We start from the raw sequence: 115343 nt of genomic DNA, 5'->3' as shown, positions 1-115343 counted from the left end.
TCTATCGTTCCGTTGGTCATGCCTGTTAGTCTTGCTCTATTGACGACTTTTGCGATACAGGCATGGTTGGGTGTTGAGCTAAATTTATTTAGTATAATGGGTACTTTTCTGATTGTCGGTATTGGGGTCGATTATGCGATTTTTTATCGACATGGTCATGATCATCCGCAAATCGTAGGTATGGCATTATTCTTATGTATGATGTCAACGTTGTTAGGCTTTGGTTTACTATCGCTTAGTCATACCTATGCGATTCATTGTTTTGGTTTAACTGTACTTTTTGGGGTCATTTTTTCATTTATTTATGCCACATTGTTTACTCCATCTGATGAACAACATGTGGTGATTTCGCACTATCAGTCAAAGAACTGAAATTAAATAAGGTCATTGCGCCATGCAAGATATGCAACAAAATACGATACAACAAACAGATGTAATAATTATTGGGGCAGGTCCATCGGGAAGTTCAGCAGCCGCTCTATTGCGCCAAAAAGGCCTTCAAGTCACCATTATTGAAAAACAACATTTTCCTCGTTTTTCAATTGGTGAGTCTTTATTGCCACAGTGTATGGTCTTTTTAGAGGAAGCAGATTTATTAGGCGCTGTGCGTGAACATGTTGAAAAATGTGCCTTCCAGTTTAAAAATGGTGCTGCATTTTTACGTGGAGACCAGCATAGTTTTTATGATTTTACTCAAAAGTTTAGTGAGGGGCCAGGAACAACATGGCAAGTTCGCCGTGCTGATTTCGATCAGTTATTGGCCGAGCAGGCGCAAGCTCTTGGCGCAGTCATTCGATTTGGACATGAGGTGATTGCCGTTGATGTTGAAACTTCACAACCGATTTTAACGATTCAGCCTGAACAGGGTGAAGCCTATCAAATACAATCAAAATTTTTGTTGGATGCCAGTGGTTTTGGGCGAATTTTACCTAAATTTTTAAATCTGGAATCTCCTTCAAACTTCCCTGTACGTCGTGCTTTGTTTACGCATATTGAAGATGGGATAGGTAATCACTCCGACTTTGATCGCAATAAAATTTTGATTACTGTCCATGATAACGATCACCGTGCGTGGTATTGGCTAATTCCTTTTGCGGACGGTCGCAGTTCTTTTGGTGTAGTGGCCGAGCAGGATTTTTTTGATGCTTATCTGACTGGTGATGCTGAACAAGATCAAAATGAAGTTTTACTAAAACGGATTTTGGCAGACGATGTGAGCCTGTCTAAAATTCTTGGTCAGGCAAAGTTTGATACACCCGTGCGTACATTGGTCGGCTACTCGGCCAATGTCAAACATCTGGCACAGTCGAATTATGCGTTATTGGGCAATGCAGGAGAGTTTTTAGATCCTGTGTTTTCATCCGGGGTGACCATTGCCCTAAAATCATCTAGCTTAGCGATTCCACTGGTGGAGCGTACGATCAATGGTGAAAAGATTGATTGGTTAACAGAATATGAACAACCGTTGCGTCAGGGAATCAATGTATTTCGTGCTTATGTTGAAGCATGGTATACAGGCGAGTTTCAAGATGTTGTATTTTCTAAACATAAAAATCCTGAAATTGAACGTATGATCGCATCACTTTTGGCAGGTTATGCATGGGATGAACGTAATCCTATGTATAAAAATGCAAAACGTCGTCTAGCCACTCTGGCCGAATATTGTCGTGAAGATGTTTCACCTGCACAGTTATCGGAAATTTAAGATGCAATGGATTCGCTTATTTGTATTGAGTTTTACATTTACTGCATTTGCAGGTTGTCAACATATTATGCCAAAAGCTGAGGGTCTTGAGAGTGCCACATGGCAGCAGCAAGCGTATCAGCGTCAAGATCAGGTGGATGTACAATGGCATAAACAAAGTTTTAGTTTCCTGCTATATCAACAGCAGCAGGGGCAGGTACTTAATTTAATTGCCTTAAGTTTAACAGGCCAACCGTTATTTCAAGTTGAATATAATGGCCAAGATGTACTAGTGAAACAGCGTATTGAACAAATGCGTTTATTACCGTTCGAGTTTTTAGTCCGTGATATTTTATGGGCGACTTATCCTGATTTTCCTAGCCAGAAGTCAAAGATCGTTGAAAAAAAATTGAATAAAATTGATCAAGAGATTTATATTCAAAAAAAATTGGTTTTAAAGATTCAGCACCAACACGATCAGATTTATCTTGATAATATTCAGGTGCCTTATCAAATGACGTTTTCACCGATTGAAAATACTTTGCAGTCCAATGAATAGATAACATTATGCAACAAGAATCACATCCTTGTGCCGTTGGCATTCAGTTCAGTTGTAGTCTTTCCGCACTCGGACAGAGTTCGCAACAGTTACGTGAGTATTTGACTGGATTAGACGATACTTTATCCTTACAGTCAGGTTGGTTACCCGAGCGTCCAGTTTGGGTGGGGGCTTATACAGGGCATTTGATTGAAGATTTACCAAGTGACTGCGCGCCTTGGGCATCTCGTAATTTACGCTTTGCCATCACTGCATTGCAGCAGATTGAAAGACCATTACGTCAATTTACTCAGCATATTCATCCAAGCCGTTTAGCGATCATCGTAGGAACTTCAACTTCTGGTATTTCGGATAATGAGCCATTATTAGCCAAATATTTTGAAGGAAAGACGGATATCTCCATTGATCATCACAAACAGGAAATGAATGCCTTGGCCAAAGGGCTACAGGCCTATCTGGGCTGGCAGGGCGCAGCCTATACAATTTCAACGGCCTGTTCCTCTAGTGCCAAAGCATTTATTGCAGGGCAACGCTTACTTCAAGCTGGAATTGCTGATGCTGTTTTGGTGGGGGGAGTAGATACCTTATGTCGTTTGACTTTAAACGGTTTTTATAGTCTAGAGAGTTTATCTACAGGTATTTGTCAGCCCTGTGGTTTAAAACGAGAGGGTATTAATATTGGCGAAGCCGCCAGTTTATTTTTACTCACCCCAGATTCTGCTCCTGTAATGTTCCTGGGTGGAGGAGAGTCGATGGATGCTTGGCATATTTCTGCTCCGCAGCCAGAAGGACTGGGTGCGGCTCAGGCTATGCAACGAGCTTTGGCTCATGCCCAACTCAATGCTGATCAGATTGATTATTTAAATTTGCACGGCACGGCCACACTGCAAAATGATGCAATGGAAATAAAAGCTGTACGTCAAGTTTTTGCAGATCATCCTGTACATTTAAGTAGTAGCAAACATAAAACGGGACATTGTCTGGGGGCAGCTGGTGCGGTAGAAGCTTATATTTGCCAGCAAGTATTACTCGATCACGCATGGTTGCCATTGCACCAACAAGGTGAGATTGATCCTGAACTCGCGGATCAAAACTTTGTGTATCAAAGTGATATCAGTAAAAAAATAGTTGAACGGCCTCTGCGTTATGTAATGAGCAATTCTTTTGCATTTGGTGGCAGTAATGTCAGTCTGGTTTTTGCAAGGACATCATGATGAATATTCTGGAAAAAGCAATTGAATATATTCCGCATCAGGCACCGATGGTATTTATTGATGATTTGATCGAAATTTCTGAATATGGTGCTGTTGCTCGCTTAAATATTCGCTCAGAATTATTATTTTGTGAAATAGAGGGCTTGCCTACATGGACCAGTATTGAGTTGATGGCACAAACCATCAGTGCTTATTCAGGTTGGAAAGGGCAGCAACAAGGTCATACTCCTCGAATTGGTTTTTTATTGGGAACACGTAAGTTAAATCTGCCTATCCCTTTTTTTGAAATGGGGCGTGTTTTATTGATACGGGTTGAACAGCAATATTTACATGAAGGTTTGGGACAATTTGCCTGTGAGATTGAGTATAAAAATCATAAAATCTCGGCCTTGTTAAGTGTTTATGAGCCGACAGGCTATCAAGATAATAAGGAAAATTTGTGAATAGACGAATTTTAGTCACTGGCTCAAGTCGCGGAATTGGTAAAGCAATTGCTTTGCAGTTGGCGCAGGCAGGGTTTGATGTCACCGTTCATGCACGTTCCCGTGTGGAAGAGGCGCAGGGTGTTGCCGAGCAGATCAGAGCATTAGGACAAACTAGTCATGTGCTCATGTTTGATGTAACTGAACGCGATGTCGTTCGTCAGATGCTTGAGCAAGATATTGAAGTTCATGGTGCATTTTATGGTGTGGTTCTAAATGCAGGCCTAACACATGATGCTGCTTTTCCAGCATTGAGTGATCATGAATGGGATGAAGTAATTTCGACTTCTTTGGATGGTTTTTATAATGTTCTTAAACCTTTAATTATGCCCATGATTCATCTTAAACAAGGCGGTCGTATCGTTACATTATCTTCAGTATCCGGAGTGATGGGAAATCGTGGTCAGGTTAACTATAGTGCCGCAAAGGCAGGCTTAATCGGGGCGACTAAGGCTTTATCATTGGAATTGGCGAAACGTAAAATAACGGTCAATTGCGTGGCTCCGGGACTAATTGAAACTGAAATGGTAACTGAAGAAATAAAACAACATGCCTTAAAAATGATTCCACTACAACGGATGGGGAATGTAAATGAAGTCGCCAGTGTGGTGAAATTTTTGTGTTCAGATGACGCATCCTATATCACTCGACAAGTATTTTCAGTCAATGGAGGACTGATTTAATGAAGCGTGTGGTTGTAACAGGCATGGCGGGGATTACTTCATTAGGTGAAACCGCAGATGCTATTTTTGAACAATTTTCTCAGAGTAAAAGCGGCATTCGTTATATGCCAGATTGGGAACAATACACAGATTTGCGTACCAAACTGGGTGGCCCTATAGAGAATTTTACGGTTCCCAAACATTTTAACCGTAAAGTAACACGTGGTATGGGACGCGTTGCCTTGATGTCTGTTGTTTGTGCGGAAAATGCACTAGCAGATGCAGGGTTACTAGAGAATTCAATCCTCAAAAGTGGCGAGGCTGGCGTAGCATTTGGTTCTTCCGCAGGGAGTGTTGATGCTATTCGAGAGTTTGGATGCATGTTGATTGATAACGACATGACCAAGATGAATGCAACCACTTATATTCGAATGATGTCGCATACCAGTGCCGTGAATATGACCGTTTATTTCGGTTTGAAAGGTTTAACGCTTCCTACTTCCAGCGCATGTACATCAGGCTCAATGGCTATTGGTCAAGCTTTTGAAGCGATTAAATACGGTAAACAAACCGTTATGTTGGCCGGTGGTGCGGAAGAATTAAGTGCTGCTGGAGCTGCTGTATTTGATGTGTTACTGGCCACCAGTGGTATGAACGATCAGCCAGAACACACACCGCGTCCATTTGATCAAAAACGTGATGGGCTGGTAATTGGTGAAGGGGCAGGGTGTTTAATTTTAGAAGAATACGAACATGCCAAAGCCCGTGGTGCCAAAATCTATGCAGAGATTTTGGGCTATGGCAGCAATACCGATGGACAACACGTAACTCGGCCTGATCAAGATATGATGGCACGTTGTATGCAACTTGCTCTGAAAGATGCTGGACTTGAGGCGGAACACATAGAGTATGTTAATGCACATGGCACATCGACTGATCAGGGAGATATTGCTGAAACTCAAGCGACTGCACAGGTTCTGGGTAAAAAACCGATTAGCTCGCTGAAAAGTTATTTTGGTCATACGCTTGGTGCTTGTGGTGCGATCGAAGCGTGGCTGAGTATCGAAATGATGCATCGGAAGCAATTTATTCCGACTCTAAATCTGGATGATGTTGATCCGCTTTGTGGTGATCTGGATTATATTACTGAGCAGGCTAGACCTTTAAATGCCAATATTATTATGAGTAACAATTTTGCCTTTGGGGGAATTAATACCTCCTTGATTTTTAAAAACCTTAAATAAGAGGAAAATAACATGTCACTGAAGAAACAACTTAGCTTTGCTGTACTGTGTATGGGATTAATGGGAACTGCACAGGCCGCAGATCAGGTTCATGAGCTTGATTTTAAAGCCGCCGTTGAACGTGCAGTTGCAGATGGGGCATTGGATGGTTCAGTTAAATTTTATTTGAGTGGAACCAAATCTGGTGGACGCGTATTGCAGCAGGGGATCGTTACCAATAAAAAGACCAACGGTTTTGCTAAATCAGCAGAAACGTCTTGTGACTGGGTTTTACGTTCAGCACTGATTCAGTTGCAAAATTCAGCTAAAGCCAAAGGCGGCAATGCTGTGACTAACATTGTGAGCTATTTTAAATCTAATGAAGCGAAAAGTACGACCACGTACCAATGTTACAAAGGAATGGCTGTAGCAAGCGTGGCATTAAAAGGCGATATTGTTAAGTTTTAAGTTAGCCTAAATCTGTTGTAATCAAGACGTGAGCCAATGACCATGAAAAATATTCAAGTGTATATTCGATCATTGGCCGATCTTCTGGATCTATCTATTCAAGATTTTGTCAGTCGTTCTGAATATCATCACTATAAAAAAGTACGCATTTATCAATATCGGGATGAATTAATTGCTAAAGCTTTGAATATTCCCATTTTACAATTGCATTATGAAACGGCGGAACAAGGTAAACCTTATCTCCAGAATCAATCTCTACATTTTAATCATTCACACAGTCAGGATGATTATGCATTAGCGCTCAGCCAGAATGTTCAGGATTTGGGGATCGATATTGAAAGTCTGGATCGTAAGATTCGTTTTGAAGCACTAGCCAAACATGCTTTTCATCCTGAAGAATACCAGTGCTGGAAAGCGCTTGAGGAAGATGTGCATTACTGGTTTAAAGTGTGGACCACGAAAGAAGCTATTTTAAAAGCCCACGGTATGGGGATTCGTCTAGATCTAAATACTCTCAATACCCAAATGCATCCTACGCATGACAGCGGTCAAATTATTGATGATCGTTTAGGCATATTTGCCTACCAATGTTTTGATTTAGGACATGCCATGCTCAGTGTGGCTTGGCGTTCGGGAATGGGGTGTGGTGCGTTTGTCGTACCAAAAATTCAGATTTTGAAAGAAAGTATATAAAAAATGCCAGTATTTCACTGGCATTTTAGTTTTAATTTCTTGAAGGACACTTAAGGAATATCATCTTCAAACTCAGGTTTAACCTGAACAATAAAGTCTTGACGATTTAGACCACGCCATAAAGCAAAGGCCGTTCCGATATAAATCGAAGAATACGTTCCGACAAATACCCCTACACACATGGCTACAGAGAACCATTTTAGGCCATCACCACCCAAGAACATCATAGACACCACTACAAGAAGTAGCGTCATAGATGTATGGATAGTACGACGTAAAGTTTCAGTCAGTGCAATATCTACGATCTCGCGTGGAGTAGCGCCGCGAATCTTACGAAAGTTTTCACGGATACGGTCTGACACCACGATATTATCGTTCAGTGAGAAGCCAATCACGGCTAACACTGCTGCAAGAACAGTTAGGTCAAATGGCCATTGGAACAATGCAAAAGCACCAATGATGATTAGAATGTCATGAAATAATGACATCACTGCACCCATTGCCAATTTGAATTCAAAGCGAATTGTGACGTAGATCAGCATCAGAATTAATGCTAAAGCCACAGCGCCTGCCGAGCGAATATAGAGTTCATTCCCGACTTGTCCACCGACAGCATCGACTTTGTGTACCATAGCCGTGTTGTTCGGAAGCTGAACGGCCTGAGTAATAGTTTTATTCAGGTCTTCAACTTCGTGTTCTTGCACAGGCATGCGTACGATCAGGTCTTTATTGCTACCCAAGGTTTGTACCACGGCATCTTTAAAGCCTGCTTTCGCCAATGCTTGAGTCACCGCAGCCTGATTGACAGGCTGAGAGTAATTAATTTCTGCTGAAATACCACCCGTAAAATCCAGACCAAGGTTTAGGCCCTTGGTAGCAATGAAGAAAATACTAGCAATAGTCAGTAGAATCGAGAAGATCGCCGCTGGTTTGGCAATCTTCATGAACGGGATGATGCGTTCATCATCCGGACGGCCATAAAGTTTTTGTTTCGGTTGAGTCACATCAGTCATCATCGATCTCCTTATATGCTCAACTTCTTCAAATTACGGCGTTTGCCATAAATGAGCTGGACAATCGCACGAGTCACTGTAATCGCAGTAAACATCGAGCAGACAATACCAATCATCAGGGTAACAGCAAAGCCTTTAATTGGGCCTGTACCAATCGCAAATAGAATAAAAGCAACGAGGAATGTGGTTAAGTTCGAGTCAAAAATAGTGTTATAAGCTCGATCATAACCCGCTACAATCGCCTGTTTAGGCGATGCTCCCCATTTCATTTCCTCACGTATTCGTTCACAGATCAGAACGTTAGCATCGACGGCCATACCAATGGTAATGACAATACCTGCAATACCCGGCAAGGTAAGGGACGCGCCAATCCACGACATGACTGTTAAAATCATGGCAAGGTTAAATACTAATGCGAAGTTGGCAATTAAACCAAACAGACGGAAGAATACCACCATCCAGATCGCGACCAAAATAAAACCGACTTCAGTCGATAATATCCCTTTGTCGATATTTTCCTGTCCCAGACTCGGCCCGACGACACGTTCCTCAACAAAGTACATCGGCGCTGCCAAAGCACCCGCACGTAACATTAATGCAAGTTCTGAAGCTTCTTGTGGAGATGCGAGTCCAGTAATACGGAACTGTGAACCCAATACAGCTTGAATGGTAGCGGCATTAATAACGACTGATTCTGTATATGGTGTGCGAACTTCAGTCTGTGCACCGGTTACAGGATCGTTCACATAGCTAATGCGTTGTTTATTTTCAATAAACAATACCGCCATTCGTTTGCCCACCGAATTACGGGTGGCATCTGCCATAAGTTTGCCACCCGCACTATCCAGTGTGATGTTGACTTCTGCACCGCCAGTATCCTGACTAAAACCAGAACTTGCGTTTTGCACACGTTCACCTGTCAAAATACGGTTACGATTCAGCAATAACTGACGACCGCTATCGAGTGATTCGTAAGCAAAAACTTCTGTGCCCGGTGGTAAAGGCTGGCCATTATATTTACCTGTATAGCGGTCAATATATTGATCGTTCTGGTCAGAGACTAAACGGAATTCCAGATTTGCTGTACGTCCAAGAACACGTTTGGCTTCTGCTGTATCTTGTACACCTGGTAATTCCACCACAATGCGGTTATTACCCTGAGTTTGTACCAGTGCCTCTGCCACACCCAATTCATTAATACGATTACGTAAGGTCGTTAAGTTCTGATTCACCGCATAAGACTGAATTTCCTGACGACGGGCATCGGTATAAGTCAAACGCAAGCTAGAACCGCTATCGGTTGCCATAGCCTGTTGCGTGAATTCATTGCCATTACGGCGCAAGAAATCCATTGCAGCATCACGGTCAGTATTATTCGTAAACTGAACTGTAATCGCATTATTATTGAGTGAAAGACTATTGAATTTGATATTGTTGTCACGGAATTGACGACGAATATCACTTGCCGAAGTTTCCATGCGTTGAGCGATGGCTTTGTCCATATCGACTTCAAGTAGGAAGTGGACACCACCACGTAAGTCAAGACCAAGTTTCATTGGTTTTGCCCCAATCTTCTGCAACCACTCGGGTGTCGTTGGTGCAAGATTGAGTGCAACCACATAGTTTTCACCCAAATCACGACGTAATACATCCTGTGCTTTAAGCTGATCTTCAGATGAACTTAAACGCAACAGAGCCGCATTGGTACTGAAGGTATTGTCATGGCTTGGAATGTTGGCAGTTTTTAAAATTTGCTCTGCTTTTTGTATAATGCTCTGATCAATTTGAGTACCGGCTTTGGCACCTGAAATCTGAACAGCAGGTTCATCTGGATACAAACTAGGCAGCGCGTAAAGTGTACTGATGATGAGTACAACCACAATCAGTACATATTTCCATGCAGGGTAACGCATTCGCTTTCTTCTTAAAATGAAAAAGTCGTGCAACATGCACGACTGTTTTTATGATTAAAGGTTATTCAGAGTGCCTTCAGGAAGAACTGAAATCACACTTGCGCGCTGAATTTTAACTTCATTACCACGATTCAGTTCCACTACAGCATAATCACCTTCGATTTTTGTAATACGGCCCATTAAGCCACCAGCAAAAACGACTTCACTGCCTACACCCAGACTTTCAATCAGAGAACGATGCTCTTTGGCACGTTTAGATTGAGGACGCCAAATAAGGAAATAAAAGATTGCAATAAATACAGCAATCATCAGTAAGTTGGTGACCATGCTTGGGCCTTGAGCCGCTGCTGGTGCTGCGTGAGCAGAAGAAATTAAAAAGCTCATTCTGATTTCCTAAACTAAAAACCTAAATTAAAAAAGGATTGTCAAATCCTGACAAAATACGAGTTTGTTCTGCAATTTACCTTGTCTTTTTGTTGAGCGCAAATCTAGTTGCGTCAATCTACTGGACACGGTGGAACTTCTAGACCACGACGGGTATAAAAGTCTGTCACAAATTCATCGAAAGTCCCGTTATCCAAAGCATTTCGGATATCTTGAGTAAAACGCTGGTAATAACGTAAGTTATGGATAGTTCCTAACATTGATGCCAGCATTTCACCACATTTTTCAAGATGATACAGATATGCGCGGGTAAAGTTTTTACACGTGTAACAATCACAATGTGGATCAAGTGGACTTTGATCATGACGATACTTGCTATTACGGATACGAACCAGACCGTCGGTCACAAAATAATGCCCATTACGTGCATTACGGGTTGGCATGACACAATCAAACATATCGATACCGCGACGAATCCCTTCCACAATATCTTCAGGCTTACCTACGCCCATTAGATAGCGCGGTTTGTCGTGTGGCATTTTGTTTGGAAGATAATCCAGAACCTTGATCATTTCTTCTTTAGGTTCACCCACCGATAAACCACCAATCGCATAACCATCAAAACCGACTTCAAGTAAGCCAGTTAAAGATTCATCACGTAAGTCTTCGTACATGCCGCCCTGAATAATACCAAATAAAGCATTTGTATTTTTCAGTTCATCATGGTGATGGGTTTTACAGCGTTTTGCCCAGCGCAAAGAAAGTTGTAACGACTTTTGTGCTTCTTCGTGGGTCGCTGGATAAGGCGTACACTCATCAAAAATCATCACGATATCTGAATTGAGTACCTGCTGAATTTCCATTGAAATTTCAGGCGACAAAAATACTTTAGAACCATCAATAGGGGAACGGAAGGTGACACCTTCTTCCTTAATCTTGCGCATTGCACCCAGACTAAATACCTGAAAACCGCCTGAATCTGTCAAAATAGGCTTATTCCATTTGATAAATTCATGTAATCCGCCATGCTCCTTGATCACTTCAAGACCAGGACGCAAATAAAGGTGGAAAGTATTGCCCAAAATAATCTGTGCCTGAATTTCTTCAATATCTCGAGGTAACATTCCCTTGACAGTGCCGTAGGTGCCTACTGGCATAAATACAGGAGTTTCAACGACGCCGTGTTCAAGGGTCAAACGGCCACGACGGGCGCGCCCCGACTGACCTAATTTTTCAAACTTCATGCAACTTTCCAAATCGAGGCGAAAAAACAGTTCGCTGATGGCTAAAATAAAGAGCGCTATTTTCCTAGATTTATGAGTGGAGTTCTACTACTAAATGTTATAAGCGCGATAAAAAGCCAAATTGTACGATCAACAGCATGTATGATTATTTTTTTATGCGTAAATTAAAGAAGTAGTCAATTACTCAAGGCTAGAAATCAACGACTTAAAAATTAGGACGATAATCAAAACTTTGTGCGGCAGTATGATCACGAAATGGGCGAATCGATTTTTTACCTAGAGTTAAGGTATTAATCATATTATTTGGAAACACTTCAATATGATTATTAAACAGTTCGACATTGCGGTTAAAGATGGTGATAGCAGCACTGACATTGTCATTTTGCTCATCAATCTCGTTCATCATGCGTAAGTAGATTTCATTGGCTTTAAGTTCTGGATAGTTCTCAACCACGACATTTAAACTACGCATCAATTCTTTATTTAAACTCTCAATCCGCTGTAACTGAGCAATGTCTGTATGTTCGACATTCAAATTTAGAATACTCTGACGCAATTCAGTTACTTTTTCCAAAGTTCCTTTTTCAAAACTGGCATATTGTTCAACCATGGGGGTGAGTTCATCCAATACTTTTAATTTTTGCCGTTCATAAGTCGCGACATCTGCCCATGCGCGCTTGGTTGCATTAAAATGCAATACAATTTTATTACGAATCAAAATACCAAAAACAATAATGATTAAAATAATGAGCAGAAAAATCCACAAACCCATTGTATATCCCCAAGATTTTTATTTTAAAAAAGTACTGAGATCAGAACACAGTTGTTCATAATGTTTTAATCGAAAGGTGCGTAAATGTCCACGTAAACTTGAAATATCCTGAATTTCCCGTGTTTTGGAACTCACCTCAAATAAATTAGCATCCCCTAAAAAACACATCATATTTTGATGAGAATGGAAAATCAGTTCACCTTTACGCGATTTAAAAAAATCAGACAAACGCAGTAATAATGCAGGAGTAAGTGTTTTGACCAATTGTAGTTGATCTATCCCGTAAATCTGTAGATGCTGATTAATCTGGATATCACTGCTGTTCCAGCGGACTTCGTATGGGAATCCAATGTCCCGACGTAAATTAGACACTGCAAGTCCGCGTAGTTCTGTCTCAAAGATAAAAACGCCCCATTGATTTTTTTCTGTACGACGAATAGTCACTTTGTCTCCATCTGCATCACGAATATGCGTTTCTTCGATGTAGATATATTGGAAAATAAAAGCAGGGTATTGATGGTTCTCATCATCACTGATATTTGCACTGGCATACCACGGAATTTGATTGGAGGTGGAACCTTTATTAAAGAGGGGAAAGCTGTTTTTAAGTTGATTAATCAACAAGGTTGAACTCATACCTAAAGGTAAATGTTCAGGGATTCGCCCAAATTTTAAATGGTAACGGGTTTCAATCGACTTTTCTTCCAAATAGCGAATGACTTCTTCAATGACATCATCTGTTTCATACAAAATAAACGCCAGAAAAAATAAGCCAATGGTGCAGAAAAGACCCAAAGCAAAAGGAAATCCAAAGTGAGGTAGGGCAAACATTAGCAAGAAACTGATGACACCCATTAACATCAGAAACTTGGGCAAACCATTATCAAAACGTAGAGTGGGGATATCTCCCCACGGATGCAGTTGATCAAGAATTTGCTGGTACGTTTCAGCTTTTTCACCGATATCCCAGAGTCGCGCGATATTACGAAATACATGCGCATTTTTTCTACGACGAATATGAAATGCGCGTTGTACGCTCGTGATTGGCATTGTGATGATTTACCTTGATTGGGTTTGATCGATCAGCATTGCATCGCCATAACTAAAGAAACGATATTTTTCAGCTACCGCATGCTGATAGGCTTTTAAAATATTTTCTCGATTTGAGAGCGCCGAAACTAACATCAATAATGTCGATTCAGGTAAATGGAAATTGGTAATCAAACGATCTACCACACAGAACTGATAACCGGGATAGATAAAAATTTGGGTATCACCTGTCCATGCTGCAATCTTACCTTGATGAGCCTGTGCCGCGCTTTCTAGTGCACGAGTCGCGGTCGTTCCAACGGCGATTACTTTATTACCCCTTGCTTTGGCTTGCTGAATCAAATCAACAGTTGCTTGAGGTACATCACACCATTCACTATGCATAGTATGATTTGTAATATCATCCGTTCGTACAGGCATAAATGTTCCCGCACCTACATGCAAGGTAACAAAAGTTTTTTGAATGCCTTTTTGCTCTAATTGCTTAAGCAGAGCTTCATCAAAATGCAGACTTGCAGTCGGAGCTGCGACACTGGCAATTTTTTCGGGATCATGAAATACAGTTTGATAACGTTCTGTATCGATGGCTTCGGCTTCACGATTAAAATACGGGGGAATCGGAAGTTGTCCATAACGATCCAATACCGATAAGATAGGTTCAGAGAACTCCACGACAAATAAGTTTTCATAACGGCCTTGTACCGTGACTTTTACACCATCAGTACCCACAAATAATTCTGCACCTGCTTTAGGCGTATTGCTGGCTTTTATGTGGCAATGTGCAAGGGTTTGATCCAGCATACGTTCAACCAAAACTTCAACTGCGCCACCGCTTGCACGTTTACCTTTTAAACGCGCTTTCATGACTTTGGTATCGTTTAAAACCAGTAAATCACCTTCGTCCAATAAATCTACAATATCTTTAAATAGGCGATCATGATATTGACCTTGATCGTCTAAATGTAAAAGACGCGAGGCACTACGCGACTCAAGAGGATAACGGGCAATTAATTCATCAGGAAGATCAAAGTTAAAGTCTGAAAGCTGCATAATACGGGACATTACAAAATTTGCGCCTAGTATAGTCTTTTTGGCTTTTGGAGGGGAGCTATGATGATTTTATCCTGATAAAAGTTTGTTTGCTGCAAAAGTAGGCAATAGTCAAAGACTTATCGTTGACAAGTTTTTTAAACGCGCTATTATACGCAACACAAAGCAAGCATCATACTCTCCCGAGGTGGTGAAATTGGTAGACGCGGTGGACTCAAAATCCACTGTCAGCGATGACGTGTCGGTTCGAGTCCGACCCTCGGGACCACTTATTAATCAATAAGTTATAAGAAAATTAATTTTTTTAAACCTTCAAATTTTGTAGACTTCTCTTAATCTGTAGCTCTTTTGTAGACAGTTGCTAATATTTCCATATCTATTCTATTATCGCCAAATGTTCTGAATTGTCAGTATTTATTACCGATCCTTAATTCACTTAGACGAGCGATTTGAAGTAACACAATCAAGCTTACTACCCATTTTTGAGCAATGGAACGTACAGATGTATTTGATTATTATTGAAATGTTTACAATCCGATTAAATGCCATTCGTATCAAAATGCGATAAGTCCAGAAGCCTATGAGGTAGTTTCAAACTGAGGCTGTTTTGTGTCTATGATACTAAGAATGATTCGTTGGCAGGGTACTAGATAACGGAAGGACTGGGGCTTCGAGTTTTGTGTGGTTATGCCTCTAGCCCCTGCTAATAAAATAAGACGGATAGAATTTTTTAGAATTGTGTTTTAACAGAAAAAGCGACTGTTCTCGGATCGCCTAAATAAGTACTGCTTGCCCAGTAATTTTTACCAGTTACATTTGATAATGTTAAATTAAAAGTAGTTGGGTATTTTGCGATAAGGGTCCTATATCGTGCCCCAATATCGAATAAAGTATAACTAGGAATTTTATCTGTATTCAAGCTGTTTCCGTATTTTTCACCTGTATAGTACGCCCCACCACTAATTGTTAAACCTTCAATTTGAGGCACAGCATATTCCGCATAGATTTTTGCCATTTTTGATGCTGCATTGGTTGGCTTGTTACCTTCAATTGCTTTATTTTCAGCTTTTTCAACATTTAAATCCATCAATGTTGTTCCGCCAAGAATAGTTAGATTATCCGTAATTTTTCCTGTTGCTGTGAGTTCTAATCCTTGGTGGATTTGTTCACCATCTTGGGTCAAAGTTGGTTTGGGTGTGGTTGTGTTATCTTCATAGCTATTTGCTTTTTCTATTCTAAATATAGCAGCAGTTAATAATACATTTTTATTTAGAGTATATTTTGCTCCAACTTCATATTGTTTACTTTTATATGGCTCTAAAATTTCACCTTCATTTTTATAATCATCTCCTACAGGTTCTCCCGCTTCTAAACTTTCTATATAAGTTACATAGGTCGTTAAATCTTCAAAGGGTTTATACATCAAAGATAATGTCGGTGTTAATTCTGATTTATCATATTTTGAGTCTTTTATACCATTATTATAATTTGTACTTATTACAGTAGCGTAGTTTGCCCCAATTAGCGCACTCCATTGGTCATTAAATACTATATCGTCGCCTATTAATATATTTTTATATTGTGTTTTCCAACTAGCTACTCTTCCTCCCTGTGGATTTGGATTTGCTGGAATAATGGTATTTTTTATTTCATCTAATGTTTTTTCAGTTAACCAATAATCACCAACATACCAATTTCTATCTCTTTTATATTTCATGTAACTTTCAGAATAGCCAATAGTTAAAAGATGATTTATTCCAAAAGTTTCAAATTTACTATCTAAATAAGCATTTCCTGCATAACTTTCAAATCCTTGCCCACCTTTTGGGAAGCGATATAGTAAAGCATTATATAAACCATCTGTTCTTGTATAAGCAAATGCATCACCAATAACATCTCTATCTGATGTTTCATAAAGAAGTGAACTTCTAAGTGTAAAAATATTATTTATATCCCATTTTAAACTACTAATAAATCTATTACTTTTTTCATCAGTTGATACAAAATCTGGTGAATAATTTTTACTGACATCAAGTTTTGGACGAGCTGTATTTGCTCCGATCACAAAGGGTAATTTTTGATTTATTCTATTTAAGTCTCTATATGCATAGTTAAAATCCATTATAAAATTATCTGTTGGCTTATAATCAAAAGCTAAGCTAATAAATTTTTGTTTTTTTCCAACATCTGCAACACTATCACCATTTTGATATAGGGCATTTATTCTATATCCAAAAATATTTTGATTATCTATCTGCCCACTTAAATCTAGATGTCCGTAGTATTGTTTACCCCCATAGTTTCCTATAGTAATACTTCTTTTATTTTCTAGCGTCGGCTTTTTCATCACATAATTGACCGCACCACCAACTCTTCCACCGCCATATAAAAATCCTGTTGCACCACTAATGGTTTCGATTCTTTCTAAATCTTCCATGGTTGTAAAACTATAAAAATCTGCTAAAGGTATTCCATTTATAACTGCATTGTTTGAGGAAAAACCACGAATGACTGTATTGTAGTTGCCTGAAGGTTGATCACCACCATCTTGCGTAATTGGATTCATCTTAAAAATTGGTGCCATGTCATTGGCTTGTACATTTTCAATCAAGTCTTGTGAAATTACTGTCATTGAATAAGGGGTGTCCTGTAAGTCTCTTTCTCCCCAAAGTCCCACCCCCGTTATTTTTTTAACTAGATAACCATTTTTGGCACTGCCATCTTTTTCAGCATTCACTGTGATGACAGGTAATTGGGTTGTATTACTATTCCTAGAAGTTGTTGCGGTTACATCAATTTTTTTAAGCTGCCCCACATTTCGGGTTTCTGACTTTTCTTGTTGTTCCAACTTTTTCAAACTGTAGACCGTACCATCAGAATTCTTAATGAGTTGTAAGCCACTTCCTGCCAAGGCCAAATTGAAAGCAGTATCGATATCGTAGCTACCTCTAATAGTTGGGGCGATCTTGCCTTTTAATAATTCAGGATCAGCACTCAGACTAACACTATTTTGGCGGGCAATCTGTGCCATAGTTTGCGACAGGGAGGCAGACGGAATGTTGTAAATATAACTTTGAGCAAATGCAGTTTGATGCATACATGCTACGACTGCAAAAGCGAGTACATGATAACGATGAAATGGCATATGGTTGTCCCCAGTAATCAACTAAAATTTTGTTGTTCACCTTATATGTCACTTGAGAAAGACAAATCCCCTCAGCAGATACCATTATTTTGAAATTTTTTTATTGCACGTTTCTCTGATCTTGTTTGGAAATATAGACTAGTCCTAGCTTTTTATAGATATTAATTGGTTGTGTGGTTTGCAAGACTTGCAGAATTTTATCTGTATCATCCAGATAAAACACACCATAAACTTTCATATTTTTGATGTCATCACTCACGTAAATCGTACCGTGATGATACGGCTTCACTAAATCAATAAATGCTGATAATGGCATATCTTCAACCTCTAAAATGCCATCTTTCCAGCTTGCCATATTTGAAGCTTTTGTAGGTAGCTCATGGATCTGATATTGATCTACACGGATGGAGTGACCTTGTTGCACCACTTTAAATTGATGTAAATTACTTGCTTTAACTGTATGTTCTAGTACTGCCAAGTCACTATAATCGGTATGTTGAGTGACCATAAACTCTGTACCAAGTGCCTGCATGTGCGCTTGTTTTGTATGAACGATAAATGGTCGTTGCTTATCTGCACTGACATTAGCAATTAATGCTCCATCCAGTAGATAAATATCCCGGTTATGTTGACTATACTCGATTCGGATGGCTGAATACGCTGCCAGAGTAATACTGCTACCATCCTCAAGTTGAATCTGTTTTTGTTCTGCTGTTCGGGTGTAATAATCTGCTTGTAGAAATGATAGAGGTCTAGTTTGTTGTAACCAGACGAAAGTACCCAAACCGATGAGAACAATGAAAGAGATACCACCCTTAATCATTCGTTTAATATGTTGTTTATTTGACTGTAGAACAGATTGGGTTACTGCCTTAATCGGTAATTTTGCATCTAGACTCTGTTGCTGCAATTGCTGAAAGGGCTGATCAACACTTTGATGTAATTCTTGCCATACGTGTTGATTTTTGGTGTTTTCATCTAACCATAATGCAAAATTTTGATGATCTTCTTGGGTTGCCAGACCAGATTCTAATAACACCATCCAGTCGATCGCTTTAAGCATCACTGGATCTATGTCTTGTTTGGATGTATGGGAGGATGGATCGTTAATCATTCAGCATAGTTTTACGTTGCAGTAAACAATGAATTGTAGCTTGTTTGATATAACGTTCAACGCTTGCTAAAGAAATACCCATAATTTGGGCAATTTCAGGGTGGGTTAAAAGTTCCAGTTTTTTAAGTAAAAAAGCGTGTTGTACAGATAAGGGTAAACCATCCAAGAATTGATCAATCTGAATAAGAGTATCTTGAATCAAGCATAATTGATCAGCAACAATACTATCCTGTTCTATGCCAACGTCCTGTAAGCTTTGTAAATAAGCTCTTTCAAGATCTTGTCTACGCCAAAAATTAAACAGTTTGCGTTTGGCAACGGTGAGTAAAAATGCTCGATACTCCTGAATGTTTTGAATCTGCTGCGGTTTTTCAATAATTGTCACAAAGGTATCTTGAACAATATCTTCAGCAGTGTATTTATTGTGCAATTTCTTAGACAACCAATGACATAACCATTGATGATGGTCTTGATAAAGATGCTCAACAAGATTAGCCATAATGCAACTGGAATTCTTAAATAATAATTATTCTCAATTTTAGCCTCGTTCTCATCATTGTGCAATTAAATAAAATGAATGTCTTATTTAATAGAAAAGGGTGAATTAGATCTAACCCTTCTTTAGATGGAACTTCTTGGCACAAACTTTCTTTCATTGTGGCTCAGAATGAATTGATTTAAATAAAAACCTTTTGCCTGATCCATCTAAAAAGTTTTAATTAATCGTATTTACAAGGAGCTTTCCAACCATACAGCGGTTGAACAAGCCACAGATTCATATTGGCAAAATGCATTAAAGTGATTTGATGCCTTGCCAGAGAGTCTGATGTATTTTTACGATCATTCGACAGATCATGGTAGACACAACATCTAATGTACTCGGAATTCTGGATGGTATGGGCGATTGTACAAATCTAGATAGTGAGCCACTTTTAAATGGTGATTTACAAAATTTGTTCTTAATCGAAGAAGAACTGCAAAATTTAGCTAATTCAGTACTTTCTAGTTTGTAAATCAAAATCAATTGAATTGGCTGAGTTTTCAAATGGATAGTGTCGTAATTATGTTAGCTCGTAAAGAATCACTCCGATAATGACTACATTCCAAATAATTTCAAATACATAACATCCTAATGAGAATCATGAGGCTCTTTTGAGATCACATGAAAATATGAAAACATAGCCTGCCATTCAATTTTGAGCAGGTTTTTTTATGCCCAAAATTTAAGGAGTCGAGCGATGAGCTTGAGCTGTCCCTTTTGTCATTCAACAAATGTGATGTTAGTTGAAGCAAGTACACAACAATCAACGACCACCTTATCTAATTTGGTCACCCCAACCACATTGGGTGCATTGGGAACCACAGTCGCAAAGTCTTTTAATCTACCGCCGATTGTTGGTGGAATCGCAGGAACAGTTTTGGGAAGTGTATTGAATTCATTCACTGAACAAAGCGCACCATCACAACAGAATTTATGTTTCTGCCATAACTGCTACCAAAAGTTTCCAAGTCATCTACTGCATTAAATGAATTCAAGCTAAACAGCTTTTCATTCATACAGATTCAAATTTCATTTTCAAATTAAAAGGAATAAAAGCATGGCACATCAAATTGAACAAATGGCCTATGTCGGTGAAACCCCGTGGCATGGTCTAGGTAATCAGTTGACTCAAAACCAACCCATCGAAATCTGGGCACAACAAGCAGGCATGGATTGGCGTATCGAATCTTCCAATGTCAGTTACATAGCGCAGAATGAAAAGGGGCAAAGCATCATCATGCCTTATAAAGAACAGCGAGTTCTGTATCGTTCAGATACTCATGCACCGTTATCAGTCGTCAGTCAACGCTTTCAGGAAGTTCAGCCGAGAGAGATTTTAGAATTCTATCGTGACCTGACTGAGCAATCAGGCTTTGAACTGGAAACCGCAGGCGTGCTCAAAGGCGGTAAAAAGTTCTGGGCATTGGCACGTACAGGACAAACATCGATGTTAAAAGGCAAAGATGTCAGCAATGGCTACATTCTTCTTGCTACTGCTTGTGATGGAACATTGGCAACTACGGCACAATTTACATCCATTCGAGTGGTGTGTAATAACACTTTAGCCATTGCCCTAAAAGGACAAAACAGCAGCGCAGGCGTGGTCAAAGTCCCTCACAGTACCAAGTTTGATGCAGACAAGGTTAAACAGCAACTCGGTATTTCTGTGCGTGCATGGGATGAACACATGTATGAGATGAAACAACTGAGTCAGCGTAAAGTCACTCAGTATGAAGCTGCTGCTTATTTCGATGCCGTGTTTAATAACACCACCATGAGTAGCATGAGCATTGCAGACCAAGAGGACAATATCATCCAGTTCTATCGAGATGTCGCTACCCAAGCGCAAGCCAATGGAAAAGAAAAATCTGAACCGAATGCTAAGTCTATGAGTCGAGCAATGGAGATGTTTAACGGTCAGGGGCGAGGTGCAAGCCTCTCTTCATCCAAAGATACCGCCTATGGATTACTCTGTTCGATCACGGAATTTATCGATCACGAACGTCGAGCCATGAGTAACGATCATCGACTTGATTCAGCTTGGTTCGGTGCAGGCGCAGCCATGAAACAACGAGGACTGGAACAAGCGTTAAGCATGATTTGATCATGTAAAAAACTAAATTTCAGCCATGGAAAGTTAGACCTAACTGAGCATTTTTAAAGATAATTTTAGATTTTAAAAATTATGAAAACCATCGCTTCGGCGGTGGTTTTTTTATGCCGATTTTTTGTGATCCACATCCTTTTATACCGCCAATTATACCGTTAAAAAATCAGGAATTAAACATGAATACAGCAATATTAAATCCATCGCTTCAACAGGCAAGTACGCCTTTTATTGCCCCAAAATTGTTTACTGCAAAACGTTTAGTCAACACTAAAAACATGACTCAAGCCGAATGGTTGGAAGTTCGTCGACAAGGTATTGGTAGTAGTGATTGTGCCGCAGCGTGTGGACTCAATCCCTATATGTCGATGCTTGAACTATGGATGATCAAGACAGGACGAGTCAAACAATCCATTGAAGATGAAAGTTCAGGTCATGCACCTTTATATTGGGGCAAACAACTTGAACCTTTAGTCGCTGAATATTACAGCATGCACACCAACAATAAAGTCCGTCGTATCAATGCAGTGCTGCAACATCCCGAAGCAGATAAGCATTTTATGTTGGCGAATCTGGATTACTCGGTCGTAGGCAGTGATGAAGTCCAGATTTTAGAATGTAAAACCGCAGGTGAACATGGTGCAAAGTTGTGGCGAGATGGTGTGCCTCTCTATGTACTCTGCCAAGTACAACATCAATTGGCTGTGACAGGTAAACAGGCAGCCCATATTTGTGTACTGATCTGTGGACATGAAAGCCGTATCTATAAAGTCACACGCAGTGAAACCGTGATTAAGCACATCATTAATGCGAAACGTTACTTTTGGGAATGTGTCGAAAAAGATACACCACCTGATGTCGATGCCAGTGAATCGGCGGCCAAAGCCATTCAACAGCTCTACCCTCAACATGTGCCATTAACCGTGGAAGACCTTAGTCAAAACGAGCACGCCAACCGATTATTTAGCCAATTGTTGAAAGAGAAGCATCACATTGAAATCCACCAAAACAACTTTGATGAAACCAAACATCAAATTCAGATGTTGATGAAGGATGCGGAACGAGCGACTTTTGCCACAGGTTCAGTCACATGGAAGCGATCTAAAGACTCCATTGCTTTAGATAGCAAAGCGGTACTTAAACTGCATCCTGAATTGATCAATGAATTTCCGCAAAACAAAGCAGGGACACGACGTTTTCAAATCTATAGCGATGATGACTGACTCTATCTAAACCATACATCTATATCACTCACTATATATAGATGAAATATCCATTCTTCCCAAAAGCGCAAAAAAACCACCCCCGATCTACCGACTCCCGAAGGAGCGATAGACCAACAATGGCGGTTTTTGCGAAGTCGTAGCTTTTCATATTTCTGTTTACTTACATAACAAGGGGTATGCAGTAAAATTTTATTTATAGGACAAACAACATGATCAAAGGTTTAGCGATTACACCGCCAATACTTGGCAGAATCAGTATTGGTAAAGTGGTCGAAAAGAATGGTAAACGTCTGCCTGAAAAGGATGACCAATTTACCATTACCAGCCAAATCCAAAATAAAGAGGGTTGGGTGAAACATCCTTTAGATGAACAGCTCAGAGCTAAAGCACCCAATCAAAACCAAAAACTCAGAACCATTCCAGTACGCATGATCTTTAATGATCCTGAACTCAATCTACGAGCAGAGTACAGTTTATTTGATCGACAAACAGGGCGACCTGTTTGTGTCGGCAATGGTGAAACGTGTCAGCGACTCACCAACCAAGGGGTAGAACAACATCCATGTCCATCTCCTGATTTATGCTCATTAGCACAAGGCGGTCACTGTAAGCCTTATGGACGTTTACATGTCAATTTAGATGAAGCAGATGAACTAGGCACCTTTATCTTTAGAACCACAGGTTTTAATAGCATTCGGACTTTAGCAGCACGACTGAGTTATTACCATGCAGCTTCTAATGGCTTACTCTCGTGTTTGCCACTGCAATTGACTTTGAGGGGCAAGTCCACCACACAAAGCTATCGTACTCCTGTGTATTACGTAGATTTAACACTACGTGATGGTATCAACCTTCAACATGCAACTCAAACAGCAAAAGAAATTGATCAGCAAAGTAAGCAGAGTGGGTTTTATCAGGAAGCTTTGGATTATGTGGCACGGCAAGGTTATAGCAATGCAAGGTTTGAGGTGAATAGTGAAGAGGGGCTAGATATTGTTGAAGAGTTCTATACAGATGAATCCAGATCAGAACAGCAGCAAGCCCATGATTTGACCCATGTGCAGGATATTCACAAAGGATTAATGCAGAGTGTGAGAGCGGTGAATTAAGTTGATTAGGGAGCCTATGCTCCCTTACTTTGATATCCCATTTTTTTATTTAAATAAGTCAAACTTATTTATCGATATGATCATTTACCATTAGTCATAAACTTAAAAAATAAAAGACAGTTCTGTATGGAAAACAATCTAAAAAAGCGTAATATACGAAATTAAAACTTAAAAATAACTTAAAATGTACATATTGATTTTCATTTACGTTTTGCTAGAGATACACAAGGAAAGCCCTCTATTATCAATGTATTGGGGGAGCAGTCACCCGTACGCACAAATAAATTACGTGAGCTCATTACACTGGTTAATGAGAATGAGTGGCGTACTCCTAATATTCCAATTCTACAACTCAAACTGCCTTATTGTTTTATCGCTGATGAAGTGGTGTATCTCACTCAACTGGATGCTTTTGGACATTACCGTAAAAATCATTTGCCGGGCACAATTTTTGGTGGGCGGTTTCCCATCCATATTTGGCCTCGTCCGTTGATGTGGGCATTTGAATGGCATGACACATCAAAGGATTTGATCTTAAAAAGAGGTGAACCTTTATTTTATTGTCAGTTTGATGGTTATGATCCATCACGCACGATAAAACTGCTACAGGCTGAGAAAACACCTGAGCTGATGCACTATATGGATCAAATCTCTGGTGTGGTGAATTATGTGAATCAGACATTTAGTTTGTTTAATGAGGTTGAGAAAGTGAGACCAAAAAAATTATTAAAGGTGGAAAAATGAAAACAAAAAACTATAGACCATCAAAAGGTTTTATATGGGCTTTACTTCTAGTTATTTTTACAGCATGGCTTTTATATAAGTGCGTTCCTTTAACAGAAAAAAGACAGGAGCAAGCGATTAAAGGGGAAATGGATTATCAAAGACGTAAAGCTGCGGAAAATTTTGATAAATATACAGGTGAAGATATAGCCAGGCTACCAAAATTTGACTCTCGTAAATATGCTTTAATGAAACGTAATGGTCGTTTTTGGTTAATACCAAGAGAATATTATGGTGCTAATGGGCTTACTATCAGAGTTGGAGATATTGATAAGCTAATGAAAAAAAATGGAAAGATAATATTGTGATGGAAGATGGGTTTCGAGTTTTTATGTACTCACCTCAATATTATAATCGTAAAGCTGATTATTTGAGTAGCGATATGGCATGTAAGTCAGATACATTTAGGAAGCTTTTTAAGTGGAATGGAATTATTATTAATATTGATGCTAATACCTATTCGAAAAAAATTACAGATAATCAATATTTAGATGTTTGTTTAACTGCATTAAAAATTTTAAATGAAGAAGTAAAGGAAATACATTATTTTAACTAAACTTAGTCAAGTACATATTGATCAAATTGCTGCTGTACATGATAAGGCAGATGTTGAAAAAAATGTTTTCTAAATAGTTTGTAAATAAATTAAATTTAACCAAATTTTAATTTATTAAAAAGGTAGAGATGATAATGAAAAAATATAGACCCTCAAAAGGATTTATATGGTGTTTATTTTTACTTATTTTTATGGTGTGGCTTTTACCTAAGTATATACCTTTAAAAGAGAATGAGCAAAATATTTCTATTTCTAATAAAGTTGGAAGTGAAAAACGTATTATAGCAGAGAAATCAAATAGTTTTACAGAGGAAGATATAAGGCGACTACCTAAAGTAGACCAAAATAAATATACAATACAAAAATGGGGGGGGCGTTTTTTTATTATTCCAAAGGAATACCACAGTTCCTTTGGTCTTCATTTTTATTATCCAAAAGATATTCAAGAAATGATAAGAAAAAACCCTCATGGTGATTTTAGAAATAATAAGGATATTCAGAATGGAGGAGTTTCTATTTATATTGGTTCTCCACAACAAGCAGCATTAGGTGGGCGCTTCTCTGATATAACAAATGAGCCATGTATAGAACATATGGGAAGATTTAAATGGAATGGTTTATACATAATTTTAGATGGAAAGCCGATGGGGGTAGGTATACCAAATAAAGAAGAATTATTTGCCAAACAACGTAAGGAAATATGTTCAATCGCATTGAACTTATTAAATACTCAAATGAAGGAAATTTACTATGTCAACTAATTCAACATAGGGTCAAGTGACAACAGTAGCTTATTGTTGACCTTGAACAGTGTGAATAGCAGTTTGAATGATTTAATTAATAATCAGCAGATTTTAATCTAAACATAGTCCATAACCACCATCAAGAAGCGCGGCCTTTTTGATGGTTTTTAATTCTAGGAATTAAAACTTTTGATGATATTTTTAGAAATCTTATTTGTCATGTTTAGGTGTTGAGTATGAGTTCAGAATCCTTTGTGGTAGTCCAAAGAATAGAGGAGATTTGTCTAGGAAAGTGATAGCAGTCCACATAGAACCTTATTTTTATCCTACTATTCATTAATATCTAACAATTAAATTATTAGATATTTGTTCTATCAATGAAGATATTTTAAGTATTCAACCATTTTTACTTGTTCCCTATACCAAGTCATAATTTTTATAGATCCATCCTCATACTGAGCACGGTTACAGGGTAGCTATAAAGGATTACAGTAGTCAGTGCAATCAAAGAATTGAAAAATATAAAAGCTTTATATCAATATTTAGATTTGATCTTGTTAAAAAAATGACTTAAAAGTACATTGTTTTTTTATCAATTTTCTTTTGAAAAGTGTTTTATGTCACATAATTTTGTGTATTATGTAGGCGTAATGAAAAAAAGTTTTGTTTTATTGTAATTAAGTCAAATCTGTTAGAAAGTAAAGTTAAATCACGAAGCATAACTTTTTTCGATCATTACATAAATTGTTTCTGTAAAAAAATTCAATTGATTTGAAAGGTTTCAGTGATGAAAAAACTTAATTTAGCTTTACTTGCAACAACTTTATGTACTGCTGGTGCAACGACGTCTGTGTTTGCTACCGATGGTACGATTACAATTAATGGTCGAGTCATTACTAGTACGTGTACTTTAACGGGCGGTGGTACGGCTGGTGCTGGTTCACAGAACGTGACTGTAACACTTCCGACAGTACCGAATTCAGCATTTGCAGCAGCAAACAGTACAGTTCAGGCGACTAATTTTAATTTATCACTAACAAATGCTGCTGGGACTGCTGCATGTGATGCAGTGACTGTTGCGGGTCTTAAAGGGATTACTCTAGGTGGACCTACAAATTCAGCTCAGTATGTAGCTGGCGATACAACTCGATTGGTTAATACGGTTTCAGGCTCAACAGTAAATACCCAACTTAAATTGGCTTCAGTAACTACCCCTATTGATTTTGCTTTAACGAATCAATTAACAAATAGTAATGCGACAACGACCACAAGTGGTATTTGGAATATGCAGGCACAATATTATTCAACTACAGCAACACCTGCTGCTCAGCAGGTAAATTCTGTTGTTAACTATATTTTGAACTACAACTAATCCTTTAAGTTTGAGGAAAAATATGCGTAGGTTCAGTTTTATTCTTTCGATATTCTTGATTAGCCATTATACAAATGCTGGGGTAAGCATAGATGGTACTCGCATTATTTTTCCTTCCAATGCTAAAAGTGTCAGTGTGCAATTACGTAACGAGTTTGCTACGCCGGCGTTAGTACAAACATGGATTGATCAGGGGGATATGAGCAGTATCCCCGCGGCTGATCAAATTCCTTTTGTGCTTACGCCACCTTTATCTCGTGTCGAGTCTAAAAAAGGGCAGATTATCCGAATTATACCTACTGGTTCACCTACTTTACCGCAAGATCGTGAGTCCTTGTACTGGTTCAATATGTTGGATATTCCTCCTGAGGATCCGGCAAACGAAGGTAAAAATATACTTACCTTTAATGTGCGTAGCCGTATCAAACTATTTTACCGTCCGACTAGTTTAAAAATGTCGTCCGATAAAGCATTTTCCAGTATTCGCTATAGCTACAATAACAGTACTCAATCTGTCACTTTGGATAATCCGACGCCTTATTTTGTCACAGTTACCAAAGCAGATTTTAAAAATCAAAGCCAAACAGCAAGCTATAATGCAGATGCCGTTATGCTGTCGCCTTTTTCACAACAAACATTGAATAAGTTTCAGTTGAAGTTTAAGCCTGATCAAATGAGTTATACCATTATTAATGATTTAGGCGGCAATCAGACTTTTGAGGTGAAATAAATAAACACTCACAGAGTATTTAACGGTATGAAAATCAGATATTCGAGTAGTTTTTTATTACTTATTCTCCTTGTAAGTAAGTCTTATGCTGTTTCTGAATCAGATATTTCCAGTCAGAATCCAGATAAAATATTGGCGCAAAATAATAAAAATATTTTAACGTTTAATTCTGCTTCATTATTTGGTGGGCAGAGTCAAAGTGTTGACCTATCGATATTTCGTAGTGCAAATTATGTTGCCGAAGGCACTTATATCGTAGATACGACAGTCAATGATCGTTCGATTGGTGAACTAAAATTATTGTTTAAGCATCTGGATGCGAACCCAACCGCAGTTTTATGTATCGATGCCGATATACTAAAACGTCTGGATTTGCAGTCACACTATTTGGCCTCATTGGCTAAAAAAGACTGCTTGACCATTAAAGATATTAGTCCAGATGCATATTATGATTTTGATTTATCGACTCAAAAAATTGCGATTTACATCCCTCAAAAATTTGTTATAGATCGACCAGAGGGTTACATTGATCCCGCATTATTTGATTCAGGCATTACGTCTGCTTTTATTGGTTATAATGCCAATTTTAACCAAAATGATCAGGAAGACAGCAAATATTTGGCATTAACAGCAGGCTTAAATGTAAACGGTTGGTATTTTCGTCATGCAGGAAATTTTGACTCGAATGATTCAGGGTTAGGAAAATATCGTTCTTATCAAAATGTAATTTACCGTGATATCACTGCGATAAATGCGCGTATAAGTGGAGGACAGTTTAATACATCTAGTCTACAAACTGAAAGTTTGCCAATCGTAGGGGTACAACTTGCTTCAGATTTGTCGATGCTGCCTTGGTCAATGCGTAGCTATGCACCTGTAATTGAAAACGTTGCAAATACCAATGCATTGGTTCGAGTTTTTCAAAATGGTCAAAAAATCTATGAGAGAACAGTTCCTGCGGGTCCATTTCGTATTACTGATTTAACATCTTTTGCCTCAGGGGCAATGACACTAGAAATTACAGAGAATGGCGGCGAGAAGAAAACTTATATAATTCCCGTACAAAATAATATGAATTTATTAAAGTCAGGACAAAAGACATTTAGTATAGCGCTTGGAAATTATAAAACTATTGAAAAATTGACTAATGATAGTGTGCTACAAGGTAGTTATAACTATGGTTTAAATAATTATTTAACACTATTGAGTGGGCTCAATTTAACTCAAGATTATCAGGGAATATTGCTGGGAGCAGGCTTAAATACCTTTTTGGGCGGGATAAGTATCAAATCAAGTGCAAGCCGCGCTAAATGGCGGGATCAGGACTATAATGGTCAAAAAATTGCGTTGGACTATTCTTATTATCTTCCTGCATATAAAATGAATTTTTATGCCAATGCGCAAACTCAAACACAACATTATTTATCAGTATCCAACCTACTTTCTTATAAAAATTACAATTATTTAAATACGGATGAATTAAATGATTTATATTTAACGGCAGATTTAAGGAATCAGATCAATTTTAGTTTAAGTAAGAGCTTCGATAATCCGAAAATGGGAGCGTTTAGTCTAGGTTTTTTAGTAAGTGACTATTGGAATAGCGATAATAATCGGTATCAATATAATCTGAGTTATGGCAATTCATGGAAACGCATGTCTTATTCGATTGGATTCTCTCAAACTAATTATAAAGAGAACACTTTCGACAAGGATCGAAGTGTTTATGTCAGTCTTTCTTTACCTCTCGACTTTCGTAAGTCTAATCTCAACCTTAACTCGACCTATCAGCATGATGAACAACAGGGGCGTGATAGCGATAGCTTTGGCGCTTATTTGTCTGGTACAGCAGGTTATAATAACAATCTTAACTTTGGGATAGGGGCAACGTCCAATCGTTATGATGGCAGCACCAATAATTCATACAATGCCAATGTAAATTATTTATTGCCTCATGTGAATTTAGGAGCAACTGTTTATCATGGTAATCAAGATACTCAATATTCACTTTCAGCACAGGGTGCAATTGTAGCGCATCGCTACGGTATTACGGCGACTAATACGGCAGCAGATACTTATACTATTATTCATGTCGATCAGGGTGCTGGTGCGAGTGTTGAAAATGCATGGGGTATAAAACTTGATCGTTGGGGGAATGCAATTTATCCAAATGCTTCTGCCTATTCGATCAATACACTCTCTATTAATCCAGATCAATTACCCCCTGAAATTACTTTGGACGGTAACCAAACTAAAGTGATTCCGCGTATGTATAGTTCAACCCTTGCGACTTTCAAAGCGAATCAACAAAGTAATATTTTAATGCGCATTTATAGTAAAAACACACAACAGTTTCCTATGGGAAGTCGTATTGAAACGTCAAGTGGTCAGTTAATTGGTTTGATGGGGCAATCGAATCAATCCTTACTTACCCATGATATTCGTGATTTAAAAGAGCCTTTAAAAGTCATATGGGGAGATCACTTAAAACAAAGCTGCAATATTCCTCTAACAGAATTTAGTTCGGTGGTGAAGAAAAAGAATAGTCAATTAGATATTATTAATATGGAGTGCCATTAAATGTATAAGAAAATAGCGCTAGTCTTGATGTGTCTATTGGCTTTTGCTTCCAAAAGTCATGCAGTCTGTACTACCAGAACTAACCCTGTTAATTTTGCTGCAAATCTAACTAAAGCACAAAGCGATAATGCTTATCTACAGCTTGTATCTCAAACCATCGCTGCTTCATCACCTCAACCGATTGATTCATGTAGTGGATCAGGTCCGAGTACTTTTACTATGAATGGAGTAACTGACTTAACGACTAGTAGCACAATTTCTAAAGATGGTTATACCTATTATCAGATCCCTTCTACTAAAATTACGCCGTCAGTAGCCTCGGCCAATATCAAAGTCTATATCGCTTTTAGCATCAAAGATAATCAGGATGCTGCAACGGAATTCTGGATCAATAGTGCAACTACCTCTTATGAGTTCTATACAGGCACTAGTGATACGCGTGGCTTGCGATTACAAAATGTCCGACTATTGGTATCGGGTTTGGGAAATACCGCAGGGACCTATACGATTTCAAATTTAAAATTGGGTAATTTTTCTGCAAAAGGTTCTGCTAGCACTACTGCAACTACATCAATCGTACTAACAAATTCTACCTTTCAAATTACAAAATCCACTTGTGTAATTAATAATGGTGCAGCAATTAATGTTACTTTGCCTACTGTACCAAGTAGTAGTTTTACTGCGGTAGGTCAAACTGTGGGGGATACTTCATTTACAGTGAATGTCAGTGGCTGTAGTTCAGATGATACTAGCAAAACGCTGGTTGCTTTGTTAACTGATAATAATAATGCGTCTGCAAGTAATACAAGCGGATTATTAAAAAATACCTATTCTAATAATGTTTCGGTGCAAATTACCGACAGTGCTGGAAGCGCTTTACCGATTGCTCCAAAAAGTATTGATAATTCAACTAGCTTTTTTAGTTTTGGGACCATTGGATCTGGTGGCACGGTTTCTAAAGCATTCAAAGCGCGTTACTATTCCAATGTTGCTGCTGTACCTGCAACGCTTGTACAAGCGCAGGCAACTATTACGCTGATTTATAATTAAAATAATTTTTTTTGAAAGTTTTTAATATTCTTCTTTGGTTGAGTAAATAACTGAACAGCATGTGTTGATTGCTAGAGCTAAGGAAAACCTTATGCCCATAAATACACAAACCGAATAGGTTAAGTAATACATATCAATAGAAACACAGAAATAGGATATAAAATTAGAAAATTTTTAATTCGTTTAGACACGTCCAGTAATGGAAAAAATCATATTACTTGTTAATATAGTTTTTATTTAATAAGAAATTAATTTGTATTGAAAAAAATTGATATTATAATCACAATAAAATTATAAATAAAAATAATTTGACATTGATACTTGATTAAAAAGATTAAGCATATTTATTTTTTGACTTGTTTCTAAAATAGCTAGCAATAGCAGCGCACATTAATCCACCGATAACAGCTAGATGTTCGAGTGCAAAATACATTGAAATATTAGCTTGATGGCCTATCATTGCCCAAAAGTGATGGACTATAAAAATGGTGAGCAAGAGAAATATTCCAACTGCACCTAACCATAAGAAACGATTGCTCAAGATCAAAGCTGAACTTGCTAATAATACAAACGCCGAAGCATAATTAAAAAATCCATGCGGGTTCTAATCCTGCCGCACTCATTTCTTGGAAGCTACTTTCAGTATCTAGGACTTTAGCTAGGCTGGAGCTTAGAAATAAAATAACTAAGAAAATTCGAGAAACATTCCAAAAGAATTACTTAAATCCTGCAATAGCAGCTAATTTAATTGAACCAATAATCCCAAATATGCCGACAAGTCCAAAGAAAAGGTATCGTACACTTAGTAATTATCAGAATTTTTGTAATGAACTAAATGTAAATATAAAGTCTACAAAAAAAATCTGTAGCTTTTCTGTAGACTGTAAGATTGTTTTTTAGTGATCTGAACTGTTGTGGATTGTCAGTGAATCTTTGGGTATATTTATTAAAAACAATGAGATATGTTGTTTGTTGTTGTGGTGTGTTTTCATGTATTTGTATAAATCATGGAACTCAAAATCCACTGTCAGCGATGACGTGTCGGTTCGAGTCCGACCCTCGGGACCAAGATTCAGAATCTTATGATTCTCCAAAGCCCCAAGCCTTATATATCAAAGGTTTCGGGGTTTTTTTGTTATCGTAGACCAGTATTTACTAAATTCTTCATTATTAAAAGACTAAATAAGCAAAAGAAAACGCTTTCATCGTATCTGTCATTTTTTCACCAATGCGGACTTACATGTTGAAACATTGCCATAAAATTTAACAACTGATAAAGTTTATAGCAAAAAAACTATGCTATATACAGGTTAAGGATAAACATAGGTTAAAAATCATGACGACGCTTGAAATCAAAGTCAAAGACCAGTTTGATCAACTGTATGATGCAAAAGCTACAATCAAGGAGCAGCAAAATACACCCGAAGGTGAGCCATTAAGCTTATATCAACGCGTTGAAAAAATTGAAGTGGATGAGGAAATTATTCTACCCTCTACAGAGCTTTTATTTGAAAGTCAAAATAGTAATCGTATTTATAAAATAGTCAGTCAATAAATTTTTAAAATGGCTTTATTATCTATAAAGTTAGCCATACCCTAAGTAATCATCTGGTATGGCTTTTATTTTTTAAGATTTAACTCTATTACGACCTTCTGCTTTTGCTTCATATAATTTTTCATCAGCGAGCTTAAAAACACGTTTAATGTCACGGGCAGAATTAGGCCAATGTGCAAGGCCAACTGAAACTGTCACTTTACCAATGTCAGGAATCACTGTGTTTGCAATCGCTTCCCGAATACGTTCAGCGACCATAACACCAATTGATGAGTCAGAGTTGGGTGCCAATATAATAAATTCTTCGCCTCCGATACGGCAGCAGGCATCAATATCCCGAGAAAAACCCTTAATTTTTTCTGCAATAATTTTTAAGACCTGATCGCCATTTTCGTGTCCATAGACATCATTTACTTTTTTAAAATGATCAATATCAAGAGAAATTACAAAAAAATGAGTTTCAGATTTAATAAATTCATCTAAAAATAGTTCCATTCCTCGTCGGTTATAAAAACCTGTAAGAGGATCCGTATTTACATAAAAATTTAATTCAGAAATTTTCTGTTTAAACTGTTGCGAACTTAGCAATAAGGATAATTTAAATCTGAGGACTTCATAATACCACGGATCAATTTCCTTAATTTTATGCTCTGTTGTAGATGCATTTAAATGACTTGCCATTTTGGCAAGTTGGGCTAAAGGATCTGAAATTAAATAAGAAATTCTCCAAACAATAAAAAATATAAACAGATAAAAAAACAACATTCCCGCAATGATTTTCACAATAATTGAAGAGGCTTGTGCCAAAAGTTCGTGCGTTGGCTGTTGAGAAACTACAATCCAGTTGGTGGTTGGGATATGTGCAAAACCTGCCAAATTATCTTCACCCTGACTATTGGTGAGTCGGATTTTTCCATTTTTCTGTTTCATCATAGTTGTTAGTCCAGTATTTGGGCTAACTAAAGTACCAATACGTTTTTCATCTGGATGAAAAATAATATGTTGATTACCATCAATGACATACATATAACTATTTTTATAGCCATATTTCATGGTAAGTAATTCATTGAGAATATTATCTTTTTTGAGATAAATCGCAGCACCGATAAAACCTAAATAGTGTCTATTTTGATCAAAAATAGGTTGTGATAAAAAAATCACCAGATTCTTTTTGATCGAATAGTAGGGCGGCGTCACTATCGTTGTCTGATTTTTTAGTGACATTTCAAAGCCCAAGGTATGATTGACTACTTGTTTATTTAGCTTGAGTTGCTCAGGTGCAAAACTCCGTATATTTCCATGTTGATCAGCAATAATTACACTATTAAAGTAGTCAGACTGAAATTTCAGACGATCAACTTCAGCTTGTAATGCTTTTTCATTTCCAAATGACTGCTCTAATTGTTTGGCGCTGTAGTCAAGTTCTTTCAGCATGATTTTAAAGTGACTATTTGTTCCTCTAGCAATTTTTGAGGCATATTCCATGTTAACTGAAAGCGAGTTATTAATAAGTTGATTTTTTTGAATATAGTAGTTAACAAGTAAGGAAATAATGAACAGACTAAGTACACTAAAAATAGCCAGAAATAAAATTAACTTTCTTAGATTAAGTTGTAGAGAATGAATTAATTTTTTGAAAATCATGGAATAAAAAAGGATCTGACTTTGCTGCCTATAGTATATTTTTTGAATAATTTAATCGAATAAAATATTTAAAAATAGGTGGCTAATTTTCACACTTAAAGTCTAAGAAAAAAACTAAAATTATCAGAAACTTAAGATTGTTTTACCCTTATAATTGATTTTTTGGTAAAAATTTGATAAATGTAAGTTGTATAATGTTTTTAAGTTTTATCTTTTCGTTGTTTTATTTTCATTCTCCATATTCTATTCATAATAATCAAAATCTCCATGAGGCGGACCATGAGTTTACAGTTGTTAGAGCTCGATCAGGCAGATCAGCTAAGTGCTTGCCGCTTATCGCTACTCCTTGGTCTAAAAAGTGAACATAATCTGATTCAACAGTTTTTAGAATTTGGTAAAAACTTGATAGGGTCTCAGAAAGCAATTTTATGTTTTCATGAAGAAACTTATTTTTGGCATCATGCTGATCATAAAATTCACGCAGTGCTTAAGCTACAAAAACGTAATAATGCGCAGTTTTTCAAAGATAAAGTTTTTATTGATCAAAACCATCCGCACTATATGGATTTTTCAGCCTATATGAGCGAAGGTGGTGTAGATCATCATCGTATTATTGCTTTGAATATTCTAAAAAATAATGAATCTGTTGGAGTTGCTTTGTTTTTTGATGATGAGCAGCAGGCATTTGATCCTCTCAAAATTTCAATGCTCGCTGAACATGGAATGAATTTTTCTCGTTATCTTGAGCTAAAATATAACCATGAAATTCTGAATGAACTTTATGAACAGCAATGTGCTCTGAATTTTAGTAAAACTAAATTTTTCTCGATTATTTCGCATGATTTACGCGCACCCTTTCATGGGTTATTGGGCTTTTCTGAGGTGCTTGCAAAAGAGCGTGAAACTTTAGATGAGTCAAGTGTTCAAAATATCGCAGATTATCTTTATGACACTTCGCAGTCGACTTATAACTTATTAGAAAGTTTATTGGAATGGGCGATGGCTGAAGGTGGACGCTTTGTGTATCATCCGATCACCTTTAATCTTAAACAAGCCACATCGATTGTGATTAAAGTTTTAAATACTTTGGCAATTAAAAAGAAAATTGCTCTGATTGAAGAAATTCCAGAGGATCTCAAAGTCTATGCTGATATTAATATGATTACTTCAGTCATTCAAAATCTGGTTTCCAATGCTTTGAAATTTACCCATGTTGACGGTACGGGTAAAGTATATATTCAAGCCTTACACGGTGAGACAGGCGTTGAAGTGTATGTGCGAGATACTGGACTTGGTATGACTGAACAGCAAATGGAGAATATTTTTCAGCCTCGTATTACTGTAAGTTTTAAAGGCACCGAAGGTGAAAAAGGGGCAGGTTTAGGTCTCACTTTATGCAAGAGATTTGTTGATTTAAATCGCGGTCATATTTCAGTGAATTCCAAAGAGGGAGAGGGGACAACCTTTAAGGTAATTTTACCGCACGCACCAGAAATCAATGAACTCATGGTTGAACAAAAAACTACCAATGAGACAAAAATGGTTTAAATTGATTTCGCTAAATTCGCCTGCAACTGTTATAACTATTTTCAAATAAAAGTTGCAGGTTTGTTATGAATACTGAGCAGTTGCAAAAAACATTAAGAGCCAGCCAATACGCTGAACAAGTATTGAGTCTACATCAAGCGGCTTTAGAACAAGATTATGCAATTGATCAGTTTAATCATACGCTCAGCACACACGATATTTTTCAACGAGTTGAACAAGAATTAAAAGATATTCAAAATGAAAGCCAATGGATGCGAACTTTGCGCATTTTACGTGCCAAACTTATGTTTCGCTGGATTTGGCAAGATGCCAATCAGCTTACTACCGTCATAACACTCACACGTGAATTGTCCGATTTTGCAGATGCTTGTATTTGTGCTGCTAAACAATTTGCATTAGTCCCACTGGTTGCAAAACATGGCGAACCTGTTGGCTACGATAGCCAGATTCAGGATTTAATCGTGGTTGGAATGGGGAAGTTAGGCGCTCAGGAGCTAAATTTATCTAGTGATATTGACCTGATTTTTGCTTTTGATGAGCAAGGCGAAACCAATGGTCGAAAGTCGATTGATGTCCAGCAATTTTGTATTTTATGGGGGCAAAAATTAATTTATTTGCTGGATCATATTACAGCAGATGGTTTTGTTTTTCGTGTCGATATGCGCTTGCGTCCCTGGGGAGATGGTTCAGCGCTTGCCATTAGTCATGTGGCTTTGGAAAAATATCTGATTCAGCATGGACGTGAATGGGAACGCTATGCATGGATTAAAGCCCGTATTATCAGCGGTGGAAAACGGGGGGATAATCTATTGGATATGACGCGTCCCTTTGTATTTCGCCGATATGTGGATTATTCCGCATTTGAAGCTATGCGTGAAATGAAAGCCATGATTGAGCGTGAAGTAGCTCGACGTAATATTGCCGATGACATAAAGTTGGGTGCTGGCGGTATCCGCGAAGTTGAATTTATTGTGCAGGTTTTTCAGCTGATTTATGGCGGATCCAAGCGTGAGTTACAGGATCGACAATGTCTAGTCAGTCTTCACCACTTAGGCGAAGTAGGTTTGCTTGAGCCGCAAGCCGTGATTGAGCTTGAAGACGCTTATTTATTTTTAAGACGAATTGAGCATGCGATACAGGCGTTAAATGACCAGCAAACACAAATGTTGCCCATAGAGCCTGAATTACGTCAACGCATGATTGATACACTGGGTTACAGTTCTTGGGATTCATTTTTAACGGTTTTAAATGAAAAACGCGCGCGGGTGAGTGACCAATTTAAAAATCTGATTCAGGAAGAAGTCGCTTCGCCTATAGAAACAGAAAGCCAACTGGAACAACGATTGGATGAGGTTTTAGATGATTCAACCAGAAATCTGATTCATGAATTCTGGCATGGCAATGCCTTGAAAAAATTACCGTCCAAAGCTGTACAGCGTTTAAAAGATTTCTGGCCTTATTTAATTGAAGCGATATTACAGTCGGATAAGCCGCAAGTTGCGCTCACACGGTTAATGCCCTTGGTTGAATCAGTGATGCGCCGCACAGTTTATCTGGTAATGCTGATGGAAAGTCGAGGAGCCATGCAACGCTTAGTCAAGATGGCAACCGTGAGTCCGTGGATCTGTGAAGAGCTGACCCAATATCCAGTGTTACTGGATGAATTTCTATCTATGGACTTTGAGTTACCTAAGCGCAAAGATCTGGAAGATTCTTTACGTCAACAACTGCTGCGGATTGAAATTGATCAAGTGGAAGATCAAATGCGAGTACTGCGTTTATTTAAAAAGAGCAATGTACTCACAGTCGCTGCAAGTGATGTTCTGGCAGAAAGCCCTCTGATGAAAGTCTCTGATGCTTTAACAGATATTGCAGAAGTCAGCGTCATTGCCACTTTAAATCTGGCTTATCAAACAGTGGTAAAACGGCATGGTTATCCGCTAAATGCGCAAGGACAACGCTGCTCGTTAGAGCATAACGGTTTTGCAGTGATTGGTTACGGTAAAGTAGGAGGAATCGAGCTAGGTTATGGTTCCGATTTAGATTTAGTCTTTATTCACTATTTCGATGAGCAAGCCGAAACGGACGGACAAAAAGCCATTACAGGTTTTGAATTCGCCATGCGTGTAGCACAAAAGTTTTTATCGCTAATGACCACACAAACACTTGATGGCCGAGTGTATGAGATTGATACCCGACTACGTCCTTCTGGTGAGGCGGGTTTATTGGTTACTAGTCTCAAGGCATTTGAACATTATCAATTAAAGAGTGCTTGGCTTTGGGAACATCAAGCTTTAGTACGCGCACGTTCCATTGCGGGCGAAGAAGATTTAAGAGCTAAATTCGCGGTGCTTCGAGCTCAGATATTGATTCAACCTCGCGATGAAAAATACGTGCAGGAAGAAGTATTAAAAATGCGCCAGAAAATGAAAGATCATCTAGGTTCCTCTACAGAACAAAAAAAACATGGGATTTTTCATTTAAAACAGGATGCAGGTGGTATCGTTGACATCGAATTTATGGCACAGTATATGGTGCTTGCATGGAGTGGTGCGAATCCTGATCTCGCCCATTTTTCCGACAATGTAAGAATTCTTGAAGATGCTGCTAAAGCAGGCTGCTTATCCAGTGAAGATGCCACAGCATTGATACACGCTTATCTCAGTGAACGAGCCGAGAGCCACCGCCTAGCCCTTGCAAATCAATCCATGCAAGTCAGTGCTGCGGACTGGCGCGATACCCGCGAGGTCGTTTGCAAGTTATGGCAAAGATTAATAGATCCAGCATCAACGGTGATGCTGGAGAGTGAATGATTGTGTAAAAATTTGGAGTGTGTGCCATGAATTTGGCTGATCGTGATGGTTTTATTTGGCAAGATGGACAAATGGTTGATTGGCGTGAGGCAAAAATCCACGTCTTAACTCATACACTACACTACAGTATGGGTGTCTTTGAAGGTGTCCGTGCCTATGAAACGCCTAAAGGTACAGCAATTTTCCGTCTCCAAGACCATACTAAACGTTTGCTAAATTCTGCAAAAATTTATCAAATGAAAGTCCCGTTTGATCAAGCAACGCTTGAGCAAGCTCAAATTGATGTAGTACGTGAGAACAAACTGGCTTCATGCTATTTACGTCCACTGATCTGGATTGGTTCTGAACGTTTAGGAATTGCTGCAACCAATAATACGATTCATGCTGCGGTTGCTGCATGGGGCTGGGGTGCTTACTTAGGTGAAGAAGCGATGGCACAAGGTATTCGTGTCAAAACTTCATCATTTACACATCATCATCCTAACGTGACTATGTGTAAGGCGAAAGCGTGTGGTAACTATACGGTTTCGATTTTAGCACATCAGGAAGTTGCGCATTCGGGCTATGACGAAGCAATGTTGATGGATCCTCAAGGTTTTGTATGTCAGGGGTCTGGTGAAAACGTATTCTTGATCAAAGATGGCGTATTGCATACTCCTGATCTTGCAGGTGGTGCGCTTGACGGAATTACTCGTCAAACTGTGATTACTATTGCGAAAGATCTTGGGTATGACGTGGTTGAACGTCGTATTACTCGTGATGAATTTTATATCGCTGATGAAGCATTCTTTACTGGAACTGCGGCTGAAGTGACGCCAATCCGTGAATATGATGATCGTCAAATTGGTGAAGGTCGCCGTGGTCCAATTACCACGATTATTCAAAAAACATTCTTTGATGCAGTTCAGGGTAAAAATCCAAAATATGAACACTGGTTAACTTACGTTAAATAAGCTAATCGGTTAAGATTAAAGGCGAAACCTGTGTTTCGCCTTTTTTATTGACGTAATATTGGGAAAATAAAATGCATATTGTATATGTGAGTGATGCAAAGGCGGGACATCGATCACAAGCTCTGGGCTTATATCAGGCCATGCATCAGCAAAATCCCAATACCAGTTTTGAAGAGATTAGGCTTGAGCAATTGCCGTTATTGGTCATTTTGAAAGGGCTTCTTAGCCATCAAGTAAATGGTATTATGCAACAACCTGACTTTATTTTTGGTGTGGGTTCTCATACGCATTTACGCGTTTGGTTGCTGGGTAAAGTTTATCCTAAAGCGAAAACCGTGATCTTGATGAAGCCTAGTTTACCGATTCAATGTTTTGATTATGCGGTTATTCCGGAGCATGATGGTATTGCTGCATCTGATCACGTAATTGTCACCCAAGGTGCCCTAAATCCGATTAAAAATGAACATCGTCATCAAGAAAATCGTATTTTGATTGCGCTTGGTGGAAATTCAAAACGGCATCAGTGGAATGAAAACAAGGTACTAATGGCAATCGCACAAATCGTGCAGCAAAATTCGCAATGCCAAATCATATTAACTACTTCTCGACGTACCCCTGAGCATTTTCTTACGCATTTAAAACAACAAAGTTATGTACAGCAATTAGACATTTTCCCCGTAGAGCAAACCCCACAGGGCTGGATCTTTGAGCAAATGCAACAGGCAGAAGTAATCTATGTAACAGAAGATAGTGTTTCAATGATTTTTGAGGCGTTAACTGCGGGCTGCAGAGTTGGGGTAATTGCAATGGATCGCTTGAAATCTGATAGAATTACACAATTAATTGATCAATTACCCTTTGAACAAACTACAGAAATTATTCGTTTGTTACAGCTTACAACTCCATTACATGAAGCGAAGCGAGTAGCATCTCAATTATTGGACTCATCGAGTTTTTAATTAAATGAAAATATTGCATATTGCAAATTTTGGCTTTAACAAACAGGGCGCACATTTTTATTGTACAGATCGAAAAATTTCGGCAGGACTGATCGAAAATGGTCACTTTGTCTATGATTTTAGCTTTCGAGATATGGCTCGGATGGGAACCGTTTTTAAAACAAAAAAATTAGGTGCGAATTGGGCCAATAAAGAAATCTTAAAAATTGTGGATAATCTTGAACCTGATTTAGTCCTAATTGGACATAGTGATTTGATGAGTCCAGACGTACTTAAGCAGATTAAGTATCTATACCCGAAAACTAAAATTGCTTTTTGGTATGTAGATCCACTTTATCTTGAACACAAACTGGATTTTGTAAAAGCATTCTCGCCGTATCTGGATGCTATTTTTTGTACCACGGCAGGTGAATATTTGGCTAAACTCAAACAGCCTCATTTAAGTGTCGGTTATATGCCTAATATTGGACATCGTAATGTAGAAACCCTAGTGCAATTTGCAAAGGGAGATACAGATAAGACTTTTATCTTTTGTGGTGTAGTTTACAAAGAGCCAGAGCGCGAAAAATTTTTAAAAGATTTGGCAGAAACCTTACAAGGTAATCGAATTAAATATCAATATTATGGATGTTTTGATCAGGCTGGGGTTTATGGAAAAGCTTATTATCAAGTTTTAGCAGACTCTAAAATGGGGCTAAATTATTCAAGACGTAACGATGTGACTTTATATAGTTCTGATCGTATTGTTCAACTTACAGGAAATGGACTCTTAACATTTTGTCCCCGCATTCCAGATTTTGAAAAATTGTATAATGAACAAGAAGTCGTTTATTTTAATGATCAGGCTGATCTGGCCAGAAAGATTCAATTCTTTGATCGGCATCCTGAACAGATGATACAAGTTGCACAAGCTGGCTGGGAAAAAACGCGTCAATCATTTAATGCAAAGCGAATTACTCAATACATGCTTGAAGTGGCTTTCCGTCAACCTCTTTCAGAAGAATATGAATGGTCACATGAGGTATATGCATAATGTGGTTGCTGTATATAGTGCTAGTTTTAGTATTTCTTGCTGGATTACTTTATCTACTTGGTAACTATACCTTTTGGTTGCCATTTCGCTCAAATAAACTACCGCGTATTGTCATGCTACATCAAGTGACGCCCCGTTTAAATGCTTCGGGTATGAATATGCCTCCCGAAAAATTTGAGCAACTATTACGACTTTTGGTAAGTAAGAAATCAATATTTTGTTTTGTCTCTGAATTGGAACAATATCGTGAACAAAGCAATGTGGTGGCCTTAAGTTTTGATGATGGTTTTATGGATAATTATATCTATGCTTATCCGCTATTAAAAAAATATAACGCCAAAGCCACAATTTATTTGGCTACACAAATAGAAGGTATTGAAAAACTGAGTCATGTCCAAATTCAAGAAATGGCTTCTTCTGGTTTAGTAGAGTTTGGAGCGCATACCCAACATCATGTCAATCTGCTGAAACTAGATGATCAAGCTGCTTATGGCGAAATGCAAAAATCGAAACAAGATGTTGAACAAATAGTTGGGAAATGCCCAAGTTTTGCCTATCCATTTGGTCGCTTTAATGAAAAACATCAGCAAATGGCTCGTGAAATAGGCTTTAAAAATGCGGTATCCACCCGCAAAAAAATCGAAGCTTATGATGTTCAGCATCCATTTAATATTCCAAGAGTGAGTACGCATGGTGCCATGAATACATTACAAATGCGTATCGCACTTGCTAAAGGGCGTTATAAGCTATGAATAAAATTGCATGCAGTGTTTATATAGTCACTCTTAATTGTGGATCTTGGTTAGAAAGGACTTTATATAGTGTACGTGATTTTGATGAGGTGATTATTCTCGACTCAGGAAGCACAGATAATACCTATGCAATTGCCCAGCAGTTTGAGAATGTACAAATTTCTCATCAGGATTGGCAAGGTTATGCAGGACAAAAAAGCCTAGCTTTAGCAAAATGTCGCAATGCTTGGGTGCTGAATCTGGATGGTGACGAAGTATTGTCAGACGGTCTAAAGCAAGAGATCGTGAATGTTATTCAACAAGATCAGATTGATGCTTTAATTACCCCAATTAATGATGTTTTCTTGGGTGTAGCAAATAGCAAACATACCAAGAAACATGCCAAAGTCCGCTTTTTCCGTCGATCCAAAGGACAGTATGATCTAGCCAATAAAGTCCATGAAAATGTGATTGTGGATGGTTTTTCACAACGTGCAGAACATGATATCTATCATTTTGGTGAGTCGAGTATTTTTGTCAAAGTTGAAAAAAATAATCAATATTCAAACCTAAAGGCCTTAGAAAAATTCCAAAAAGGAAAATCTCCAAGTCTTGCTAAGCTGATATTGATCATGCCCATAACTTTTTTAAAATCTTATTTCATCCGTCGTAGTTTCCTAAATGGCTGGCGTGGTTTCGTCAATAGCATGATCAATGCCTTTTATGCATTTTTAAAAGAAGCAAAACTCTTTGAACAAAGTATGAATAAAGATAAAAAGTAGTGGGATAAGTGATGAGAATCGTTCAGATATTAGCAACAAGTGGAGGCTTAGGCGGATTAGAACAGCATACCTTTAATTTGAGCAATGAACTGGCTTTGAGTCAGGACGTGCATGTAATTGCTCATCCATGCTATGCGGAAAAATTTACATCTCAAGTTACTTTTCATGCACTAGATTTTTCCCGCAGTCGCTGGAATATTTTTCTACTTTGGCAACTCAAATCGCTTATTCAACAGATTCAACCTGAAATTGTCCATGCTCAGGCAGGTAAAGCGGCTGAACTGATTTCACGTATTCGATGTTATTTACCAGATGTAAAAGTAGTCACAACTATTCATGGAACCAAAAAAAATAAATCTGCTTACTTGGTCGGAAATGCTGTTATTGCAGTGAGTCAGGCTCTGGCTCAGGATATTCCAAAAGACAAAGTCCATGTGATTTATAATGGTGTTTATTCCCAACCGCCATTAACGTTCATAAACAAGCAAAATCTATTGCAAAGAGTTCTTCAAGATTTCCCAAAGTTGGATCCTACAAAAAAAATAGTGATGTGTATTGGGAGGTTGGAGCCCGTTAAAAATATTCGTTTGTTGATTCAATCTATTCAGAATATTGATGCTAATTTATGGATTATCGGTGATGGATCATTGAGAGAAGCCTTAGAAAAACAGGTTAAGGCTTTAGGGTTGCAAAATAAAGTCGCTTTTTTAGGTTTTAGAGCAGATGCTAGAGAACTCATTCAATTGGCCGACATTATTGTTTTATCTTCAGATCGAGAGGGCTTCCCGCTCGTGATGGTTGAAGCCTTGCAAGCTGATAAAGTCATGGCCTCGACGAAAGTAAATGGGGTCGTAGAATGGCTGCCAACTGAATATCTGGCAGATATTGGCGATGATCAATCATTAACGATTGCAATTAATCATGCTCTACAACCTCAAGCCAAATCTCAATTTGATTCACTTTTTAAAAAAGCCAAGGCAGAATTGACGGTTGCAGCAATTGCAAAGCAGACTCTCCGTATATATGAAAATCTGCTCGGAAATTAATGGGTTTTAGGGGATAGGCGAATTGAGTCTAAGACCACAAATCCATCTTCATAATTCATCGTATGACAACCATCATCCATTGGATTCCAGTCTGGAAGAATGACGCTTAAAAGTTGTTCCTGATAATTGGTGGGACTCAATTGAGTAATGGCTTTTAACTCAATATTTCCCCCATAACGCTTTAATGAGTCCTGACTAGGTCGAACCAGTTGCCCTTGATAATAAAAGGGTTTTCCTGCCATCCGAAATTGTTGACTGCCTTTATATACGGGGTTGTGAGGATGTTCTTTCCATTCAGGTTTTAAAATATCGTTGGTAAAAAATATATCTAAACGATCGCCAAACTTTTTGCAGTTACGCCGTGTAGATGTAAACAAATACCAAATTCCTTCATGGTAAAGAGGGGTACTGTCTACGGCTTCGATATTTTCTAATAAATTTGAATGTTTCTCCCATTTACATGGAAATTCTATGCATTTCCATAGTTCGATAGTTTTATTTGCAGAAGTTTCAGGAATCATGTACCAATCATTTTCTACTTTAAATACACAAGGATACGAAAGGTGATAATCAAGCTTTAAAATAGTTTGTGGCGAAGTAGAAGTTCCATCTTTAAATACTTCCACGACAGAAAGAAAACCAACAGGATGGTGATCATCGACTTCTTCAAAAAAAATGAAATGACGGCCATCTTCATAAGCATAAAAACTATCTGCAAAAGTAAATTTTTGCGGAGAATGAATTTCATAAAGATCTTTAAGCTGATCTAAACTGGTCAAAGGCTGATTTAACCAACCAAAACGCATATACCAATGTGAATTAAAGGATTTTTCTTTTTTCTTTTGCTGATATTTATACCATTTTTTTAAAATTTGACGTTTCATCATTAAATTTCACACTCGATATGGCTATAATTGGTACACTACACCTGATTTATTTTAGCACTTGATTGAAATGAAAAAATATCTCATTAGTATTGAATCCGAAGATAGTAAAAGACTACAAGGATTTTACGCGCAAAAAACATTTTATAAGTATAAAGATGATTTTAAACAATTTGGAATTATCGGTAAAAACTTAACTGTTAGTGAATATTTTGAACAGGGTGTTGCAGGTAAAAGCAAACCAATGACACCAGGCGAGTTGGGGTGTACACTTTCTCATCTTGCAGCATTGAAGGATTTTTTATCCTCTGAAGAATCGTATGCCGTTATTTTTGAAGATGATGTAATTGAGAGATTTTCAATTGATTTTAATGTGTTAGAAGAACAAATTAAAATGATGAGGTTGAGTCCTCCCTTGTTCTTAAGTCTGGGTGGTATTCAGATGAAAATTTGTCGTAAAGTGAAGGGAAAAGATCAGAAAAATCTCTTATTAGATCAACCAGTTTTAAAAGTTGATCCTTTTTTTTATGAAAATTTGGCATATGCATATGCATATATAGTAGACCGTGAAATGGCTAAAATATTACTTAATTTTCATAAACCCCCAAAAGTTTATGATCAATGGGCTGACCTTACAATTAATTCTAAACAGCCATTTAATATCTATGTTTCATATATATTTGATCATCCCCAAATCGAAAATGAGAAAGATAAGAGTTATCTTGAAAATGAAAGAGACATGATGACTATAACAAAAAAGAAATCTTATTCAAATTCTTCTTATATTGTAAAAAAAATTAGAGGATTTTTTCTTCAAACTTATAAGTTAAATATATAATCAAATAGGCAATTTATTTTGAAAAAATATCTCATTAGTATCGAAGCATATGATAGTCCAAGACTAAAAAAATTTTTTTCTCAAAGTAATTTCCATCTATATATGGCTGATTTTAAGAAAATAGGCATTAAAGGAAAAGATCTTACAGTAAAAGAATATTTTGATTTGGCCGTTGCGACTCAAAAGTATCCATTAAGTCCAGGAGAGCTGGGGTGTACTTTATCCCATATGCAAGCTCTTCATGATTTTATTACAAGTGATGAAAAATATGCATTAGTATTAGAAGATGATGCTATCCAAACCATGGATATTGATTTGAATCAATTTGAATCAGAAGTAGAAAATTTGAATTTGCAAGATTGTTTCTTTATGAGTTTAGGTGGTATTCAACTTAAAGTAAATGATCGTGTTTATGGGAAAATTCAGGTTCAGAAAATTCATCATAAAAATATTCTAAAACTTCATCCTTATAGTATTGCTGATTTATCTTATACCTATGCTTATATAGTAGATAAAGAAATGGCTCAGGTATTATTGAATTATCATCATAAACCACATGTATGTGACCATTGGGATGAGTTATATCAATTCAATTCAAAAGTTAATTTTTATGCAACGTTTTTATTTGATCATCCTGAAATCATAACTCATACGTCTTCCACCAGTAGTATAGAGATAGAGCGTAAACTTCTTCTAGAAAAAAATAAAGTGGAAAGAAATATTTTTGAAAAACTCAATCGATCATTTAAAAAAAAGTGGTTAAAGTGTTTTTATGAGCGATATAGTGAATTTAAAAATTAAATCAAATTTAGTTAGAGTTATTTATGAAAAATTTAATTGTTGTAAGATGTGGAGATAATTCACTGCATGAAAAATGGGTTTCAATTGAAGCAAATTATGATATCGCTTTAAGTTATTTTGGAAATAATCCGAAGTTTGATATGGATAAAATTAAATTTTTCCATCCTTATAAAGGCTCCAAGTGGGAAGGTTTGTATAATTTTTTTACTACAACTGAATTTTGGAAAGGGTATGATGCAATCTGGTTACCTGATGATGATATAGATATAGATGCTCAAGCTATTAATCAATTTTTTGAATTATTTCACTATTATAATTTTGATTTAGCTCAACCTTCGCTGGATGAAAGAAGCTATTATTCTTGGGGGATTCTATTAAATAATAAATCTTTTAAATATCGTGAAACGAATTTTGTTGAAGTGATGATTCCTTGCTTTAATAAAAAATCTTTTCAGTCATTATATCCAACATTTAAAGAAAATAAATCAGGATGGGGACTAGATAACTTATGGCCTAAACGCCTAGGTGAGTCTTCTAAAATCGGTATTATTGATGAAGTAAAAGTATTTCATACTCGTCCTGTTGGTTCAGCAGGTAATGGTGTTGGTAAACAAAGTTTGAGAAAAAATACTTTTTTCTCAAAAGCGAAATTGATTACCCCACTTGATGAACTGAATATTGTGCTTAAAAAATATAATTTAAGCCAGGATACAATTTGTAAAGGTGGTCTGGATTATCAAAATAAATATTTGAATGCTGAAAATGTTGAATTTATTAAAAAAGTGATTGCTGGGTCTGATAATCGACTCTTAGAAGGAACATCAATTTCTTTTGGATTAGATAAAATTGGATTAGATAAATGAAGTTTTTAATCGTGGGATGTGGGTTTACCGGCGCTGTCATTGGAAGAGAGCTTGCAGAACAAGGGCACTCTATTGTCATTATTGATCAACGGCATCACGTAGGGGGTAATTGTTATACTGAACGAGATCAGCAAACTGGCATCATGGAACATGTTTATGGGCCACATATTTTTCATACAGATGACGAGCAGGTTTGGAAGTATATTAATTCACATGGGAATTTTAAGCCATTTATAAACAGAGTTAAATCGATTGTAAAGAATGAGGTTTATTCTCTTCCTATTAATTTGCATACAATTAATCAATATTTTAAAACTAACTTTACCCCAAATGAAGCAAAGAATTTTATAAAAAATCTAGGTGATAAAAATATTGAGGTTCCACAAAATTTTGAAGAACAGGCTTTAAAGTTTATTGGAAAAGATTTATATGATGCTTTTTTTAAAGGATATACAAAAAAGCAGTGGGGGCTTGAACCTAAATTATTACCTGCCAGTATTTTGAAAAGATTACCTGTCAGATTTAATTATGATGATAACTATTTTTCACATAAATATCAGGGCATGCCTGAAAATGGATATACATCAATTATCGAATCTATTTTAAATCATGAAAATATCTCAGTAGAGTTAACTAAAAGTTTTTCTAAACAGCTAATAGCTGAATATGATCATATTGTTTGGACTGGTAAGTTAGATCAATGGTTTGATTATTCTGAAGGAAAGCTGAATTATCGTACGTTGAAATTTGAAAAAAATTACTTTGAAGGTGATTATCAGGGCAATGCGGTTATTAATTATGGCGATGAAACTGTACCTTATACCAGAATTTCTGAGCATAAACATTTTGCTCCATGGGAAACACATGAACAATCTATTTATTTTAAAGAATACAGTGCAGATTGTACCGATGAAGATATTCCTTACTATCCTGTGAGATTAGCTAATGATAAAACAGTGTTAGATAAATATTTGGCTTTGGCAAAATTGGAAAAAAAAGTCACTTTTGCTGGACGCCTAGGAACTTATAGTTATATGGATATGGACGTAACTATTAGACAGGCTTTAGATATATCGAAAGAACTTATTAATCAAGCTGATTCTATCTGACCATTTCTGAAGTTGAATAAGCAACATCATTGATCTAAATCATGATGTTGCACTACTAAATTATTTATCCGCATTTCCTTTTAAGACCATGTAAATCAGCGCAACAAAAATAAGCAATGCACCAACCAAGCTACTTATGCAGAAAAATAAAATTCGTTGATTTGTAGTCATGTTAAACAATTCATTTGCAAGAATATAGCGCATGAAAAACCATTGTGCTAAAGAAAATACAATAATTACAAGGGCATGTCGACGCACTTTAGGACGCATAGCCATATTGATAGCCTTGTTTAACAATAAAATTGCCCAATTATGCCACTTGATAGCTACTATCTCAACTGTATCATTGCATGTGAAAGGATAAGGAAAAAATTGGTTTAGTATTATCATTATGTGCGAATTATGAAGAAAAAATAACGCAATTACACAATAAATTCATATTATTTTTATGACTTTAGCTTTAACTGTTAATTAGATTATTTGATTTAAAATTTTGTTTTTGGGGATATGAGTTTGAAGCATCCAATTGATTTTGTAATGATTTGGGTAGATTCAAATGATACAAGCTGGAAAAAGGATTTTCTCTATTATAAGTCGAAAGATAGTAATCTGACACAGGAAGAGTTAGATAAACAATGTCGTTATCGTGATTGGGAAAATTTACAATACTGGTTTAGATCAATTGAAAAATATTGTCCATGGGTAAGAAAAATCCATATTGTAACGTGTGGACATTTTCCAGAGTTTTTAGTTAAAGACCATCCAAAGTTAAATTTAGTCAAGCATAATCAAATTATTGATGCCGCCTATTTACCTACTTTTAGCTCTCATGTAATTGAAATTAATATCCATAAAATTCAAGGATTGGCTGAACACTTCGTTTATTTTAATGATGATATGTTTATCAATAAACCACTAGAGCCAGACTTCTTTTTTAAAAAAGGGTTACCTTGTGATGGTATTGTCTTACAACCATTAATGGTGGTAGGTACAGAAAATTTTCTGGGTGCAGTCACCCTCACAGATGTTGCAATTATTAATAAATATTTTAATAAACGGCAGCTTTTTAAGAAAAGTCCTTATGCACTTTTTAATTTAAATTATACTCCAAAAAATAATTGGATTAATTTTTTAGAGTTTTATAATCGAAAGTTTTCAAGTTTCTATAACATGCATTTACCCCAGCCTTTTTTAAAATCAATCTTTGATGAAGTCTGGGAAAATGAAAAGGATTATTTAAATCAAGTTTGTACTCATCGTTTCAGACAGCCTTTAGATGTTAATCAATATTTATTCCGTATCTGGCAGTTATGTTCAGGAAATTTTTATCCAATTAATTTGTTTAATCGTGGGCAAAATTTTAATTTAAAACTTGAGAGTTTAAATGAGATTTTAGAAGTGGTGAGAAAGGAAAAACTCCCACAAATTTGTTTAAATGATGATGAGCAAGTTCATGATTTTGAGCAACTTAAAGCTGAAATAATCCAAATTTTTTCTGAAAAATTTAAAACGCCGTCTAGCTTTGAATGTCAGAATTAAAAATTTCGCTACTTTTAAATAAAAGACCTGCACTGAGCAGGTCTTTTAAGATTTAGAATTAGATGATCAAATTAATCTTCTTTCTTCGGTTGTTCGCGTAAACGAATACCTAAGTCACGTAGCTGATTTGGCTCAACTGGTGCAGGCGCTTGAGTTAAAGGACATTCAGCGGTCTTGGTTTTCGGGAATGCAATCACATCACGAATAGAAGATGCACCTGTCATCAGCATCACCAAACGATCCAGACCAAAAGCCAAACCACCATGTGGAGGTGCACCATAGCGTAATGCATTTAACAAGAAACTGAACTTTTCTTCTGCTTCTTCATCAGAAATACCCAGCGCTTCAAAAATTGCTTTTTGCATTTCTAAAGTATAAATACGCAGCGAACCACCACCAATTTCAGTTCCATTTAAGACCATATCATAAGCAACAGATAAAGCTTCACCTGGATTGGCTTTTACATCTTCAACACTTGATTTTGGCAAAGTAAATGGATGGTGAACGGATGTCCATTTGCCATCATCAGTTTCCTCAAACATTGGGAAATCAACAACCCAAAGCGGTGCCCACTCTTGTGTTGCAAGTTTCAAATCATGACCGATTTTAACACGCAGCGCGCCCATAGCATCGTTCACAACTTTGGCTTTGTCTGCACCAAAGAAGACAATGTCGCCATTCTCTGCACCCACACGTTTTAGGAGATCAAGTACGATTGGCTCGATAAATTTAACGATTGGGGATTGTAAGCCTTCTATACCTTTTTCAAGTTCATTGACTTTGATATATGCCAACCCTTTGGCACCATAGATTCCGACAAACTTGGTATATTCATCAATTGCACTGCGTGGCAATGAACCTGCGTCAGGCACACGTAAAGCGACGATACGACCTTTAGGATCTTTGGCTGGGCCCGCAAATACTTTAAATTCCACATCCTGCATCAAATCAGCAACGTCAACGAGTTTCAATGGAATACGTAAATCTGGTTTGTCAGAAGCATAATCACGCATAGCTTCGCTATATGGCATACGCTGGAATTTATCAAACTTAATGCCAAGTAATTCATCAAACAGTTTTACCGTCATACCTTCCATCAAATCCATGATGTCATCATCATTCAAGAATGATGTTTCAATGTCGATTTGAGTAAATTCTGGCTGACGATCTGCACGTAAATCTTCGTCACGGAAACATTTAGCAATTTGATAGTAACGATCAATACCACCGACCATTAGCAATTGTTTAAACAATTGTGGTGATTGTGGTAGTGCGTAGAAGCTACCGTTTTGTACACGGCTTGGAACGAGATAATCACGTGCACCTTCAGGTGTAGCGCGAGTTAAAATCGGTGTTTCAACATCAAGGAAACCATGATCATCTAGATAATTACGGATCAGATTGGTTACTTTAGAACGGAAACGTAAGCGATCCAGCATTTCTGGACGGCGAATATCAAGGAAGCGATATTTTAAACGGTGTTCTTCAGATACATTAATATTGTCGTCATTCAATGGGAATGGCGGAGTTTCAGATTGTGCAAGAACTTCAATTTCTTTGCCCAAAACCTCAATTTGACCACTCACCATATTGGCATTTTCAGTACCTTCATAGCGACGACGGACACGACCTGTAATTTTTAAAACAAACTCTGAACGTGCTTTGTCCGCAGTTGCAAAAGCTTCAGGAGTATCTGGATCGATGACGACTTGGACTAAACCATCACGGTCACGCATATCAAGGAAAATAACACCACCATGGTCACGGCGACGGTGTACCCATCCGCAAAGTGTTACTGTCTGGTCAATTTGGGCTTCTGTTAAAGAGCCGCAGTAATGAGTTCGCATCATAATTTAAAAATCCAAACTATATTGGCTGTAAGGGCGTATACGTAAACAGCGTACCGCCAGTGAATCAGCGATTATGCCTCTTTGGGCCTAAGCCCACAAGAACTTGAGTCAAAAACAGCAAAAAATACCAAAAAATGAATGCTTAATGCTTATTCTCGACATGAAAACCAATTCAGACGTTTCAGAAAAATAAAAATCAGGTAGGCAAAACTAAAGCTCAGCAAAAAACCACGTGAGAAATAATTAATCGCTTTACCTGTAACGGCATAGGTATCTGTTTGCCAAAACTGGGGATCAATTTGTTGTAAATAATGGAAGGCCAGATAACCGCCAGTACATAATGAGAGCAACAATACAAAATTAAAAAATAGAGGGAGGAGGCGAGAATCTATTTGAGAGACGCGATGCTTTTGGATGTAGCGATAACACATCCAAAATAATAGAGGCAAACAAAGTATAGACATTCCTAGCTGTAGTAAGCGATGAACTGGATAAGATTTGCCTAAAAAATGAGTTTCATAACTGAGTAAATGCTGGAAGGCAAACGTTCTAAAATCATCATGAGTAAGACCATCCCAAATAATATGGGTGGCGCATCCAATCAAAATGCCTGCTATACACGCGATACAAAAACCACAGAATTGATTAAAAGTAGCAAGATTTAAATCATCTTGTAATGCCAGCCAGCAATACAAGGCAGGACGGTACAATAAATACCAGAGCAAACAAAAAATAAGACCTAAACATAGGTTAGGAATAATCAAACCCGCCCATTCATGGCTAATCGTGACATTTTCATTGGTAAATAACCGAACTAAATCTGGTGTCATACAACCGATGGCGAGTGCTCCGATGGGTAAGGTATGACGACTTAAACGGGCGAGAGGAGGTGCCAGAACAGCATGTGACAAAGTAAAAGGCATAAATACAAACAAATAGTTTTGAATCAATATCGAAACTGAGTTTAAGGCTTTGTTGAGAGAATGAATGTTTTTTATTGCAAAATAAATGAAATGTTATATTATAACTAAAATTAAGAAAATTTTAAGATTTTAAGGATTCGAGGCTTTATATGTTCTTTAAAAAGAATGTTCTGACTGTGTCGATAGTTGCTGTGATCTGCACAGGAGTACATGCAGCAGATCAAGAGACTGAGATACAAAAATTAGAAACCATCGAAGCCACCGCGCATCCGCTGGTGCAAAGTGCGGTGGATTATGCTGCGGCTGACAATATCATTAAAAATGATCAATTGCGGCAAGGAGATGCGACGATTGGGGAGGCTTTAAGTGATCAAGTTGGGGTTTATTCCAATCAGTTTGGGCCGGGTGCAAGTCGTCCTGTGATTCGTGGACAGGATGGTGCACGTGTAAAGGTTTTGGATAATGCTTCAGAAACGATGGATGTTTCAACTTTATCTCCCGATCATGCAGTAACGGTTGATCCGATTTTAGCGAAACAAGTTGAAATTGTTCGTGGACCATCCACCTTGTTGTATGGAGCAGGCACGGTGGGCGGTTTGGTTAACGTGACAGATAATAAAATTCCAACCCAAATGCCTGAAAATGGCTATGAAGGGCAAGTGGGATTACGTTATAACACAGGCAGCGACGAAAAGTTGGGAGCTGCGGGAGTCACTGTGGGACTTGGAGAGCAGGTGGCTTTAAGGGTAGAAGGCTCAAAACGGGATGCCAATAATTATATTGCGCCTGATTATGTCCACGAGGGTGAAAAAGAACGTCGAGTCGATAACACATTTGCCAAATCTGATAATGTCAGTGTGGGATTATCATGGATTTATGATCGTGGGTTTACGGGTATTTCCTATACTAACCGTCAGGATCAATATGGTTTGCCGGGACACAGCCACGAATACGAAAGCTGTCATCCGCATGGTACACATTTACATTGTGGGGATCATGATCACGATGAAGAAGAGGAAAGTCATGATCACGAGCATGAACATGATCATGCAGGTCCATGGGTTGATCTTAAATCTGAACGTTATGATTTTAGATCGGAACTTAATGATCCCTTTGCAGGCTTTAAAAAGTTACGTGCGCAAGCCAGTTATACGGACTACAAGCATGATGAAATAGAAGAGGGTGAAGCCGCAACGACATTTAAAAGCACAGGGTATGATGCGCGTTTAGAATTGGTGCATAATCCGATTGGGGTATGGGAAGGGGTGATTGGTACGCAATTTGGTCGTCAGAAACTGGATATTACGGGTGAAGAATCAATTTTTGCTGGGCCAAGTACGACAGATAAGTGGAGCTTATTTGCTTTAGAACATACCCAATGGAAAGATGTGCATTTTGAACTGGCGGCTCGTCTGGATCAGCAAAAAATTGATATTGATTCATCTCAAAAAGATTATGACGATCATGCTTTTTCTTATTCGGGTGCGGCAAACTGGTTATTTTCACCAAATTATAAATTATCACTGGTGGCATCGCATCAGGAGCGTATGCCCTTGGCGCAAGAACTTTATGCCAATGGTAAACATCTTGCGACCAATACCTATGAGTTGGGCAATGAAAATCTAAATACAGAAAAATCCAATAATCTGGAACTAGGTTTTCATTATGATACCGACAAGTTAAATTATCATGTTCATGTGTTTCATAACTGGTTTGATGACTACATCTACGCACGAACACTCGATCGATATGAAAATTTCCGCTTGGTCGAATATACGCAAGACAAAGCACGTTTTTATGGGGTAGAGGGTGAAATCTCTTATCAACTTTCTCCACTCTATAAAACGACGTTGTTTGGAGATTACGTTCGCGGCAAAATTGATGCTGAAGGCGATGCACCACGTATTCCTGGGGGGCGTTTAGGAACACGTTTTGATGCTGACTTTGGTGACGGTTTTTCAGGTATGGCTGAATATTATCACGTGTTTAAACAAGACAAAATTGCCGCCTATGAAACTCAAACCGATGGTTATAACCTAGTGAATTTGGGGGTGGCATATGCAGCAAGAGCCAGTGAAAAAACAGATTATCGGGTTTACTTAAAAGCCAATAATCTTCTGGATGAAACGGTATATAACCATGCCTCGTTTTTATCTAATATCCCTCAGGTGGGAAGAAACTTTACTGTTGGCCTTGATTTTAGTTTCTAAAATAGAAAGCCGCCTCTGTTAAATCTTTAAATAAAGTCTATCTAGTCATAGGCTTTATTTTTTGAAATGTTATATTGTTTCAATCATCATTTGCTTAAATCTGACTTAAATTCTTATCAAAACCATAAAAGTTATACTCCTAATGGAAATATTGATACTAGACTGAATTTTCTTGAAAAATAATTAATATATTATAACGTAACAAGTGATTTGCATCTGGATGATCACTATGCTTAAAACAACACATATCTTTGCGCTTTCCCTTCTTTCATTATCTATACAACATGTCTTTGCGCAGAATACTCAACCGCAAGTGGATGTGAGCGATTTACCCACTATTGAGCTTCAAGCTCAGACTACACCTAAAGACCATCTAGATGATGCGGCGGGGGATCAAGTTATAAAAAAAGATCAACTGATTCAGGGCGGAACCACTATTGGAAATGCATTAAATGGTCAGGCAGGCATTTATTCTGCACAATATACAGGAGGTGTTAGTCGCCCTGTGATTCGTGGTCAAGATGGAGCTCGGGTTAGGATTACCCAAAATGGTGGAGATGCTCTGGATGTTTCCTCAGTTTCTCCTGACCATGCGGTTACTGTTGATCCTAATTCTGCCGATCAGATTGAGATATTAAAAGGCCCTGAAACTTTACTTTATGGAGCAGGTTCAGTCGGTGGCTTGGTGAATGTCGTTGATCATAAAATTCCTTCAAAAATGCCAGAACAGGAATATGAAGGACGTGTAGGCGCACGCTATAACACGGGTGATGATGGTTTAGTTTATACAGCAGATACCACAATTGGTTTGGGTAGTCAGGTCGCGTTAAATGTAGGAGGCCTACAACGAGATGCCAATAACTATATTTTACCGCATGATTTACAAAACGATTCACGCCGTGAAGATAGCACCTTTGCTCAATCTCATGATTATCATGCCGGATTGTCTTGGATTTATGATCGAGGTTATACAGGCATCGCCTATAATGAACGCCATGATAAATACGGTATTCCCGGCGATAATCCGTTATATGGACTTTGTTCTCCAGAAGCAGGCAAATTGAGCTGTGGGACGTTGCAACAGCAGCAGGCTGCCATGCAGGATGATGATGGCGCAAGCGCATGGATTAATTTAAAAGAAAAACGTTATGACATTAAAAGTGAGTTAAGCGATCCATTTACTGGATTTAATAAATTGGCAGCGCAGGCAACTTATACCGATTATCAGCATCAGGAAATGGATGGTGATGAACCAGATACGACTTTTATTAGTAAGGGAACTGACGCTCGCATTACGCTGGATAATAATAGCTGGTTGGGCTGGACGGGGCAGTTAGGCTCACAATATACTCAACAAAAACTCAATATTAATGGTGAAGAAGCGTTGATGGATCCAACCAAAACTCAGCGTTATAGTTTATTTGGATTACAAGAAAAGCAACTGGACCAGCTACATTTTCAAGTGTCTTCCCGTATTGATCATCAGAAGATAGATATTGATGGTAATGATGTAGATGTAGGGGCAAAAAATTATAGTGGAACGGCATATTCAGCCGCAGCTTCAACGGATTGGCAATTTATCCCCAACTACAAATTATCACTGACTGCTTCTCATCAGGAACGTTTACCAATGGCGCAGGAGCTGTATTCCAATGGCGCACATATGGCAACCAATACCTATGAGTTGGGGAATGATGATTTAGATATCGAAAAATCCAACAACATTGAACTCGGGTTGCATTTTGATCATGATCGTCTGAAATACAATTTGAGTGCTTTTCAAAACTGGTATGACAACTTTATTTATGCCAATACGCTTGATCGTTTTGATGATTTTCGCTTGATCCAATATGATCAAACCAATGCACGTTTTTATGGAGTTGATGCTGATCTTAGTTATCAAATCAGCTCGCGTTATAATGCAGGATTATTTGGTGATTATGTGCGTGGTAAGCTCGATGATAATGGGAATGCGCCGCGTATTCCAGGTGGTCGCATTGGTACCCGTATCAAAGCAGATTTTGGTGAAGGATATTCTGGTACTGCTGAGTATTATCATGTCTTTCATCAGGATGATATCGCTAACTATGAAACAGAAGGCAAAAGTTATAACATGCTTAATCTGGGCCTAGGTTATCAGGGGCAATTAAACCAGAAAGCAGGGTATCAGCTTTATGCCAAAGCCAATAATCTACTTGACAGTAAAGTCTATTTACATGAGTCATTTTTATCAGATGTACCACAAATAGGGCGCAATTTTACCGTCGGTGTAGATTTTAATTTTTAAATCACTAAAATTTTATCGAAGGGAAAGCGAAATGCTTTCCTTTTATGTTTTTGCAGATTTAGATCAGCTAATTTAACTAAATGTGTCTTGAAAAATAAGGAAATAAACTCTAGCCTGACGCTAATTGTTTAGGTTGTTTGTTATGCGTATTTTTCAACGAATTCACAAGAAACTGAATTGGACAGGGCGACGTTATATTGCCTTGATTGCAGGTGTTTTAGTTCTTAGTTATGTCGCTTCCGCGATTTATCATGTTTATAAACCTTTACCAGTGGGTTTAAATTTTACGGGTAAATTACGCCATGCCGATGTCAAATTTCTTTCTGACCAGACTTATGTGAATGCGCAGGGGCAGCAGCAACAGGATCATCAGATATTTAATGAAATTTTAAATCTCATTCATCAGGCTAAAACTACCATTGTGCTGGATATGTTTTTATTCAACTCAGAAACGGGTGAATCCAAACTGACTCAACGACCTTTAACCCAGCAATTGACTCAAGCCCTTATTCAAAAACGTCGTGAATCGCCTAATGTTGAAATTACCCTTATTACTGATCCGATTAATTCGGTATATGGGGGAATCTTGCCAGAACATTATCGACAGTTACGTCAAGCTGGCGTCGATGTAATCGAAACCAATTTGACGCCATTACGTGCCTCAAATCCTGCATGGTCAGGTTTTTGGTATATCTGCTGTCAGGATCTAGGTAATAATCCAGAAAAAGGCTGGTTATCCAACCCATTTGGGAAGGAAAAAATTACTTTACGAAGCTATTTGCAATTGGCAAATTTTAAGGCTAATCATCGTAAAACCTTGGTGGTCGATACTGAGGATGGCTGGAAATCGTTAGTCACATCGGCTAATCCGCATGATGGTAGTTCACGTCATTCTAACGTCGCTTTAGTCGTCTCGGGCCCAACGGCAATGGATGTATTAAAAACTGAGCAAACTGTGGCGCAAATGTCAGAAGGTTCATCTCCTGTGATGGTAATGGGGGAGATGAATGCCGAGAATAATACACCCCAAGTTCAAGTGTTGACCGAAGCTGCGATTTATCATGCTGTTGTGGATTTAATTCAGACTGCGAAAGCCAATGATCAGATTGATCTAGCGATGTTCTATTTATCAGAACGTCAAATTATTAATGAGTTAAAAGCCGCACAAAAGCGTGGCGTGAAATTACGCATTCTACTTGATCCAAATAAAGATGCGTTTGGTCGCCAGAAAAATGGCATTCCAAATCGTCAGGTCGCTTCAGAGTTAAATGCGGCAGGAGTACCTATACGCTGGTGCGATACACATGGTGAACAATGTCATAGTAAGATGATCATCAAATCTGGTGCTGATGAGACAGATATGATTTTAGGATCTGCCAATTTTACGGCGCGGAATCTGAAAAACTATAATCTGGAAACAGATTTATTGGTAAAAGGACAGGCACAGGCCGCCGTTTTTCAAGATGCGGAACATTATTTTAATACGGCATGGTCCAACTTAGATGGCCGTCAAATGAGTGTGGATTATGCCAAATATGCAGATGAGTCCAAACTAAAATATTGGATTTATCGTTTTATGGAATGTTCTGGATTATCTACTTTTTAGGATAAAGAACTCGACTGAGAACTTATGTCATTTTAAATGAAAAAAGAGAGGATATTCCTCTCTTTTTATTTTTATGATGTCGTTTAATGGGTTGGAGGAATAAGTTCATCCAGCTCTTTAGCAGTGAGCTGATCTAATTCTGTTAAATTGGTCGAGATGTTCCATTGGCTTTCATCTTCAACAGGAGTGGGTAACCGTGCCTCTAGCCAGTCACATACGATATCGGGTGTAAAGTCTGGATGATTACACTGAATTACCCAAGCCAGAAATTCTTTAGGACCACCATTCATATAAGGTGGAGGAGAAACTGGAAAAAATTGGGTGGGTAAACGTTCATTGGTCGATAAATAATTAAGCACATGTCCCAATTCTTGTACAGTCTGCCAAGCTAGAGGATGTTCATTATCAATCTGAAATTTAAACCACCATGCGTCTTTGCCATCTGTACCATGGGCATCAATTCTACTTTCCTGAATACTTGGTACTTTACTAAAAAATTGATAAAGGCGTTCAAAACTTAATTCAGCCACAAGATCTCATCCAGTCATACAATGAAGATCTAGTATAACGGCTTTTTCGATAAAGAAATGCTGGCTCCTTAGCCAAGTACAACTTTAAACAAAGCCTACATTTATGATGCAGATACTGTCTGTTTTTTAAGCTAAAATAATGCAAAGAGTACAAAATAAGCGGGGCGATATGATGCATATTTATGGTGTATATGCCTGTATTGGGGTAATACTATTCAGCCTCTCAACTCCAAGCATTGCCGAAAATCAGTGGGGAAATTATCGAGGCGTAGAACGACCTACCCCCCCTTCAAGACCCCCACAATGGAATCGTCCACCTCCGTCTCAAGGGCATCGGCCTCCGCCAAACTGGGGAGGACATTATCCTGAGTATCCACAGCGACCTCGTCAGGGTAGTTATATTGAGTATCACTATCAACCGAGTACCCAGTATGAATACCGGACTGAACGTTACGTGTTTGTTAGAGGTAATACACTACCTATCGAATATCGTAATGAACAATATTATATTAATGACTGGTCTGGGCATCAGCTTTATGAACCGCCATGGGGAACACGTTGGTATTCAGTAGGTGGACATTACTTACTCATCTCAGATGATGGTTTTCGTATTGAGGTTGTGCGTTAATGAAGGCTGATCTCATATGTTTTGTTACATATTCTTCATCTTTGAGAAAGTTGGCTTACAATCCTTAGCAAACTAGCAGTTTTCATCCATGCTTTCTCCTTGACTGTCGCCTAAGCTGGTGACAGATCAGAAGAGGATGAAGTTATGAAATTATCATTGAAGATGGCACTTGTTGTACTGGGTTTGGGTATTTCTGCAACAAGTATGGCGGCACCAAATGACTGGAATCAATATCGTGGCGTAGACCGCCATCACCATCAAGCCCAACCCGTGCCAAAAGCGCCACCGAAATGGTCAAATTCGAATCATGATCGTGATCGTTACGTCAATTTTAGAAAAGGTGATCGCTTGCCTAATCAATATCGTGACAATCGTTATCATGTCTCGAATTGGCGCAGCTCGCGCTTATCTGCACCGCCGCGTGGCTATCATTGGGTAAGAGCAGATCATCGCTATTTACTGGTTTCAAATAGTAATCATCGGATTTACGCTGTCCGATAAGTCTATTCAAAGATCATTAATCCCACCATCGCAAAGGTGGGATTTTTATTGTAAATTTCAAAATTCATTTATTTTTCATTCTATTATCTAAAGTGAAGGAGCATTTCTCATTCTAATAAAAAAAGCGATTTCATCGCTGAATTGATGGCTAAAGATTAGCTTTATGATATCGACCTATTCGTCATCTTTATTTTAATGTATGGAGGTTTTTTAAGGTAATTTACAATGCAATATGAACCGTATTACAACCCACTAAAATTATAACAATTGATTGCAGATGCATTCGTTTTATCCATTATTTCTCCCTGAGTATTTTCTACACTTTAGACTTGGCGTTATTGCGGACAACTGGATATGAAAAGGATCATTTCCGTTTCACTTTGTGTGTGCATGCTTGGTGCATCCACACTTTCACTGGCTGATGCACCATCTCACGACTGGGGTGGACAGGGTTGGGGGCGCTATCATGCGGGGCCAGACCGACATGCAGATTGGCATCCTCATGAGTGGCGACCTGATGGGCCACTGCCACCAAGGATGATCGAAAACCGTTATTATTATGCGCCACCACCGCCACGATATTACCGAGTACATGATTTCCGTCCGGGTTATCGTTTGCCACCGCAATATTTGGCAGAGAGATATTATGTCAATAATTGGTATGACTATCAGCTCCCATCGCCTCCACCACAGCATCGCTGGGCATATATTGACGGACGCTATGTGTTAGTAGCTGTTGCCACAGGAATTATTGCCCAGATTCTTCTTGGTGGGCATTAGATATCAGTTTTTATTAAACACCATAATCTGAGTAGAAAAATGGTGTTTTTTTATGCTAACTCATCATCCTCGGGCCTTGGAGTTTGACCTTTAGCTAGTGGGCGCTCCTGATGCTTATCTCGAATCACCGAAGGATAATGCCATGACGCATAACGTACTATCAAAATAGCGATTGCCAATATCAGAATTGAACCTGTCACAATCAATAAATCCACATCTGCCTGATGGTTATGTTGTATATCGGAGATGAGCAAACGTGTAAGCGCGGTAATCGCAACATAAATCAAAAAACGCACGGGCATATGATTGGTTTTGAAATAAATTCCAACCATTGCTCCCAACTCTAAATAGATAAATAACAATAAAATATCGTCAATCGTGGCATATTTTTTAACTGTAAAAATATCAATAGTGGTATGAATTGCTGACCACGCCACCATACAGCCAATAATAAATAAAGCCAGATAATGAAAAGCTTCTACAGCACGATTACCGAGTTTATCCAGAAAAGCCTCTATATTTTTGGGGGAGTTGGGAGTGGGCATGATATAACTCTTATATTGATTGATGGTGGTTATTAAATATCAAGCAAATTTCATGCACATGACGGTCTAATTTAAACCATTTAGACATAAAAAATGCCTGACGAATCAGGCATTTTTTATTTGAGCAAAACTCTTAAGACTGAGTAGTGAAGTAATCTTCACTAAACGCCATCACTAGTTCTGAACCAGCTTCAATTTTCTTGATGCGTGCTTCAAGTTCAGGCAGGATGCGAGCCACAAAGTACTGTGCAAGAGATAATTTATTTTGGTAGAAATCACCCGATTTTTCTTGAGCAGCGGCTGAAATTTTGGCAAACATATAAGCAAAGCTGAGTAAGCCAACAGCATGCAAATAATCAACTGCTGCTGCATTTGGAAAATCAACATTTTCTGCTGCTTGTTCTAAAATAAACTGAGTTACTGCCTCAACTTCAGTTGCTGCATCTAGCGTCGCATCTTTAATGAAATTAAGGTCGGCGCTTAATGTATTGGCAAAATCGCGGATTTCAGCGATATATTCAGCAATAAATGTACCACCAGATTTAATAGTTTTACGGCCAATTAAATCCTGAGATTGAACACCATTGGTTCCTTCATAAATTTGTGAAATGCGCAAATCACGAATACATTGTTCCATGCCCCATTCGCGAATATAACCATGTCCACCAAAGCACATTTGTGCATCTAAGGTCGCTTGGAATGCAGTATCAGTTAAATACGCTTTAGCAATTGGCGTAAGAAGAGCGACACGATTATTGGCTTTTTTGACAGCTTCAGCATCTGTTGAAAATTTGGTGATGTCAAGCTGCTGACCTACGTACACTGCAAAAGCACGTGATGCTTCATTATTAGCGCGGGCATTGAGCAACATACGACGTACATCGCCATGTACTAAAATGCTATCTGCTGGTTTATTTGGCGATTGTACACCAGATGCACTACGCCCTTGTAAGCGATCAGTTGCGTATTGAGCAGCATTTTGGTAGGCAAATTCTGATGCGCCAAGTCCTTGGATTCCCATGGATAAACGTTCATAGTTCATCATCACGAACATTGCTGCAAGACCTTCATTTTCCTTGCCTACTAGGAAACCTTTTGCACCATCAAAATTCATGACACAGGTAGCAGAAGCCTTGATTCCCATTTTATGTTCAATTGAACCTGGACCTACTGCATTGCGTTCTCCAACAGAACCAACATCATTGACTAGAAATTTCGGTACGATAAACAGTGAGATACCACGCGAGCCAGCGGGTGCATCTGGAGTTTTAGCCAAAACAAGATGAATGATATTTTCGGCAAGGTCGTGATCACCACCCGTGATGAAAATTTTAGTACCTGTAATGTTATACGTACCATCTGTGTTTGGTTCCGCTTTGGTTTTAATAATTCCTAAATCAGTACCTGCATGCGGTTCAGTTAGGCACATAGTACCCGACCATTCACCTGAATAAATTTTTGGTAAATAGGTTTGTTTTTGCTCTTGTGATGCATAACTATTTAATGCCATACCTGCACCGACTGAAAGAAGCGGGTAGAGCATAAATGATGGATTGGTAGCAAATAACATTTCGTCGGCAAGGACAGTCAGCATTTTTGGCATGCCTTGACCGCCCCATTCTTCATCTGCGCCTAAACCAATCCAGCCACCTTGAGCATATTGTTGAAATGCGTCTTTAAAGCCAGCAGGGGTAAAGACATGGCCATTGTCAAAACGCGCACCTTCTTCATCACCAGTACGGTTTAAGGGTAAGGTCACATTTTGTGCAAATTTAGCCATTTCTTCTAAAATAGCTTCAGCGGTTGCAGCATCAATATGAGCCAGATTTTCATTGGCTTGCCAGAACTGCTCAGCTTTAAATACATCATTTAAAATAAAGCGCATATCTGCAAGTGGCGCATTATAAATTGGCATAGTTTTCACCCTTGGTATTCTTACACTTATGTGCTTCATATTACACAAAAAATGTAGTCAGTCACTGTCTTTTGAATGGTTTTAATTTAGCATTGATTTGATAAAAAAAGGACTGTCAAAACTGATCAGTCCTTTTTGGTTAGCACGGTGTTGTTTTCACCAGTGAATTATGATTAGAACGCAAAGTGTTCTGCATCAAGTGCCATAAGTGGTTCCAAACCAGTTGAAAGCACATCCACATGAGAGCGAACGCGTGGAAGGATTTTCTTGAAGTAAAAACGAGCAGTCGTTACTTTAGCATTGTAGAAATCAACATCGGTTGTACCCGCTGCTAATGTTTCTTGAGCAACAAATGCCATACGTGCCCATAAGTAAGCCAGTGTGACATAACCAGAGAAGTACAGATAATCAACTGCTGCCGCACCCACTTCATCTGGGTTCTGCATCGCACGCATACCAATTTGCATGGTGAGATCGCCCCATTCTTTATTCAAGGCTACCAATGGCTCAACAAACTCTTTCATTGCTGCATTGTCTTTGTTGGCTTCAGCAAACTTATGAATTATTTTGGTGAAGTCACGTAACATTGCACCTTGAGTTTGTAGAACTTTACGACCTAACAAATCGAGGGCCTGAATCTCAGTGGTTCCTTCATATAGGCATGAGATACGAGTATCACGAACAATTTGTTCCATGCCATGCTCAGAAATAAAGCCGTGACCACCAAACACTTGTACGCCATGTTTTGCAGACTCTGAACCTGTTTCAGTCAAAAATGCTTTTGCAATAGGAGTCAATAAAGAAAGAATATTGTCCGCAAATTTGCGTTCTTCTTCAGTTGTACCTTGCTCAACCACATCTGCATATTGAGACAGGAAATAAACAAGGGCACGACCACCTTCGGCAAACGCTTTTTGAGTTAATAACATATTGCGTACAGCAGGATGCACAATAATTGGATCAGCTTCTTTTTCTGGCGCTTTAGGGCCAGAAAGTGAACGCATAGCCAAACGGTCTTTGGCATAAGCCAATGCACCTTGGAACGATGATTCAGATGCAGATAAACCTTGAACAGCTGTACCAATACGCGCAGTATTCATGAAAGTAAACATGGCATGTAAACCGCGATTTTCAGGTCCGATTAAGAAGCCTTTTGCATTGTCAAAGTTAATGACGCAAGTCGCGTTACCATGAATTCCCATTTTGTGTTCAATAGAACCACAACGAACTGCATTACGATCACCCATTGAACCGTCTGCATTAACATTGAATTTTGGTACGATAAAAAGTGAAATACCTTTAGTGCCTTTAGGCGCACCAGGTAAGCGCGCAAGTACGATATGAATGATGTTTTCAGCCATGTCGTGTTCACCAGCAGAGATAAAGATTTTCTCGCCAGAGATTGCAAAACTACCATCGTCATTGGGTTCAGCTTTAGAGCGGATAATGCCAAGGTCTGAACCCGCATGCGATTCAGTTAAGCACATGGTTCCAGTCCATTCACCAGAAACAAGTTTCGGTAAATAAGTTGATTTTTGCTCATCAGAACCATGGTGTTCAATAGTACGTACTGCACCATGAGATAGACCAGGGTACATACCCCATGCCCAGTTTGCTGCACCTACCATTTCAGAAATAGCAGTAGCTAGTGAACCTGGTAAACCTTGACCGCCATGTTCTTCAGGAACTGCAAGGGAAGGGAAACCTAGCTCGATATATTTTTGATAAGCTTCTTTAAAGCCTGTTGGTGTCGTTACCACACCATCATTCCATGTGCAGCCTTCGCGGTCACCCACTTGATTCAGTGGAGATAGTTCATTTTCACAGAAGTCCGCAGCAGCTTCTAAATATTGATCCACCAATTCACGGCTGACGTTTTCCTGAAATGCAGGAAGTTTTGCATAGTGTTCTTCGGCATTTAATAATTCATGCAAAACAAATTGCATATCACGTAGCGGCGCTTTGTATTGTGGCATATCGGGTTCCTCAATACTGGTTAAACCAGAGTTATAATCCTAATCAACGATAATGGTGTCTGATGACACATCTTTTACTTTTACATCGTGCAACAACTTATTTATATGTACAAGCATTTGCAGGTGAACATCCATGACTGTAAAGTCAAAGAAAATGCTGTTGAAATATCTAAGTACATTGAGTGTAAACACTTTTATCTAATTTTTAGTGAAAGGAATAGTCAAAAAACGTAAAAAGTTGTGTCCATAAAAAAAGACGCTCAAGCGTCTTTTTTTATGGGATTGGTTTTAGCTTAAGAAGCTTTAACTGGGGCTGATGGCGCAGGTGGAGCCATACGCTCATCCATTTTGTTTGGTTTAAAACGTAGCTGGCATGTACCATCAATCGTTTTATCGCCCACTTTGACCTGAATGGCTTGACCGTTTGCTTTACCTACGCAGGCTTGTTGAATTTGCTCAAATTGGGCTTGACGCTCGGCACGACGTTGTTCCATTTCAGCGCGTTGTTCAGGCGTTAATTTATGGCGCTTCATAAAATGTTTGCCTTGAGGGCCATCACCCATCATATGACGTGCTGGGGGTTCCTGTGGTCCTGTTGTAGATTGGCAGGCAGCTAGACTTCCCATGGTAATAACAGTAGCAGCTAGCATCGCAATTTTAGAGATTTTGTTCATTTTGGTCCCCACATCTATGTTGATTTCATGCATTAAAGATTAAGTAATAAACATGAAGAAAGAATGGAGAGTTTTTTGAGTGAGTGTTCGCTACAATAGTGAATATAGAAGAAAAATGAGAGATCACTTTTGAATATACGTCGTGTGCCAATCGCCTTACGTCTATTTTTGACGGTGTTGTTGACCACTTTATTGATCACCACCTTAAGTTTAGGCATTTTGCATTGGACCATGCAGAAAAATTTTGCCCGTTATGTGGCAGATGTTGAAATGCAAAAGTTGGATCATCTCATAACTAATCTGGGAAATGTATATAGCGTTTATCATGACTGGGGCAATGCGATTCAGGCACAGATTTTACAAATTGAAGGTGACGCTGCACCTGATGATTATGATCGTTTGTCACGTTGGTGGTTGCGCCGTCAGTACGATATTGCGATACAACAGCGGATGTTTAAAGAACAGACCTTGTTGAGCCTTTCTCCAGAACTTTCGCATAATATTGAGTTTCGTAATCGTCCTATTCTGGATGAACAAGAACGCAAATTTATTGAAGACAATTTGCCTTCGGAATATCAGCCTTTTGAAGGGCTTAAGTTTCCACTCAGTGCAAATCAAAATCTATTTCGTCCAAATGACAAAAATAAAGATCCTCATAAACCTCCGCGTCTTTCTGAAATGGCAGGCATGATGCCGCAAGACGGTAAAAAACGCTTTATTTCGATGCCTGACCGACTGGGTTTAAGTTCACGTCTTTCGTTATACGATGCCAAACATCAGTTTGTGGTCGGTGAACCTTCCAATGAGCAGTTATCTTTTCGACCTATTATTGTGGGCAATGAAGTCGTGGGTTATCTGGGGCTGAAACCTGTACTGGATGAAGATGATGCACTCAGTATCAATTTCTTTAGTAACCAAAAGCGGTTTTTGTTATTAATTTATACTTTTTCAGTTTTAGCCAGTTTAGTGGCAGCATTATTACTTGCAACTTATTTTAAAAAGCCAATTCAGCGATTACTTAATGCTACTCGTGAATTAACTCAAGGGAATTATCAACATCAGGTTATCATTAAACGTAACGATGAATTAGGCGATTTAGCAGCGCAATTAAATCAGTTGGCGGTAATTCTGGATCAACATGAACAATCACGCCGTCAATGGGTCGCAGATACTTCACATGAATTGAAAACACCGCTTAGTGTGCTACAGGCCCAGATTGAGGCGATGCAAGATGGTATCCGTAAATCCAGCCCTGAACATCTGGAGGCCATGATGCGTCAAGTCACCAGTCTGAAAAAATTAACACAGGATCTAGGTGATCTAGCTCAGGCCGATGCACAGCAACTAAAATGTTACTTTGCTGAGGTTAACCCTTGGGATGTGATTCTGCAGGAAGTTGAGAATTTTAAGCCGAAGTTTGAACAGGCTGGGCTTGAGGTCTCAATTGGAGGTAAGGGTGCGCTTTTACAATTAGATATAGACCGTTTTAAACAAATTATGGTCAACTTGTTAAGTAATAGTGTTCGCTATACTGAACAGGGCGGAAAAATTGATATTCATACCCAAGAGACCAATCAGCATTGGAGCGTCATTGTGGATGATAGTCCACTTGGCGTAGATGATGAACATTTGCAACGTTTGGGCGAACGTTTCTACCGAATTGATGATTCACGTACACGTAGTACAGGTGGCACAGGCCTAGGTTTGGCACTTTCATGCAAGCTTGCACAAGCTTTAGGTGGAACATTAAGTTTTGCACATTCACCATTGGGTGGTCTACGTTGTATTTTGACCTTTCCTAAAACACAGTCCATACATAAGGAATAATTGACGATGAAACATGTAATGTTGGTGGAAGATGAAGTTGAACTGGCTCATCTTGTCCGTGATTATCTGCAAGCAGCAGGTTTTGAAGTCAGTATGTTTCATGATGGTCAGGAAGCCTATGATAGCTTTTTACAGCGTAAACCTAGCCTAATGGTATTAGATTTAATGGTGCCTCGTATGGATGGCCTGACTATTTGCCGTAAAGTTCGGGAACAGTCAGACTTGCCTATAATCATGGTGACGGCACGTACTGAAGAAATTGACCGTGTTCTTGGTTTAAATATGGGCGCTGATGATTATGTCTGTAAACCTTTTAGTCCTAAAGAATTGGTTGCGCGGGTGCAAGCAGTATTACGTCGTTTAGATCGTAAAGCAGAACCTGAACAAAATGATTTATTTAGGATTGATAAAGCCCAGCAACGAATTTGGTATCAACAAAAATCTTTAAATTTAACGCCTACCGAGTTCCGCTTGTTAGAGCTTTTTTTGGAGCATGTAGGGCAGGTTTATTCTCGTGCACAGCTTTTAGATCATATCAATCCAGATAGTTTTGATGTAGCAGATCGGGTTATTGATAGTCATATTAAAAATTTGCGTCGCAAAGTTACGGAAGCTGCGGATACTGGAAATCGTCATGAATGGATTCAGGCCGTCTATGGAGTAGGCTATCGTTTTGAATATCCAGAAGATTAATCGTACATAAAAGCGTATGGGGCAGTATTTCAATCTTTAGTACTGCTCTTTTTAATACAGTCTGGCTATGAGCCAGACTGTAGTTTTAAACGCATTTTTTGTGTTTTATTAAGTTTGCTGACCACCAAAACATAAGAAGATTTGACTAAGTCTTGAATTAATTCTGCATCAATATTTTGACCCTCAAAAATTGAGATCCAGTGTTTTTTATTCATGTGATAGCCTGCTTTAATTGAGGGATATAATTCTTTAAGTTCTTCTGCCTGATCTGGCTCAATTTTTAGATTTATGAATTTTTGTTGATTGATTTCACCCGTCAGCATAAACATTTTGTCAAAGACTTTAATTACATTACATTGTGGCCCAAAAGGGTGGGATAACTCGGCTTCCGGTTGTTCTAAAGCAATTTTTAAAGCAAGTTGCTGAATTTTTGCTGCGTTCATGATGAGCTCTTTCAGTCGATTTTTTTGGTTAAGTTTTAACCATTGTGGATTTCAGAGTTTAAACTGAGTTGATGCTCTGAGGTTATCCTGTGGATAATCACAGTGTTATCCACAGAAAATGGGGATAACTGTGCTCATTCTTCATGCTTTAAGATGAACAACTTACCATCACTTCTGGTACATCATTTGGCAAGGGTACTAAATCTTCAGGCCGTTCTAGTTCAGGTTGTGAGGTAAACGGATGACGAAGCAAAGTAAATAACCGTTCGACTTCACTGAAGTCACCTTGTTCAGCTTGCTCGATGGCTTTTTGCGCCATATGATTTCTTAGAATATAAATGGGATTGGCTTTTTGCATTTGGGTATTGAGCTGTTCGGTATTCTGATGTTCACGAATACCATGATAAAGTTGTAAAAAATCATCAAACTGTCGAATATCTAGGCAATCATCACGAAGCGCCTTGTATTGCTGATTTTGCAATCGTAAAAAACTTTGAGTGTAGTCAAGTTGTTCACTTTGGAGGATGCGTAAAAAAGCCATACCACAATCGAAACTATCCTTATGAAAATTCGGAAGCCCCATTTTTTTACATAAACCTTGGGTATAAGTTTCTAAAAAAGTCGGTTCAAAATGTTCCAGACAATCGGCCAATTGCTGTTTAAACGCTTCCTTATCTTCTGGTTTTGCCAATGGAATCAAATTATTCAGCCACATCCATAAGTTCCAATGCGCGATGCTCGGTTGGTTTTGATACGCATAACGACCTTGATGGTCTGAATGGTTGTTGATCCAGTTAGGGCGAAACCGCTCCATAAAACCGTATGGACCAAAATCTAAAGTAGAACCTGTGATATTTAAATTATCTGTATTCATAACCCCATGAGCAAATCCAACCAATTGCCATTGTGCTATCATTTTTGCTGTATTTTTAATTACGCCTTGGGCAAAGGTCAGGACGGGGTATTCAGTTTCTAATGCTTCTGGATAATGCCATTCGATACATTTTTGAGTAAATTCTGTGAGTAATTCAGGTGCGTATTGATTGATCCATTCAAAATGCCCTAAACGAATATGACAATCCGAACTGCGTAATAACATAGCCCCTTGTTCCAACTTTTCACGTTGTATACCCTGACGAGAGGTCGTAAACCCGACTGCATTACTTGATGGAATATTTAAACTATTTAAAGCATGTCCAGCTAAGTATTCACGAATAACAGAACGTAAAACCGCACGCCCATCGCCCATACGTGAATAGGGTGTTAAACCAGCCCCTTTTAAATGTAAATCGATCGTTTGGCCTGAATGATTTAGTATTTGTGCGATTAATAAGCCTCGACCATCGCCCAGTTGACCCGCCCATTGCCCAAATTGGTGGCCCGCATAGACCATTGCCAAAGGCGGGAATTCAGTAAAAGTTTGTTGTCCGCTGCAGATGTCAATCCAACGCTGTTTATCTTGTTCAGACCATTGTAAATCATCAGCCAGCTCGGCATTAAAGTGGCCTGCGGTAGCACCTTGAAGCGGTACAGGTGCCTGTTGATGATAAAGCTTTGGATTTAGGTCAGGATAACGTGAATTGAAATGCATGATAAAAGGCGTATTGAGGCTGAAATTGCACTATAGCAAATAATCCAGCTTCTACCTAAAACATGGGATTAATGATAATCGTAGAATGTTTATTATCTAGATTCATTCTTTTTTCGACTAATCATTAAGTTGCTAAAACGATTCAAAAATTGTGGGCTTATGGCGGACAACTGATACAAAAATTTAGCTTTTAAACCAATGGGCGTATGAGTTACTCGAAAAAAATGATCTTTCTGTTGTGCAAGCTTTAATACTTGTGCAGCAACATCAGATGGACTTAAATTTACGCCCATATTTTGAATGCTGCCTGCATCCATATTTTTAACCATCGCGGTTTGTACAAATAATGGCATAACATCTAAAACCCGAATGCCATATTTTTGCCATTCGACGTCTAAAGCTTCAGTCAGCCCTCGTACCGCAAATTTACTAGCTGAATATGAGCTTAGATCTGCTTGCCCATAAATGGCAGAGGCCGAAGACAGATTGATAATACGGGCAAAAGAGGTCTGTTTTAAATAAGGCAAAGCGGCGTGACAACCATTCAGCACGCCTTTGACATTAATATCGATGGTTCGCTGATGTGATTCTATTGGGGTCTGTTCAAATGCACCTGAGTAAAGAATACCCGCATTATTCACCAGAATATTTAATTCGCCAGCCCACTGCACAAACTGTTGTAGGGCAGCTTGCCAGTTACCATAATCACTGACATTCAAATAGCCTGCAAAAGCGCGTGGACCTAATTCCTTAGCTAGTTTTTGACTCTGAATCTCATTAATATCAAAAATACCCACTAGGTAGCCTTGTTGATAAAAAGTTCGTGCAATTTCAGCTCCAATCCCTTGAGCTGCACCTGTAATCAGGATACTTTGAGCCATATTTTTCTCATTTGTTTTTGTTAAAAAATGACGCGGATTTTAATGCGTTCTATTCACATCATAACAAATCTGCTTTCGAAATAAATCTACTGCGATGCTCTGCCGAGGAATGAAACATGGAACAACTATTAAATATCATGCGCGAGTTACGTGAAAAATGTCCGTGGGATCGTGAGCAAACTCCATTAAGTTTGACCAAATATGCAATCGAAGAAGCTTATGAGGTTGAAGCTGCGGTTCGTGAAGGCAAGCTCGATGAAATTCGTGATGAACTGGGTGACTTGCTGTTGCAAGTCGTTTTTCAGGCACAAATGTATAGTGAACAAGGTGCTTTTGATTTTCAGGATGTGGTTAATGCCATTAGTGAAAAGATGATTCGCCGACATCCCCATGTTTTTCAGCCTGAAAAATTTTCGGCCTTAAGTCCTGATGAAGTAAATGAGCTATGGCAAGACATTAAGCAACAAGAAAAAAAAGATAAACCAAAGTCCCATTTAGATGAGGTTAAACACGGTTCTGGACTCGATCAGGCACAGGAGATTCAAAAGAAAGCAGCGAAATTGGGATTTGATTTTGAGACAGTTGACGATGCTTATGGCAAATTGAAAGAGGAACTGGGAGAATTGGAACACGCACTTCAATCACAACAATTCGATGAAATAAATGAAGAATTTGGAGATTGCCTATTTTCTCTGGTCAATGTTGGGCGTAAACTTGGTCTGTCCAGCGAATCTGCACTTTTGGGGACGATTTTTAAGTTTAGACAACGTTTTGCTTATATTGAGCAACAAGCAACTTTACAACAAAAAACTTTAGAAGATATGAGTCTACAAGAAATGGATTCGCTCTGGAATCAAGCGAAACAACAATTAAAATCTAGGTCTTTATAATATGATTACACTACGACAGCTTTGTGCATATTGGATACAAGCAGGTATTTTATGCTTTTTTTCAAGTTTAAGTTATGCGCAACAATTTGATCAGTCCTATCACTCATGGAAAACTCAGCAACAAGCCCATGATCAGCGCTTAGGTGCGTCATCTTCAGCGGACTATTATCTGGGAAAACCTACTTTACAAAAAGATGTCTCAAAAAATAGTACTTCTAAAAATAGTACGATTCAAAATTTGAGCAATAAGATTAATATTAACACTGCTACGGCTCAGCAACTCCAACAACTCAATGGCATTGGGGTAAAAAAAGCGCAGGCAATCGTGGACTATCGTAACCAGAATGGTCAATTTAAAACGGTAGAAGATTTGCTCAATATTAAAGGCATTGGGCCAAAATTTATTGAAAAAAACAAATCAAGTCTTCGTTTATAATGCCAAAGGTTTAACAAGATTTGTGAGCTAAGTGCCTAATCATTGAGAGAATCAAATTGCCCTTTAGTCGGGTTAGAGATATGATTAGCGCATCTTATCATTTACGTTCAGACGTAGGAGACAGCGTCTTTTGCAAACTTTGCGCGCGTCAAAATGTGGTTTATCTACAACGCAACTTCCTTCTTCTATCCTAGATGTGATCGATAGTCTGACCAAAGCTGGTTATGAGGCTTATATTGTCGGTGGTGGAGTCAGGGATCTAATGTTAGGCCTGAATCCTAAAGATTTTGATGCCGTCACTAATGCCACACCTGCTCAGGTGAAAGAAGTTTTTGGACGACGTTGTCGTATTATTGGACGACGTTTTGAGTTGGCACATGTCTATTCTGGACGAGAGCTGATTGAAGTTGCAACGTTCCGAGCTCCGCCGAAAAAAGCGGTGACTAGTACTTCTGGCATGATTCTGCGTGATAATAACTGGGGCACCATTGAGCAAGACTTTGCTCGACGTGATTTCTCGATCAATACGTTATATTATCAGCCGCGTAAAGGCATCGTGCTGGATTTTTGTGATGCCATTTCTGATGTAAAAAATAAAACGCTTCGGCTATTGGGTGATCCAAAACAACGTTTTGAAGAAGATCCTGTACGTATGCTGCGTACATTACGTTTTGCTGCTAAATTAAATTTTGATATTGATCCTGACATCTTAAAAATCTTTGATGTTGAAATGACACAGCTTTTGCGTGATGTATCACCACACCGTTTGTATGACGAATCGCAGAAACTCTTTACCATGGGGCATTTGGCTCGTGTTCTACCCATGCTCATTGAGTTTAATATCTGGAAGCAATTATTTGCAGATATTAAACCTGATATCAGCAAATTTATTGAACGCGCAGCGAAAAATACTGATCAGCGGATTCAGATTGGTAAAACGATTAATCCTGCATTTTTCTATGCTGTATTGTTGTGGAAACCTTTTTTAGAACGTTGTGACTTTTATCAATCCAAAGGTGTTGTTCCTGCTGAAGCTCGTGCGCAGGCAGGCTTGGATGTGCTTAAGCGTCAGGCAACTCGTACGGTTATTCCACGTTTTGCAGAAACCTTTATTCGTGAAGTTTGGGAAATGCAGGTACGTTTGCTTAATCCTAAACCGCAGCAAATCGAAGCATTGGCAGGACATGCGCGTTTTCGTGCAGGTTTTGACTTTTTATTGCTCCGTGAAAAATCTGGCGATGATTCAACACAAGGTATGGGACAGTGGTGGGATCATTATCAATCACTTTCCAGTGATGAAAAAGAAATTGCCATTAGCCAATATAATCGACAGCGTGCGAAAACACGTCGTAAGCAGAATACAGAATGGGTTGAGTCGAAAGAGGTCGTTGCAGAAATTGAACCGCTGGTCAATGTACCAGAACCACGCAGCCGACGCGCTCGCCGTGATCAGACACGGAATAAGGACAATGCTGGACGTATTTCTGAGTCTGCATCTGAAAATATGAGCACAGATCAGCCAATCATGAAACGCAAACGAGTGAAACGCGATTTAAGTCAGGTTGTTTTTGGGCCGACTCAATGAGTTTTGTCACGTATATTGGAATGGGAAGTAATCTAGGAGAGTCGCGTCAGATTCTCCAATATGCGGTCAAACGCTTAAAGGATCTGGGACAGGTTGAGGTTTCACGACTTTACCAAAGCCCTCCCATGGGCCCGCAGGATCAACCTCATTATTATAATGCGGCAGCGCAATTAATAACCTTGTTATCCCCTTTAGATCTACTTGATCAATTACAGGCTATTGAACAAGAAGCGGGCAGAGTGCGTCTACGCCGCTGGGGTGAGCGTACTCTGGATCTTGATTTATTGATTTATGCTGAAGAGCAGATTCAGAATGAGCGTTTGATTGTGCCGCATAGTGGACTACTTGAACGTGATTTTGTCATTGTACCGTTACTTGATATTGATACCGACCTTGTGGTTAAAGGTCAGAAGCTAAAAGATTTAGAGCTTGTAAAACATCCGTCTTTAACTGTTGTCGCGGATAGTAACTGGGTTGAAAAATAATCTGCCAGTTTGGTAGGTTGATAGAGGACATCATGATGATTAGTCTAAGTGACTTAAGAAAATTTAAAAGCGAAGGACGTAAGTTTTCCTGCTTGACCTGCTACGATGCAAGCATGGCCAAAGCGATGGAACTTGCTCAAATTGATTCAATTTTGATTGGTGATTCTCTGGGAATGGCAATCCAAGGGCACGACTCTACTTTGCCTGTGACGGTGGAAGATATGGCTTATCATACCGCAGCGGTACGCCGTGGTAACAGTCATGCCTTTATTATGACCGATTTGCCTTTTATGAGTTATGCGACCTTAAATGATGCTTTGCAAAGTGCTAAAAAAGTCATGCAGGCTGGTGCACAAATGATCAAAATTGAAGGCGGCGCATGGCTGAGTGAATCTGTACGTGTTTTGACACAAAATGGTATTCCAGTTTGTGTGCATTTGGGTTTAACGCCACAATCAGTCCATGTGTTTGGTGGTTATAAATTGCAAGCAAAAACCCGTGAAGCAGCGAATCAGCTGATTGCTGACTGTACTGCGGTGGTAAATGCTGGAGCTGCGGTTTTATTGCTGGAATGTGTACCCGCACAATTAGGTCAGGAAATTGCTGAACTATTTCCTGATACACCCGTGATCGGGATCGGGGCAGGCAATCAAACTGATGGTCAGGTATTGGTTGTACAAGATATGCTGGGTTTGACGTTCGGACGTGTTGCACGATTTGTACGCAATTTTATGAAGGAACAATCAGGTGAAACTGCAATTGTGGATGCGTTTAAAGCTTACCATGCAGCTGTACAAGACCAATCTTTCCCGGCAGCAGAACATACTTTTCAGGTCGAGTTATAACTCATGAAAACAGAAACAACCATTCAGGGATTGGCGGCATCTTTACAAGCTGCTCGTGCTGCACGTAAAAGTATTGGTTTTGTGCCAACGATGGGGAATTTGCATCAAGGACATCTGAACCTGGTGCGTGAGGCAAAAAAACTCTGCGATGTGGTCGTAGTCAGTATTTTTGTTAATCCAATCCAGTTTGGTGAAGGCGAAGACTTTGAGAGCTATCCCCGTACGCTGGAGCAAGACAGCCATTTATTGGCAGATGTAGGGTGTGACATTATTTTTGCACCCACTGTCGATCAGATGTATGGTAAACAACCCCGTCTGACCAATATTAGTGTGGGTGGTATTACCAATGATTTATGTGGTCAATCACGACCAGGTCATTTTGATGGGGTCGCAGTGGTTGTAACCAAACTGTTTAATATTGTACAGCCTAATTTTGCTTTTTTTGGTCAAAAAGATTATCAGCAATTGGCTGTCATTCGTCAGTTGGTCAAAGATTTAAACATTCCTGTTGAAGTGATTGGTGTGTCTATCGCTCGTGCTGAAGATGGTCTGGCATTAAGTTCACGCAATAGTTATCTAACCGAAGAACAACGTAAAACAGCACCCATTATTTACCAGTCACTCAAACAGGCAGAAAAAGAGCTGCACGCAGGTATTGCATTAGCTGAGGTGCTACAAACTATCAGAGCGCAATTGACAAATGCAGGCTTTGTTGTGGACTATGTCGAGGCACGTCAACCGAATTTGCAGCCAGTTGAAATATTTGATCAGGATATTGTTTTGTTTGCGGCTGCGAAGTTAGGTTCAACGCGTCTTATTGATAATTTACAGGTTCAATTTAAGGCATAATATTAAAAGGACAGCCATGCCATGAAGCGTATTCTTATCGTCACAGGGCAATCTGGATCTGGTAAATCCTCCGCATTGCAGGTTTTGGAAGATCTGGGTTACTACTGTATTGATAACCTGCCTTTGGCATTGTTGCCAGAAATTGTCTCCAAGCTCGATCATGAAAATAATCTTGAACAATTAGCGCTTGGAGTGGATGTTCGAAGTACGCGGGCCGATTTACAGGAATTTGATCAAGTGTTTGAACAATTACAGCGACACGGTTCTGTCGATGTAATTTATTTGACCACGCAAGATCAGGAACTTATTGCCCGTTTTAGTTCCTCACGTCGTCCACACCCATTGGCCAGCCGTTTTAAAAGTTTGAATGAATGTATTCAGGAAGAAAAACAACTGTTGATGCCGATTCAATTTCGTTCCACAGTACATATTGATACAACCGATAAAAGTGTGCATGACCTTAAACACACCTTGCTTTCAAAATTAGGGCAATCGGATCAACTGATTTTGATTTTACAATCATTTGGTTATAAACACGGTATTCCTCTAGATGCTGACTATGTCTTTGATGTTCGGCATTTGCCTAATCCTCACTGGGATTTGGAGTTGCGTAGATTTTCAGGACTAGATAAACCTGTTCAGGATTTCTTGGAAGCAAGTGCACAAACCAATGATATGTTTAACGATATCTATCAATTTTTAGATAAATGGTTGCCTGTGTTTGCAGAGGGGCACCGCCATTACATGACCATTTCGATTGGTTGTACAGGCGGGCAACATCGCTCGGTTTATATTGTAGATAGACTAAAAAAGGCGCTTGAGGCAAAATGGTCTATTCAGGTCTTACATAGAGAAATGAAGCACTGGTCATGATTGACAGCACAGTTGATGTAATTAATAAACTTGGCCTACACGCACGTGCGTCGGGGAAATTGATCGAAGTCACTACTAAGTTTCGATCTTCTATTCAGATTGGTAAAGGCGATAAACTCGTTGATGCCAAAAATATTATGTCCTTGCTCATGCTTGGTGCTGGCAAGGGAACCACTTTGCGTTTAGTGATTGATGGACCTGATGCTGAAAAAGCAGAAGAAGAAATCAAAGCATTATTCGCAGCAAAATTTTATGAGGCAGATTAACCGTGGCACGTCGTCCCAATAAGCGTTACAGTGAAGAAGATTTTGATTCTTTAGAAGGGCGTGCAAGTAAAACTGAACAGAAAAAAGCAGTGCAGCGTATGGCGGCACTGGGTGAGCAACTTGCGGAACTTTCAGCAAAACAAATCCAGAAGCTACCAGTTGATGAGCGTTTAATTGATGCGTTGCTTGATGCACAAACGATCACTTCGTTTGAAGCCCGTCGTCGTCAGTTTCAACGCGTCGGTAAGTTATTACGCAATGAAGATGAAACTGTAATTTTATCTTATTTGACTCCGCAGCAAGGTTTAAAAAAGCAGGCACAATTACAACGCTGGGTTGATCGTATGATTGAACAGGGCGATCCTGCTATTAATGAGTTTAGTAAGATTTATAATGCATCTGAACGCCATACTTTGCGCCAACATGTATTGCGAATTAAGAGAGATATTACTCAAGCAGCGGGGGAAGAGGAGCTTGCAGCATCCAAACTGAAGCTTTTTAACTATGCACAGCAAGTAGCTTTATTATCAGATAATTGATTTTACTTTATTTAAAATTTATAAATTATAGGTGTGATGCCAGTCAATTCTATGATTGACTGGCATTTTTATTGGATCTAATTAAACTCACCTACAGCTCGCTCTTTAGCCCAGTCACGTAAAATAAATTTTTGTAATTTACCTGTTGAGGTCTTTGGAATCTCAGTAATCACAATATCTTTAGGAACTTTAAAACGCGCTAATTGTTGTTGGCAATGTGCAATCAATTCATCAGTCGTAACACTGGCTCCTTGTTTTAGCTCAATAAAAGCACATGGAACTTCCTGCCAATGTGGGTCTGGTTTGGCAACTACTGCGGCGGTCATCACAGCAGGATGTTGATATAATACTTCTTCAACTTCGAGCGATGAAATGTTTTCACCGCCTGAAATAATCACGTCTTTAGCGCGGTCAGTAATTTTGGCATAACCATCCGCCTGACAAACCGCTAGATCTCCACTATGGAACCATCCCCCTGCAAAGGCTTCTTCAGTCGCTTTGGGATTTTTGAGGTAACCTTTCATTACGATATTGCCGCGGAACATAATTTCACCCAGCGTTTTTCCATCTGCAGGGACGGGTTGCATGGTTTCAGGGTTAAGCACCCGCATACTGTCCTGTAAAGGGTAAGGTACGCCTTGGCGTGAGTGTAGCTGGGCTTGTTCCTGAATTGAAAGATCATTCCAACCTGCCTGAGAAGCACAAAGTGCAGAAGGTCCGTAGGTCTCAGTTAGTCCATACACATGGGTAACATTGATGCCAATATGACGCATACCTTCAATAATTGCGGCGGGTGGTGCTGCACCTGCAACCATGACTTCAACCCGATGATCAAAACGAAGTTGCTTATCTTTAGGTGTATTAATCAGCATGGACAGTACGATGGGGGCACCGCAAAAATAATCTACTTTATGTTGAGCAATAAGCTGAAATACCAGTTCAGGATCAACTTTACGTAAACAGACATTGGTACCACCATTTGCTGCAATGGTCCATGCAAAACACCAACCATTACAGTGGAAGAGCGGCAACGTCCATAAATAATTAGCTCGTGGCGTCATACCGCAGGCAATGATATTACTTGCTGCATTTAAATAGGCACCACGATGATGATAAACTACGCCTTTAGGATTGCCAGTTGTACCAGAAGTATAATTCAGGCTAATCGCATCCCATTCATCATTTGGCAGTGACCATTCAAAATGTGTGTCGCCTTGACTGAGCCATGTTTCATATTCAATTTGACCAATAGGGTTGGAAAGTTCAGATTCATATTCGAGATCAGCAACATCAATCACAAAAATCTGCTGCGAAACCAGTGCCAGGGCTTCCTGAGCAATAATCGCAAACTCAGGGTCGACTAGTAAAACTTTAGTTTCTGCGTGCTCCAGCATAAATGCGATAGTTTTTGCATCAAGCCGGGTATTCAGGGTATTAAGTACTGCACCTGCCATTGGGACCGCAAAATGTGCTTCAATCATCGCAGGAATATTCGGTAGTAATACCGAAACAGTATCATTTTTTTGAATTCCAAGCTTTTGTAATGCATGCGCAAACTGGCAGCAACGCTGGTAAGTCTGTTTCCATGATAACCTGCGTGCACCGTGAATGATGGCTGCCTGATCTGGATAAATATAAGCTGCACGTTCTAGATAGCGCAAAGGGGAAAGAGCGACAAAATTGGCTGCCGTTTTTGGTAGCTCATTATAAGCATGCATGGCTTGACTCCGTGTCATTGTTTTAATTGCTATTACTTAAAGATATGGATTTAATTTGAGCAACGCATTTAGGCTTTAGTCTTAAAGGGATATTAACCCGTATTCAATTTAACAAGGAAATAAAGTCTTTTGGGTGTGCTTTTGTTGTAGCTATATGCCCACTCTTAGGGTGTGAATCTTCGCTGAGCTTGTAAATCCTACTTTTGCCCCCATCTAATACGGCATAATTGAGGAAAGAATTGAGAATCTTGGTTTTTTTTAATTCAGATTGTTTTCTCTCGCTGCTAACACGTGTAAAATTCTGTCTACTTTTTATTTTACCCACCGTTTTTATATTTTGAGGTTTTCCTCGATCATAATCTCGCGGTGATATGCTCCATTGTGCGGGGCATCACTCCTTAAGGATTTTCTTATGCCAATTATCACATTGCCAAATGGCGATCAAAAATCATTTGATCAAGCTGTTTCTGTTATGCAAGTCGCGCAAAGTATTGGGCCGGGTCTTGCAAAAAATACCGTTGCTGGTCGTGTCAATGATCGCCTAGTAGATGCATGTGACTTAATCACCGAAGACGCAACCGTCCAAATTATTACTCCTAAAGACCCTGAAGGCGTTGAAATTATTCGTCACTCTTGTGCGCATTTGGTCGGACATGCAGTCAAGCAATTGTTTCCTGAAGTACAAATGGTGATTGGCCCAGTCATTGAGGAAGGGTTCTATTACGATATCTTTAGTCCAAAGCCATTTACTTTAGATGATATGGCGGCGATTGAAGCACGTATGAAACAGTTGATTGATCAGGACTATGATGTCATTAAAAAAATGACACCACGTGCCGAGGTAATTAAAGAGTTTCAATCCCGTGGTGAAACTTATAAATTGCGTTTGATTGATGATATGCCAGATGAAACAGCGATGGGGCTGTATTATCATCAGGACTATGTTGATATGTGCCGTGGGCCCCACGTGCCAAATACCAAGTTCTTGAAAAACTTTAAACTGACCAAAATCTCTGGTGCCTATTGGCGCGGTGATGCTAAAAATGAGCAATTGCAGCGTATTTATGGAACAGCTTGGTCTGATAAAAAAGAACTGGCAGCTTATATCAAACGTATTGAAGAAGCGGAAAAACGCGATCATCGTAAAATTGGTAAGGCGCTTGATCTGTTTCATATGCAAGAAGAAGCACCAGGTATGGTATTCTGGCATGCAAATGGCTGGACCATTTATCAAGTTCTTGAACAATACATGCGTAAAGTTCAGCAAGATAATGGCTATCAGGAAATCAAGACACCACAAATTGTTGATTTTAGTCTGTGGGAAAAATCAGGACATGCAGCAAACTATGCTGAAAACATGTTTACGACCCATTCAGAAAACCGTAATTATGCTGTTAAGCCTATGAACTGTCCTTGCCATGTGCAAGTCTTTAATCAAGGTTTAAAATCATACCGTGATTTACCTATTCGTTTGGCCGAGTTTGGTTCATGTCACCGTAATGAGCCATCAGGCTCTTTACATGGTATTATGCGTGTACGCGGCTTTACCCAAGATGATGCGCATATTTTCTGTACCAAGGAACAGATTGGAAAAGAGGTTGCTGACTTTATTCAATTAACTCTGGATGTCTATAAAGACTTCGGTTTTGAAGATGTGCAAATGAAGCTTTCGACTCGCCCAGAAAAACGGGTGGGAGAAGACGCACTTTGGGATCTTGCCGAAAAATCATTGGCAGATGCTTTGGATGCAGCTGGGCTTGATTGGGAATTGCAGCCAGGTGAAGGTGCATTCTATGGTCCAAAAATTGAATTTTCATTGAAAGACTGTTTAGGTCGTGTATGGCAATGCGGTACGATTCAGTGTGATTTTAATTTACCGGAACGTCTGGATGCTTCATTTGTGACAGAAGACAATGAACGTGATCAGCCTGTAATGTTGCATCGCGCAATACTTGGCAGTTTTGAGCGTTTTATTGGTATACTTATTGAACACTATGCGGGTTTTATGCCACCGTGGTTATCACCTGTGCAAGCTTGCGTGATGAATATTACTGATTCACAAGCTCAAGCGTGTGAGCAGGTAGTGGCAAAACTCAAAGAAAATGGTCTTCGAGCGATTTCTGACTTGAGAAATGAGAAAATCGGCTTTAAGATTCGTGAGCGTACACTTGAGCGTATTCCGTACCTTTTAGTATTAGGTGACCGTGAGGTTGAGGAAGGTACTGTTAATGTTCGTACTCGCTCAGGAAAAAATTTAGGTACTATGTCGATTGATGCATTCGTTGACTTAGTGAAATCTGCCGTTGCCGAACGTGGCCGGTACATTGTGGAGTAAGAAAGATTAAACAGCCTGATCGTAACCAACAACAAGGTGCAAAAAGTAACCGTCCTGCTATTAATGACGAGATCCGTGCAAAAGAAGTACGCCTCGTTGCAGCAGATGGAGAACAAAAAGGGATCGTTTCACTTGCTGAAGCGTTGCGTGCTGCGGAAGAAGTAGATCTTGACCTCGTTGAGATTGTTGCCAATGCAGAACCACCTGTTTGTAAAATCATGGATTACAACAAGCACTTGTTTGATTTGAAGCAAAAGCAAAAAGATGCGAAGAAAAAACAGCATCAAGTACAGGTGAAAGAGATCAAACTACGTCCAGCAACGGATGTAGGAGATTATCAAGTTAAGCTTCGTGCGATTTTAAAGTTCCTTGAAGAAGGGAATAAAGTCAAAATCACATTGCGCTTTCGTGGTCGTGAAATGGCTCATCAACAACTTGGATTGGCTCAATTACAAAAAATTGAAGCTGACGTCACTGAGTTTGGTGTAGTTGAACAGGCACCGAAAATGGAAGGTCGTCAAATGGGCATGTTACTTGGACCGAAAAAGAAAAAGTAATCTTTCCCTATATAAAAAAACGCAGCCGAAAAGCTGCGTTTTTTTATATTTATTTATAAACTATTTTACCAATTCTATTGAAAAGGCGTTGAATAAACTCAAACTATAAAAAATAAGCTTAAGGAGAAAAACATGTCAGAAATTGAAGGAACGAAGCAACTCGCCAACATTAATCAGAAAGTTATTGAAAACGGTCAGGTACTTCCGTCTGTTAAACTTAAAGATGGTAGTCAGGTACAGACAGGAACAGTTGCAACGATGTTGCATAATATTCAACTTTATAATACGGGTGAACGTGGAGTTGTAGAGCAGGAACTTATCCTAGCCATTCCAACATTATTCAAAGTTGGGTTGTTTGATCTATTTTCTATAGATGAATGGATACAAGGAGAAAATCAAGGTCGAAAATTTGTAGGTGAGCAGGCGAAAGAGTATCAAAGTAAACAAAATGTAACTGCAAAATAAGAATTCAGATTCTCATTTCATGATTGTCTTTAAGGTTGTTAAGCAAAGTCGCTGTTAGAATAAATCACTTTGTATACTTTTAACACATGTTAAAAACCATGTTATAAACGTATACAAGGACTTAAAGATAGAAAAATAGGATAAGCAGGTATTTCATGATAGACCTATATTATTGGGGCACACCCAATGGACATAAGATCACCATCGCACTTGAAGAAATGGGACTGGAATACCAGATTTTTCCGATTAATATTTTAGAAAATGACCAGTTTCAGCCAGATTTCTTAAAAATTTCGCCAAATAATAAAATCCCAGCCATCATTGATCAAAATGGCCCCAATCATGAACCCATCTCCATCTTTGAATCTGGCGCAATTTTACAATATTTGGGCCGTAAGACTGGACTTTTTTACCCAACGGATGAGCAAGAGCGAGTCGAGGTTGAACAATGGTTGATGTGGCAGATGGGAGGTTTTGGTCCAATGCTCGGTCAAAATCATCATTTTGGTCGCTTTGCCAAAGAAAAGATTCCGTATGCGATCGATCGCTATGTGACCGAAACTAAGCGACTTTATAGTGTCCTAAATACACAGTTGATTGGACAGAAATTTGTTGCTGGAGAATATTCAATTGCTGATATGGCAATTTTGCCCTGGGCTTTACGTCACGAGTGGCAATCTATTGATTTAAATGATTATCCGTATGTGAAAGAGTATGTTGAGCGCTTGACCGCCCGTCCTGCCATACAAAGGGCTTTATCTATTCAAGTCACTTAATCGAGTCAAAAAGTGGATAGTTTTTTTAGATTTAATTCTTATTATGAAGTTAAATGCTGCTGATTCTCGATGTGATAATGTTCTGATGTGTGAAAAGAAAAAGATTTAATATCACTGATTGACTGACCAGACGTATTTTTCTGGTCAGTTTAAAGCGTTATAAATGTGGACATTCATCCAGTTTAAAATGAATTTCATCTTTGAGATTAGATTTTTTAAAAAACCAAAGTTTCTTTGGAACTTCAACTTTTGTGTTGGAAATAGCCTGCATTACTTGAGCATCCAGTGAATAAATGCCTGAACCCTTTTTAATTTTAACTTTGGTCGTTTCACCTTGTTTATTTACTTTAAAATTGAAGCGTACTAAACGATCTTTGCCTTTGAGTTCATCACGAGATATTGTCAAAGCAGGTTGCTGAAGATAGTCAAATGGAACGGATTTTGAGCTTTGCTGTTTTAACCAGTTATTTGAATTAAAATGATAAATGCATTCTGCCATTGCATCAGTGTCTTTATAATCAAGATTAAAGGTTTGATAACCAATCGTTGAAATTAGATTTCCATCTTGTTGAAAGGGTTTAACTTTTGCTTGCTGAGTCGCTTTAACAAGTAAATCATCCAGCTTTTGACTGCCTGTACTTTCTTGAACTTTGACTTGAGTCACTGTTCCTGTTTCATCTGCGGTTACCCGTAAAATAGCAGCTCGATCCTGCCCCAATAGATCATCATTGTCATAATTAAGTTTGGGAAAATCACGCCATTCTATTCGGGTGGTCAAATGCGCGGGTAATGCAGAGCTTTTTTGAGATGCTAATTGAGATGAGTTTTCTTTGGCATCAATTTGAATCATTGATAAGCTTGTACAAAGTGCAAGGCAGAAAATAGATCGTTTCATTTTATAGGGTGAATGGTTGTTAAAGCTTGTTGCGCAGTATTCCCTTTTCAGGAAATACACGCAACAAAAAAATGCAGACTTTAGTGATCAGAACCTTTATTAATATCGACATGAAATAAATCTTTGGTCTTTGTCCAGCTTAATACCACCACTGCTAGCGTCATACAACCACCAAAAATCGTTGCGGTAATCGTTCCGAGATATTTAGCAGCCAAACCTGATTCAAATGCGCCTAATTCATTACTACTTGAGACAAACATACCGTTTACTGCTGCCACACGACCCCGCATATTTTCTGGTGGGAAAATTTGTAAAATCGTTTGGCGGACCACGACGGAGATACTGTCACATGCGCCTGTCATTGCTAATGCAAATAGAGATAAACCTATGTGATTTGAAAAAGCAAAAATAATGGTAAATACCCCAAAACCAGCAACTGCCAATAACATATTGCGCCATGCATGATGGGTTGGAGGGAATTTAGTTAAAGCAATCATAGTCACTAATGCACCAATAGATGGTGCTGCACGTAAATAGCCTAGACCTTCTGGTCCGACTTTTAAAATATCTTCTGCAAAAATAGGCAATAGTGCAATCACACCACCAAATAGTACGGAAACTAGGTCAAGAGAAATGGCCCAAAGTACAATTTTGGTCTTCCAGATAAAGCGAAAGCCTTCTCCCAGACTTGACCACATATTTTCATGTTCGATTGCGGGAAAACTTCTTTTCTTAAGTAATAAGATCAAACAAAAACAAACGAACAATAAAATGGAAACACTAAACAGACTGGTTTCGCGACCTAAAAAGGCCAGCATAAAGCCACCGAGCATTGGGCCTAAAATGACACCGCTTTGCCAACCAATCGTGGTCCAAGTTGCACCATTGGCATATAACTCACGAGGAATCAAAAAAGGTTTTAATGAGGTCGCTGAAGGGCTGTAAAAACCGCGAATCACACCAAAACAAAAAATAACAGCATAAATGCCAATTGCTAGAGCATGTACACTAATCTGGTTTAAACCGTATAAATGAAACAACCCCCACAGAACTAAGGGCAAAGGAAATGAAAAGAACAAACAAATTTTCATAATTAATTGTTTATTAAACTTATCTGCCACATAGCCGCCCAGTAGCGACAAGCTAATAAACGGAATTGCTTCCGCTAGACCAATTAGACCCAAAGTAAGCGGATCTTTGGTAATTTTATAAAGAGAATAGGCAACAATAATTTCCTGAATCAAAACGGCAAGTGTCAGGCAAAATTGATTGACAGTAATAATGGAAAAGTCGCGATATCGGAGGGCAGCAAAAGCATCCTGCTTGGGTTTCATAACTATCGTATATTGAGAATATTGCTTCAATTATAAGCATGAATTCTTAAAAAAAGATGATTAGCGTTATTTTTTTATCGTAGGAAAATAGCAAAACTTATTTGTACATAAGCCTTATAATTCGCCTTTATCTGCTTTTGTTTTGAGCAAAGATGCTATATCATACTGCCTTCCTTACCTGCAGGTCGATTTGCAATGGTGCAAACGAGCCGAACAGGTGCCTAAAAGAGGTTACTATGGCTAAGTTAAAAACTCGCCGTGGTGCAGCTAAACGCTTCAAAGCGACTGCAAACGGTTTTAAGCGTAAACAAGCGTTCAAGCGCCACATCTTGACCAAAAAATCTGCTAAACGTATCCGTCAATTACGCGGCTGTGTAATGGTTCATGTTTCTGACATGAATTCAGTTCGTCGTATGTGCCCATACATCTAAGGAGATTATAAATGGCTCGTGTAAAACGTGGTGTAGTGGCTCATCGTCGTCACAAAAAAATTCTTGCTCGCGCTAAAGGTTACTATGGTGCTCGTTCACGCGTTTACCGCGTAGCGTTCCAAGCGGTAATCAAAGCTGGTCAATACGCTTACCGTGACCGTCGTCAGAAGAAACGTCAATTCCGTGCTTTATGGATTGCGCGTATCAATGCCGGTGCTCGTCAAAACGGTTTGTCTTACAGCCGTATGATCGATGGCTTGAAAAAAGCTCAAGTGATCATCGACCGTCGCGTATTAGCTGACATCGCTATGCATGATGCAGTTGCATTTGCTGCTTTAGCTGAAAAAGCTAAAGGCGCACTAGCTGCATAAGCTTAGAGATTCAAAGAAGGCCGCTTTTTAGCGGTCTTTTTTATTTTATTCATTTTTATTTTAATCTGATCACGATTTCGAGAATTTTGAAATATGTAAGCAATACTACTTTGTGAAGTTGGGGTAATATTTATAGCTGGGATAGTCATCATTTCGCTCAACTCAAAAAGAACCGATTGTGAAAGAAATGTGTCTAAATCAGATTCAGGGAATTGAAAGAAGCCTATTAATTTCTTGATGAATATCCGACAACGGGAAAAATTGTTGAACACGTTCCACATCTTTCAGATGTTGATCTTGATTAGCCTATTATTTCGTATGCAGATAGTCGGGTAATAGAGGGCATGCATCTCGTCGTGAAAGCAATGTTATTAATATAAACCGAGATATTTGCTGTTCAATTTGAGTGGATACCTGAGCCTGATTTTATCAATATAGATCATGCAGAGTTAAATGATGATAAATCAATTTATAAAATTTTGATTTAATTATAAATTACACAACATCAACATCTTTGATTAGACATTTACCTTCGAATCTTTTTACAGTAAAGAAAACTGGAGGAGAATAAAAAAGATGTTAGTCAGCGTAGAAGGTATAGAACAAGGTACAATTGAAACGGAGTTGAGTATTTTGCCGAGAAAGGGTGAAACGATTCGAATTTTTTATGGGCCAGATGCAGAAGTTGAAGGTGAAATCGAGAATGTTCATCACATTGTCAATCAACATGATGGTGGACATAAAGTAGTTATAAAAATTAGACCAAGTTTTTAAAACATTTGAAAAAACCTAGCACAAATTTGTTCTAGGTTTTTTAATGCTCTAAAATTTTTTATAGTCCAAAATAATAAGCACAGGCACAGATAATAATCGTGAGGATGATCAGTTTAATTACACCTGACGAACTAACTTTATGCGTTTGATGATGATGCGGTGCAGATGACTTTTTGCTTTGCAATGTGGTTTGGACGTGAGGATCGAGAGGTGATGCAATTTCCACAGGAGCCCGTTGTGCTGATTTATAATGATTGGCAATTTTTACAATCAACTTGGCATTTAAATCATCCATTTTTTGAGAAAAATTGCGCAGATTAATTTGATCTTCAGGTGTCAGCATCTCACCAGATTCACGATAAGGATGCTGCCGCAATTGATCAATAAAATCTGACAGAGCTTGAGTACGATGCAAAAGTTCATGCGCGACATCTGCAGAATAATCAGTCGGAATGAGTGCCAGATATTGCATATCCTGTAAAGGTGAACCATCTGGTTTATGAACCAGTTTGGCGTCGATTCCATAATAAGGTAAATCACGATTTTGTGGTTCGATAAAATCATGAGTGTACTTGCTACGAAATAATTCATTTTCAATAAATGTCTGGATTTCATCCCAGTCCGATTCTTTTAAATCGGTTTCAATTTTTTTGGATAACTTATCCGATAAATCAAATCGCCAAAATGTTTCTTCGTGTAAGGTTGCTTGTTGTGATGCTGGAATTTCAAAGTCATTCTCATTTAGGTACCATTCGGCAAGTTCTTTACCTAAAATCCATGCAGTTTTTTTATTTTTTTCATGACTGACAATAAAATGTGTAAAAGGGAGCAACTCAACGTTGGCATTGGGGTTTTGTTCATCGCTGAGCAATGTAGAGAGATGAAGGCTAATGCGATAGACACCTTGCTTTTTTAATCCTTCAAGCCAGATTTGAAAATGCTGCGCAAGCAAATGTTGTGAATGAAGATCACGAAACTGAAAATAATGCTGATAAAAAATAGAATGCTGTAACCAACGGTTAAAACTTAGATCATGGCTTAGATATTCATTGCCATAAGTGACCAGACTAAGTTGTTGTTTCCAGATTTGATCAAGTGCCATTGTTCAGTTTTCTCATTGGTGCTGCTTTCAATCTTATACGTTTTATAATTCAAATGACTAGAGGGTGGCTGCATTGAATCGCAATTTTACTGTGTTTGATCTTCATCATTGTGTCTAAAAACTGTTAGAATGCAGAGTTTTATTTTATTTATAACTTTGTTGCTTTGAGAGTTACTATGTCACTGGAAGCCCTGACCACCGACGCGCTTGCTGCCATTGCAGCGGCTCAAGACCTTGCTGCCCTCGACCAGGTTCGAGTTCAATTTACAGGGAAAAAAAGCCAGCTTGCAGAACAATCGAAAGCATTAGGCAAAATGGATCCTGAGGAACGTAAGGTTCAGGGTGCTGCCATTCATGCCGTTCGTGAAGCGATTAATAGCGCATTGACTGAGCGCCAAAATGCGTTACAACAAGCTGCATTACAACAAAAACTGGCCAGTGAAACGATTGATATTACTTTGCCGGGACGAGGCCAGCATACAGGCAGTATTCATCCTGTCATTCAGGTACAAGAACGTATCTGCCAGTTCTTTACCAAAGCTGGCTTTATGGTCGCTACTGGGCCTGAAGTGGAAGATGATTATCATAACTTTGAAGCTTTGAATATTCCCGGACATCATCCTGCACGTGCTATGCACGATACCTTTTATTTTGATGCTAATCATTTACTGCGTACACACACCTCTGGTGTGCAAATTCGTACAATGGAAACGACGCAGCCGCCAATTCGTATTGTGTGTCCAGGCCGTGTTTATCGTTGTGACTCAGATCAAACTCATTCACCGATGTTTCATCAAATTGAAGGTTTGTATGTTGCAGAAAACACCAGTTTTGCTGAACTGAAAGGTCTATTGATCAATCTGCTTAATGAGTTTTTTGAAAAAGATTTAAACGTACGTTTCCGTCCCTCTTATTTCCCATTTACAGAGCCGAGTGCTGAAGTGGATATTATGGACGAGCGCGGTCGTTGGTTGGAAGTATTGGGCTGTGGCATGGTGCATCCAAATGTACTACAGGCAGCAGGAATTGATCCTGAAAAATACAAGGGTTTTGCCTTTGGTTTAGGGGTAGAACGTTTTGCAATGTTGCGTTATGGCATTAATGACTTGCGTATGTTCTATCAAAATGATGTGCGTTTTTTACGCCAATTTGCTTAAACATTTTTCAGGATTAAATTAAGGTTTTATACAAATGAAAATTAGCGAAAACTGGTTACGCACTTGGGTTAATCCCGCAATTAATAGTGAAACTTTAGCTGACCAATTGACTATGCTTGGTCTGGAGGTGGATGAACTTGCATCCGTTGCCAAGCCATTTACAGGCGTTGTTGTCGGTGAAGTCCTAACAGTTGAGCAGCATCCTGATGCGGATCGTTTGCGTGTAACTACAGTAAACATTGGTTCAGGCGAACCATTACAAATTGTTTGTGGTGCGCCCAACGTTCGTGTGGGCATGAAAGCACCTGTGGCTACCATCGGTGCAGTATTACCAGGCGATTTTAAAATCAAAAAAGGCAAGCTACGTGGTGTGGAATCACAAGGGATGCTATGCGGCGCTTCAGAGATTGATCTGGAAGATAAAATCGATGGTTTATTAGAATTACCTGACAATGCGCCCGTGGGTATGAATGTTCGCGAATATCTTAAACTTGACGATAATGTTATTGATATTAGCATTACGCCAAACCGTGGTGACTGTTTTAGTATTCGTGGAATTGCCCGTGAAATTGGTGTAATCAATCAATTGCCTGTGATTCAGCCTGCGATAGAAGGCGTTGCTGCAAGTATTGAAGATCAAAAGCAAGTTCAACTAGCAACTGAAGGTGCACCTCGTTATCTAGGTCGAATTGTCAAAAATGTCAATGTAAAAGCTACGACCCCAGCTTGGATGGAACAGGCATTAGCTCGTTCGGGCATCCGTACACACAGTATTTTGGTGGACATTACCAACTATGTCTTAATGGAACTCGGTCAGCCGATGCATGCTTTTGATTTGGCGAAATTGCAAGGTGATATTCAGGTACGTCAAGCCCAATCCCAAGAAAAGTTAATGCTTTTGAATGAACAGGAAGTTGAGTTGAATCCTGAAATCATGGTAATTGCTGATGAGGCTAAGGCCTTGGCGATTGCTGGCATTATGGGGGGGCTTGAATCTAGTGTGACTGATGCAACTCAAGATATTTTCCTTGAAAGTGCATTCTTTGCACCTCTAGCAATTGCAGGGCGCGCACGTCGTTTTGGATTACACACAGATTCATCGCAACGTTATGAACGTGGAGTAGATTTTGAATTGCCAATGTTGGCAATGAATCGTGCATCACAGCTGATTCAGCAGTATGCAGGCGGTGAGTTCGGTCCAATTAGTGTGGCAGAAAAAGTTGAGTTATTGCCACAGCGTAAAGCCATTGAATTGGATCAGGCACAGATAGATGCATTACTTGGTTATCAGGTTTCGGCTGAGTTCATTACAGATGCCTTAACCCGTCTTGGCTGTTTGGTAACTGTAAAAGCACAAGGCCAGTGGTCAGTTGTACCGCCTTCACATCGTTACGATATGGTGATTTATCAGGATTTGATTGAAGAAGTTGCACGTATTCATGGCTATGACAATATTCAGATTCGTCTACCGCAAATCGATGTGAAGTTCAGTGCGTATCAGGATGGTTTTGAACAGGATCAATTGCGTCAAACGATCGCTACACTTGGTTATCAGGAAGCAATTAGTTTTAGCTTTGCGGATTTAAAGCTGGAGAAACAATTGAATTCAGATGTAAATCCACTTGCATTAGCAAACCCGATTTCAAGTGATTTGGCTGTAATGCGTAGCACTTTACTTTCCAGTTTAATCCCGTGTGTACAATACAATTTAAATCGTCAACAAAGTCGTGTACGTTTGTTTGAGCTAGGTTTACGTTTTGATTATCAAAATGCACAGTCGATTAATGACTTAAAACAAATTCCGACCTTAGCATTAATTGCCGTAGGTTCACGTATTCCTGAACAATGGCATGCTAAAGCGCAGCCAATGGATTTCTTCGATCTCAAAGGTGAAGTTGAACAGATTCTAGCAGCGGGTCGAATTCAAGTTGAATATGCGCGTTCGGAACGTGCTTGGTTACATCCAGGACAATCTGCTGAGATTCTTGTGAAAGGTAAATCGATCGGATATTTAGGTCGTTTACATCCTTCACTTGAAAATGATCTTGATTTAGGTGTAACTTGGGTTGCAGAACTAGATCAAAGTGCAGTTTTGCAATCTTATGTATCTAATTTTACAGAATTATCACGTTTTCCATCGGTTCGACGTGATATTGCGCTATTAATCAGTGATAATATAAATGTGAGTGATATTCAGCAGTTAATTAAACAAACAGGTGGAAACCTTCTGGATTCTAGTTGGTTGTTTGATGTGTATACGGGTCAAGGTGTTGAACAAGGTAAACGCTCTTTAGCATTTGCACTATTGTGGCAACATCCTTCACGTACGCTTGAAGATGCTGAAATTAAATCTGGTATGGATCAAATTATAGAAGTGTTGGAAAACACTTATCAAGCGACATTGAGGGCCTCATGACAGCATTAACTAAAGCAGACATGGCGGATCATTTAAGTGAGCTCACGAGCTTAAATCGTCGTGAAGCAAAACAAATGGTTGAGTTGTTTTTCGAAGAGATTAGCCAAGCGCTCATCGCAGGTGAGCATGTAAAACTTTCTGGTTTTGGCAACTTTGAATTACGTGATAAACGTGAGCGCCCTGGGCGTAATCCTAAAACAGGAGAAGAAATTCCAATTTCTGCACGTCGAGTCGTAACCTTTAGAGCGGGTCAAAAATTTAGACAGCGCGTAGGAAATGAGCAGGATTAACCTGCTCTTTTTTTATTCTTCATAAATGTTTGGAAAATGGCAGGTCTAATCCTGCCATTTTTAATGCTTTACCTTGCAGCTAAGATAAAATTCTTAGATTTTATTTTCATAATAGTTAAAACTTAATACCCTGTAACATTGGACAGGTACTGACTTCTTGTTGTGGGTAAATAGTGACGAAGTCCTTCATTGTTTGAGAATAGCGATTAGAATAACTCTGAATGTCATCTTTATTAATTGATGAATGTTTGCTTGGACAGATGTTACGTCTGCTTTATAACTTTTCTTATTGTAAACGCTAGATCAAATGATGATAAACCCTTTAATAAAGGGCATCTTATTCAATTATGATGTGTATGATCAGGATAGGAAGTAAGTTGAATTTTAAATAATTAATTTAATTTATTTTATTTATAAAGTTTAAATAAAAAAGAGAGCTAAAAAGCTCTCTTTTTTGACACTAAATCTAAATATTAGATTAGTGAGCAGCTTCTGATGCAGAAGCAGCAGCGTCAGTTGCAGCGCCAGCAGCGTTAGTTGCAGCAGCAGCAGCTGTGTCTGCAGCAGCAGCAGCGTCAGATGCAGCAGCAGCAGCTTCTGGAGCAGAAACAGCAGCAGCGTCAGTTGCAGCAGCAGCAGCATCAGATGCAGCAGCAGTAGCTTCAGATGCAGCAGCGTTAGCGTCAGCAGCAGCTTCTTCAGTTTTCTTTGCACAACCAACGAAAGCTAAAGTAGTAGCGATAGCAGCAGCAATAGCGATTTTCTTGAATAACATGGCATCACTCTCATAAATATTGTGAGATTAAAAAAAACCGGTGTTAGCCTGTTTGTGCTTTAATTATTCCTAACGAAGCTAGGTAACAACGCATGGAGCAGTCTAACTGGTCTGCAAATATGCTATCACTGCCTATGATGAAATACTACTGCTGGACGATAAAATTCAGTGAAAAAAGCGATAAAATAGTCTAATTATTAACAGAAAATAACAATTAAAAAGTCAGTTTATATTGGATAAATAATTGTTAACCATCTAAAACCTAAACATTTTTTACTCTTTAGTTGGTGAGTTTGTTATTTAAATGCAATATCTTTAACATTAAAAAATCACAATTGTATATTTATGTAAAAAAAGTCAACCAAAACAAAAGACTGCCCTCTAGGGCAGCCTTTTGCAAATATCTCAACGAGCTTAGTTTGCAGCTTTACGTTTCATTTGATCGAAAAAGTCATCATTGGTTTTGGTTTCTTTCATTCGATCGAGTAGAAATTCCATTGCAGCAAGTTCATCCATAGGATGAAGTAATTTACGCAGAATCCAGACTTTGCGTAGGTTGTCTTCATCCATCAGGCGCTCTTCACGACGAGTACCTGATTTCTTGATGTTCATGGCTGGGAATACGCGTTTTTCAGCAATACGGCGATCCAATGTGATTTCTTGGTTACCTGTACCTTTGAATTCTTCGTAGATCACTTCATCCATTTTGCTGCCTGTTTCAATAAGTGCAGTTGAAATGATGGTAAGTGAACCACCTTCTTCAATGTTACGTGCTGCCCCGAAGAAACGTTTTGGACGTTCTAAAGCATGCGCATCCACACCACCTGTTAAGACTTTTCCTGATGATGGAATCACTGTGTTATAAGCACGTGCCAGACGGGTAATCGAATCGAGCAGAATCACCACATCTTTTTTATGTTCAACCAAGCGTTTGGCTTTTTCAATTACCATTTCAGCGACTTGAACATGACGTGCGGGAGATTCGTCAAAGGTTGAAGCGACAACTTCACCACGAACAGTACGCTCCATTTCAGTCACTTCTTCTGGGCGTTCATCGATGAGAAGAACAATGAGGAAAACCTCAGGGTTATTACGAACAATCGACTGCGCGATGTTTTGTAACAACATGGTTTTACCCGCTTTAGGTGGCGCAACAATAATTGAACGCTGACCTTTACCAATTGGTGCGATAAGATCTACCACGCGTGCGGTTAAATCTTCAGTCGTACCATTACCAAGCTCCATAATCAGTTGCTCGGTTGGAAAAAGGGGAGTTAAATTTTCAAAAAGAATTTTATTGCGCGAATTTTCGGGAGTATCGTAATTAATCTGGTTGACTTTTAACAGTGCAAAATAACGTTCACCTTCTTTTGGTGGGCGAATGGTTCCTGTAATCGTATCGCCTGTACGCAAATTAAAACGACGAATTTGCGAAGGACTGACATAGATGTCGTCTGGACCTGCAAGATAAGAGCCTGCAGCTGAACGTAAAAAACCAAAACCATCAGAGAGGATTTCGAGAACACCATCACCAAAGATTTCTTCACCATTCATTGCATGGCGCTTTAAGATGGCAAAAATAATGTCTTGCTTACGGTTACGAGCCATTCCTTCAAGGCCCATAAACTCAGCAATCTTAATGAGTTCGCCAATCGGTTTTTTCTTGAGTTCGGTTAAGTTCATAAGTGGTCAGATTGATAAGGAAAATAAAGTGGAGTCAAATAAGAGAAGCAAAAGTCAGCCGCAAGTATTCAAATGCGAAATATACGCACTTGCATAGTCACAAACGCAGAAGTCTGGTTGATTGTTTCGGTACGAAATATATGAAAACAATTGCTAGTGCCGAGCGGCGATCTTATGTTTTGTGTCTTGCATGTAAGAAGGCAGGTGAAGTGATTTTTCTTCAGCACTTCTTGCTCAAGAAATATAAGCCAGATTAACGCGCTTGTCAATTTTTCAGCAAAAAAAATACGCTATTTTAAATAGCGTATGAGATATCGCATTTTATTGCAAAACCTTAGGTATTTTCATCAAGAAAAGCAGCCAGTTTAGAACGCGGCGCTGCACCTACTTGTTGAGCAACGACTTGACCATCTTTGAACAAAAGTAATGCAGGAATATTACGGATGTTGTATTTCACTGCAGTTTCTTCGCAAGAAGTCACATCTACTTTTACAATTTTTACTTTACCTTCATATTCTTGAGACAAATCTTCAAGTACAGGAGCAATGGCTTTACATGGCGCACACCATGCTGCCCAGAAGTCAACCAGTACAGGAGTTTGTGAATCTAGAACATCTGCTTGGAAATCAGCATCAGTGGTATTTACGATATTAGCAGACATAAGCTTGCTCCGAATTTTTAAAAAATTTTTAGAAGGTTAAGTAAATGTATCGGCATGAAGTATTACATAGCCTTCTAGGTCAATGTAAGGGTTGTTTTACATTATTCAAGGATTCGATTACTTTGTCTAATAGATGTTGGCAATGTTATTAATCGTGATAAACAATGCTGAATCATCATTATTTTTATATTAAAGCAGTCAACTGTTTGGCAAAAATGGCTTTTCAATTAGATGTATGTGAATTACTCTAAGCGACAATTCTGTAGGGGTTAGTTTCAATGGCTGATTTTTTAATTGATGAAGAATTACTTGCTGCCATCGACATGGGATCGAACAGCTTCCATTTAGCCATTGCACGTGTAGATCACGGTGAAGTCAAGAAAGTCGCTTCAATGTCTGAAAAAGTGCAATTGGCGGCAGGCCTTGATGAAAATAAAAATTTGACCGAAGCCGCGCAGCAGCGTGGTTTGGCGTGTCTGGCTCGTTTTGTCGGGCGTTTGGGTTCGGTACAGCCGAATCGTTTGCGTATTGTGGCGACCAATGCTTTACGTCAGGCCAAAAATGGCCATGAGTTTATTCAAAAAGCGGCTGAAATATTACCGAAACCCATTGAAATTATTGCAGGTCGTGAAGAAGCTCGTCTCATTTATTTGGGCGTATCCCATACTATGGCCAATGGCGGGCGTCGTCTGGTGATTGATATTGGTGGTGGTTCAACTGAATTGATTATTGGTGAAGAGTTTGAACCCATTCAAACCGAATCTTTGCAAATGGGATGTGTGGCTTATACCAAAGCTTTTTTTTCAGAAGGTGATATTAATCCTAAAGTTTTTGATAAAGCTGTGGTTGCTGCACGTAAAGAACTGTCTGCAATTGCCAATACCTATAAAGCCGAAGGATGGGATACAGTCGTTGGTTCTTCGGGAACGATTAAAGCTGCCAAGCAAATTATGGTCAATCTGGGCCTAAGTGACGAGCAGGAAAATGTCACGCGTGAAGGTCTGGAAAAACTCAAAGATAAATTACTCAAATTTAAGCATAGCTCCGAGATCGACTTTGAAGGTTTAAAAGATGATCGGCGAGCAGTTTTGCCAGCAGGATTGGCTATTTTATATGCTGTTTTTGATGTCTTGAATATCGATAAATTGGCGTATTCTGATGGGGCGTTACGCGAAGGTGTAATGTACGACTTATTAGGACGTTTTAAGCATGAAGATATTCGTGATCGAAGTGTACAAGCACTGATGGGGCGTTATAACGCAGATCTAAAACAGGCAGAGCGAGTGGTTAATACTGCACAGCAACTGTTTGATGATGTTGCGCAGCAATTAGATTTAAATAGTGAAGACAGTGACTTATTGCGTCGTGCGGCCTATTTACATGAAATTGGTCTGGCGATTAGTCACGGTGGTTACCATCGTCATGGTGCATACTTATTGCAACATTCGGACATTCCTGGGTTCTCCCAAATTGACCAAAATCATCTCTCTTTATTGGTTGCGTATCATCGTAGAAAATTGCGTAATGACGCTAAACAGGAGGTTTTAAAAGGCGGTGGCATTAAGTTAGCTTATCTTTGCTTGTTGCTACGTCTGGCTGTTTTACTCAATCATAGCCGAAGTGATCAGATGCTTCCTGCCATTGAATTGACTGTGCTAAATAGTCAACAATGGCAACTTAGTGTTTCTGGTGATGCAAAACAATGGCCGTTGCTGGTTGCTGACCTGCATGATGAGCAAGAGCAATTCAAGCATTGGGACATTGAATTGGATATTCAGTCGGAAAAATTTATCGATTAACTCGACTTGGTTGGGCGGTTGAGCATGTGTCATATGCGGCCAATACGCCCCAATTTAGGGATAATACTCGACTTATGAAAAGTAAAGCTACTCAGTCTAAAGCGTGGAAAACAGTGCAAATCGCGCGACATCCTGATCGTCCACAATTCCTAGATTATGTAGGTGAGATTTTTACCGAATTTGATGCTTTACATGGTGATCGTCTGTTTGGTGATGATGGCGCAATGGTAGGCGGTTTAGCACGTTTTGATGGTCGCCCTGTAATGGTTGTGGGGCAGCATCGTGGTCGTAGTACCCGTGAAAAGTTAAAACATAACTTTGGTATGTCTAATCCTGAAGGCTATCGTAAATCGCAGCGTTTACTCGATATGGCGGAGCGTTTTAATCTACCTGTATTTACCTTTATTGACACCATGGGAGCATATCCGGGTGTCGGTGCTGAAGAACGTGGTCAGGCCGAGGCGATTGCAACGAGTCTAGCGCAACTTTCTAACTTAAAAGTTCCTGTGATTGCGACAATTTTAGGTGAGGGTGGGTCTGGTGGTGCGCTTGGAATTGGCGTGGCTGATCGTGTCATCATGCTGTCACACAGTATCTATTCGGTGATTTCGCCAGAAGGCTGTGCTTCTATTTTATGGAAAACTGCAGAAAAAGCAGAGCAGGCCAGTGATGCATTGGCATTGACTGCGGATAAACTTCAAAAGATTGGTATTGTAGAATATGTGGTCGATGAAGGTGAAGGTGCGCATTTAGATCCAGAACAAGTTATGCAAAATCTACAAGCCGTGTTAAAACAGGCGTTGGATGAGTTGCTACCGATGGATGCAGATGAACGATGCGAAGCACGTTACCAGCGTTTAATGAAATTTGGCAGCGAAAATTTAGGACTTTCCTCTTAAATCGAGCTGAACAGTTTTCACCTGAAACGACATTTTTAATTGGATGCAGTGGTGGCATGGATTCCATGTTGTTACTGCATTTAATGTCTATTATTTTTCCAACGCGTGTTCGTGCGATTTATATCGATCATCAGTTACAAGCTCCTAGCCATGAATGGGGCTTATTTGTGCAAAACTATGCACAGAAACTTAATATTCCTGTTAGTATTCAAAAGGTTGAGGTTGCAACGGGTAATCTGGAAAATCAGGCGCGTAATGCTCGTTATGTCGCTTTTCAACAGCATTTAAAACCTTATGAAATTTTGGTGTTGGCTCATCATCAGCAGGATCAGGCTGAAACAGTTTTATTACGCTTATTATCGGGTGCTGGAGTAAATGGTCTGGCAGCTATGCAAGAAGTGGAAAATCGGGAAAACTTTCAATTATGGCGACCTTTTCTCTCGTTATCGCGTGAACAAATTGCAATATGGTCGATCCAATTAGACTTACCCTTTGTGCATGATCAGACCAATTTTGATACTCAGTATGATCGTGCTTGGTGTCGCCAGGAAGTTTGGCCTTTACTGCAAAAGCGTTTTCCCAAAATGCAGCAAGCTTTGAGCCGGACGAGTATTTTAATGCAGGATGCTAATTGTATTTTGCAGGATGTATTGTTACAAGATTTGAAATATTGCGGGAATCCCACACAAATAGATTTGGAAAAATTACAACAATTGAGTTTGCCTCGGCAGCGTCAGCTTTTATCAGCCTGGATGAAAGGAGACGCGGAGTATAGGCCTTCTTTTGAGATGGTGGAACGTCTCCAACAAGAAGTGATCCATGCTAAAGCAGATGCGCAAGCTGCATTGCACTGGAATGATTATTATTATTTACGCTATCAAAAACAACTTTATCGAATTGCAAAAGCACTGTATTTAGCTGAAAAAAATTCTTCTGATGTAGTTTCTGAAATTTATTTGGATAGTGATAAAAACATCTATTTGCTTTCGGGGACTTTTAGAATTATTTCTGCTGAAATGGGACTATCTACTGATTTATTAAAACAAAACTTAAAACTAATTTCGCGTCAGGGCGGTGAAAAAATTCATTTATATGGTCGTGTTGGGCATTGGCCATTAAAAAAAGCTATACAAGAGGCACAAATTTTGCCTTGGTTACGTCATACAATTCAAATATTAGCCATAGATAATGTTATGCTAGGGGTTTTTACCCCAAAAGGGTTTTGGTTAGCACAATCGAAGTATTGTGCAGTTGGTGGCTGGTTGCCACATTTAAGTTCTGAGATAGATAATTTGCGAGTTGAGCGTAATTCATGAATGCGACATTAAATTCAAATATCACATTTATTGGTGGTGGTAATATGGCGCAAGCCCTGATTGGTGGCTTGCTGGCACGTGGATTACCAACAACTCGGATTATGGTATCTGATCCTGTCGAGGCGATTCGTCAATTATTGCAGGAAAAAGAAATTCAGGCAGTTGATGATAACTTGCGGGCAATTAAAGATGCCGATGTCGTGGTTTTAGCAGTGAAACCACAGGTTTTGGGTACTGTACTAAAACCTTTACATGGTTTATTTGACGGGAAGTTGATTGTTTCAATTATTGCAGGCGCAGAAATAGAAACGATTGCTGCATTGACTGGAACTGATCGCGTTGTACGAGTGATGCCAAATACTCCAGCCTTGGTTCAAACAGGGGCACATGGTTTATATGCCAATGAAAGTGTGACAACCAAAGATCGTGATTTGGCGAGTCAGATTTTAGCTGCAACAGGTTTAACCATCTGGGTAAATTCGGAAGCACAAATTGATGCGGTGACAGCAGTTTCAGGCTCAGGCCCTGCATATTTTTTCTATTTAATGGAAAGTATGATTCGCGCTGGAAAAAATATGGGACTGGATGAAAAAGTGGCTACCGCACTTACATTGCAGACGGCATTAGGTGCAGCACAAATGGCGATTACCAGTTCTAATACTCCCGCAGAATTGCGTAAAAATGTGACTTCGCCAAATGGTACAACGCAGGCAGCACTTGAAGTATTTGATCGCGCCCAAATTTCACAAAATATCCAGACAGCACTTGCTGCTGCGCAAAAACGTAGTCAAGAATTAGCACATGAGCTAAGTGACAGTACCAAGACCCATTAAGTAGGAAAGTAACAGTATGGCGAGTTCTGCGCTTATTTTTGGTATTTTAATTAATGTTGCCATTTTATTGGTGTTCTTCCGCTTTTTAATGCAATTAACTGGGGTAAGTCCTTATAACCCAGTAGTTTTATCGACAGTAAAAGCAACTAAGATTGTTGATATTTTTAGTCGTATTTTTCCGACTGTGGCAAAAGGTCGTGTGAATCTAGCAGCATTGGCGCTTTTAATTGTTTTGTACTTGCTCAAAATTTTTGGAGTGATGTATCTTTCAGGTGCGATGCCTAATAGTCCAATTCATTTATTGATTTTGACTTTTGTGACTATGATTCAGGATTTAATCCGTTTCTGTCGTTATTTGATTTTTGCCACGATTATTCTGAGTTGGGTGGTGATGTTTACTCAATCTCGTTCTCCATATATTGAAGTGATTCAGGAATTGGCTGAACCATTACTCGCTCCGTTTCGTCGTTTATTGCCGAATATGGGAATGATTGATCTTTCTCCAATTATTGCATTTTTGGCGTTATATGTTGCCGAAATTTTGATGAACGAAGTCGCGAAAGTCTTGCTCACTGGATTGTAAAACCTATTAAGATTTTAAAACCATAAAACAAAGGCCGAATTAATCGGCCTTTGTTTTTATCTGAAAAAAGTTAATGTGCTTCTTCCCAATTTAAACCTTTTCCGACCTCAACCACTAAAGGTACAGAGATTTCAACCACTGACTGCATGGTTTCGGCTAGCTTTGGTGCAAGTTGTTCTGCAATATCGGCATCAACTTCAAATACCAATTCATCGTGAACTTGGAGTAATAATTTGGCTTGATCCTTTGGAAGCATTTTATCTACTTCGATCATGGCAAGTTTGATGATATCCGCAGCGCTACCTTGCAGGGGGGCATTAATGGCGGCACGTTCTGCACCCTTACGGACCATCATATTTCGAGCATCAATATCGGGGGTGTATAAACGACGACCTAAAATAGTCTCAACGAAACCTTGTTCTAAAGCCACCTGACGAGTACGTTGCATATATTCATAAATACCAGGATAGCGATGAAAATATTGTTTAATGTAGTTTTGTGATTCCTCACGGGTAAAGCCCAATTGACGAATTAAACCAAACTCTGACATACCATATAGTAAGCCGAAATTAACGGCTTTCGCTTGACGACGTTGATCACTCGTAACTTCTTCAAGCGGAATATTCAATACTTCTGCTGCTGTACGACGGTGTACATCCTGACCATGTTTAAATGCGTCTAGCAAGGCATCGTCCTGAGAGAAATGTGCCATCAAACGTAGTTCAATTTGTGAATAATCGGCAGCTAATAATATACGGCCTTCAGGGGCGATAAAGGCTTTACGAATTTGACGACCAATTTCCCCTCGAATCGGAATATTTTGCAGGTTTGGATCAGAAGAAGACAAACGTCCGGTTGCGGTTAATGCCTGATGATAGCTGGTGTGTACCCGGTGAGTTTCATTATGCGACTGTTCTACCAAACGATCCGTATAGGTATTTTTCAATTTCGATAAGGTTCGATGTTCCAAAATCACTTCAGCAATTGGATGCTCGACTTTCTCTAGAATACTTTCGCCAGTACTGTGCTGACCTGTAGCCGTTTTTTTGCCGCCTTTTAGGCCCATTTTATCAAATAAAATTTCTCCTACTTGTTTGGGTGAGCTGACATTGAAGCTTTCACCTGCCAATTCAATTGCCTGATTTTCTAGGCCTTGAATGGTTTCGGTAAATTCAACGCTAAGCTGTCCCAAGAAAGCATGATCAAGCTTAATACCTGCTTCTTCCATACCCGTAAGAATACGTGCTACAGGCATTTCAATGTTATACAGAATGTTTTCTAGCTCTGGTGATGCTTTAAGTTTTTGGGCCAATACTTCATATAAACGATAAGTAACATGCGCATCTTCAGCGGCATAGTGCGCTGCAACTTCAATCTCAATTTGATTAAAAGTTTTTTGTTTGGCGCCTTTACCTGCGATTTGTTCAAAAGTTGTGGTCAAGTGGCTCAAGTAAACTCGGGCTACGTCATCCATACCGTGACGGGTTGCAACGGAGTTTAATACATAAGATGCCAGCATCGTATCGAAATACCAGCCTTTAAGCTCAATGCCATGATTGGCAAAAATATGCGCATCATATTTAAGGTGGTGTCCAATTTTTTGAACTGTATGATTTTCCAAAATCGGCCTAATTTGTGCCAATATTTGCTCACGATCAAGCTGTTGTGGGGCCCCTTCGTAGTCATGAGCGAACGGTATGTAATAGGCATCTTTGGCATCAAAGGCCACAGAAAAACCGACCATTTCGGCAACACGATAATCCAGACTGGTGGTTTCAGTATCAATAGCAAAACGTTTTTCAGTTTGCAGCCTTTGATAGAGTTGTTCCCAAGCTTCTTGGTTCAAAACAGTGTGATAATTGGCAACACCAAGTTGATCATCGTCACTGGTCAGGCTGGCCTGATCTTCTGTTTCAATGTTGACTTGCGTTTCAGCTTTGGCAATTTCTTGATTAATTTCCTTGTAACTATTACTCACAGGATTATTGGGATGATCCAGTGACTGTAACTGATTTCTAAACTCAAGTTCAGTATACAAATTACGCAATGTTTCAATACGCGGTTCGCAAAGTTTTAAGTCATCCCAAGTCAGACCAAGATCAAGATCACAAACGATACTCGCCAATTGATGGTCAATTGCAATTCCATCAGCATTGTCTTTAATGTTTTGTCCAACTTTCCCTTTGATGTGATCGACATTTTCTAAAATGCCACCAATCGAACCATATTCCGTTAAAAGTTTCGCTGCTGTTTTAGCACCAATTCCGGGTACACCCATAATGCCATCTGAAGCATCTCCCATCAGGGTGAGATAATCAATGATCTGGTTTGGCCATACCCCAAACTTATCAAAAACTCCCTGAATATCCATGGGTTTATCTTTGAAGCTATCTTCAAGTGTCACTTTTTCAGTGACAAGCTGAGCCATGTCTTTATCGCCTGTCGAAATCAGGACTTGATGCCCTTGTTTTTCGGCGTGTTTGGCAAGTGTTCCAATAATATCATCGGCTTCTGCACCTGGCAGCATATATAACGGAATGCCTAGAGCTTTAATTAAAGCATGCAAATACGGAATCTGCTGGGCTAATTCATCTGGCATGCTCGGGCGGTCACCCTTATAAATAGGAGAAAGTTCATGTCGGAAAGTCGGTTCTGGTGTATCAAAAATGACAGCCATATGCGTAGGCTGAGTTCGGCGCATCAATTTTTGAATAGCGGAAATAGCTCCACGAATTGCATTGGTTTGTAACCCTGTTGAGGTTGTTAAAGGTGGGAGTGCATGAAATGCACGAAATAAAAAATAAGACCCATCAACCAAAACAAATGGTGGCATTGCACACTTCCTCACAAACGATTGGGTCTTATTCTACGTGAAAATTGAGCAAAATGTGGAACTTCGATTTTAAGGGAGTTCTGTATGGCTAAATATACACTGGTGTAAGGATCAGGTAAGATAGCTTGAAAGGAATTGAGTTTGTTTTTTGATCATGTATAAAAATGATAAGCAGAATATCACGATGGTAATTATCATTTTTGCCATAGGTTTATTAGGTGCATTCGTTTTTGAAATCAAAAATGCAGTGATATTACTTGTTGCACTTTTGGTATTTGCTATCGTGCAGCAATTCACTCGTTTTGATCGGCGTATTCAGCAGCTCGAGCGGCAATATAATATCACTGCGCCTAAAAGTTCTATGCATTTACCGCAATGGGCCATATATTTGGGCACCCTGATCGGTATTACGGGTTATTATTGGCACACGACTTCCGCTATTTTTGTTGGAATCGGATTGGTGTTATTTAGTCTGATTCAAATGTTCAGCTTTATTAATGAACGGCTACAAAATATTGAAGATAAAAAACAGATACATCCATTAAAACTGCCTAGAAGCTCTGAGCCAGTTGCAGTCAATCATCAGATGCAGTTAGAGTCAGAGAATCCAGATGGGTTCCCATCTCAACAGGGCGCAAAAATATTGTCTGAGCCCGCGAATGATCAAACTGATCATTCTCTTCCTCTAAATTCGATTTCTCAAAAACAGGCATGGTGGCAACCTGCTTTGGATTGGCTTATTCATGGCAATCCAATTTTAAGAGTTGCCATTGCCATTTTGATGATTGGCGTAGTGCTGCTCTTGCGTTTTGCCAGTGAACACTGGCAACTCAGCTTGGGCATAAAACTATTAGGAATTGCCATTACGGGTGGTGCATTAACCGCTTTGGGCTATTATTTGAAAAAAAACAATGCACTATTCGCTGTGGCTTTACAGGGTGCGGGCTTAGCAATTATTTTTATGACTCTAATTTTTGCACATCATTATACTGTGATTGCAAGTTTGGGCATAGCAAGTAGTGGTTTTGCTGTTTTATTAATGATAACAGTCGCTTTAAGCTTAAAACAAAATGCCGTTTATCTATCAATGCTGGCACTCAGCATGGCTTATCTCGCACCTTTATTGATCCCACAATATCATCCCGATAGCATCTTTTTATTTAGTTATTATCTGTTGATTAATGTGGCTGTGGCTGCAATGAATTTTATCAAGCCATGGAAAATTTTAAATCAGATTGCTTTTTTTGCATCAGGATTGCTTGCGGGTAGTGTTATCGTTTTATATGCGAATTCAGCACAATACCATACGCTAGATATTATTTTATGGCTGCATATTGCCTTGTTTATCTGGTTAAGTGTGCGTTATAGCCAACTCATTCAGAAAGAATATCCTTCTTTAAAAAATCAGTCCTTAAATGAGCAACAGGTGATTCAACTTCCTCCACTTGTGGATGTTGGGTTAATTTTTAGTGTGCCAATTTTTGGTTTTTCTTTACATGCATTTTTGGTACAACAATCCAGTCTGGCACTTACCTGTGGCGCCGCATTACTGGGTATAACTTATGCTGTTTTGGGCTGGTGGATTAGACAAAAGCAATCAGAATTATCGATTTTGGCCAAAAGTTTTTTTATTTTAGCGGTAGCCTTTATCGCTTTGATTTTTCCTTTGTATCAAGGCGCACATTGGACTGCCATTGGTTGGGTCGTACAAGGAACTGCTTTAATAGTTTGGGGTGTTTCTGAGCGTTATCGATTAAGTCGCTATTTAGGTATCGTTTTGGTGATCCTAAGTTCACTGGCTTTGTTTTATCAAGTCTGGTCAGATGATCATTTCCCCGTTTTAAGCACCAGTATTTATGCAATTTCACAATTCATTTCAGCTTACTTCCTATTTCGATCTACATCTTCGAGTCAGGGTTCCTCTGTTATTGCGGACAGTTTGTTTTTAAGTTTGGCTTTATATTCGGGTGCAGTCGCGGGCGTAGAGTTTCTGCAATTGCAGGGGCAGGGGTTAAGTCCTTATTTAGCCATTGCTGCCTTATTATGTTTTGGTTTTACCGTCGTTGTCTATTGGCGTGCAAGATTAAATTGGCATATTCCACAATTGGTGATTTTGAGCATTTTGATTGTATTGAGTTTTGTAGAATTAACTCAGCAGGGATTATTGGCGCAACTCTACTGGATTAGCTCGTTACAGCAAATAAGTTTTCTAATCGCAGCTATTACCCTCAGTTTACTTTTGCTGATGATTCAAAAAATACAGAGGATTGATTCACAACTCAATATTTGGTGGGCAGGGCTAGTATGGTTGAGTCTGGCTATAATGGGTCCTGCATTATGGTCGAATGCAGCATTGCTTTCTTTTGCAGTAATACCAGTTTTGTATAGTATTTGGTTATTTAAAAATCAACAATATCTTCTGCTGGATCAGCTTTCGGTCTGGATTCTATCTTGGTTCTGGTTAGTGGCGGCTAGTTTAAGTGATCAGGTTTTTGTGGCCTATTATCTGCCTGTTGTTAATCCTGCTGATGTGTTGTCTTTATTGGTATTATTGGGGGTGTTATGGATCATTTATCATCATGATTTTGCTACACAAACCAAAGCAGTCGAATGGCGTAATAAGATCATTAGCATTGTTATTGCTTTATTGGTTTTTAGTAGCGTAGTGGTCCGAGCCTTGCATTTTTATGCGGCAACACCACTTTGGAGTTGGGCTATTTGGTCAAATGGTACAGTACAGCTTAGCTTGACTTTACTCTGGGTGGTTTTAGCGTTTGTATTAATGACCTTTTCAAGTCAGCGCCAGATTCGTCAGCTCTGGTTTGTGGGAGCAGCGTTACTGGCTATCGTGGTGATTAAGCTGGTTGGATTGGATTTATCACAAAGTGGAACATTGACTCGTGTGATTTCTTTTATCGGGGCGGGAGGGGTAATGTTGGTCATTGCTTATTTGGCACCGCTGCCACCCGTACAATCTATACAGGATACGAGCAGAAAATAAGAAAATTGTGCTTGCATCAGCGAGTGTAAGAAGGGTGGCGATAATGCCACCTCAGCTAAAGCTTTGGTTCTCGCTTCAGTTCATCTTTATTTGCATATTGATCAATTTCATCTTCAGTTAAAGGCGTTACTGGTGGGCGATCTACAAAGCCCATTTTGGGTACAGGAATTTCGATCTGATTTTCCAAAAAACCATTACGGATACGTTCTTGTAATTCATCACGGGTTTTTAAATACAATTCCTGACGACACCACACTGAAAATAATAATTCAATAGAAGATTCACGAAATGCGGTGACGGTGACTTCAGGCTTGGGATCATCCAGTGCGATCGGGTATTTTGCCGCTACTTCGAGTAATACCTTGCGTACTTTCATAATGTCTTCCTGAAAATTAATCGCAAGGGTAATCGGAATACGCCGTATAGGATATTTTGACATATTCATAACGGGGGCACGAATCAATTGCTCATTGGGTAAACGCACATAAACATTATCTAATGTAAGGAGTTTGACGGAGAGTAAATCGATCGAAATGACTTGTCCTTCAATGGTATGACCACGAATTAACGTAATTTGAATCGTATCACCCACTTCAAATGAACCTTCTCCAATCAGAAATAAGCCACTGATAAGGTTGCTAGCAGAAGTTTGCGAAGCAAAACCCAACGCGACTGTTAGAATTCCCGCTGCCCCTAAAAATACACTGAGTTTAAAGCCGGCTTCTTTTAAACTAGCCATCACAAAAATGATAAAAATAAAGTAAAAAATACCACGTCGCCACACCATCCGCTGATGTGCGTTAAATCGCATTCCTACCGTTCGGATAAATGTATTTGAAACTAAACGCGCAAAAATAAAGCCAATTAAACATAGAACAACAGCAACCAGAATTTCACTGAGTCGATCCAGATTAATATTGGTAAAAATCCCTTTAAGGCTAACAGCTACATCTTTGGGAATATTGGAATCTGCCATGATGCCTCCCTAAAAAAATGAATCAAACATATTAAACAACGCACCGCCCGGTGAGCGTGGAGGATGTACATAAATCACTTCACCTGCCAAAGGTGGAGTGCGATTTTCCAGACGAATACGAGGTGGGCGATCGGAACCTTCGTGAATAACTTTAATCTGCGATGTCCATAAACGATTGGTACTTTCGCTATAGAACAGCGGAAGCGCAGATACAGGAACATTCATACGGTCAAAACGTAATTGTTGGCTGCTGGTATTATGAAATTCCACGGGAGTAACAGCACGAAATGCACGAGGTTTGAGCAAATTCAAATCTGTACGTCCATCTACTGCTGTGGCATAACACATTTCTCCAGTCCGATGATCTGGGCCAAACCATGTGTCTTTTGGGCGAATGACAGAGATATCGAAAATAGGTTCGCGCTGATTTTCTACAAATCCTGCGATCCATAAGGGTGTACTAATATAAAGTGTTCCTCGTTCACCCGCTGGAATATAAATCGGATCAACAGGTTTAATCACCACAGACCGATCGGCCAGACGTGGCATCAGTTGAAACTCATTATGGGTATTGCGAAACATGTAGCGTTCAATCTTTGCGCCTTGTGGAAAGGCAAAATGCGGATCAGCAATACTCTGCCATTGTTGTTCATAGTCATACTGATGTTGCGGGCGATAATATTCTAACCGCCATTCCTTGATTCCGCGCGTCAGACGAAAAAGTAATGATCCGAACTGCCATGCTTTGGATTCACTGAGTTCAAATTTTTGTTCACCCCACCACTTTAAATTGGTCTGTTCGGGTTCTAGATGATCGTATTGCTGTTGTGCCAAGTTTAAAAATTCCTCTGGTGAGTTTGTAAAAACAGACTTCACGCTGTAGTACGCTTAGAGTACACTCAAAACTCTCTTTTTGATCATTATAAATTTGTGATGCAAATACTTAAACAAATACAAATTCCATATAGTTTTGCCAAACGTCATGGCGTTTTGTTGCGTTATGAAGGGGATCAGGTCTTTATTGTACGCCGTCAAAATACAGAATGGATTGCCTTACAGGAAGCGAGACGTATTGTAGGAAAACCAGCGCAACATCAAGTGTGTGATGATCAGAGTTTTAACGCATTATTGAGTTCGAGCTATGCAGGAGATACAGGAGAATCACAACAAGTCGCTGCGGGGCTTGAAGACCATCCAGATTTATTGAGTTTGGCAGATCAGGTGCCAGAAGCTGAAGATTTGATGGATCAGGAAGATGATGCCCCGATCGTCAGGTTGATTAATGCATTGTTGTCTGAAGCAATTCGGGTGAATGCTTCAGATATTCATATTGAATCTTTTGAAAAGAAACTCTCGGTACGTTTACGTGTCGATGGTCAACTTCGTGAGATTGTACAGCCACGTCGTGAACTTGCGCCTTTATTGGTTTCACGGATAAAAGTCATGGCGAAACTGGATATTGCTGAAAAACGAATTCCTCAGGATGGACGTATTTCTTTGCGTCTGGCTGGGCGTGAAGTGGATGTGCGGGTATCAACCTTGCCCTCTTCACATGGCGAACGAGTGGTGATGCGTTTATTAGACAAACAGGCTGGTCGTTTGAATATGACCCATTTGGGGCTCATGTCTAATGATTATGAGCGATTAACTCATCTGGTACATCGTCCGCATGGTATTATTTTAGTGACCGGACCCACTGGCTCGGGTAAGACGACGACTCTATATGCAGCACTTTCTGACCTAAATGACAATACACGTAATATTCTGACTGCTGAAGATCCGATTGAATATCAGCTTGAAGGGATTGGACAGACTCAGGTCAATACCAAAGTGGATATGACTTTTGCTCGTGCTTTAAAAGCTATGTTACGTCAAGATCCCGATGTGGTGATGGTCGGCGAAATCCGTGATCTGGAAACAGCAGAAATTGCAGTACAAGCTTCTTTGACTGGTCATTTGGTTTTATCCACTTTGCATACCAATACCGCGATTGGTGCTGTCACACGTTTAAAAGATATGGGAATTGAACCTTTTCTATTGTCCAGCTCCTTAATTGGCGTGATTGCACAGCGTTTAGTGAGAACCTTGTGTTCACATTGTGCTACGTGGCGTGAAGCTGATGATTTTGAACGCCAGTTGTTTCAGCATGTGAGTACTGAGCAAAGTTTAAAGTTACCGGAGCCGCAAGGGTGTGAGCATTGTTCGCATTTAGGTTTTACTGGGCGAACTGCGATTTATGAAATTGTTCCTGTCGATGATCAAATGCGCCGTTTCATTCATGGCAATGCAGCTGAATTTGAACTGGAACGTTACGCGCGCCAATATTCAGGATCGATTCGTGATGATGGATTAAGAAAAGTTCTTGCTGGGAAAACCACATTGGAAGAAGTCTTGCGTGTAACCAATCAAGCAGAAGAATAGCGTCTCGTAATAAATTAAAAACGGATTAAACGTCGATGCTGCATCAGTGGCATTGACTCACGTATTTGATCCTGTTCTTTTAAATCAAATGACACGGTGATCAAGCCAGCTCCATCATCATTCATGAGATTTAAAAGTTGCCCTCGACTATTAGTCGCTCCAGTATGCCCCCAGGTTTGGCGTTTTTCACCATGCCAGCCTTGCTGTGCTGCACCTAGTACATAACATTGGCTATCCATGGCGCGTGCTTGCAATAGAAGCTGCCAATGCATTTGACCTGTAGTGTAGGTAAAAGCGGCAGGTGCGGTTAAAATTCTTGCGCCTTGTGCTCGAAGATTTAAAGCTAGTTCAGGAAAACGAAGATCATAACAGACCATCATCCCGATATGGCCAAAAGGTGTTTTAGCGACAACAACCTGATCACCAGGTTCAAAAAATTTAGATTCCTGATAACCTCCGACAGCATCACCGACTTGCACATCAAACAAATGAATTTTGTCATAACGCGCTTCTGTACGTTCAGGACTAATACATAAACTTACTGTGCGTACACGCCCATCCTGAATGATTGTCCCATCAGGACGAAAGGGGCAGGGTAATGTTCCTGCAATGATCCAAATATTGTATTGCTGTGCAAGTTGCTCTAGTCGTTGCTGAATACTTTCAAATTGTGCCGCAGTTTCGCGCTGTTTACCCGCTGCGAAACAAACAAAATTTTCAGGAAATACAACCAGTTCAGCATGTTCAGCTTTACTCTGTTGAATCAATGAATCAATGACACGAAAATTATCTTCAATGTCATTTTGAGAATTCATTTGAGCAACAGAGAGTAAAGTCATCGCTAGATTTTATCCTGGAAATATGAGAAGGCTAAGCGTTTTGCTTAGGAGATACCTGATCCAGTGTATCTTGCTCTTTTTGAAGTTGTTTCACCAATGGTTCAAACATATTTTGGTTGTTTTCGTTCAGTTGCATTAGCGTTTTGTGGGCATCAAGAACGGTTTTTAACATAGCATTATGTGTGATTTCCTCTTCACATAATTCATGCGTGCACATTTGAGGTTCTTTACAATAATTTAAAATGACAAAAACCTGCCCTAGCCCCATGCTGTTGGCCAGAGTCGTAATATCCGGATTGGTTGAGAGCATGACTGCCTGAATATGATGAATCTGCTTCAGTTTTAAACCTAGCTTTGCCAATATTCCAAGAACCGTACTATCAATAAAAGTTGTTTCAGTTAAATCGACAATTGCACCAACCACATTTTTCTGTTGTTCAATTCGATTTAAAAGTTTGTCTAGACTTATGCAAGACTGGGCGCGTACTTCACCAATAAGTTTGAAAATATGCGTTCCATTCAAGCTTGCATATTCAACATGACCTGTTGACATATAAATGCCATTTTCAGAGAAGGATTGCAAAATTATCACATAGGGCGCATAGATACTCAAGTATCTAACAGTGCTATAAATATTGATTGAAATGTATCTTATTGATTATAAAATTAATTCAGTCGACAAAGACTCAAGATAGCAATGTCATCGGCAACATGTTCAGGTGCTTTAAAAGACTGTTTTTGCAAATGATCAACCAATTGAGCAAACTGCTCATTCAGCCCACCGTCAAAAGGTTCAAGTGCGCCATCTGAACAAATAATAAACCGGGTATGACGGTTTAGCGTACATTCAAATTCCTCAATTTCCAGATCATCGGTTAATCCCAATGGAAAACTACTGGTATTTAAAATTTTTGGTGGTTGATTCGGTTCAAAAATAATTGGAGGAGGATAATGTCCCGCGCTAGTCCAGCGAATCTGATGTGTTTGCAGGTTTAAGATCCCTGCAACCATCGTAATATGTTTTTCGATATTCTCTTGTAACAACATTCCATTTAGTTTTTTGATTAATTCGCGTGGTGTTTTGGAGCGACCATGAAAAGCTGCCATCCATGAGGTAAGTAAACTACTAGTCACACCATGACCAGAAACATCAGCTAAATAAAACAAGACTTCTTTATCATTTAGTTTCCAGTAATCATACCAGTCACCTGATAAATACGCAGACGGTTGAAAAAAAGTTTCAATTTTATAATCAAGTAAATCAAGCGCATTAGGTAGAAGTTTTCTTTGCAAATCTGCGGCAGCAGGAAGATCTCGGCTGTCTTGATTACGCTTGTATTGAGCATCGATCTGAAATAAGGCTTCTACAGGATTTTGAGGTAATTTTCCCCAAATCCAGCCAGCTAGAGCTCCAAGTTGCCAAGCCTGAGCAAGTGCTGCGCCTTCGTCTTCATGTGCAATAACGACCGTTGGTAATGACCATTGGTAATGTAAAAAATCCTGAACGTCGGCAATAGCGATAATCGTAGGGTCATATAGTTCCAGATCATCTATGTGAATGACTTGTAGGCTCGGTAGCTCATCAATGGCTTGATCTAAATGAGGGACTGAACGTGTCGGTTGAATAAAATACATAGACGATTAAATGGAGCCTTATCAATAATCACATTTACTATATAGATGTACTATAGAAATCAAAAGATTGCTAGAAAAACTCACGATCTAACAATCTTAAATTAATACATCATGTAAGTTAAAGCTTATTTCTGATTACTTGAATCATCAGAATTGTCATCTGAATCATCATCGATAAACTGGATCTGTTCTGCTGAGTTACCTTTTTTCTCTGCAATCTGGAAGTTTTTGCGTTGTAAATATAAATCACGAATCACCGCATATTTATCGCCCTGCAAAATTTGTTCAATATCCAGCACTTGAGCACGAGTATCAATAGCCTGTAGCATATTGGTAGACCAATATAAGCCGTCTTGATCATCCATAATATATTTTTGTGGACGTGTTTGACTATCTACAGCTAGACCAAAACCGTCACGTAAAGTACTTGGGCCAAAAAATGGCAACATGAGGAATGGCCCTGATGGAACACCATAATAGCCTAGCGTCACACCAAAGCTCTCTTCTTCGGCAGGTAAGCCCAATCGACGTGCTGGATCAGCCAGACCGAATGTAGTTAAGGTATTAATAGTAAAGCGGCCTAATGTTTTTGCTGCACGGGAAGGGCGTCCCTGAATCAACTGATTTACAGCATTCCACGGTTCACCCAGATTTTTACGAAATTGCCGATAAGAGCCACGAACTTGTTCAGGTGTTTTTTGCGTATATTGAACCGCAATTGGACGAACAATAGTTCGATCGAGCGCATCATTAAATGCATAAAATTGACGGTTCAGTGGTTGTAAAGGATCTTTGACTTCATCCGGTTGTGCTGCATTGGCATTCACCTTAAAGTCACTTGCCTTTACATTTTTAAGGTCATCTTTGAGATCCTTTAACTTTTGAAAGCGTGCACGGTGTTCTGGTGTATCGGATTCAGGTATAGAAGATACGTCTTCTACAGCATCAGTCGCGACATCATTTGTACTCTCTTGAGCAAAAAGATGAAAAGACAAACTTGTTGAAAGAAGTCCAATAAAAACGAGTTTTGAGTAATGCATAAGAATCCTTAAGCGCCTATTGAGGCAAGATTTTATACCATTCTATATGAAAGATGGTTCTATTGAATGATTAGATCATAGCGAGTATTAAAACAAATCTGGGTAAAAAATGTTATAAAAAAGATAAAAAGGTTAAAAAATAAACATACGCAACCAAACTCTTTAAAAAGGGGTTGCATGGCTAGGGGAATGCTGTAGAATGCGCACTCATCGGCGGTGATGTTGATAAAAACTT

Annotated in this window: 105 protein-coding genes, 1 tRNA gene and 2 pseudogenes (1 of these 108 running past the window's edge); 71 read left to right on the top strand and 37 right to left on the bottom strand. The window is 39.0% G+C overall.

Going from position 1 to position 115343, the window contains the following annotated elements; genetic code table 11:
• The 9 genes in view from IAE19_RS08960 to IAE19_RS08920 are tightly spaced (at most 36 nt apart) and all read left to right on the top strand, a layout consistent with a single transcriptional unit that may run on beyond the window.
• Positions 1-372 carry the 3' end of an MMPL family transporter gene (locus tag IAE19_RS08960; RefSeq protein WP_200460596.1) on the top strand. The gene continues 1959 nt to the left of window position 1, outside the view, so 372 of the gene's 2331 nt are visible here — the last part of the coding sequence; its start codon lies off the left edge, out of view; the stop codon is at positions 370-372.
• A 22-nt stretch (positions 373-394) separates the two neighbouring features.
• Complete coding sequence (locus IAE19_RS08955; protein WP_200460595.1) at positions 395-1705, top strand: NAD(P)/FAD-dependent oxidoreductase; 1311 nt, start codon at positions 395-397, stop codon at positions 1703-1705.
• 1 nt (position 1706) lies between these two features.
• Complete coding sequence (locus IAE19_RS08950; protein WP_200460594.1) at positions 1707-2243, top strand: DUF3261 domain-containing protein; 537 nt, start codon at positions 1707-1709, stop codon at positions 2241-2243.
• Positions 2244-2251: 8 nt separating this feature from the next.
• Positions 2252-3457: a beta-ketoacyl-[acyl-carrier-protein] synthase family protein gene (locus IAE19_RS08945; RefSeq protein ID WP_200460593.1), complete on the top strand. Its 1206-nt coding sequence runs from the start codon at positions 2252-2254 to the stop codon at positions 3455-3457.
• Entirely contained in the window at positions 3457-3900 is a 444-nt protein-coding gene (locus tag IAE19_RS08940) for a hotdog family protein (protein WP_200460654.1), read from the top strand. The genes IAE19_RS08945 and IAE19_RS08940 overlap by 1 nt, the downstream gene beginning before the upstream one ends.
• Entirely contained in the window at positions 3897-4622 is a 726-nt protein-coding gene (locus tag IAE19_RS08935) for a 3-ketoacyl-ACP reductase FabG2 (RefSeq protein ID WP_200460592.1), read from the top strand. The genes IAE19_RS08940 and IAE19_RS08935 overlap by 4 nt, the downstream gene beginning before the upstream one ends.
• Positions 4622-5845 carry a beta-ketoacyl-ACP synthase gene (locus IAE19_RS08930; protein WP_200460591.1) on the top strand — a complete coding sequence of 408 codons (1224 nt, stop codon included), beginning with the start codon at positions 4622-4624 and terminating at the stop codon, positions 5843-5845. The genes IAE19_RS08935 and IAE19_RS08930 overlap by 1 nt, the downstream gene beginning before the upstream one ends.
• Positions 5846-5857: 12 nt before the next feature.
• Positions 5858-6292 carry an excinuclease gene (locus IAE19_RS08925; protein WP_200460590.1) on the top strand — a complete coding sequence of 145 codons (435 nt, stop codon included), beginning with the start codon at positions 5858-5860 and terminating at the stop codon, positions 6290-6292.
• A 36-nt stretch (positions 6293-6328) separates the two neighbouring features.
• Positions 6329-6985 (top strand): 4'-phosphopantetheinyl transferase family protein, encoded by a 657-nt coding sequence (locus IAE19_RS08920; protein ID WP_200460589.1) that lies wholly within the window; start codon positions 6329-6331, stop codon positions 6983-6985.
• A gap of 50 nt (positions 6986-7035) precedes the next feature.
• On the opposite strand, the gene secF is transcribed toward IAE19_RS08920, so the two are convergent.
• The 7 genes from secF to queA all read right to left on the bottom strand — a co-directional run bounded on the left by secF (position 7036) and on the right by queA (position 14411).
• Positions 7036-8001 (bottom strand): protein translocase subunit SecF, encoded by a 966-nt coding sequence (gene secF / locus IAE19_RS08915; protein WP_200460588.1) that lies wholly within the window; start codon positions 7999-8001, stop codon positions 7036-7038.
• An 8-nt stretch (positions 8002-8009) separates the two neighbouring features.
• On the bottom strand, positions 8010-9911 hold the full coding sequence (secD, locus tag IAE19_RS08910; protein WP_200460587.1) for a protein translocase subunit SecD: 1902 nt from the start codon (positions 9909-9911) through the stop codon (positions 8010-8012).
• Between the two features lie 54 nt (positions 9912-9965).
• Positions 9966-10295, bottom strand: a complete 330-nt coding sequence (gene yajC, locus IAE19_RS08905) for a preprotein translocase subunit YajC (protein ID WP_004992746.1) — start codon at positions 10293-10295, stop codon at positions 9966-9968.
• Positions 10296-10408: 113 nt separating this feature from the next.
• Positions 10409-11539, bottom strand: a complete 1131-nt coding sequence (gene tgt, locus IAE19_RS08900; protein WP_200460586.1) for a tRNA guanosine(34) transglycosylase Tgt — start codon at positions 11537-11539, stop codon at positions 10409-10411.
• A gap of 205 nt (positions 11540-11744) precedes the next feature.
• On the bottom strand, positions 11745-12311 hold the full coding sequence (locus IAE19_RS08895) for a LemA family protein (RefSeq protein WP_200460585.1): 567 nt from the start codon (positions 12309-12311) through the stop codon (positions 11745-11747).
• A gap of 18 nt (positions 12312-12329) precedes the next feature.
• Entirely contained in the window at positions 12330-13361 is a 1032-nt protein-coding gene (locus tag IAE19_RS08890; protein ID WP_200460584.1) for a hypothetical protein, read from the bottom strand.
• Between the two features lie 9 nt (positions 13362-13370).
• Positions 13371-14411, bottom strand: coding sequence for a tRNA preQ1(34) S-adenosylmethionine ribosyltransferase-isomerase QueA (queA, locus tag IAE19_RS08885; RefSeq protein WP_200460653.1), 1041 nt, complete (start codon positions 14409-14411; stop codon positions 13371-13373).
• Between the two features lie 181 nt (positions 14412-14592).
• Between queA and IAE19_RS08880 the strand changes: the two genes are divergently transcribed.
• Positions 14593-14679: transfer RNA gene (locus tag IAE19_RS08880), tRNA-Leu, on the top strand.
• Positions 14680-15141: 462 nt separating this feature from the next.
• Here the strand turns inward: IAE19_RS08880 and IAE19_RS08875 are convergent.
• From IAE19_RS08875 to IAE19_RS08865, 3 genes are all read right to left on the bottom strand, one after another.
• Complete coding sequence (locus tag IAE19_RS08875) at positions 15142-17556, bottom strand: TonB-dependent siderophore receptor (RefSeq protein ID WP_200460583.1); 2415 nt, start codon at positions 17554-17556, stop codon at positions 15142-15144.
• Positions 17557-17656: 100 nt separating this feature from the next.
• Positions 17657-18619, bottom strand: coding sequence for a FecR family protein (locus IAE19_RS08870; protein ID WP_200460582.1), 963 nt, complete (start codon positions 18617-18619; stop codon positions 17657-17659).
• A 43-nt stretch (positions 18620-18662) separates the two neighbouring features.
• Entirely contained in the window at positions 18663-19169 is a 507-nt protein-coding gene (locus IAE19_RS08865) for a sigma-70 family RNA polymerase sigma factor (protein ID WP_200460581.1), read from the bottom strand.
• Positions 19170-19524: 355 nt separating this feature from the next.
• Here IAE19_RS08865 and IAE19_RS16610 point away from each other — a divergent pair, with 355 nt between their 5' ends.
• The 14 genes and pseudogenes from IAE19_RS16610 to IAE19_RS08800 all read left to right on the top strand — a co-directional run bounded on the left by IAE19_RS16610 (position 19525) and on the right by IAE19_RS08800 (position 33022).
• Positions 19525-19683: a hypothetical protein gene (locus IAE19_RS16610; protein ID WP_227611078.1), complete on the top strand. Its 159-nt coding sequence runs from the start codon at positions 19525-19527 to the stop codon at positions 19681-19683.
• Between the two features lie 225 nt (positions 19684-19908).
• Positions 19909-20196, top strand: coding sequence for a hypothetical protein (locus IAE19_RS08855; protein WP_200460580.1), 288 nt, complete (start codon positions 19909-19911; stop codon positions 20194-20196).
• A gap of 72 nt (positions 20197-20268) precedes the next feature.
• Positions 20269-21315, top strand: a complete 1047-nt coding sequence (locus IAE19_RS08850; protein WP_200460579.1) for a DUF932 domain-containing protein — start codon at positions 20269-20271, stop codon at positions 21313-21315.
• A gap of 182 nt (positions 21316-21497) precedes the next feature.
• On the top strand, positions 21498-22541 hold the full coding sequence (locus IAE19_RS08845) for a YqaJ viral recombinase family protein (RefSeq protein ID WP_200460578.1): 1044 nt from the start codon (positions 21498-21500) through the stop codon (positions 22539-22541).
• Positions 22542-22753: 212 nt separating this feature from the next.
• Positions 22754-23653 carry a hydrolase or metal-binding protein gene (locus tag IAE19_RS08840; protein ID WP_200460577.1) on the top strand — a complete coding sequence of 300 codons (900 nt, stop codon included), beginning with the start codon at positions 22754-22756 and terminating at the stop codon, positions 23651-23653.
• Positions 23654-23836: 183 nt separating this feature from the next.
• A pseudogene (locus IAE19_RS08835) lies at positions 23837-24397 on the top strand (hypothetical protein); the annotation flags it as partial.
• Positions 24394-24744: a hypothetical protein gene (locus tag IAE19_RS16605; protein ID WP_227612141.1), complete on the top strand. Its 351-nt coding sequence runs from the start codon at positions 24394-24396 to the stop codon at positions 24742-24744. The pseudogene IAE19_RS08835 and the gene IAE19_RS16605, both read left to right, overlap by 4 nt.
• A gap of 382 nt (positions 24745-25126) precedes the next feature.
• Positions 25127-25753: a hypothetical protein gene (locus IAE19_RS08825; RefSeq protein WP_200460576.1), complete on the top strand. Its 627-nt coding sequence runs from the start codon at positions 25127-25129 to the stop codon at positions 25751-25753.
• 769 nt (positions 25754-26522) lie between these two features.
• Positions 26523-27107, top strand: a complete 585-nt coding sequence (gene acuA / locus IAE19_RS08820) for a fimbrial protein (protein ID WP_200460575.1) — start codon at positions 26523-26525, stop codon at positions 27105-27107.
• 22 nt (positions 27108-27129) lie between these two features.
• A complete protein-coding gene (gene acuD, locus IAE19_RS08815; RefSeq protein ID WP_200460574.1) occupies positions 27130-27837 on the top strand; it encodes a thin pilus assembly periplasmic chaperone AcuD in 708 nt (235 codons plus the stop codon).
• A 27-nt stretch (positions 27838-27864) separates the two neighbouring features.
• On the top strand, positions 27865-30417 hold the full coding sequence (acuC, locus tag IAE19_RS08810) for a thin pilus assembly outer membrane usher AcuC (protein WP_200460573.1): 2553 nt from the start codon (positions 27865-27867) through the stop codon (positions 30415-30417).
• Positions 30418-31467, top strand: a complete 1050-nt coding sequence (gene acuG, locus IAE19_RS08805; RefSeq protein WP_200460572.1) for a thin pilus adhesin subunit AcuG — start codon at positions 30418-30420, stop codon at positions 31465-31467.
• 696 nt (positions 31468-32163) lie between these two features.
• Positions 32164-32265: pseudogene (locus IAE19_RS16595) on the top strand (Fic family protein); the annotation flags it as partial.
• A gap of 538 nt (positions 32266-32803) precedes the next feature.
• Positions 32804-33022, top strand: coding sequence for a hypothetical protein (locus IAE19_RS08800; protein ID WP_200460571.1), 219 nt, complete (start codon positions 32804-32806; stop codon positions 33020-33022).
• A gap of 72 nt (positions 33023-33094) precedes the next feature.
• Here the strand turns inward: IAE19_RS08800 and IAE19_RS08795 are convergent, their stop codons facing one another.
• Positions 33095-34666: a sensor domain-containing diguanylate cyclase gene (locus tag IAE19_RS08795; RefSeq protein WP_200460570.1), complete on the bottom strand. Its 1572-nt coding sequence runs from the start codon at positions 34664-34666 to the stop codon at positions 33095-33097.
• A gap of 279 nt (positions 34667-34945) precedes the next feature.
• Between IAE19_RS08795 and IAE19_RS08790 the strand changes: the two genes are divergently transcribed.
• The 8 genes from IAE19_RS08790 to IAE19_RS08755 all read left to right on the top strand — a co-directional run bounded on the left by IAE19_RS08790 (position 34946) and on the right by IAE19_RS08755 (position 44531).
• Complete coding sequence (locus IAE19_RS08790; RefSeq protein WP_200460569.1) at positions 34946-36214, top strand: sensor histidine kinase; 1269 nt, start codon at positions 34946-34948, stop codon at positions 36212-36214.
• A gap of 65 nt (positions 36215-36279) precedes the next feature.
• Positions 36280-39027, top strand: a complete 2748-nt coding sequence (gene glnE, locus IAE19_RS08785) for a bifunctional [glutamate--ammonia ligase]-adenylyl-L-tyrosine phosphorylase/[glutamate--ammonia-ligase] adenylyltransferase (protein ID WP_200460568.1) — start codon at positions 36280-36282, stop codon at positions 39025-39027.
• Positions 39028-39053: 26 nt separating this feature from the next.
• Positions 39054-39980, top strand: a complete 927-nt coding sequence (locus IAE19_RS08780) for a branched-chain amino acid transaminase (RefSeq protein WP_200460567.1) — start codon at positions 39054-39056, stop codon at positions 39978-39980.
• A gap of 71 nt (positions 39981-40051) precedes the next feature.
• Complete coding sequence (locus IAE19_RS08775) at positions 40052-40939, top strand: mitochondrial fission ELM1 family protein (RefSeq protein ID WP_200460566.1); 888 nt, start codon at positions 40052-40054, stop codon at positions 40937-40939.
• Between the two features lie 4 nt (positions 40940-40943).
• Entirely contained in the window at positions 40944-41972 is a 1029-nt protein-coding gene (locus tag IAE19_RS08770) for a glycosyltransferase (RefSeq protein ID WP_200460565.1), read from the top strand.
• Positions 41969-42724 carry a polysaccharide deacetylase family protein gene (locus IAE19_RS08765; protein ID WP_200460652.1) on the top strand — a complete coding sequence of 252 codons (756 nt, stop codon included), beginning with the start codon at positions 41969-41971 and terminating at the stop codon, positions 42722-42724. The genes IAE19_RS08770 and IAE19_RS08765 overlap by 4 nt, the downstream gene beginning before the upstream one ends.
• Positions 42721-43485 carry a glycosyltransferase family 2 protein gene (locus tag IAE19_RS08760; RefSeq protein ID WP_200460564.1) on the top strand — a complete coding sequence of 255 codons (765 nt, stop codon included), beginning with the start codon at positions 42721-42723 and terminating at the stop codon, positions 43483-43485. Before IAE19_RS08765 ends, IAE19_RS08760 begins: the two co-directional genes overlap by 4 nt.
• A gap of 11 nt (positions 43486-43496) precedes the next feature.
• Complete coding sequence (locus tag IAE19_RS08755) at positions 43497-44531, top strand: glycosyltransferase (RefSeq protein ID WP_200460563.1); 1035 nt, start codon at positions 43497-43499, stop codon at positions 44529-44531.
• Here IAE19_RS08755 and IAE19_RS08750 read toward each other — a convergent pair.
• Positions 44528-45418 carry a hypothetical protein gene (locus IAE19_RS08750; RefSeq protein WP_200460562.1) on the bottom strand — a complete coding sequence of 297 codons (891 nt, stop codon included), beginning with the start codon at positions 45416-45418 and terminating at the stop codon, positions 44528-44530. The genes IAE19_RS08755 and IAE19_RS08750 overlap by 4 nt on opposite strands.
• 67 nt (positions 45419-45485) lie before the next feature.
• On the opposite strand from IAE19_RS08750, the gene IAE19_RS08745 reads away from it, so the two are divergent.
• Genes IAE19_RS08745 through glf form a run of 4 tightly spaced genes read left to right on the top strand, consistent with a single transcriptional unit; the run spans position 45486 to position 49026 of the window.
• Positions 45486-46253 (top strand): glycosyltransferase family 25 protein, encoded by a 768-nt coding sequence (locus tag IAE19_RS08745; RefSeq protein ID WP_200460561.1) that lies wholly within the window; start codon positions 45486-45488, stop codon positions 46251-46253.
• A gap of 18 nt (positions 46254-46271) precedes the next feature.
• A complete protein-coding gene (locus IAE19_RS08740) occupies positions 46272-47054 on the top strand; it encodes a glycosyltransferase family 25 protein (protein WP_200460560.1) in 783 nt (260 codons plus the stop codon).
• 23 nt (positions 47055-47077) lie between these two features.
• Positions 47078-47917 (top strand): DUF707 domain-containing protein, encoded by an 840-nt coding sequence (locus IAE19_RS08735; protein WP_200460559.1) that lies wholly within the window; start codon positions 47078-47080, stop codon positions 47915-47917.
• Positions 47914-49026, top strand: coding sequence for a UDP-galactopyranose mutase (gene glf, locus IAE19_RS08730; RefSeq protein WP_200460558.1), 1113 nt, complete (start codon positions 47914-47916; stop codon positions 49024-49026). Before IAE19_RS08735 ends, glf begins: the two co-directional genes overlap by 4 nt.
• A gap of 60 nt (positions 49027-49086) precedes the next feature.
• Here glf and IAE19_RS08725 read toward each other — a convergent pair whose 3' ends face one another.
• Positions 49087-49302: a hypothetical protein gene (locus IAE19_RS08725; protein ID WP_200460557.1), complete on the bottom strand. Its 216-nt coding sequence runs from the start codon at positions 49300-49302 to the stop codon at positions 49087-49089.
• Positions 49303-49563: 261 nt separating this feature from the next.
• Between IAE19_RS08725 and IAE19_RS08720 the strand changes: the two genes are divergently transcribed.
• The gene (locus IAE19_RS08720) at positions 49564-50565 is read left to right on the top strand and encodes a stealth conserved region 3 domain-containing protein (protein WP_227612221.1); all 1002 of its coding nucleotides are present in this window, start codon (positions 49564-49566) and stop codon (positions 50563-50565) included.
• 71 nt (positions 50566-50636) lie between these two features.
• Here the strand turns inward: IAE19_RS08720 and aspS are convergent, their stop codons facing one another.
• Positions 50637-52415: an aspartate--tRNA ligase gene (gene aspS, locus IAE19_RS08715; protein WP_200460555.1), complete on the bottom strand. Its 1779-nt coding sequence runs from the start codon at positions 52413-52415 to the stop codon at positions 50637-50639.
• Between the two features lie 149 nt (positions 52416-52564).
• Complete coding sequence (locus IAE19_RS08710; protein ID WP_200460554.1) at positions 52565-53338, bottom strand: DUF4184 family protein; 774 nt, start codon at positions 53336-53338, stop codon at positions 52565-52567.
• 149 nt (positions 53339-53487) lie between these two features.
• Between IAE19_RS08710 and znuD (IAE19_RS08705) the strand changes: the two genes are divergently transcribed.
• From znuD (IAE19_RS08705) to IAE19_RS08695, 3 genes are all read left to right on the top strand, one after another.
• The gene (znuD, locus tag IAE19_RS08705) at positions 53488-55548 is read left to right on the top strand and encodes a zinc piracy TonB-dependent receptor ZnuD (protein ID WP_200460553.1); all 2061 of its coding nucleotides are present in this window, start codon (positions 53488-53490) and stop codon (positions 55546-55548) included.
• Between the two features lie 229 nt (positions 55549-55777).
• Positions 55778-57835 carry a zinc piracy TonB-dependent receptor ZnuD gene (gene znuD / locus IAE19_RS08700; protein WP_200460552.1) on the top strand — a complete coding sequence of 686 codons (2058 nt, stop codon included), beginning with the start codon at positions 55778-55780 and terminating at the stop codon, positions 57833-57835.
• A gap of 142 nt (positions 57836-57977) precedes the next feature.
• Positions 57978-59441, top strand: coding sequence for a phospholipase D family protein (locus IAE19_RS08695; protein ID WP_200460551.1), 1464 nt, complete (start codon positions 57978-57980; stop codon positions 59439-59441).
• 83 nt (positions 59442-59524) lie between these two features.
• Here the strand turns inward: IAE19_RS08695 and IAE19_RS08690 are convergent, their stop codons facing one another.
• Complete coding sequence (locus tag IAE19_RS08690) at positions 59525-59971, bottom strand: hypothetical protein (RefSeq protein ID WP_200460550.1); 447 nt, start codon at positions 59969-59971, stop codon at positions 59525-59527.
• A gap of 169 nt (positions 59972-60140) precedes the next feature.
• On the opposite strand from IAE19_RS08690, the gene IAE19_RS08685 reads away from it, so the two are divergent.
• From IAE19_RS08685 to IAE19_RS08675, 3 genes are all read left to right on the top strand, one after another.
• A complete protein-coding gene (locus IAE19_RS08685) occupies positions 60141-60599 on the top strand; it encodes an RcnB family protein (RefSeq protein ID WP_227611075.1) in 459 nt (152 codons plus the stop codon).
• Between the two features lie 144 nt (positions 60600-60743).
• Positions 60744-61100 carry an RcnB family protein gene (locus tag IAE19_RS08680; protein ID WP_200460549.1) on the top strand — a complete coding sequence of 119 codons (357 nt, stop codon included), beginning with the start codon at positions 60744-60746 and terminating at the stop codon, positions 61098-61100.
• Between the two features lie 354 nt (positions 61101-61454).
• Complete coding sequence (locus tag IAE19_RS08675; RefSeq protein ID WP_200460548.1) at positions 61455-61880, top strand: RcnB family protein; 426 nt, start codon at positions 61455-61457, stop codon at positions 61878-61880.
• A 50-nt stretch (positions 61881-61930) separates the two neighbouring features.
• On the opposite strand, the gene IAE19_RS08670 is transcribed toward IAE19_RS08675, so the two are convergent.
• The 4 genes from IAE19_RS08670 to IAE19_RS08655 all read right to left on the bottom strand — a co-directional run bounded on the left by IAE19_RS08670 (position 61931) and on the right by IAE19_RS08655 (position 66990).
• Positions 61931-62425 (bottom strand): phosphate-starvation-inducible protein PsiE, encoded by a 495-nt coding sequence (locus IAE19_RS08670; protein WP_200460547.1) that lies wholly within the window; start codon positions 62423-62425, stop codon positions 61931-61933.
• Positions 62426-62558: 133 nt separating this feature from the next.
• The gene (locus IAE19_RS08665; protein WP_200460546.1) at positions 62559-64340 is read right to left on the bottom strand and encodes an acyl-CoA dehydrogenase C-terminal domain-containing protein; all 1782 of its coding nucleotides are present in this window, start codon (positions 64338-64340) and stop codon (positions 62559-62561) included.
• 173 nt (positions 64341-64513) lie between these two features.
• On the bottom strand, positions 64514-66316 hold the full coding sequence (locus IAE19_RS08660) for an acyl-CoA dehydrogenase C-terminal domain-containing protein (RefSeq protein ID WP_200460545.1): 1803 nt from the start codon (positions 66314-66316) through the stop codon (positions 64514-64516).
• A gap of 293 nt (positions 66317-66609) precedes the next feature.
• Positions 66610-66990, bottom strand: a complete 381-nt coding sequence (locus IAE19_RS08655; protein ID WP_200460544.1) for a hypothetical protein — start codon at positions 66988-66990, stop codon at positions 66610-66612.
• Between the two features lie 129 nt (positions 66991-67119).
• On the opposite strand from IAE19_RS08655, the gene baeS reads away from it, so the two are divergent.
• Both baeS and IAE19_RS08645 read left to right on the top strand, forming a co-directional pair.
• Complete coding sequence (gene baeS / locus IAE19_RS08650) at positions 67120-68817, top strand: sensor histidine kinase efflux regulator BaeS (RefSeq protein WP_200460543.1); 1698 nt, start codon at positions 67120-67122, stop codon at positions 68815-68817.
• A 6-nt stretch (positions 68818-68823) separates the two neighbouring features.
• Entirely contained in the window at positions 68824-69510 is a 687-nt protein-coding gene (locus IAE19_RS08645) for a response regulator (protein WP_200460542.1), read from the top strand.
• Positions 69511-69575: 65 nt separating this feature from the next.
• Here IAE19_RS08645 and IAE19_RS08640 read toward each other — a convergent pair whose 3' ends face one another.
• The 3 genes from IAE19_RS08640 to IAE19_RS08630 form a co-directional block, all read right to left on the bottom strand.
• Positions 69576-69953, bottom strand: a complete 378-nt coding sequence (locus IAE19_RS08640; protein WP_200460541.1) for an MmcQ/YjbR family DNA-binding protein — start codon at positions 69951-69953, stop codon at positions 69576-69578.
• 148 nt (positions 69954-70101) lie between these two features.
• Entirely contained in the window at positions 70102-71544 is a 1443-nt protein-coding gene (locus IAE19_RS08635; RefSeq protein ID WP_200460540.1) for a protein adenylyltransferase SelO, read from the bottom strand.
• 92 nt (positions 71545-71636) lie between these two features.
• Positions 71637-72425, bottom strand: coding sequence for an SDR family oxidoreductase (locus IAE19_RS08630; protein WP_200460539.1), 789 nt, complete (start codon positions 72423-72425; stop codon positions 71637-71639).
• Positions 72426-72541: 116 nt separating this feature from the next.
• Here IAE19_RS08630 and mazG point away from each other — a divergent pair, with 116 nt between their 5' ends.
• The 9 genes from mazG to yjgA all read left to right on the top strand — a co-directional run bounded on the left by mazG (position 72542) and on the right by yjgA (position 79193).
• On the top strand, positions 72542-73315 hold the full coding sequence (gene mazG / locus IAE19_RS08625; protein ID WP_200460538.1) for a nucleoside triphosphate pyrophosphohydrolase: 774 nt from the start codon (positions 72542-72544) through the stop codon (positions 73313-73315).
• A 1-nt stretch (position 73316) separates the two neighbouring features.
• The gene (locus IAE19_RS08620) at positions 73317-73751 is read left to right on the top strand and encodes a ComEA family DNA-binding protein (protein WP_200460537.1); all 435 of its coding nucleotides are present in this window, start codon (positions 73317-73319) and stop codon (positions 73749-73751) included.
• 130 nt (positions 73752-73881) lie between these two features.
• The gene (gene pcnB / locus IAE19_RS08615) at positions 73882-75336 is read left to right on the top strand and encodes a polynucleotide adenylyltransferase PcnB (RefSeq protein WP_200460536.1); all 1455 of its coding nucleotides are present in this window, start codon (positions 73882-73884) and stop codon (positions 75334-75336) included.
• Positions 75333-75821, top strand: a complete 489-nt coding sequence (gene folK, locus IAE19_RS08610) for a 2-amino-4-hydroxy-6-hydroxymethyldihydropteridine diphosphokinase (protein WP_200460535.1) — start codon at positions 75333-75335, stop codon at positions 75819-75821. The genes pcnB and folK overlap by 4 nt, the downstream gene beginning before the upstream one ends.
• Before the next feature lie 35 nt (positions 75822-75856).
• Entirely contained in the window at positions 75857-76666 is an 810-nt protein-coding gene (panB, locus tag IAE19_RS08605; protein WP_200460650.1) for a 3-methyl-2-oxobutanoate hydroxymethyltransferase, read from the top strand.
• A gap of 3 nt (positions 76667-76669) precedes the next feature.
• Positions 76670-77515, top strand: coding sequence for a pantoate--beta-alanine ligase (panC, locus tag IAE19_RS08600; protein WP_200460534.1), 846 nt, complete (start codon positions 76670-76672; stop codon positions 77513-77515).
• Between the two features lie 21 nt (positions 77516-77536).
• Positions 77537-78388, top strand: coding sequence for an RNase adapter RapZ (gene rapZ, locus IAE19_RS08595; RefSeq protein ID WP_200460533.1), 852 nt, complete (start codon positions 77537-77539; stop codon positions 78386-78388).
• Positions 78385-78654, top strand: coding sequence for an HPr family phosphocarrier protein (locus tag IAE19_RS08590; RefSeq protein ID WP_200460532.1), 270 nt, complete (start codon positions 78385-78387; stop codon positions 78652-78654). The genes rapZ and IAE19_RS08590 overlap by 4 nt, the downstream gene beginning before the upstream one ends.
• A gap of 2 nt (positions 78655-78656) precedes the next feature.
• Complete coding sequence (yjgA, locus tag IAE19_RS08585; protein WP_200460531.1) at positions 78657-79193, top strand: ribosome biogenesis factor YjgA; 537 nt, start codon at positions 78657-78659, stop codon at positions 79191-79193.
• A gap of 77 nt (positions 79194-79270) precedes the next feature.
• On the opposite strand, the gene IAE19_RS08580 is transcribed toward yjgA, so the two are convergent.
• Positions 79271-80911 carry an acyl-CoA synthetase gene (locus IAE19_RS08580; RefSeq protein WP_200460530.1) on the bottom strand — a complete coding sequence of 547 codons (1641 nt, stop codon included), beginning with the start codon at positions 80909-80911 and terminating at the stop codon, positions 79271-79273.
• A gap of 412 nt (positions 80912-81323) precedes the next feature.
• Here IAE19_RS08580 and thrS point away from each other — a divergent pair, with 412 nt between their 5' ends.
• The 4 genes from thrS to IAE19_RS08560 all read left to right on the top strand — a co-directional run bounded on the left by thrS (position 81324) and on the right by IAE19_RS08560 (position 85044).
• Positions 81324-83246 (top strand): threonine--tRNA ligase, encoded by a 1923-nt coding sequence (thrS, locus tag IAE19_RS08575; RefSeq protein ID WP_200460529.1) that lies wholly within the window; start codon positions 81324-81326, stop codon positions 83244-83246.
• 5 nt (positions 83247-83251) lie between these two features.
• Positions 83252-83803: a translation initiation factor IF-3 gene (gene infC, locus IAE19_RS08570; protein ID WP_200460649.1), complete on the top strand. Its 552-nt coding sequence runs from the start codon at positions 83252-83254 to the stop codon at positions 83801-83803.
• 132 nt (positions 83804-83935) lie between these two features.
• Positions 83936-84268: a hypothetical protein gene (locus IAE19_RS08565; protein ID WP_200460528.1), complete on the top strand. Its 333-nt coding sequence runs from the start codon at positions 83936-83938 to the stop codon at positions 84266-84268.
• Positions 84269-84423: 155 nt separating this feature from the next.
• Positions 84424-85044, top strand: coding sequence for a glutathione S-transferase N-terminal domain-containing protein (locus IAE19_RS08560; RefSeq protein ID WP_200460527.1), 621 nt, complete (start codon positions 84424-84426; stop codon positions 85042-85044).
• 157 nt (positions 85045-85201) lie between these two features.
• On the opposite strand, the gene IAE19_RS08555 is transcribed toward IAE19_RS08560, so the two are convergent.
• Positions 85202-85939, bottom strand: a complete 738-nt coding sequence (locus IAE19_RS08555; RefSeq protein ID WP_200460526.1) for a TonB family protein — start codon at positions 85937-85939, stop codon at positions 85202-85204.
• 80 nt (positions 85940-86019) lie between these two features.
• Positions 86020-87273: an MFS transporter gene (locus IAE19_RS08550; protein WP_200460525.1), complete on the bottom strand. Its 1254-nt coding sequence runs from the start codon at positions 87271-87273 to the stop codon at positions 86020-86022.
• A 236-nt stretch (positions 87274-87509) separates the two neighbouring features.
• Between IAE19_RS08550 and rpmI the strand changes: the two genes are divergently transcribed.
• From rpmI to IAE19_RS08535, 3 genes are all read left to right on the top strand, one after another.
• Positions 87510-87704 (top strand): 50S ribosomal protein L35, encoded by a 195-nt coding sequence (gene rpmI, locus IAE19_RS08545; protein ID WP_002054552.1) that lies wholly within the window; start codon positions 87510-87512, stop codon positions 87702-87704.
• Positions 87705-87715: 11 nt separating this feature from the next.
• On the top strand, positions 87716-88075 hold the full coding sequence (gene rplT / locus IAE19_RS08540; protein WP_000124858.1) for a 50S ribosomal protein L20: 360 nt from the start codon (positions 87716-87718) through the stop codon (positions 88073-88075).
• Positions 88076-88651: 576 nt separating this feature from the next.
• A complete protein-coding gene (locus tag IAE19_RS08535; protein WP_200460524.1) occupies positions 88652-88849 on the top strand; it encodes a hypothetical protein in 198 nt (65 codons plus the stop codon).
• A 58-nt stretch (positions 88850-88907) separates the two neighbouring features.
• On the opposite strand, the gene IAE19_RS08530 is transcribed toward IAE19_RS08535, so the two are convergent.
• Positions 88908-89951: a hypothetical protein gene (locus tag IAE19_RS08530; protein ID WP_200460523.1), complete on the bottom strand. Its 1044-nt coding sequence runs from the start codon at positions 89949-89951 to the stop codon at positions 88908-88910.
• A 176-nt stretch (positions 89952-90127) separates the two neighbouring features.
• Between IAE19_RS08530 and pheS the strand changes: the two genes are divergently transcribed.
• From pheS to IAE19_RS08515, 3 genes are read left to right on the top strand one after another with little or no spacing between them, the layout of a single operon-like run.
• On the top strand, positions 90128-91108 hold the full coding sequence (pheS, locus tag IAE19_RS08525; protein WP_200460522.1) for a phenylalanine--tRNA ligase subunit alpha: 981 nt from the start codon (positions 90128-90130) through the stop codon (positions 91106-91108).
• Between the two features lie 34 nt (positions 91109-91142).
• A complete protein-coding gene (pheT, locus tag IAE19_RS08520; RefSeq protein WP_200460521.1) occupies positions 91143-93524 on the top strand; it encodes a phenylalanine--tRNA ligase subunit beta in 2382 nt (793 codons plus the stop codon).
• On the top strand, positions 93521-93814 hold the full coding sequence (locus IAE19_RS08515; RefSeq protein WP_200460520.1) for an integration host factor subunit alpha: 294 nt from the start codon (positions 93521-93523) through the stop codon (positions 93812-93814). Before pheT ends, IAE19_RS08515 begins: the two co-directional genes overlap by 4 nt.
• Positions 93815-94292: 478 nt before the next feature.
• Here IAE19_RS08515 and IAE19_RS08510 read toward each other — a convergent pair whose 3' ends face one another.
• The 3 genes from IAE19_RS08510 to trxA all read right to left on the bottom strand — a co-directional run bounded on the left by IAE19_RS08510 (position 94293) and on the right by trxA (position 96933).
• Entirely contained in the window at positions 94293-94589 is a 297-nt protein-coding gene (locus tag IAE19_RS08510; protein WP_200460519.1) for a hypothetical protein, read from the bottom strand.
• Positions 94590-95003: 414 nt separating this feature from the next.
• The gene (rho, locus tag IAE19_RS08505; RefSeq protein ID WP_200460518.1) at positions 95004-96272 is read right to left on the bottom strand and encodes a transcription termination factor Rho; all 1269 of its coding nucleotides are present in this window, start codon (positions 96270-96272) and stop codon (positions 95004-95006) included.
• Between the two features lie 334 nt (positions 96273-96606).
• Positions 96607-96933, bottom strand: coding sequence for a thioredoxin (trxA, locus tag IAE19_RS08500; protein WP_004993046.1), 327 nt, complete (start codon positions 96931-96933; stop codon positions 96607-96609).
• A gap of 278 nt (positions 96934-97211) precedes the next feature.
• Between trxA and ppx the strand changes: the two genes are divergently transcribed.
• The 5 genes from ppx (at position 97212) to IAE19_RS08475 (ending at position 102363) form a co-directional block, all read left to right on the top strand.
• Complete coding sequence (gene ppx, locus IAE19_RS08495; protein WP_200460517.1) at positions 97212-98732, top strand: exopolyphosphatase; 1521 nt, start codon at positions 97212-97214, stop codon at positions 98730-98732.
• A 74-nt stretch (positions 98733-98806) separates the two neighbouring features.
• Positions 98807-99631: an acetyl-CoA carboxylase carboxyltransferase subunit alpha gene (locus IAE19_RS08490; RefSeq protein ID WP_200460516.1), complete on the top strand. Its 825-nt coding sequence runs from the start codon at positions 98807-98809 to the stop codon at positions 99629-99631.
• Positions 99568-100947, top strand: a complete 1380-nt coding sequence (gene tilS, locus IAE19_RS08485; RefSeq protein ID WP_200460515.1) for a tRNA lysidine(34) synthetase TilS — start codon at positions 99568-99570, stop codon at positions 100945-100947. Before IAE19_RS08490 ends, tilS begins: the two co-directional genes overlap by 64 nt.
• A complete protein-coding gene (proC, locus tag IAE19_RS08480) occupies positions 100944-101780 on the top strand; it encodes a pyrroline-5-carboxylate reductase (protein WP_200460514.1) in 837 nt (278 codons plus the stop codon). The genes tilS and proC overlap by 4 nt, the downstream gene beginning before the upstream one ends.
• 16 nt (positions 101781-101796) lie before the next feature.
• Positions 101797-102363, top strand: a complete 567-nt coding sequence (locus IAE19_RS08475; RefSeq protein WP_200460513.1) for a YggT family protein — start codon at positions 101797-101799, stop codon at positions 102361-102363.
• Positions 102364-102433: 70 nt separating this feature from the next.
• Here the strand turns inward: IAE19_RS08475 and polA are convergent, their stop codons facing one another.
• On the bottom strand, positions 102434-105196 hold the full coding sequence (gene polA / locus IAE19_RS08470; RefSeq protein WP_200460512.1) for a DNA polymerase I: 2763 nt from the start codon (positions 105194-105196) through the stop codon (positions 102434-102436).
• A gap of 154 nt (positions 105197-105350) precedes the next feature.
• Here polA and IAE19_RS08465 point away from each other — a divergent pair, with 154 nt between their 5' ends.
• On the top strand, positions 105351-108197 hold the full coding sequence (locus IAE19_RS08465; protein ID WP_200460511.1) for a DUF2339 domain-containing protein: 2847 nt from the start codon (positions 105351-105353) through the stop codon (positions 108195-108197).
• 55 nt (positions 108198-108252) lie between these two features.
• On the opposite strand, the gene IAE19_RS08460 is transcribed toward IAE19_RS08465, so the two are convergent.
• Together IAE19_RS08460 and IAE19_RS08455 are read right to left on the bottom strand one after the other, a co-directional pair.
• Complete coding sequence (locus IAE19_RS08460; RefSeq protein ID WP_200460510.1) at positions 108253-109173, bottom strand: mechanosensitive ion channel family protein; 921 nt, start codon at positions 109171-109173, stop codon at positions 108253-108255.
• Positions 109174-109182: 9 nt separating this feature from the next.
• Positions 109183-110007, bottom strand: a complete 825-nt coding sequence (locus tag IAE19_RS08455) for a hypothetical protein (protein ID WP_200460509.1) — start codon at positions 110005-110007, stop codon at positions 109183-109185.
• A 99-nt stretch (positions 110008-110106) separates the two neighbouring features.
• Between IAE19_RS08455 and gspE the strand changes: the two genes are divergently transcribed.
• Positions 110107-111594 carry a type II secretion system ATPase GspE gene (gene gspE / locus IAE19_RS08450; RefSeq protein ID WP_200460508.1) on the top strand — a complete coding sequence of 496 codons (1488 nt, stop codon included), beginning with the start codon at positions 110107-110109 and terminating at the stop codon, positions 111592-111594.
• Positions 111595-111608: 14 nt separating this feature from the next.
• Here gspE and IAE19_RS08445 read toward each other — a convergent pair whose 3' ends face one another.
• The 4 genes from IAE19_RS08445 to IAE19_RS08430 form a co-directional block, all read right to left on the bottom strand.
• Positions 111609-112433, bottom strand: a complete 825-nt coding sequence (locus tag IAE19_RS08445; protein ID WP_200460507.1) for a carbon-nitrogen hydrolase family protein — start codon at positions 112431-112433, stop codon at positions 111609-111611.
• A 31-nt stretch (positions 112434-112464) separates the two neighbouring features.
• The gene (gene gigB, locus IAE19_RS08440) at positions 112465-112986 is read right to left on the bottom strand and encodes an anti-anti-sigma factor GigB (RefSeq protein ID WP_200460506.1); all 522 of its coding nucleotides are present in this window, start codon (positions 112984-112986) and stop codon (positions 112465-112467) included.
• 113 nt (positions 112987-113099) lie between these two features.
• A complete protein-coding gene (gene gigA / locus IAE19_RS08435; RefSeq protein WP_200460505.1) occupies positions 113100-114068 on the bottom strand; it encodes an RsbU family protein phosphatase GigA in 969 nt (322 codons plus the stop codon).
• A gap of 125 nt (positions 114069-114193) precedes the next feature.
• Positions 114194-115108, bottom strand: a complete 915-nt coding sequence (locus IAE19_RS08430; RefSeq protein ID WP_200460504.1) for a VacJ family lipoprotein — start codon at positions 115106-115108, stop codon at positions 114194-114196.
• Positions 115109-115343: the final 235 nt, after the last annotated feature.

This window comes from Acinetobacter sp. S40, assembly GCF_016624705.1.
Lineage (GTDB): Bacteria > Pseudomonadota > Gammaproteobacteria > Pseudomonadales > Moraxellaceae > Acinetobacter.
The sequence above is the reverse complement of the archived record's forward strand: the minus strand, read 5'-3'. Positions and strand labels throughout refer to the sequence as shown.

What these genes read in the sequence shown, in the direction of transcription:
- znuD (WP_200460552.1), top strand. Translation starts at nt 55,778, where the DNA reads ATGCTTAAAACAACACATATCTTTGCGCTTTCCCTTCTTTCATTATCT.
- IAE19_RS08680 (WP_200460549.1), top strand. Translation starts at nt 60,744, where the DNA reads ATGAAATTATCATTGAAGATGGCACTTGTTGTACTGGGTTTGGGTATT.
- IAE19_RS08530 (WP_200460523.1), bottom strand. Translation starts at nt 89,951, where the DNA reads ATGGCACTTGATCAAATCTGGAAACAACAACTTAGTCTGGTCACTTAT.
- IAE19_RS08940 (WP_200460654.1), top strand. Translation starts at nt 3,457, where the DNA reads ATGAATATTCTGGAAAAAGCAATTGAATATATTCCGCATCAGGCACCG.
- yajC (WP_004992746.1), bottom strand. Translation starts at nt 10,295, where the DNA reads ATGAGCTTTTTAATTTCTTCTGCTCACGCAGCACCAGCAGCGGCTCAA.
- ppx (WP_200460517.1), top strand. Translation starts at nt 97,212, where the DNA reads ATGGCTGATTTTTTAATTGATGAAGAATTACTTGCTGCCATCGACATG.
- IAE19_RS08430 (WP_200460504.1), bottom strand. Translation starts at nt 115,108, where the DNA reads ATGCATTACTCAAAACTCGTTTTTATTGGACTTCTTTCAACAAGTTTG.
- znuD (WP_200460553.1), top strand. Translation starts at nt 53,488, where the DNA reads ATGTTCTTTAAAAAGAATGTTCTGACTGTGTCGATAGTTGCTGTGATC.
- IAE19_RS08735 (WP_200460559.1), top strand. Translation starts at nt 47,078, where the DNA reads ATGAAAAATTTAATTGTTGTAAGATGTGGAGATAATTCACTGCATGAA.
- IAE19_RS08840 (WP_200460577.1), top strand. Translation starts at nt 22,754, where the DNA reads ATGATCAAAGGTTTAGCGATTACACCGCCAATACTTGGCAGAATCAGT.
- mazG (WP_200460538.1), top strand. Translation starts at nt 72,542, where the DNA reads ATGGAACAACTATTAAATATCATGCGCGAGTTACGTGAAAAATGTCCG.
- trxA (WP_004993046.1), bottom strand. Translation starts at nt 96,933, where the DNA reads ATGTCTGCTAATATCGTAAATACCACTGATGCTGATTTCCAAGCAGAT.
- IAE19_RS08660 (WP_200460545.1), bottom strand. Translation starts at nt 66,316, where the DNA reads ATGCCACAATACAAAGCGCCGCTACGTGATATGCAATTTGTTTTGCAT.
- IAE19_RS08750 (WP_200460562.1), bottom strand. Translation starts at nt 45,418, where the DNA reads ATGATGAAACGTCAAATTTTAAAAAAATGGTATAAATATCAGCAAAAG.
- IAE19_RS08795 (WP_200460570.1), bottom strand. Translation starts at nt 34,666, where the DNA reads ATGATTTTCAAAAAATTAATTCATTCTCTACAACTTAATCTAAGAAAG.
- IAE19_RS08925 (WP_200460590.1), top strand. Translation starts at nt 5,858, where the DNA reads ATGTCACTGAAGAAACAACTTAGCTTTGCTGTACTGTGTATGGGATTA.
- gspE (WP_200460508.1), top strand. Translation starts at nt 110,107, where the DNA reads ATGCAAATACTTAAACAAATACAAATTCCATATAGTTTTGCCAAACGT.
- IAE19_RS08695 (WP_200460551.1), top strand. Translation starts at nt 57,978, where the DNA reads ATGCGTATTTTTCAACGAATTCACAAGAAACTGAATTGGACAGGGCGA.
- IAE19_RS08930 (WP_200460591.1), top strand. Translation starts at nt 4,622, where the DNA reads ATGAAGCGTGTGGTTGTAACAGGCATGGCGGGGATTACTTCATTAGGT.
- IAE19_RS08845 (WP_200460578.1), top strand. Translation starts at nt 21,498, where the DNA reads ATGAATACAGCAATATTAAATCCATCGCTTCAACAGGCAAGTACGCCT.
- acuD (WP_200460574.1), top strand. Translation starts at nt 27,130, where the DNA reads ATGCGTAGGTTCAGTTTTATTCTTTCGATATTCTTGATTAGCCATTAT.
- IAE19_RS08920 (WP_200460589.1), top strand. Translation starts at nt 6,329, where the DNA reads ATGACCATGAAAAATATTCAAGTGTATATTCGATCATTGGCCGATCTT.
- IAE19_RS08515 (WP_200460520.1), top strand. Translation starts at nt 93,521, where the DNA reads ATGACAGCATTAACTAAAGCAGACATGGCGGATCATTTAAGTGAGCTC.
- rplT (WP_000124858.1), top strand. Translation starts at nt 87,716, where the DNA reads ATGGCTCGTGTAAAACGTGGTGTAGTGGCTCATCGTCGTCACAAAAAA.
- gigB (WP_200460506.1), bottom strand. Translation starts at nt 112,986, where the DNA reads ATGTCAACAGGTCATGTTGAATATGCAAGCTTGAATGGAACGCATATT.
- IAE19_RS08635 (WP_200460540.1), bottom strand. Translation starts at nt 71,544, where the DNA reads ATGCATTTCAATTCACGTTATCCTGACCTAAATCCAAAGCTTTATCAT.
- rho (WP_200460518.1), bottom strand. Translation starts at nt 96,272, where the DNA reads ATGAACTTAACCGAACTCAAGAAAAAACCGATTGGCGAACTCATTAAG.
- polA (WP_200460512.1), bottom strand. Translation starts at nt 105,196, where the DNA reads ATGCCACCATTTGTTTTGGTTGATGGGTCTTATTTTTTATTTCGTGCA.
- IAE19_RS08640 (WP_200460541.1), bottom strand. Translation starts at nt 69,953, where the DNA reads ATGAACGCAGCAAAAATTCAGCAACTTGCTTTAAAAATTGCTTTAGAA.
- IAE19_RS16605 (WP_227612141.1), top strand. Translation starts at nt 24,394, where the DNA reads ATGAAAACAAAAAACTATAGACCATCAAAAGGTTTTATATGGGCTTTA.
- IAE19_RS08490 (WP_200460516.1), top strand. Translation starts at nt 98,807, where the DNA reads ATGAAAAGTAAAGCTACTCAGTCTAAAGCGTGGAAAACAGTGCAAATC.
- IAE19_RS08655 (WP_200460544.1), bottom strand. Translation starts at nt 66,990, where the DNA reads ATGAACAAAATCTCTAAAATTGCGATGCTAGCTGCTACTGTTATTACC.
- IAE19_RS08670 (WP_200460547.1), bottom strand. Translation starts at nt 62,425, where the DNA reads ATGCCCACTCCCAACTCCCCCAAAAATATAGAGGCTTTTCTGGATAAA.
- IAE19_RS08945 (WP_200460593.1), top strand. Translation starts at nt 2,252, where the DNA reads ATGCAACAAGAATCACATCCTTGTGCCGTTGGCATTCAGTTCAGTTGT.
- IAE19_RS08755 (WP_200460563.1), top strand. Translation starts at nt 43,497, where the DNA reads ATGAGAATCGTTCAGATATTAGCAACAAGTGGAGGCTTAGGCGGATTA.
- secD (WP_200460587.1), bottom strand. Translation starts at nt 9,911, where the DNA reads ATGCGTTACCCTGCATGGAAATATGTACTGATTGTGGTTGTACTCATC.
- IAE19_RS08775 (WP_200460566.1), top strand. Translation starts at nt 40,052, where the DNA reads ATGCATATTGTATATGTGAGTGATGCAAAGGCGGGACATCGATCACAA.
- folK (WP_200460535.1), top strand. Translation starts at nt 75,333, where the DNA reads ATGAGTTTTGTCACGTATATTGGAATGGGAAGTAATCTAGGAGAGTCG.
- IAE19_RS08760 (WP_200460564.1), top strand. Translation starts at nt 42,721, where the DNA reads ATGAATAAAATTGCATGCAGTGTTTATATAGTCACTCTTAATTGTGGA.
- IAE19_RS08445 (WP_200460507.1), bottom strand. Translation starts at nt 112,433, where the DNA reads ATGACTTTACTCTCTGTTGCTCAAATGAATTCTCAAAATGACATTGAA.
- IAE19_RS08630 (WP_200460539.1), bottom strand. Translation starts at nt 72,425, where the DNA reads ATGGCTCAAAGTATCCTGATTACAGGTGCAGCTCAAGGGATTGGAGCT.
- IAE19_RS08510 (WP_200460519.1), bottom strand. Translation starts at nt 94,589, where the DNA reads ATGTTATTCAAGAAAATCGCTATTGCTGCTGCTATCGCTACTACTTTA.
- IAE19_RS08475 (WP_200460513.1), top strand. Translation starts at nt 101,797, where the DNA reads ATGGCGAGTTCTGCGCTTATTTTTGGTATTTTAATTAATGTTGCCATT.
- proC (WP_200460514.1), top strand. Translation starts at nt 100,944, where the DNA reads ATGAATGCGACATTAAATTCAAATATCACATTTATTGGTGGTGGTAAT.
- IAE19_RS08590 (WP_200460532.1), top strand. Translation starts at nt 78,385, where the DNA reads ATGATTGACAGCACAGTTGATGTAATTAATAAACTTGGCCTACACGCA.
- IAE19_RS08950 (WP_200460594.1), top strand. Translation starts at nt 1,707, where the DNA reads ATGCAATGGATTCGCTTATTTGTATTGAGTTTTACATTTACTGCATTT.
- secF (WP_200460588.1), bottom strand. Translation starts at nt 8,001, where the DNA reads ATGATGACTGATGTGACTCAACCGAAACAAAAACTTTATGGCCGTCCG.
- acuA (WP_200460575.1), top strand. Translation starts at nt 26,523, where the DNA reads ATGAAAAAACTTAATTTAGCTTTACTTGCAACAACTTTATGTACTGCT.
- IAE19_RS08850 (WP_200460579.1), top strand. Translation starts at nt 20,269, where the DNA reads ATGGCACATCAAATTGAACAAATGGCCTATGTCGGTGAAACCCCGTGG.
- glnE (WP_200460568.1), top strand. Translation starts at nt 36,280, where the DNA reads ATGAATACTGAGCAGTTGCAAAAAACATTAAGAGCCAGCCAATACGCT.
- IAE19_RS08460 (WP_200460510.1), bottom strand. Translation starts at nt 109,173, where the DNA reads ATGGCAGATTCCAATATTCCCAAAGATGTAGCTGTTAGCCTTAAAGGG.
- IAE19_RS08865 (WP_200460581.1), bottom strand. Translation starts at nt 19,169, where the DNA reads ATGGCTAATCTTGTTGAGCATCTTTATCAAGACCATCATCAATGGTTA.
- IAE19_RS08645 (WP_200460542.1), top strand. Translation starts at nt 68,824, where the DNA reads ATGAAACATGTAATGTTGGTGGAAGATGAAGTTGAACTGGCTCATCTT.
- panC (WP_200460534.1), top strand. Translation starts at nt 76,670, where the DNA reads ATGAAAACAGAAACAACCATTCAGGGATTGGCGGCATCTTTACAAGCT.
- IAE19_RS08720 (WP_227612221.1), top strand. Translation starts at nt 49,564, where the DNA reads ATGATTTGGGTAGATTCAAATGATACAAGCTGGAAAAAGGATTTTCTC.
- IAE19_RS08800 (WP_200460571.1), top strand. Translation starts at nt 32,804, where the DNA reads ATGACGACGCTTGAAATCAAAGTCAAAGACCAGTTTGATCAACTGTAT.
- acuC (WP_200460573.1), top strand. Translation starts at nt 27,865, where the DNA reads ATGAAAATCAGATATTCGAGTAGTTTTTTATTACTTATTCTCCTTGTA.
- IAE19_RS08870 (WP_200460582.1), bottom strand. Translation starts at nt 18,619, where the DNA reads ATGCTTAAAGCGATCGACTGGATGGTGTTATTAGAATCTGGTCTGGCA.
- thrS (WP_200460529.1), top strand. Translation starts at nt 81,324, where the DNA reads ATGCCAATTATCACATTGCCAAATGGCGATCAAAAATCATTTGATCAA.
- IAE19_RS08780 (WP_200460567.1), top strand. Translation starts at nt 39,054, where the DNA reads ATGAATTTGGCTGATCGTGATGGTTTTATTTGGCAAGATGGACAAATG.
- IAE19_RS08825 (WP_200460576.1), top strand. Translation starts at nt 25,127, where the DNA reads ATGAAAAAATATAGACCCTCAAAAGGATTTATATGGTGTTTATTTTTA.
- IAE19_RS16610 (WP_227611078.1), top strand. Translation starts at nt 19,525, where the DNA reads ATGGTAGACACAACATCTAATGTACTCGGAATTCTGGATGGTATGGGC.
- IAE19_RS08770 (WP_200460565.1), top strand. Translation starts at nt 40,944, where the DNA reads ATGAAAATATTGCATATTGCAAATTTTGGCTTTAACAAACAGGGCGCA.
- IAE19_RS08955 (WP_200460595.1), top strand. Translation starts at nt 395, where the DNA reads ATGCAAGATATGCAACAAAATACGATACAACAAACAGATGTAATAATT.
- IAE19_RS08890 (WP_200460584.1), bottom strand. Translation starts at nt 13,361, where the DNA reads ATGCCAATCACGAGCGTACAACGCGCATTTCATATTCGTCGTAGAAAA.
- IAE19_RS08560 (WP_200460527.1), top strand. Translation starts at nt 84,424, where the DNA reads ATGATAGACCTATATTATTGGGGCACACCCAATGGACATAAGATCACC.
- gigA (WP_200460505.1), bottom strand. Translation starts at nt 114,068, where the DNA reads ATGTATTTTATTCAACCGACACGTTCAGTCCCTCATTTAGATCAAGCC.
- IAE19_RS08725 (WP_200460557.1), bottom strand. Translation starts at nt 49,302, where the DNA reads ATGGCTATGCGTCCTAAAGTGCGTCGACATGCCCTTGTAATTATTGTA.
- IAE19_RS08565 (WP_200460528.1), top strand. Translation starts at nt 83,936, where the DNA reads ATGTCAGAAATTGAAGGAACGAAGCAACTCGCCAACATTAATCAGAAA.
- rpmI (WP_002054552.1), top strand. Translation starts at nt 87,510, where the DNA reads ATGGCTAAGTTAAAAACTCGCCGTGGTGCAGCTAAACGCTTCAAAGCG.
- IAE19_RS08675 (WP_200460548.1), top strand. Translation starts at nt 61,455, where the DNA reads ATGAAAAGGATCATTTCCGTTTCACTTTGTGTGTGCATGCTTGGTGCA.
- IAE19_RS08550 (WP_200460525.1), bottom strand. Translation starts at nt 87,273, where the DNA reads ATGAAACCCAAGCAGGATGCTTTTGCTGCCCTCCGATATCGCGACTTT.
- IAE19_RS08580 (WP_200460530.1), bottom strand. Translation starts at nt 80,911, where the DNA reads ATGCATGCTTATAATGAGCTACCAAAAACGGCAGCCAATTTTGTCGCT.
- IAE19_RS08665 (WP_200460546.1), bottom strand. Translation starts at nt 64,340, where the DNA reads ATGCCAATTTATAATGCGCCACTTGCAGATATGCGCTTTATTTTAAAT.
- acuG (WP_200460572.1), top strand. Translation starts at nt 30,418, where the DNA reads ATGTATAAGAAAATAGCGCTAGTCTTGATGTGTCTATTGGCTTTTGCT.
- IAE19_RS08555 (WP_200460526.1), bottom strand. Translation starts at nt 85,939, where the DNA reads ATGAAACGATCTATTTTCTGCCTTGCACTTTGTACAAGCTTATCAATG.
- glf (WP_200460558.1), top strand. Translation starts at nt 47,914, where the DNA reads ATGAAGTTTTTAATCGTGGGATGTGGGTTTACCGGCGCTGTCATTGGA.
- queA (WP_200460653.1), bottom strand. Translation starts at nt 14,411, where the DNA reads ATGCAGCTTTCAGACTTTAACTTTGATCTTCCTGATGAATTAATTGCC.
- IAE19_RS08895 (WP_200460585.1), bottom strand. Translation starts at nt 12,311, where the DNA reads ATGGGTTTGTGGATTTTTCTGCTCATTATTTTAATCATTATTGTTTTT.
- pheS (WP_200460522.1), top strand. Translation starts at nt 90,128, where the DNA reads ATGTCACTGGAAGCCCTGACCACCGACGCGCTTGCTGCCATTGCAGCG.
- IAE19_RS08745 (WP_200460561.1), top strand. Translation starts at nt 45,486, where the DNA reads ATGAAAAAATATCTCATTAGTATTGAATCCGAAGATAGTAAAAGACTA.
- IAE19_RS08685 (WP_227611075.1), top strand. Translation starts at nt 60,141, where the DNA reads ATGATGCATATTTATGGTGTATATGCCTGTATTGGGGTAATACTATTC.
- IAE19_RS08855 (WP_200460580.1), top strand. Translation starts at nt 19,909, where the DNA reads ATGAGCTTGAGCTGTCCCTTTTGTCATTCAACAAATGTGATGTTAGTT.
- IAE19_RS08710 (WP_200460554.1), bottom strand. Translation starts at nt 53,338, where the DNA reads ATGCCTTTTACTTTGTCACATGCTGTTCTGGCACCTCCTCTCGCCCGT.
- tgt (WP_200460586.1), bottom strand. Translation starts at nt 11,539, where the DNA reads ATGAAGTTTGAAAAATTAGGTCAGTCGGGGCGCGCCCGTCGTGGCCGT.
- IAE19_RS08875 (WP_200460583.1), bottom strand. Translation starts at nt 17,556, where the DNA reads ATGCCATTTCATCGTTATCATGTACTCGCTTTTGCAGTCGTAGCATGT.
- IAE19_RS08535 (WP_200460524.1), top strand. Translation starts at nt 88,652, where the DNA reads ATGTTAGTCAGCGTAGAAGGTATAGAACAAGGTACAATTGAAACGGAG.
- IAE19_RS08465 (WP_200460511.1), top strand. Translation starts at nt 105,351, where the DNA reads ATGTATAAAAATGATAAGCAGAATATCACGATGGTAATTATCATTTTT.
- rapZ (WP_200460533.1), top strand. Translation starts at nt 77,537, where the DNA reads ATGAAGCGTATTCTTATCGTCACAGGGCAATCTGGATCTGGTAAATCC.
- IAE19_RS08790 (WP_200460569.1), top strand. Translation starts at nt 34,946, where the DNA reads ATGAGTTTACAGTTGTTAGAGCTCGATCAGGCAGATCAGCTAAGTGCT.
- pheT (WP_200460521.1), top strand. Translation starts at nt 91,143, where the DNA reads ATGAAAATTAGCGAAAACTGGTTACGCACTTGGGTTAATCCCGCAATT.
- aspS (WP_200460555.1), bottom strand. Translation starts at nt 52,415, where the DNA reads ATGATGCGAACTCATTACTGCGGCTCTTTAACAGAAGCCCAAATTGAC.
- IAE19_RS08620 (WP_200460537.1), top strand. Translation starts at nt 73,317, where the DNA reads ATGATTACACTACGACAGCTTTGTGCATATTGGATACAAGCAGGTATT.
- panB (WP_200460650.1), top strand. Translation starts at nt 75,857, where the DNA reads ATGATTAGTCTAAGTGACTTAAGAAAATTTAAAAGCGAAGGACGTAAG.
- tilS (WP_200460515.1), top strand. Translation starts at nt 99,568, where the DNA reads ATGCGAAGCACGTTACCAGCGTTTAATGAAATTTGGCAGCGAAAATTT.